Source organism: Actinoplanes sp. NPDC049118 (genome assembly GCF_040648555.1).
In the GTDB taxonomy this organism is placed as follows: Bacteria; Actinomycetota; Actinomycetes; order Mycobacteriales; family Micromonosporaceae; genus Actinoplanes.
Genome location: NZ_JBEZDY010000003.1, coordinates 284,726 through 377,887, shown reverse-complemented (window position 1 = coordinate 377,887; position 93,162 = coordinate 284,726). Strand labels below are relative to the sequence as shown.

At 71.2% G+C, this 93,162-nt stretch carries 80 protein-coding genes, 1 tRNA gene and 2 pseudogenes (1 of these 83 running past the window's edge); 28 read left to right on the top strand and 55 right to left on the bottom strand.

Annotated elements, in window-relative coordinates:
* Nucleotides 1-254: 254 nt before the first annotated feature.
* Both AB0B58_RS06480 and AB0B58_RS06475 read right to left on the bottom strand, forming a co-directional pair.
* Nucleotides 255-551, bottom strand: a complete 297-nt coding sequence (locus AB0B58_RS06480; RefSeq protein ID WP_360218482.1) for a hypothetical protein — start codon at nucleotides 549-551, stop codon at nucleotides 255-257.
* Between the two features lie 228 nt (nucleotides 552-779).
* A complete protein-coding gene (locus tag AB0B58_RS06475; protein WP_360218741.1) occupies nucleotides 780-1,733 on the bottom strand; it encodes a heme o synthase in 954 nt (317 codons plus the stop codon).
* 340 nt (nucleotides 1,734-2,073) lie between these two features.
* On the opposite strand from AB0B58_RS06475, the gene tkt reads away from it, so the two are divergent.
* The 6 genes from tkt (at nucleotide 2,074) to pgl (ending at nucleotide 10,277) form a co-directional block, all read left to right on the top strand.
* Complete coding sequence (tkt, locus tag AB0B58_RS06470; RefSeq protein ID WP_360218738.1) at nucleotides 2,074-4,122, top strand: transketolase; 2,049 nt, start codon at nucleotides 2,074-2,076, stop codon at nucleotides 4,120-4,122.
* Nucleotides 4,123-4,176: 54 nt separating this feature from the next.
* On the top strand, nucleotides 4,177-5,316 hold the full coding sequence (tal, locus tag AB0B58_RS06465) for a transaldolase (protein ID WP_360218479.1): 1,140 nt from the start codon (nucleotides 4,177-4,179) through the stop codon (nucleotides 5,314-5,316).
* Between the two features lies 1 nt (nucleotide 5,317).
* Nucleotides 5,318-6,838: a glucose-6-phosphate isomerase gene (locus AB0B58_RS06460; protein WP_360218476.1), complete on the top strand. Its 1,521-nt coding sequence runs from the start codon at nucleotides 5,318-5,320 to the stop codon at nucleotides 6,836-6,838.
* The gene (gene zwf, locus AB0B58_RS06455; RefSeq protein WP_360218473.1) at nucleotides 6,831-8,348 is read left to right on the top strand and encodes a glucose-6-phosphate dehydrogenase; all 1,518 of its coding nucleotides are present in this window, start codon (nucleotides 6,831-6,833) and stop codon (nucleotides 8,346-8,348) included. The genes AB0B58_RS06460 and zwf overlap by 8 nt, the downstream gene beginning before the upstream one ends.
* 73 nt (nucleotides 8,349-8,421) lie before the next feature.
* Nucleotides 8,422-9,435 (top strand): glucose-6-phosphate dehydrogenase assembly protein OpcA, encoded by a 1,014-nt coding sequence (locus tag AB0B58_RS06450; protein ID WP_360218470.1) that lies wholly within the window; start codon nucleotides 8,422-8,424, stop codon nucleotides 9,433-9,435.
* Nucleotides 9,436-9,506: 71 nt separating this feature from the next.
* Nucleotides 9,507-10,277 (top strand): 6-phosphogluconolactonase, encoded by a 771-nt coding sequence (gene pgl / locus AB0B58_RS06445; RefSeq protein WP_360218467.1) that lies wholly within the window; start codon nucleotides 9,507-9,509, stop codon nucleotides 10,275-10,277.
* Between the two features lie 53 nt (nucleotides 10,278-10,330).
* Here pgl and fliQ read toward each other — a convergent pair whose 3' ends face one another.
* The 5 genes from fliQ to AB0B58_RS06420 form a co-directional block, all read right to left on the bottom strand.
* Nucleotides 10,331-10,600 carry a flagellar biosynthesis protein FliQ gene (gene fliQ, locus AB0B58_RS06440; RefSeq protein ID WP_360218464.1) on the bottom strand — a complete coding sequence of 90 codons (270 nt, stop codon included), beginning with the start codon at nucleotides 10,598-10,600 and terminating at the stop codon, nucleotides 10,331-10,333.
* Nucleotides 10,601-10,690: 90 nt separating this feature from the next.
* Complete coding sequence (locus AB0B58_RS06435; protein WP_360218461.1) at nucleotides 10,691-11,098, bottom strand: VOC family protein; 408 nt, start codon at nucleotides 11,096-11,098, stop codon at nucleotides 10,691-10,693.
* A gap of 17 nt (nucleotides 11,099-11,115) precedes the next feature.
* Nucleotides 11,116-11,532, bottom strand: a complete 417-nt coding sequence (locus AB0B58_RS06430) for a hypothetical protein (protein ID WP_360218458.1) — start codon at nucleotides 11,530-11,532, stop codon at nucleotides 11,116-11,118.
* On the bottom strand, nucleotides 11,529-12,113 hold the full coding sequence (locus AB0B58_RS06425) for a sigma-70 family RNA polymerase sigma factor (RefSeq protein WP_360218455.1): 585 nt from the start codon (nucleotides 12,111-12,113) through the stop codon (nucleotides 11,529-11,531). The genes AB0B58_RS06430 and AB0B58_RS06425 overlap by 4 nt, the downstream gene beginning before the upstream one ends.
* 13 nt (nucleotides 12,114-12,126) lie before the next feature.
* Entirely contained in the window at nucleotides 12,127-12,558 is a 432-nt protein-coding gene (locus AB0B58_RS06420) for a hypothetical protein (RefSeq protein ID WP_360218452.1), read from the bottom strand.
* A 120-nt stretch (nucleotides 12,559-12,678) separates the two neighbouring features.
* On the opposite strand from AB0B58_RS06420, the gene AB0B58_RS06415 reads away from it, so the two are divergent.
* Nucleotides 12,679-13,293 carry a GNAT family N-acetyltransferase gene (locus tag AB0B58_RS06415; protein WP_360218449.1) on the top strand — a complete coding sequence of 205 codons (615 nt, stop codon included), beginning with the start codon at nucleotides 12,679-12,681 and terminating at the stop codon, nucleotides 13,291-13,293.
* Between the two features lie 7 nt (nucleotides 13,294-13,300).
* Here AB0B58_RS06415 and AB0B58_RS06410 read toward each other — a convergent pair whose 3' ends face one another.
* From AB0B58_RS06410 to rsgA, 13 genes are all read right to left on the bottom strand, one after another.
* On the bottom strand, nucleotides 13,301-13,648 hold the full coding sequence (locus tag AB0B58_RS06410) for an RNA polymerase-binding protein RbpA (protein ID WP_360218446.1): 348 nt from the start codon (nucleotides 13,646-13,648) through the stop codon (nucleotides 13,301-13,303).
* A 172-nt stretch (nucleotides 13,649-13,820) separates the two neighbouring features.
* Entirely contained in the window at nucleotides 13,821-14,075 is a 255-nt protein-coding gene (gene secG / locus AB0B58_RS06405; RefSeq protein ID WP_360218443.1) for a preprotein translocase subunit SecG, read from the bottom strand.
* Between the two features lie 89 nt (nucleotides 14,076-14,164).
* Nucleotides 14,165-14,956, bottom strand: a complete 792-nt coding sequence (gene tpiA, locus AB0B58_RS06400; RefSeq protein WP_360218440.1) for a triose-phosphate isomerase — start codon at nucleotides 14,954-14,956, stop codon at nucleotides 14,165-14,167.
* Between the two features lie 3 nt (nucleotides 14,957-14,959).
* Nucleotides 14,960-16,156 (bottom strand): phosphoglycerate kinase, encoded by a 1,197-nt coding sequence (locus AB0B58_RS06395; protein WP_360218437.1) that lies wholly within the window; start codon nucleotides 16,154-16,156, stop codon nucleotides 14,960-14,962.
* Between the two features lie 5 nt (nucleotides 16,157-16,161).
* Nucleotides 16,162-17,157 (bottom strand): type I glyceraldehyde-3-phosphate dehydrogenase, encoded by a 996-nt coding sequence (gene gap / locus AB0B58_RS06390; RefSeq protein ID WP_360218434.1) that lies wholly within the window; start codon nucleotides 17,155-17,157, stop codon nucleotides 16,162-16,164.
* 343 nt (nucleotides 17,158-17,500) lie between these two features.
* Nucleotides 17,501-18,481 (bottom strand): DNA-binding protein WhiA, encoded by a 981-nt coding sequence (whiA, locus tag AB0B58_RS06385; protein ID WP_184996434.1) that lies wholly within the window; start codon nucleotides 18,479-18,481, stop codon nucleotides 17,501-17,503.
* A gap of 42 nt (nucleotides 18,482-18,523) precedes the next feature.
* The gene (locus AB0B58_RS06380; protein WP_360218735.1) at nucleotides 18,524-19,711 is read right to left on the bottom strand and encodes a 2-phospho-L-lactate transferase CofD family protein; all 1,188 of its coding nucleotides are present in this window, start codon (nucleotides 19,709-19,711) and stop codon (nucleotides 18,524-18,526) included.
* An 86-nt stretch (nucleotides 19,712-19,797) separates the two neighbouring features.
* The gene (gene rapZ / locus AB0B58_RS06375) at nucleotides 19,798-20,694 is read right to left on the bottom strand and encodes an RNase adapter RapZ (protein ID WP_360218732.1); all 897 of its coding nucleotides are present in this window, start codon (nucleotides 20,692-20,694) and stop codon (nucleotides 19,798-19,800) included.
* 297 nt (nucleotides 20,695-20,991) lie between these two features.
* A complete protein-coding gene (gene uvrC, locus AB0B58_RS06370) occupies nucleotides 20,992-23,460 on the bottom strand; it encodes an excinuclease ABC subunit UvrC (protein WP_360218431.1) in 2,469 nt (822 codons plus the stop codon).
* A gap of 133 nt (nucleotides 23,461-23,593) precedes the next feature.
* Nucleotides 23,594-24,142 carry a Rieske (2Fe-2S) protein gene (locus AB0B58_RS06365; protein ID WP_360218428.1) on the bottom strand — a complete coding sequence of 183 codons (549 nt, stop codon included), beginning with the start codon at nucleotides 24,140-24,142 and terminating at the stop codon, nucleotides 23,594-23,596.
* A gap of 207 nt (nucleotides 24,143-24,349) precedes the next feature.
* Nucleotides 24,350-27,307: an excinuclease ABC subunit UvrA gene (gene uvrA, locus AB0B58_RS06360; RefSeq protein WP_360218425.1), complete on the bottom strand. Its 2,958-nt coding sequence runs from the start codon at nucleotides 27,305-27,307 to the stop codon at nucleotides 24,350-24,352.
* 110 nt (nucleotides 27,308-27,417) lie between these two features.
* Complete coding sequence (locus AB0B58_RS06355; protein ID WP_360218422.1) at nucleotides 27,418-29,205, bottom strand: hypothetical protein; 1,788 nt, start codon at nucleotides 29,203-29,205, stop codon at nucleotides 27,418-27,420.
* Nucleotides 29,206-29,318: 113 nt separating this feature from the next.
* On the bottom strand, nucleotides 29,319-30,350 hold the full coding sequence (gene rsgA, locus AB0B58_RS06350) for a ribosome small subunit-dependent GTPase A (protein WP_360218419.1): 1,032 nt from the start codon (nucleotides 30,348-30,350) through the stop codon (nucleotides 29,319-29,321).
* A 268-nt stretch (nucleotides 30,351-30,618) separates the two neighbouring features.
* On the opposite strand from rsgA, the gene AB0B58_RS06345 reads away from it, so the two are divergent.
* Nucleotides 30,619-31,320, top strand: a complete 702-nt coding sequence (locus tag AB0B58_RS06345) for a maleylpyruvate isomerase family mycothiol-dependent enzyme (RefSeq protein WP_360218417.1) — start codon at nucleotides 30,619-30,621, stop codon at nucleotides 31,318-31,320.
* Nucleotides 31,321-31,322: 2 nt separating this feature from the next.
* Nucleotides 31,323-31,973: an MBL fold metallo-hydrolase gene (locus AB0B58_RS06340; RefSeq protein WP_360218414.1), complete on the top strand. Its 651-nt coding sequence runs from the start codon at nucleotides 31,323-31,325 to the stop codon at nucleotides 31,971-31,973.
* A 45-nt stretch (nucleotides 31,974-32,018) separates the two neighbouring features.
* Here the strand turns inward: AB0B58_RS06340 and AB0B58_RS06335 are convergent, their stop codons facing one another.
* Both AB0B58_RS06335 and AB0B58_RS06330 read right to left on the bottom strand, forming a co-directional pair.
* Nucleotides 32,019-32,507 (bottom strand): DUF1269 domain-containing protein, encoded by a 489-nt coding sequence (locus tag AB0B58_RS06335; protein ID WP_360218412.1) that lies wholly within the window; start codon nucleotides 32,505-32,507, stop codon nucleotides 32,019-32,021.
* A 135-nt stretch (nucleotides 32,508-32,642) separates the two neighbouring features.
* Nucleotides 32,643-33,257, bottom strand: coding sequence for an isochorismatase family cysteine hydrolase (locus AB0B58_RS06330; protein ID WP_360218409.1), 615 nt, complete (start codon nucleotides 33,255-33,257; stop codon nucleotides 32,643-32,645).
* Between the two features lie 122 nt (nucleotides 33,258-33,379).
* Between AB0B58_RS06330 and AB0B58_RS06325 the strand changes: the two genes are divergently transcribed.
* Entirely contained in the window at nucleotides 33,380-33,988 is a 609-nt protein-coding gene (locus AB0B58_RS06325; protein ID WP_360218406.1) for an ATP-dependent Clp protease proteolytic subunit, read from the top strand.
* Nucleotides 33,989-34,042: 54 nt separating this feature from the next.
* Here AB0B58_RS06325 and AB0B58_RS06320 read toward each other — a convergent pair whose 3' ends face one another.
* Nucleotides 34,043-34,468 carry a 50S ribosomal protein L11 gene (locus AB0B58_RS06320; protein ID WP_360218403.1) on the bottom strand — a complete coding sequence of 142 codons (426 nt, stop codon included), beginning with the start codon at nucleotides 34,466-34,468 and terminating at the stop codon, nucleotides 34,043-34,045.
* Nucleotides 34,469-34,650: 182 nt separating this feature from the next.
* On the bottom strand, nucleotides 34,651-35,442 hold the full coding sequence (locus AB0B58_RS06315; protein ID WP_360218400.1) for a lytic transglycosylase domain-containing protein: 792 nt from the start codon (nucleotides 35,440-35,442) through the stop codon (nucleotides 34,651-34,653).
* Nucleotides 35,443-35,604: 162 nt separating this feature from the next.
* Here AB0B58_RS06315 and typA point away from each other — a divergent pair, with 162 nt between their 5' ends.
* The gene (gene typA / locus AB0B58_RS06310) at nucleotides 35,605-37,467 is read left to right on the top strand and encodes a translational GTPase TypA (protein WP_360218397.1); all 1,863 of its coding nucleotides are present in this window, start codon (nucleotides 35,605-35,607) and stop codon (nucleotides 37,465-37,467) included.
* A gap of 85 nt (nucleotides 37,468-37,552) precedes the next feature.
* On the opposite strand, the gene AB0B58_RS06305 is transcribed toward typA, so the two are convergent.
* Nucleotides 37,553-38,554: a TerC family protein gene (locus AB0B58_RS06305; RefSeq protein ID WP_360218394.1), complete on the bottom strand. Its 1,002-nt coding sequence runs from the start codon at nucleotides 38,552-38,554 to the stop codon at nucleotides 37,553-37,555.
* An 800-nt stretch (nucleotides 38,555-39,354) separates the two neighbouring features.
* Nucleotides 39,355-40,281 (bottom strand): N-acetyltransferase, encoded by a 927-nt coding sequence (locus tag AB0B58_RS06300; RefSeq protein ID WP_360218729.1) that lies wholly within the window; start codon nucleotides 40,279-40,281, stop codon nucleotides 39,355-39,357.
* Between the two features lie 442 nt (nucleotides 40,282-40,723).
* Here AB0B58_RS06300 and AB0B58_RS06295 point away from each other — a divergent pair.
* Nucleotides 40,724-40,858 (top strand): annotated as a pseudogene (locus tag AB0B58_RS06295) (IS110 family transposase); the annotation flags it as partial.
* Nucleotides 40,859-40,940: 82 nt separating this feature from the next.
* On the opposite strand, the gene AB0B58_RS06290 reads toward AB0B58_RS06295, so the two are convergent.
* From AB0B58_RS06290 to rpsA, 4 genes are all read right to left on the bottom strand, one after another.
* Nucleotides 40,941-41,627: a 2-phosphosulfolactate phosphatase gene (locus AB0B58_RS06290; protein WP_360218391.1), complete on the bottom strand. Its 687-nt coding sequence runs from the start codon at nucleotides 41,625-41,627 to the stop codon at nucleotides 40,941-40,943.
* Nucleotides 41,628-42,111: 484 nt separating this feature from the next.
* Nucleotides 42,112-44,244: an excinuclease ABC subunit UvrB gene (gene uvrB, locus AB0B58_RS06285; RefSeq protein WP_360218388.1), complete on the bottom strand. Its 2,133-nt coding sequence runs from the start codon at nucleotides 44,242-44,244 to the stop codon at nucleotides 42,112-42,114.
* Nucleotides 44,245-44,625: 381 nt separating this feature from the next.
* The gene (coaE, locus tag AB0B58_RS06280; protein ID WP_360218385.1) at nucleotides 44,626-45,822 is read right to left on the bottom strand and encodes a dephospho-CoA kinase; all 1,197 of its coding nucleotides are present in this window, start codon (nucleotides 45,820-45,822) and stop codon (nucleotides 44,626-44,628) included.
* Nucleotides 45,823-45,902: 80 nt separating this feature from the next.
* On the bottom strand, nucleotides 45,903-47,420 hold the full coding sequence (rpsA, locus tag AB0B58_RS06275; RefSeq protein ID WP_184996451.1) for a 30S ribosomal protein S1: 1,518 nt from the start codon (nucleotides 47,418-47,420) through the stop codon (nucleotides 45,903-45,905).
* 343 nt (nucleotides 47,421-47,763) lie between these two features.
* Between rpsA and AB0B58_RS06270 the strand changes: the two genes are divergently transcribed.
* Together AB0B58_RS06270 and AB0B58_RS06265 are read left to right on the top strand one after the other, a co-directional pair.
* Entirely contained in the window at nucleotides 47,764-48,582 is an 819-nt protein-coding gene (locus AB0B58_RS06270; RefSeq protein ID WP_360218380.1) for a class I SAM-dependent methyltransferase, read from the top strand.
* A gap of 627 nt (nucleotides 48,583-49,209) precedes the next feature.
* Nucleotides 49,210-49,354, top strand: a pseudogene (locus AB0B58_RS06265) (IS481 family transposase); the annotation flags it as partial.
* Between the two features lie 321 nt (nucleotides 49,355-49,675).
* Here the strand turns inward: AB0B58_RS06265 and AB0B58_RS06260 are convergent.
* Together AB0B58_RS06260 and AB0B58_RS06255 are read right to left on the bottom strand one after the other, a co-directional pair.
* Nucleotides 49,676-50,041, bottom strand: coding sequence for a metalloregulator ArsR/SmtB family transcription factor (locus AB0B58_RS06260; protein WP_360218377.1), 366 nt, complete (start codon nucleotides 50,039-50,041; stop codon nucleotides 49,676-49,678).
* 613 nt (nucleotides 50,042-50,654) lie between these two features.
* The gene (locus tag AB0B58_RS06255) at nucleotides 50,655-51,587 is read right to left on the bottom strand and encodes a LysR family transcriptional regulator (protein ID WP_360218374.1); all 933 of its coding nucleotides are present in this window, start codon (nucleotides 51,585-51,587) and stop codon (nucleotides 50,655-50,657) included.
* 76 nt (nucleotides 51,588-51,663) lie between these two features.
* Between AB0B58_RS06255 and AB0B58_RS06250 the strand changes: the two genes are divergently transcribed.
* A complete protein-coding gene (locus tag AB0B58_RS06250; protein ID WP_360218371.1) occupies nucleotides 51,664-52,431 on the top strand; it encodes a hypothetical protein in 768 nt (255 codons plus the stop codon).
* A gap of 31 nt (nucleotides 52,432-52,462) precedes the next feature.
* Nucleotides 52,463-52,795, top strand: coding sequence for a gamma-glutamylcyclotransferase family protein (locus AB0B58_RS06245; RefSeq protein ID WP_360218368.1), 333 nt, complete (start codon nucleotides 52,463-52,465; stop codon nucleotides 52,793-52,795).
* A gap of 515 nt (nucleotides 52,796-53,310) precedes the next feature.
* Here AB0B58_RS06245 and polA read toward each other — a convergent pair.
* The 8 genes from polA to AB0B58_RS06205 form a co-directional block, all read right to left on the bottom strand.
* The gene (polA, locus tag AB0B58_RS06240; protein ID WP_360218365.1) at nucleotides 53,311-56,004 is read right to left on the bottom strand and encodes a DNA polymerase I; all 2,694 of its coding nucleotides are present in this window, start codon (nucleotides 56,002-56,004) and stop codon (nucleotides 53,311-53,313) included.
* A 105-nt stretch (nucleotides 56,005-56,109) separates the two neighbouring features.
* The gene (locus AB0B58_RS06235; RefSeq protein WP_360218362.1) at nucleotides 56,110-56,820 is read right to left on the bottom strand and encodes an ABC transporter ATP-binding protein; all 711 of its coding nucleotides are present in this window, start codon (nucleotides 56,818-56,820) and stop codon (nucleotides 56,110-56,112) included.
* The gene (locus AB0B58_RS06230; protein WP_360218359.1) at nucleotides 56,810-57,706 is read right to left on the bottom strand and encodes an ABC transporter ATP-binding protein; all 897 of its coding nucleotides are present in this window, start codon (nucleotides 57,704-57,706) and stop codon (nucleotides 56,810-56,812) included. The genes AB0B58_RS06235 and AB0B58_RS06230 overlap by 11 nt, the downstream gene beginning before the upstream one ends.
* Complete coding sequence (locus tag AB0B58_RS06225) at nucleotides 57,699-58,850, bottom strand: ABC transporter permease subunit (RefSeq protein WP_360218356.1); 1,152 nt, start codon at nucleotides 58,848-58,850, stop codon at nucleotides 57,699-57,701. Before AB0B58_RS06225 ends, AB0B58_RS06230 begins: the two co-directional genes overlap by 8 nt.
* Nucleotides 58,847-59,788, bottom strand: a complete 942-nt coding sequence (locus AB0B58_RS06220) for a branched-chain amino acid ABC transporter permease (protein WP_360218353.1) — start codon at nucleotides 59,786-59,788, stop codon at nucleotides 58,847-58,849. Before AB0B58_RS06220 ends, AB0B58_RS06225 begins: the two co-directional genes overlap by 4 nt.
* A gap of 66 nt (nucleotides 59,789-59,854) precedes the next feature.
* On the bottom strand, nucleotides 59,855-61,003 hold the full coding sequence (locus tag AB0B58_RS06215; RefSeq protein ID WP_360218350.1) for a branched-chain amino acid ABC transporter substrate-binding protein: 1,149 nt from the start codon (nucleotides 61,001-61,003) through the stop codon (nucleotides 59,855-59,857).
* 484 nt (nucleotides 61,004-61,487) lie between these two features.
* Nucleotides 61,488-62,669: a hypothetical protein gene (locus tag AB0B58_RS06210; protein WP_360218347.1), complete on the bottom strand. Its 1,182-nt coding sequence runs from the start codon at nucleotides 62,667-62,669 to the stop codon at nucleotides 61,488-61,490.
* Entirely contained in the window at nucleotides 62,669-63,295 is a 627-nt protein-coding gene (locus tag AB0B58_RS06205) for a response regulator (RefSeq protein ID WP_360218344.1), read from the bottom strand. The genes AB0B58_RS06210 and AB0B58_RS06205 overlap by 1 nt, the downstream gene beginning before the upstream one ends.
* 125 nt (nucleotides 63,296-63,420) lie before the next feature.
* Here AB0B58_RS06205 and AB0B58_RS06200 point away from each other — a divergent pair.
* From AB0B58_RS06200 to AB0B58_RS06190, 3 genes are all read left to right on the top strand, one after another.
* Nucleotides 63,421-63,504 (top strand) — tRNA-Leu (locus AB0B58_RS06200).
* 75 nt (nucleotides 63,505-63,579) lie between these two features.
* Nucleotides 63,580-64,302: a transcriptional regulator gene (locus AB0B58_RS06195; protein ID WP_360218341.1), complete on the top strand. Its 723-nt coding sequence runs from the start codon at nucleotides 63,580-63,582 to the stop codon at nucleotides 64,300-64,302.
* Nucleotides 64,303-64,476: 174 nt separating this feature from the next.
* A complete protein-coding gene (locus AB0B58_RS06190; RefSeq protein WP_360218338.1) occupies nucleotides 64,477-65,541 on the top strand; it encodes a DUF308 domain-containing protein in 1,065 nt (354 codons plus the stop codon).
* Between the two features lie 6 nt (nucleotides 65,542-65,547).
* On the opposite strand, the gene AB0B58_RS06185 is transcribed toward AB0B58_RS06190, so the two are convergent.
* Nucleotides 65,548-66,432 carry an acyl-CoA thioesterase II gene (locus tag AB0B58_RS06185; RefSeq protein WP_360218335.1) on the bottom strand — a complete coding sequence of 295 codons (885 nt, stop codon included), beginning with the start codon at nucleotides 66,430-66,432 and terminating at the stop codon, nucleotides 65,548-65,550.
* Entirely contained in the window at nucleotides 66,429-67,877 is a 1,449-nt protein-coding gene (pyk, locus tag AB0B58_RS06180; RefSeq protein ID WP_360218332.1) for a pyruvate kinase, read from the bottom strand. The genes AB0B58_RS06185 and pyk overlap by 4 nt, the downstream gene beginning before the upstream one ends.
* Nucleotides 67,878-68,176: 299 nt before the next feature.
* Here pyk and AB0B58_RS06175 point away from each other — a divergent pair, with 299 nt between their 5' ends.
* Nucleotides 68,177-68,350 carry a hypothetical protein gene (locus tag AB0B58_RS06175; protein WP_360218329.1) on the top strand — a complete coding sequence of 58 codons (174 nt, stop codon included), beginning with the start codon at nucleotides 68,177-68,179 and terminating at the stop codon, nucleotides 68,348-68,350.
* 40 nt (nucleotides 68,351-68,390) lie between these two features.
* On the opposite strand, the gene AB0B58_RS06170 is transcribed toward AB0B58_RS06175, so the two are convergent.
* Together AB0B58_RS06170 and gltB are read right to left on the bottom strand one after the other, a co-directional pair.
* Nucleotides 68,391-69,866, bottom strand: a complete 1,476-nt coding sequence (locus tag AB0B58_RS06170) for a glutamate synthase subunit beta (RefSeq protein ID WP_360218326.1) — start codon at nucleotides 69,864-69,866, stop codon at nucleotides 68,391-68,393.
* A complete protein-coding gene (gene gltB / locus AB0B58_RS06165; RefSeq protein ID WP_360218323.1) occupies nucleotides 69,859-74,427 on the bottom strand; it encodes a glutamate synthase large subunit in 4,569 nt (1,522 codons plus the stop codon). Before gltB ends, AB0B58_RS06170 begins: the two co-directional genes overlap by 8 nt.
* A gap of 191 nt (nucleotides 74,428-74,618) precedes the next feature.
* Between gltB and AB0B58_RS06160 the strand changes: the two genes are divergently transcribed.
* On the top strand, nucleotides 74,619-75,488 hold the full coding sequence (locus AB0B58_RS06160; protein ID WP_360218320.1) for a GNAT family N-acetyltransferase: 870 nt from the start codon (nucleotides 74,619-74,621) through the stop codon (nucleotides 75,486-75,488).
* Between the two features lie 3 nt (nucleotides 75,489-75,491).
* Here the strand turns inward: AB0B58_RS06160 and AB0B58_RS06155 are convergent, their stop codons facing one another.
* The 5 genes from AB0B58_RS06155 to trpC are packed head-to-tail and all read right to left on the bottom strand — an operon-like array spanning nucleotide 75,492 to nucleotide 80,688.
* The gene (locus AB0B58_RS06155) at nucleotides 75,492-76,682 is read right to left on the bottom strand and encodes an NAD(P)/FAD-dependent oxidoreductase (protein WP_360218317.1); all 1,191 of its coding nucleotides are present in this window, start codon (nucleotides 76,680-76,682) and stop codon (nucleotides 75,492-75,494) included.
* Nucleotides 76,683-76,705: 23 nt separating this feature from the next.
* Nucleotides 76,706-77,788: a prolipoprotein diacylglyceryl transferase gene (gene lgt, locus AB0B58_RS06150; protein WP_360218314.1), complete on the bottom strand. Its 1,083-nt coding sequence runs from the start codon at nucleotides 77,786-77,788 to the stop codon at nucleotides 76,706-76,708.
* 34 nt (nucleotides 77,789-77,822) lie between these two features.
* Nucleotides 77,823-78,629, bottom strand: coding sequence for a tryptophan synthase subunit alpha (gene trpA, locus AB0B58_RS06145; RefSeq protein ID WP_360218311.1), 807 nt, complete (start codon nucleotides 78,627-78,629; stop codon nucleotides 77,823-77,825).
* Nucleotides 78,626-79,888 (bottom strand): tryptophan synthase subunit beta, encoded by a 1,263-nt coding sequence (gene trpB / locus AB0B58_RS06140; RefSeq protein ID WP_360218308.1) that lies wholly within the window; start codon nucleotides 79,886-79,888, stop codon nucleotides 78,626-78,628. Before trpB ends, trpA begins: the two co-directional genes overlap by 4 nt.
* Nucleotides 79,885-80,688, bottom strand: coding sequence for an indole-3-glycerol phosphate synthase TrpC (gene trpC, locus AB0B58_RS06135; protein ID WP_184996470.1), 804 nt, complete (start codon nucleotides 80,686-80,688; stop codon nucleotides 79,885-79,887). The genes trpB and trpC overlap by 4 nt, the downstream gene beginning before the upstream one ends.
* Before the next feature lie 384 nt (nucleotides 80,689-81,072).
* On the opposite strand from trpC, the gene AB0B58_RS06130 reads away from it, so the two are divergent.
* A complete protein-coding gene (locus AB0B58_RS06130; protein ID WP_360218305.1) occupies nucleotides 81,073-81,498 on the top strand; it encodes a hypothetical protein in 426 nt (141 codons plus the stop codon).
* Here AB0B58_RS06130 and AB0B58_RS06125 read toward each other — a convergent pair.
* The 3 genes from AB0B58_RS06125 to hisI are packed head-to-tail and all read right to left on the bottom strand — an operon-like array spanning nucleotide 81,432 to nucleotide 83,898.
* Nucleotides 81,432-81,971, bottom strand: coding sequence for a Trp biosynthesis-associated membrane protein (locus tag AB0B58_RS06125; RefSeq protein WP_360218302.1), 540 nt, complete (start codon nucleotides 81,969-81,971; stop codon nucleotides 81,432-81,434). The two genes, AB0B58_RS06130 and AB0B58_RS06125, sit on opposite strands and share 67 nt — an antisense overlap.
* Entirely contained in the window at nucleotides 81,971-83,515 is a 1,545-nt protein-coding gene (locus AB0B58_RS06120; protein WP_360218299.1) for an anthranilate synthase component I, read from the bottom strand. Before AB0B58_RS06120 ends, AB0B58_RS06125 begins: the two co-directional genes overlap by 1 nt.
* Nucleotides 83,512-83,898 (bottom strand): phosphoribosyl-AMP cyclohydrolase, encoded by a 387-nt coding sequence (hisI, locus tag AB0B58_RS06115; protein WP_360218296.1) that lies wholly within the window; start codon nucleotides 83,896-83,898, stop codon nucleotides 83,512-83,514. The genes AB0B58_RS06120 and hisI overlap by 4 nt, the downstream gene beginning before the upstream one ends.
* A gap of 207 nt (nucleotides 83,899-84,105) precedes the next feature.
* On the opposite strand from hisI, the gene AB0B58_RS06110 reads away from it, so the two are divergent.
* The 4 genes from AB0B58_RS06110 (at nucleotide 84,106) to AB0B58_RS06095 (ending at nucleotide 87,797) form a co-directional block, all read left to right on the top strand.
* On the top strand, nucleotides 84,106-85,566 hold the full coding sequence (locus tag AB0B58_RS06110) for a hypothetical protein (protein WP_360218293.1): 1,461 nt from the start codon (nucleotides 84,106-84,108) through the stop codon (nucleotides 85,564-85,566).
* Nucleotides 85,567-85,718: 152 nt separating this feature from the next.
* On the top strand, nucleotides 85,719-86,441 hold the full coding sequence (locus AB0B58_RS06105; RefSeq protein ID WP_360218290.1) for an ABC transporter ATP-binding protein: 723 nt from the start codon (nucleotides 85,719-85,721) through the stop codon (nucleotides 86,439-86,441).
* Entirely contained in the window at nucleotides 86,438-87,175 is a 738-nt protein-coding gene (locus tag AB0B58_RS06100; RefSeq protein ID WP_360218287.1) for an ABC transporter permease, read from the top strand. The genes AB0B58_RS06105 and AB0B58_RS06100 overlap by 4 nt, the downstream gene beginning before the upstream one ends.
* Before the next feature lie 13 nt (nucleotides 87,176-87,188).
* Nucleotides 87,189-87,797, top strand: coding sequence for a TetR family transcriptional regulator (locus AB0B58_RS06095; protein WP_360218284.1), 609 nt, complete (start codon nucleotides 87,189-87,191; stop codon nucleotides 87,795-87,797).
* Here the strand turns inward: AB0B58_RS06095 and AB0B58_RS06090 are convergent.
* Nucleotides 87,794-88,534, bottom strand: a complete 741-nt coding sequence (locus tag AB0B58_RS06090) for a DUF2470 domain-containing protein (RefSeq protein WP_360218281.1) — start codon at nucleotides 88,532-88,534, stop codon at nucleotides 87,794-87,796. The two genes, AB0B58_RS06095 and AB0B58_RS06090, sit on opposite strands and share 4 nt — an antisense overlap.
* A gap of 86 nt (nucleotides 88,535-88,620) precedes the next feature.
* Between AB0B58_RS06090 and rpsD the strand changes: the two genes are divergently transcribed.
* The gene (gene rpsD, locus AB0B58_RS06085; protein ID WP_360218278.1) at nucleotides 88,621-89,229 is read left to right on the top strand and encodes a 30S ribosomal protein S4; all 609 of its coding nucleotides are present in this window, start codon (nucleotides 88,621-88,623) and stop codon (nucleotides 89,227-89,229) included.
* Nucleotides 89,230-89,236: 7 nt separating this feature from the next.
* On the opposite strand, the gene AB0B58_RS06080 is transcribed toward rpsD, so the two are convergent.
* Entirely contained in the window at nucleotides 89,237-91,018 is a 1,782-nt protein-coding gene (locus AB0B58_RS06080; protein ID WP_360218275.1) for an ABC transporter ATP-binding protein, read from the bottom strand.
* Nucleotides 91,015-92,811, bottom strand: a complete 1,797-nt coding sequence (locus AB0B58_RS06075; protein ID WP_360218272.1) for an ABC transporter ATP-binding protein — start codon at nucleotides 92,809-92,811, stop codon at nucleotides 91,015-91,017. Before AB0B58_RS06075 ends, AB0B58_RS06080 begins: the two co-directional genes overlap by 4 nt.
* Before the next feature lie 226 nt (nucleotides 92,812-93,037).
* On the opposite strand from AB0B58_RS06075, the gene AB0B58_RS06070 reads away from it, so the two are divergent.
* Nucleotides 93,038-93,162: the start of an amino acid permease gene (locus AB0B58_RS06070; protein ID WP_360218269.1), read on the top strand. Its footprint extends 1,165 nt past the window's final position; only the first 125 of its 1,290 coding nucleotides appear in the window; the start codon lies at nucleotides 93,038-93,040; the stop codon falls past the right edge of the window.

The window sequence follows — 93,162 nt, the reverse complement described above, 5'->3', positions numbered from 1 at the left end:
CCTGAGACCGAGCCCGGACTCAGGCCCGCAAATGCCGAGACCGCCGAGCCGGTGGCCGCGCCCGCCGCCTGAGACCGAGCCCGGACTCAGGCCCGCAAATGCCGAGACCGCCGAGCCGGTGGCCGCGCCCGCCGCCTGAGACCGAGCCCGGACTCAGGCCCGCAATGACGAAAGCGACCCGGGATCGCTCCCGGGTCGCTGCGGTCGGTCGGGTGTATGGCCCGCGGTCGGTGTCGGGGGTGAACTACGGGCTCTCAGCGCGCCATGCTGCGGCGGGACATCGAACGCCACAGGTCGTTGCTCGGGCGCATCTGCTCCATCAGCTCGCGCTCCCATTCGTTCTCCACCGCGACGCCCGCCGTCTCACACGCTCGGCGGGCCACGTCGGTGCCGTCGGCCGCGAACGTGTCCGTCCACTCGCCGTCCTCGCCGACCAGGACGATGCGGGCGCCCCGCTTGCCGACGTACTCGATGACCGCCTTCGCCCCGCCGTGGCCGGTGGCGAATGACTTGATGTCGGCGGTCAGTGTCGTATCGGAACCTTCTGCCATGACTCGCAGCCTAGGCAGAGTTCGGCGGTGGGCAAGCACCGACTGCCGGGAATTGTGATGGCAATTACCTGCGGGTTTAGCGCCTCAGGGCATTGTTTTGGGCCGATACCGCCCGAATTGCACCCCGTCCCCGGTTCCACCTAAAGGGGTAAGAAGAGTCACTCTGATAACGCGAATAACGGGCATTCTGTGCGACGTGCGTGAATGTCGTCGCGTGATGTCCGTTACTCAGATGAGCGCATCGACCGCGACCGCGATGAAGAGAATGGTCAGGTACGTGTACGACCAGTGGAAAAGGCGCATGGGCTTCAGCGGCTCGCCGCGGCGGGAGCGGCCCACCAGCCGCACGGCCTCCGTCAGGAAGATCAGGCCGGAGATGACGGCCGTGACCCCGTAGATCGGGCCCAGGCCCAGCGGCCACGCCGCCAGCGACGCGGCAAGCATCAGGACGGTGAAGATCAGGATCTCGGCGTTGACCCGGCCCGCCGAGCGCACGACCGGGAGCATCGGGATGCCCGCACGGGCGTAGTCGTCCTTGTATTTGATGGCCAATGCGTAGAAATGCGGCATCTGCCAAAAAAAGACAACGGTAAAAAGCGCCCAGCCGAGCGGGGCGATGGACCCGGTCACGGCCGCCCAGCCGATGAGCACGGGCGCCGCGCCGCAGATCCCGCCCCAGAACGTGTTGGCGGGCGTCCGGCGCTTCAGCCACAGCGTGTAGACCACGTCGTAGTAGAAGATGGAGCCCGCCGTCATCGCCGTGGCGAGCCAGTTGGTGAACGCGCCCATGAGCACGACCGAGACGGCCGCCAGCACCAGGCCGAAGACCAGCGCCGAGCGCGGGGTGACGGCGTGCGCCGGCAGCGGGCGGCGCTTGGTGCGGCGCATCAGCTGGTCGATGTCGCGGTCGATGTAGCAGTTCAGCGCGCTCGCCGCGCCGGCCGCCAGCGAACCGCCGATCAGCACCACGGCGACCAGCCACGGGTCCGGCCAGCCGCCCGCGGCGAGCATCATCGCCGGGACCGTGGTCACCAGCAGCAACTCGACGATGCGCGGCTTGGTCAGCGACACATACGCCCTGATGACGGCGCCGACGTCACGGCGGCGCTTTGCGGGCTCCGCCGCCCGTGGCGCCGGGAGTAGACCGGGCGACCGCCCCTGGTCGGGACGCTCGGTGATCATGCTCACGGACAGCCACCTTCCGGCATCGGCGTGGGTTGGAACTTAGCCGTTGCCGGCTGGGACCGGCTGGCACGTTGGGACAGACTACGCGCAGCCCGGGGCGGTCATCGGTCGAGGTGTCCAGGGGGTGTACCACGACGCAGCCCCCCGCGCTCCACGTCCGCTCTCAGCGTATGGGCCGCTGCCGTTCCCGGGGCGGTGGTTTACCGCTAATGGATAGGGTCAAGTCAAAAGGGTTCCCACACCATGGCCGAGGAGTACAACCGACGTGGCTGCCAAAGACGATCTGAACTGGTCCGACCTCGACCGGCGGGCGGTCGACACCGTCCGGGTGCTGGCCATGGACGCGGTCGAGAAATCCGGTAACGGGCACCCCGGCACGGCGATGAGCCTGGCGCCGGCGGCCTACCTGCTCTTCAACCGGATCATGCGGCACGACCCGACCGACCCGCACTGGGCCGGACGGGACCGCTTCGTTCTCTCCTGCGGCCACTCCAGCCTCACCCTCTACATCCAGCTCTATCTGTCCGGCTACGGCCTGGCGCTCGACGACCTGGCCGCGCTGCGCCAGTGGGGCTCGCTGACCCCCGGTCACCCTGAGTACGGACACACCCCCGGCGTCGAGGTCACCACGGGCCCGCTGGGCCAGGGCATCGGCAACGCGGTCGGCATGGCGATGGCCGCCCGCCGCAAGCGCGGACTGTTCGACCCGGACGCCGAGGAGTCGGTCTTCGACCACCACGTCTACGCGCTGTGCTCGGACGGCGACATCGAGGAGGGCGTCAGCCACGAGTCGAGCGCCGTCGCCTCGGTGCAGAAGCTCGGCAACCTCACGCTGATCTACGACGACAACGAGATCTCCATCGAGGACGACACCCGGATCGCCAAGAACGAGGACGTCGGCGCCCGGTACGCGGCCTACGGCTGGGACGTGCACACCGTCGACTGGCGCAAGGGCGACCCGAGCAAGGGCGACTACGAGGAGAACGTCGAGGAGCTCTACGCGGCGATCCTTGCCGCCCGGGCCGTCACCGACAAGCCGTCGTTCATCGTGCTGCGCACCATCATCGGCTGGCCCGCGCCGAACAAGCAGAACACCGGCAAGATCCACGGCTCGGCGCTCGGCGCCGACGAGGTCAGGGCCACCAAGGAGATCCTCGGCTTCGACCCGAACGCGACGTTCGCCGTCGCCGACGACGTCATCGGGCACACCCGCCAGGCCGCCGACCGGGGCCGCCAGCTGCACGCCGAGTGGGACAAGGCCTTCGAGGTCTGGTCGGCGAGCAACCCCGAGGGCAGGAAGCTCTTCGACCGGCTGAGCTCGCACGGCCTGCCCGACGGCTGGACGGCCGCGCTGCCGGAGTTCCCCGCCGATCCGAAGGGCCTGGCCACCCGTGCCGCCTCCGGCAAGGTCCTCGAGGCGCTCGCGGGAGTCCTGCCGGAGCTCTGGGGCGGCTCCGCCGACCTGGCGGAGAGCAACAACACCACCATGAAGGGCGAGCCCTCGTTCATCCCGAGCGAGTACGCCACCAAGGCCTTCCCGGGCCACGAGTACGGCCGCACCATGCACTTCGGCGTCCGCGAGCACGGCATGGGCTCGATCCTCAACGGCATCGCCGCGCACGGCGGCACCCGCCCGTACGGCGGCACGTTCCTGGTCTTCAGCGACTACATGCGCGGCGCCGTCCGGCTCTCCGCGCTGATGAAGCTGCCGGTCATCTACGTGTGGACGCACGACTCGATCGGCCTGGGCGAGGACGGCCCGACGCACCAGCCGATCGAGACGCTCTCCGCGCTGCGCGCCATCGTCGGCCTCGACGTGGTCCGCCCGGCGGACGCCAACGAGACCGCCTGGGCCTGGCGCGGCGCGCTCGAGCACACCGACCGGCCGACCGCCCTGGCGCTCTCCCGGCAGAACCTGCCCACCATCGACCGCGACCGGTACGCGTCGGCCGAGGGCACGCTGCGGGGTGGCTACATCCTCTCCGAGGCGTCGCACGGCGTGCCGCAGGTCATCCTGATCGGCACCGGCTCCGAGGTGCAGTACTGCCTCACCGCGCAGGAGCGCCTCGAGGCCGAGGGCACGCCGACCCGGGTCGTCTCGATGCCGTGCCAGGAGTGGTTCCACGAGCAGGACGAGGCGTACCAGCAGGAGGTCCTGCCGCGCGGCGTCAAGGCCCGCGTCACGGTCGAGGCCGGCATCCGGATGAGCTGGGACCGCATCCTCGGCGAGGCCGGCGAGCCGGTCAGCATCGAGCACTACGGCGCCAGCGCCCCGGCGAAGATCCTGTTCGAGCAGTTCGGGTTCACCGCGGACAACGTGGTCGCCAAGGCCAACGCCGCCCTCGCCAAGGTCGGCGAAATCACCGGTTACACGACCGGTACCTGAGCTACCGAGACGGCTTGGCCGTACTGGAAGGTAGAAGAAACTTGAGGAGTAGCGATGACCGACAGGCTGGCTGACCTTTCCGCCGCGGGTGTTGCGGTGTGGCTCGACGACCTCTCCCGCGTCCGCCTGCAGAGCGGCTCGCTGGACCGGACGCGCCGCGAGCAGCACGTGGTCGGCGTGACCACCAATCCGACCATCTTCGCCAAGGCGCTCGCCGACGCGGACGCGTACGACTCGCAGCTCAAGGACCTCGCCGCGCAGGGCGTCACGGTCGAGGAGGCCGTGCGCCTGCTGACCTCGTACGACGTGCGCTGGGCCGCCGACGTCATGAAGCCCGCGTACGACGCGTCGTCCGGTGTCGACGGCCGGGTGTCCATCGAGGTGGACCCGCGCAGCGCGCACCTGACCGAGAAGACCAAGGCCGAGGCGAAGACGCTGTGGTGGCTCGTCGACCGCCCGAACATCTTCATCAAGATCCCGGCGACCAAGGCGGGCCTGCCGGCGATCACGGCGACCCTGGCCGAGGGCATCAGCGTGAACGTGACGCTGATCTTCTCGCTTGAGCGCTACCGGGAGGTCATGCACGCGTTCCTGGCGGGCATGGAGCAGGCCAAGGCCAACGGCCACGACCTGACCCAGATCGGCTCGGTCGCCTCGTTCTTCGTGTCCCGGGTGGACACCGAGATCGACAAGCGGCTCGACAAGATCGGCAGCGACGAGGCCCGGGCGCTGCAGGGCAAGGCGGGCGTCGCCAACGCCCAGCTCGCGTACCAGGCCTACTCCGAGGTCTTCGGCACCGACCGCTGGCAGGCCCTGGCCGACGCGGGTGCGCACCCGCAGCGGCCGCTCTGGGCGTCGACCGGCACGAAGAACCCGGACTACAAGGACACCATCTACGTCGAGGAGCTGATCGCCCCCGGCACGGTGAACACCATGCCGGAGTCGGTCATCAAGGCCTTCGAGGACCACGGCGAGACCCGCGGCGACACGGTGACCGGCTCGTACGCCACCGCGCAGAAGGTGATGGACGACCTCGCCGCGGCCGGCATCGACTTCGACGACGTGTTCAAGGTCCTCGAGGACGAGGGTGTCGAGAAGTTCGAGACCAGCTGGGGCGAGCTGCTCGAGGACGTGAAGAAGTCCCTCGACGCCGCCGCCAAGGGCGCACAGAATCCGAGCGACGCCGCGAGGTGACGTGACCGACGACCTGCTCGCGGGCGTGGAGGCCGCCGCGGGGCTCGCCGTTTACGGCGGCCCGGCGACGGCTTCCCGCCGCGGGCTGGTCGCGCAGGGCGTGCCGGGCCTGCTGGCCAGCAAGGACCCGACACTCTGGGGCCCGGCGGCCGAGGCCGGCGCCAAGGAGACCCTGGACCTCCTGGACCAGAGCCGCCGCGGCCGCGAGCTGCTCCCCCTGATCGCCGAGCTGCACGAGGAGCTCGGCGACCTCACCAACGTGGTGCTCGCCGGCCCCGGCGGCACCGCCGAGGTCGCCGCCCGCACGCTGGGCCGGCCCCTGACCGTTCTCGACGACGCCGACCCGCAGCCGGTCCGCGCGCTGATCGACGACCCCGGCCTGCTGCGCCGCACGCTCGTCGTGCTGACCGACGACAGCCTGCGCGACGTCCTGCTGCAGGCCTATCTCGACCTCGGACACACCCCGGCCGAGGCCGGCCGCCATTTCGTGGCGCTGACCGGGCAGGAGTCCGCGGGAGCGCTCGGCATCACCGCCGTCGCCGGCGATCCCGGCGCCCTGACCGCCCTCGCCTTCGCCCGCGTGGACATCGCCGAACTGATCGACGAGGCCGAGTTGTTCGCCCCGTCGCTGGCCCGCGACGAGGACAATCCCGCGCTCGCGCTCGGCGTCGCCCTGGCCGGCGCCGACAAGGTCGCCCTGGTGCCGGACGGCTCCGGCATCGAGGGGCTCGGCGAGTGGGCCGCCGACCTCGTCACCGGCGCGCTCGGGCTGCTCGCGATCGCGGTCGAGTGCCCCGCGAACGCCGGCACCGCGCCCGAGGACGTGCTCACCATCACGTACGGCGGCAGCCTGCCGCCGGCGGCGGTCCCCGGCGGCGGCGTGCGCCCCGACGTGGCCGTCAACGGGCCGCTGGGCGCGCAGTTCCTCGCCTGGCGGTACGCGGTCGCCATCGCCGGGCGCATCCGCGGCGTCGACCCGTTCCGGATATTCGAGCCCGAGACCGCCGAACCGGCGCCCGCGACACCGTCCTTCGTCGAGGGCGCCGTGGAGATCTTCACCACTGGTGACGCCACCGACCTCGAGTCGGCGCTGCGGGATTTCCTCGCCGACGCGGACGATCACGTCGCCGTACGGGCCTTCCTGGACCGGACCGCCGACGCCGCGGTGGCCGGCGTGCGGCCGCTGCTGGCCGCCGCCTGCGCGCGGCCGGTCTCGTTCGGATGGGGCCAATACCACAGAGGCGGGCCGCGACACGGCTCGTTTCTGCAGATCACCGGCCTGGCCGCCGGCGACGTGCCGGTTCCGGGCCGGCCGTACACGCTCGGCGACCGGCAGGCGGCACGCGCCGCCGGGGACCGGCGAGCGCTGCGGCGCGGCGGCCGCCCACTGCTGCGCCTGCACCTGACCGACCGCGCCGAGGGCGTCCGGCAACTGCTCGCCGCCGCCGGCGTGTTGCGGCACCGGCCCTCACCCGTAACCCTGCGCGAGCACAAAAAGCTGGCAGGATGGGCACGTGGGTAATCCGCTGCGCACGGCACAGGACCGACGGCTTCCGAGGATCCCGGAGCCCTGCGCTCTGGTGATCTTCGGGGTCACCGGCGACCTGTCCCGAAAGAAACTCATTCCGGCCGTCTACGACCTCGCCAACCGTGGTCTTCTGCCGCCCGGCTTCGTGGTCTTGGGCTTCGCGCGCCGCGACTGGGGCGACGGCGACTTCGAGTCGCTGGCCTACGAGGCCGCCAAGAAGGGCGCCCGCACGCCGTGGCGGGAGGAGGTGTGGACCCGGCTGGCGAGCCAGTTCCAGTTCGTGCCCGGCTCCTTCGACGACGACACGGCCTTCGATCAGCTGGCGAACACGTTGGACGAGCTGCGCGAGCGCAACGGCATCGCGGGCAACGCCGCCTTCTACTTCTCCATCCCGCCGGCCGCGTTCCCGCTGGTGCTCAACCAGCTGGCCCGCACCGGGATGGCCGACAACGCCAAGTCCGGCGGCTGGCGCCGGGTCGTGGTCGAGAAGCCGTTCGGCAACGACCTGAAGACGGCGATGTCGCTGAACCAGCTCGTCGACGAGGTCTTCACCCCGGCGGACGTGTTCCGCATCGACCACTACCTCGGCAAGGAGACGGTCCAGAACATCCTGGCCCTGCGCTTCGCGAACAACCTGTTCGAGCCGGTGTGGAACTCCAAGTACGTCGACTCGGTGCAGATCACCATGGCCGAGGACGTCGGCATCGGCACCCGGGCCGCGTTCTACGACGCGTCCGGCGCGGCCCGCGACGTGATGCAGAACCACCTGCTCCAGCTGCTCGCGCTGGTGGGCATGGAGGAGCCGACGAGCTTCGACCCCAACGACGTACGCGCGGAGAAGCTGAAGGTCCTCAAGGCCATCAGCCTGCCCCGCGACATCTCCAAGGACTCGGTCCGCGGGCAGTACCTGCCGGGCTGGGTCGCGGGCGAGCGGGCGGTCGGCTATCTCGAGGAGAAGGGCGTGCCGCCGGACTCCACCACGGAGACCTATGTCGCCGTCCGCCTCGGCATCCAGAACAGGCGCTGGGCGGAGGTGCCGTTCTACGTCCGGGTCGGCAAGCGGCTGCCGCGCCGGGTCACCGAGATCGCCATCATGTTCAAGAAGGCGCCGCACCTGCCGTTCGACCCGGCCGACGTCGAGATGCTCGGCAACAACCAGCTGGTCATCCGCGTGCAGCCGGACGAGGGCGTAGTGCTCAAGTTCGGTTCCAAGGTGCCGGGCACCACGATGGAGGTCCGCGACATCGCGATGGACTTCCAGTACGGCGAGGCGTTCACCGAGTCCAGCCCGGAGGCCTACGAGCGGCTCGTGCTCGACGTGCTCGTCGGCGACCGCACCCTGTTCCCGGACGCCGCCGAGATCGAGCAGAGCTGGCGGGTCGTCGACCCTCTGGAGGCGGCCTGGGCCGGCACCAAGCCCGAGCCGTACCGCTCCGGCGAGTGGGGACCGCGGGCGTCGGACGAGATGCTGGCCCGCGAAGGCCGCGCGTGGAGGCGAGCATGAGCGACCTTGGGAGCGAATCATCGGCTCAGGTACAGACTCATGTCGACACCGGAGCGCTAGCGGAGGTGGCGGCATGATCGGGCTTTGGGACACTACTGGTAATGAGGTCGTCAAGGCGCTGGCGGCCGAGCGGCGCAGCGCCGGCGGCGTGGCCAGCGGCCTCGCCCTGACGCTGGTCGCGGTCGTGGAGGAGAAGAAGGTCCGCGAGGCCGAGGCCGCCGCGACCATCGCGGCGTCCGCGCACCCCTGCCGCCTGCTCATCGTGGTCCGCTCGGACCTCGACGGGCGCAGCCGGCTCGACGCGGAGATCGTCGTGGGAGGCCGGCTGGGGCCGGCCGAGGCCGTCGTGATGCGCATGTACGGCCGGCTGGCCCTGCACGCCGAGTCGGTCGTCATGCCGCTGCTGGCCCCGGACGTGCCGGTGGTGACGTGGTGGCACAGCGAGCCGCCGGACATCATCGCCAACGACTTCCTCGGCGTGGTCGCCGACCGGCGCATCACCGACAGCAAGCTGGCGCCGGACCCCGTCGCGGCGCTACGCCAGCGGGCGGCCGACTACGCACCCGGCGACACCGACCTGACCTGGACCCGGATCACCCTGTGGCGCACCCTGGTCGCGGGCGCGTTCGACACCACCGAGGAGCGCGTCACCGGCGCGACGATCGAGGCGCCGTTGAACGACCCGACGGCAGCGCTGATGAAGGGCTGGCTGAAGTCGCGGCTGGGCATCGAGCCGAACTGGGTGCACACCGACCGCTCGCCGCGCATGCACTCCGTGGAGCTGCAGTGCGCCAACGGCGACTGCGTGCGGGTCACCCGCGAGGAGGGTACGGCCCTGTTCAGCCGGACCGGCCAGGAGGACCGCTACATGCCGCTGCCGAAGCGGCCCGTCGGCGACGAGCTGGCCGAGGAGCTGCGCCGGCTCGACGCCGACCAGATCTACGGCGAGGCGCTGGGCGCCCTGGCGGGCGTCGCGGGGCTGGACAGCAAGCCGCCGATGCGCGTACACGTCTGGAAGGACCCGGCGCTGGCCGCCCGCGCGGGCGACACCGCGGCCGCCGGCGCCTGGCCGGGCGGGATCGCCTGATTACCTAAGATCAACGGGGCCGTTCCGCCTTCCCGGCGGGCGGCCCCTTTTGCCGAATGACGAGGGGTTCCATGAGCGAGACCGTTGTGGTGGTGGTTCCCGACGCCGACATCCTGGCGTCGGCGGTGGCGGCGCGCCTGGTCGTCAGGATCATCGACGCGCAGGCCGAGCGCGGCTGGGCGAGCATCGTGCTGACGGGGGGCCGGGTGGCGGCCAAGGTGCTGCGCGCGGTGAAGGAACTACCCGCCTCGGACGCGGTCGACTGGTCGCGGATCGACCTCTGGTGGGGCGACGAACGGTTCCTGCCCGCGGGCCACCCGGACCGCAACGAGACGCAGGCCCGTGCGGCGCTGCTGGACGCGCTCGCGCTGGACCCGGCACACGTGCACGCCATGCCGGCCTCCGACGGCCCGGACGGCGACGACGCGAAGGCGGCCGCCGCCCGGTACGCCCACGAGCTGGCCGCGGCGGCGAAGCCGGGCAGCTCGGAGCTGCCCCACTTCGACGTGCTGATGCTCGGCGTCGGCGAGGACGGCCACGTGGCCTCGCTCTTCCCGGAGCACCCCGGCGTCTACGAGACCGGGACGGTCGCGGCCGTGCACAACAGCCCGAAGCCTCCGCCGACCCGGATCACGCTGACCATGCCGACCATCCAGACGGCCGAGGAGGTCTGGCTGATCGCGGCGGGCAAGGACAAGGCGGCCGCGGCCGGCATGGCGATCGGGGGCGCGGGCCCCAAGCAGGTGCCGGCGGCGGGCGCGGTCGGCACGGAGAGGACGCTGTGGCTGCTGGACCGCACGGCGGCGGCCAACGTGCCGCCGCAGGCGCGCAGCCTGCGCTGAGCCGCACAAAGGAAGGGCCGCCTGGTGGGCGGCCCTTTTCCGCGCGTGTCCGCTCAGGCGAGCAGCGTCGGGATCCGCTCGAACAGCTGCGTCGTGTACGTCACCATCTCATGCAACATCCAGTTACCCGACAACAGAATCGCCGCACCGACACCCACCGCCTTCGGCACGAACGACAGCGTCGCCTCCTGAATCTGCGTCACCGACTGGAACAACGAGATCGCAAAACCGATAAGCAACGCGGTCACCAACACCGGCGCACACATCTTCGCCGCAACCGTCATCGCCTGCAGTCCGAGCTCAACGATCATCGTGTCGGTCATGCCAACCCCTTCGGGTCCCCACCACCACCCCGGAGTGCACAACGGGCGCGCCACGGTTGCCGTTCGGTTCGGCCAGGCGGAAACCTCAGGTCAGGCCCGGGACGAGATCTGCTGCACGGCCCAGCCGTTGCCGTCGGGGTCGGCGAAGAAGACGAAACCCACGTTGTCCAGCGGGTCTGGCGTCGGCCGGGGGTTCTCGCCCAGCTTCTGCACGTCGCTGACCGGCACGCCGCGGGCGACCAGCTCGGCGTGCGCCCGGTTGATGTCGGGCACCACCAGCTGCAGCCCCTTGAGCGAGCCGGGCGGCATGTCGGGCACGGCGCCCTTGCCGATGACGATCGAGCAGCCCGAGCCCGGCGGGGTCAGCTGCACGATCCTGACCTCGTCGCCGATCACGGTGTCGTGGTCGACGTGGAAGCCGAGCTGGTCGGCGTAGAACTCCTTTGCCCGGTCGATGTCCGAGACGGGCACGATCACCACTTCCAGGGTCCAGTTCACGCGCCTCATCGTGCCACTCAGGGCGACGCCATGGGAGCCGTCGGCGTCGCCACCGGGCCGGAGGGAAGCCCGGTGGGCGCCCCTTCGACCGGGCCGGGTGGCGGCCCCGCGGGTGTGCTCGTCGGCTCCGGTACCGCCGCGGGGGACGCCGACGGCGCGGACGAGGCGGTCGGCTCCGGTGCGGGCGGCGACGGTACCGTGGCGGCGGGCTGGTCCGGCACCCGGCGCAGCGGCGCGTCGTGCTCGCCGCGTACGGCGAAGACCGCACCGACCAGGACGGCCGCGACCACCAGCAGCGGCCGCCACCAGGCGAGCCAGGACCGCCGCGCGGTCGTGGCGGTCGGCGGCAGCGCCGGCCGCAACCGCTCGGGGGTGATCTGAGCGGCGCGCCCGGCCAGCGCCCGGCGCACCCGCTGCTCGACTTCCGTGCTCATCGCCTCTCCCCCAGCCGGCCGCGCAGTAGGGCAAGGGCGCGGCTCGCGGTCGACTTCACCGTGCCGCGCGAAACGCGCAGCACGTCGGCGATCTCCCGCTCGGACAGCTCCGACCAGTACCGCAGCACCATCACCTGGCGCTGCCGCACCGTCAGCTCCGCCAGCGCCGCCAGCACCTCCCGGTCGCCCTGCCCCAGCAGCACCTCGTCCTCCGCGGCGGGCGCCAGGCCGGGGCGCGGCGGCACGTAGGCACGCGCGCTGCGCCGCCGGCGCAGCGCCGAGCGCGCCGCGTTCATCACCCCGGTCGTCAGGTAGGCGTGCGGATCGGCAACCGATTCCAGGTCGGCACCGTGCCGCCGGTACAGGGCGGCGAACACGTCCTGGACGATGTCCTCGGCGGTGGGCAGGTCGTCGACCATGAGCACCGCCAGCCGCACCAGGCTCAGCCGGCGCGCGTGGTAGAGCTCATTGATCGCCGGAGGCCCGTCCCCGCCGGCGCCGCGCACCGAAGGTGCCGAACTGGACACGACCGACCGCAGCAGGCGCAGCAGGGGCGCGGGCAGCGGGAAGACGAGGGTCATTGTTGTCCTGGGGTCAGCGCCGGGTCGGGGAGGGCGACGGTACCGCGACCGGGCCATCGGGGGAGGCGGTCGGCCGGGGCGGCGCCGGGGCCGCGGTCGGGCTGCCGGGCAGCGATGTGGCGGTCGGCACGGGCACCGCGGTGGCGGTCGGCACAGGCGCCGGGCCACCGGGCACCGAGGTGGCGGTCGGCGCGGGCGCCGGGCCATCGGGCACCGAGGTGGCGGACGGCACGGGCGCCGGTGAGGCGGGCGCCGCGGTGGCGGTCGGCACCGGCGCCGGTGAGGCGGCCGGAGCGGCCGGGCTCGGCGCGGCCGGAGACGCCGCCGGCCGCGGCGCGGGCGGCGGTGCCTCGTCCGCGAACGCCCCGGTGGCGGTCAGCACACCGAGGACGGCGACGGTGGTCGCGGCGGCGGCGAGCGAGACGGTGCGGGCGGTCGGACGCATCACGGAACTCCTGTGCGGTCGGGGACGGTGCTTTCGCAGGAGTAGACGCGCGGCGCCGCGGAAGGTTGGCGGCCGCATGGTGACGCACGCCACACCTGACTGCCGCTTAGACTCGCGGCCGTGCAGCCATCGATCCGCGCCTACGGCCCCGCCGACCTCGACGCCGTCTACGACATCTGCGTACGCACCGCCGACGCCGGAGGTGACGCCCGCGGTCAGTACTCGTCCGACAGGCTCATGGGCGACATCTTCGCCGTCCCGTACGTGACGCTGGAGCCGCAGCACGCGCACGTCCTCGACGACGGCAGCGGCAACCCCGTCGGCTACGTGCTCGGCACGGCCGACACGGCCGCCTTCGCGGGGCGCTATCTCGACGAGTGGCTGCCCGCCACCGCCGGCCGCTACCCGGAGCCACCGGACCCGCCCGTGACACCGGAGGAGAGCATGCTGTGGCTGCACTACCACCCGGAGCGCATGGTCGTGCCCGAGCTGGCGGCGTACCCGGCGCACCTGCACATCGATCTGCTGCCGCAGTGGCAGGGCAAGGGCTGGGGGCGCGGCCTGATGGACGCGTTCCTGGCCGGGCTGCGGGCCGCCGGCGTCCCGCGCGTGCACCTCGGCATGGCCGTCGCCAATGTCTCCGCGCGCGCCTTCTACGACCGGATCGGCTTCACCGAGATCCCGGTGCCGGGCGCCACCACGGTCACCTATCTGGGTCGTGACACCGCCCCGTAGCTACGCCCTACTCCCCGCGGCCGCGGCGCTGACGAACCTTGGCCAGCGCCTCGGCGAGGATCGCCGCGCCGTCGGCGTCGGAGCGCCGCTCCTTCACATAAGCCAGGTGCGACTTGTACGGCTCGCTGCGCATCCGGCCGGGCGGGTTCTGCCGGTCGAGACCGCCCGGCTGACCGCACCGGGTGCAGTCCCACGTCTCCGGGGGTACCACGTCGGCGGCGAAGCGGACCTCGACCGGATGCCCTGCGGCACACCAGTAGGTCACCTGCCGCCGGGGGGCGGGCTCGCTGCGCTCGTCGGGACGCATCGGGCTGGAGCCGACGCGGCTACCGCGGATCGCACTGCCACTGGACACGGAAGTCACTCCTGTCTCGAGGGCGTTTCATCGCCGGGGAAAGCGGCGGTATTAGCGGTGGAAAAACAACCGCGCGGCCCGGACCGGACCGCGCGGCAGAGTCTACGACTCACAGAGCCCCTGGAGAAGGGCCCAGCACGAACGCTTGGGAAGCAGACGTTAACTATCTGTTTCAGGAGGCCTGAGCAACCTTGAGCCAGAGTCCCAGACCGACGATGCAGGCGAACCAGATGACACCCACGAGCACCGTGTAGCGGTCCAGGTTCTTCTCCGCGACCGAGGAACCGGCCAGGCTGGAGGTGACGCCGCCGCCGAACATGCTGGACATGCCCCCACCCTTGCCGCGGTGCAGCAGGACGAGCAGGGTCAGCAGGATGCTGGAGATGAGCAGCAACACGATCAACGTGTACGCGAACGCGATCGGCATGGTCGGGTCATTCCTCTCGAAGGGCACAGCAGCGCCACCACAATAGCGGGTGCCCGGCCGCCGCTACGAGGCGGCCGGGCATCCGGAACTCAGCGTTGGACGTGCTCGCGGAAACGGACGATCGAGGCGAACTCCTCGGCGTCCAGGCTCGCGCCGCCGATCAGCGCGCCGTCCACATCAGGCTGGGCCATGATCGCGGCGATGTTGGCCGCCTTCACGGAACCGCCGTACTGGATGCGTACCGCGTCGGCCGTCTCCGCGCCGTACGTCTCGGCGAGCCGCGCCCGGATCGAGCCGCACACCTCCTGCGCGTCGTCGGGCGTGGCGGTCTTGCCGGTGCCGATCGCCCACACCGGCTCGTACGCGATCACGATGTTCTTGACCTGCTCGGCCTTGAGGCCCTCGAGCGCGCCGTCGAGCTGGCTGGCGCAGTGCGCGACGTGCGTCCCGGCCTCGCGGATCTCGAGGCCCTCGCCCACGCAGAGGATCGGCGTCAGGTCGTTCGCCAGGGCCGCCTTCACCTTGGCGTTGACCAGCGCGTCGTCCTCGTTGTGGTACTCGCGGCGCTCGGAGTGCCCGATCACCACGTAGCCGCACCCCAGCTTGGCCAGCATCGCGCCGGAGATGTCCCCGGTGTACGCGCCGCTGGGGTACGGCGACAGGTCCTGCGCGCCGTAGCCGATCAGCACCTTGTCACCGTCGATCGCCGTCTGCACGCTGCGCAGCGAGGTGAACGCCGGCAGCACGACCGCCTCGACGTCGGTGAGCTGCTGCTCGTTGAGGCTCGCGGCGAGCTTCTGCACCAGAAGGATGGCCTCGAGGTGGTTGAGGTTCATCTTCCAGTTGCCGGCCATGATCGGACGGCGGGTCACGTCAGCCATGCTTCAGCTCTCCAGCGCGGCGAGACCCGGCAGGGTCTTGCCCTCGAGGTACTCCAGCGACGCGCCGCCGCCGGTCGAGATGTGCCCGAACGCGGACTCGTCGATGCCGAGCGTGCGCACGGCCGCGGCCGAGTCGCCGCCGCCGACGACCGAGAAGCCGTCGATCTTCGTGATGGCCTCGGCGACGCCCCGGGTGCCGGCCGCGAACGGCTCCAGCTCGAAGACGCCCATCGGGCCGTTCCAGAAGACGGTCTTCGCCGGCCCGATCGCGTCGGCGAACAACGCGACGCTCTCCGGGCCGATGTCGAGCCCGAGCCGGTCGGCCGGGATCTCCGAGACGGCGACCGTGGCGTGGTCGGCGTCGGCCGCGAAGGCGGTCGCCGCGACCACGTCGACCGGCAGCACGATCCGGCCGCCGGCCTGCGCGAGGAGATCCGCGCAGGTCGCGATCATGTCCTCCTCGAGCAGCGACTTGCCGACCTCGTGGCCCTGAGCCTTGAGGAAGGTGAAGCACATGCCGCCGCCGACGAGCAGCTTGTCGACCTTAGGCAGCAGCGCCTGGATTACGGCGAGCTTGTCGGAGACCTTCGAGCCGCCGAGCACCACCACGTACGGCTGCTCCGGGCTGTCGCTCACCCGCCGCAGGACCTCGACCTCCTTGATGACGAGGCCGCCCGCGTAGTGCGGTAGCCGCGCCGGGACGTCGTAGACCGAGGCGTGCTTGCGGTGCACCGCGCCGAACGCGTCGTCGACGAAGTACTCCGCCAGCGCCGCGAGTTCGTCCGCGAAGGCGCCCCGCACGGCGTCGTCCTTGCTGGTCTCGCCCGGGTTGAAGCGCAGGTTCTCCAGCAGCAGCACCTGGCCGTCGGCCAGCGCCGCGACCGACTCGGTGGCCGAGGCGCCGACGGTGTCCGAGGCGAAGACGGCCGGGGTGCCGAGCAGCTCACCGAGCCGCGCGGCGACCGGCGCGAGCGTGAACTTCGGGTCCGGCGCACCCTTGGGGCGCCCGAGGTGCGAGCACACGATCACGCGCGCGCCCGCGTCACGCAGGGCGATCAGCGTCGGCAGGACCGCTCGGATGCGGCCGTCGTCGCTGATCCGGCCCGGCTCGTTTTTGTCGAACGGGACGTTCAGGTCGGCGCGCACGAGCACGCGCCGACCCGAGACACCCTCGCCGAGCAGGTCGTCGAGAGTCTTCACGTGTGTCAGCCGACCAGCTTGACCAGGTCGACGAGGCGGTTCGAGTAGCCCCACTCGTTGTCGTACCAGCCGACGACCTTGACCTGGTTGCCGATCACCTTGGTGAGGCCGGCGTCGAAGATGCACGAGGCCGGGTCGGTGACGATGTCCGACGACACGATCGGGTCCTCGGTGTAGACCAGGATGCCCTTGAGCGGGCCGTCCGCGGCGGCCTTGATGGCGGCGTTGACCTCGTCGACCGAGGTCTCCCGGGCCGCCGTGAAGGTCAGGTCGGTGGCCGAGCCGGTCGGGATCGGCACCCGCAGCGCGAAGCCGTCCAGCTTGCCCTTGAGCTCCGGCAGCACCAGGCTGACGGCCTTGGCGGCGCCGGTCGAGGTCGGCACGATGTTGAGCGCGGCGGCGCGGGCGCGACGCAGGTCGCTGTGCGGGCCGTCCTGCAGGTTCTGGTCCTGCGTGTACGCGTGGATCGTGGTCATCAGGCCACGCTCGATGCCGATGGTGTCGTTGAGCACCTTCGCCATCGGCGCGAGGCAGTTGGTCGTGCACGAGGCGTTGGAGATGACCGTGTGCTTCGCGCCGTCGTACAGGTTGTCGTTGACGCCCATCACGATCGTGATGTCCTCGTTCTTGGCCGGCGCCGAGATGATGACCTTCTTCGCACCGTTGGTGACGTGCGTCTTGGCCTTGTTGGCGTCGGTGAAGAAGCCGGTCGACTCGATGACGACGTCGGCGCCCAGGTCGCCCCAGGCGAGGTTCGCGGGGTCACGCTCGGCGAAGGCCTTGAAGGTCTTGCCCGCGACGGTGATCTCGTCCGCCGTGGCCTTCACCTCGTGCGGCAGCCGGCCCAGGATGCTGTCGTACTTCAGCAGGTGGGCGAGCGTGGCGTTGTCCGTCAGGTCGTTGACGCCGACGATCTCGATGTCCGCGCCGGAGGCGAGCACCGCCCGGAAGAAGTTGCGGCCGATACGGCCGAAGCCGTTGATGCCAACCCGGATGGTCACAGGTGGATCTCCTCGTTTCGGTCCGCCGGAATCTAGGACCGGCGGATGTCTGCGTGCCGACCGTTATCGAGGGCCGGCTGTTGCTCATCAGGGCCGCCACGCCTCCAGGGACAAGCCACCGCAGCCAGGTGTTGACCTGGTGCTACGGGCGGCGCCCGGCGTGGGGCGGCCATGCTGCCGGCACCGTCGCCGTCGCCGTCACCCTATCCGAGTAGATGTCCGCCCCTCGAATCGGGGCGCGACCTGATCGTTACCTAAGGTACCGAAAACTTCCCGGTACGCCCGGCCGAACCGCCGCCCCCGGAAGGGGATCATGCTCCCGCGCGCGGGGCCGGTCCCGCCGTCAGCAGGCCATCATCTCGGGGGTGACGGCGGCCTCGGTGTCAGGGATGCCGAGGTCACGGGCGCGCTTGTCGGCCAGGGCGAGCAGACGCCTTATACGGCCGGCGATCGCGTCCTTCGTCAGCGGCGGATCGGCGAGCGCGCCCAGCTCCTCGAGCGAGGCCTGGCGGTGCTCCAGGCGCAGGCGCCCCGCCGACGTGAGGTGGTTGGGCGCCTCGTCGGCGAGGATCTCCAGCGCCCGGGTCACCCGCGCGGCTGCCGCCACCGCGGCGCGGGCGGAGCGGCGCAGGTTCGCGTCGTCGAAGTTCGCCAGGCGGTTCGCCGTCGCGCGGACCTCGCGGCGTACCCGGCGCTCCTCCCAGGCGAGCACGCTCGAGTGCGCGCCGATGCGGGTGAGCAGCGCCGCGATCGCGTCCCCGTCCTTGATGACCACCCGGTCGACGCCGCGCACCTCGCGTTCCTTGGCGGTGATGCCGATGCGGCGGGCGGCGCCGCGCAGCGCCAGGGCCGCCTCCGGCCCCGGGCAGGTGATCTCCAGCGCGCTGGAGCGGCCGGGCTCGGTCAGCGAGCCGTGCGCCATGAACGCGCCGCGCCACGCGGCGACCGCGCAGCACACGTTGGCGGAGACGACGTGCGGCGGAAGCCCGCGCACCGGCCGGCCCCGCACGTCGAGCAGCCCGGTCTGCCGCGCCAGGGCCTCGCCGTCCTTGACGATGCGCACGATGTAGTGGCTGCCCTTGCGCAGGCCGCCGGAGGCGAGCACATGCACCTCGCTGGGGTAGCCGTACACCTCGGCGATCTCCCGGCGCAGCCGCCGGGCGACCGCACCCGTGTCGAGCTCGGCCTCGACGACCACCCGCCCGGACACGATGTGCAGGCCGCCCGCGAAGCGCAGCAGGGCGGCCATCTCCGCACGGCGGCAGCATGGCTTGGGCACGTCCACCCGGCTCAGCTCGTCCTTGACCGCTGCCGTCATCGCCATCTTCGAAGTCACCTCATGCTTGTTTCGCGGTACGCCAGTTGCTTAACGATCGGAGCCGAGGAGCGGCACCAGTGCTGTGCCCAACGACTCAGGATCATGCTTTGGGCTGCCGTCCGCCACCGCCAAGGATGCCAGGACCAGGCGCGCGCCGAGGGCCTCGGCGGCCCGGTGCACCGGGTCGGGCTCGCCGACCCACTTGCTGTCGGCGAGCACCGTGTCGACCCGGAGCTGCGGAAGGTACCAGTGCAGTGCGGCCAGATGATCGGCGACGGAGAGCCCGAGGGTCTCGTTCTCGGCAGCGAGGTTGAGCGTCACCAGCCGCCGGGCCGGGCTGGCCACGATGGCGGCGGCGAGCTCCGGCACCAGCAGGTGCGGAAGCACGCTGGTGTACCAGCTGCCGGGCCCGAAGATCAGCCAGTCGGCCTCGGCGATGGCGGCGACCGCCGGCGGGCACGCCGGCGGCGCGGCGGGCACGATCCGTAGCGCCTCGACATGACCGCTGGCGACGGCGACGGCATGCTGACCCCGAACGGTGACGACCTCGTCGGGACGCTCCGGATCGCCGCCGCGCACGTCGGCCTCGATCCCGACCGCGTGGCAGGCCATCGGCAGCACCCGGCCCTGCGCGCCGACCATGGCGCCGGCGTGCGCGAGCGCCTCGACGGGATCGCCGAGCAGCTCCATGAGCCCGAGCAGGAGCAGGTTGCCGACGGCGTGACCGGCGAGCGGATCGTGCCGGCCGCCGACGGAGGCGATCCGCCGGTCGACGCCGCCCCACCCGGCCTTCGCGTCGCCCGCGGGCTCCTCCTCCGCGCCTGCCGCGGCGCTGCCCGGGCCCTCGTCGCCCGCGGCCTCGTCGCCCGCGGCATCAGAACCCGCGGCATCAGAATCCGCGGCATCAGGGCCCGCGGCATCAGGGCCCGCCGAGACGGGGATGCCGTCCGCCGCCAGGGCGGGGGCCGTCCTGCCGACCAGCGCGAAACGGTGCTGGAGCAGCGCCACCGTGCGCTGATGGGCCGGGTTGTCGTCGGCGAGCGCCGCGAGGGCCATGCGCAGGTCGCCCGGCGGCAACTGGGCGTCCCGCTCGGCACGCAGCCGCCCGCTGGAGCCGCCGTTGTCGCCGACGGTGACCACGGCGGTGATGTCGAGGTCCAGCTCGGGTGCGCAGTTGCGCAGGCCTCGGAGCGAGACCGCCAGCCCGTGCCCGCCGCCGAAGGCGACGACCTTGATCGGCCGCCCGCCACCCTGGTCGCCCCGGGCGGATCCACCGCGCGGCTCCCCCGGATTACCGCCCGGCCCTCCCGGCTGACCCCCCGTCACTCCCGCCCCAGGTCGCGGTGCGAGGAATGTGCGGACAGGCGGATGTCGCGCAGCTGGGCCGTCAGCTCCTCTGCTATCGCGACGCTGCGGTGCTTGCCGCCGGTGCACCCGATGGCGACGGTCAGGTAGCGCTTGCCCTCACGCTCGAACCCGGGCGCGGTCGTCGCGATCAGCCCGGCATAGGTGGCCACGAAGTCGTGCGCGCCCTCCTGGCCGAGCACGTAGCCGCTGACGCCTTCCTCGAGCCCGGTGTGCTCGCGCAGCTCCGGCACCCAGAACGGGTTCGGCAGGAAGCGGGCGTCGAGCACGTAGTCGGCGTCCGGCGGCAGGCCGTACTTGAAGCCGAACGACAGCACGGTGATCCGCAGCCGGCGCGCGTCCTCCCCGCCGAAGAGCTCCTCGACGCGGCGCCGGAGCTGATTGACGTTGAGATGACTGGTGTCGATGATCACGTCGGAGTGCTCGCGGGCCTCCTCGAGCAGCTTGCGCTCGGCGGCGATGCCGTCGGCCAGCCGGCCGTCACCCTGCAGCGGATGCGAGCGCCGCACGGACTCGAACCGCCGGATCAGCACCTCGTCGTCGGCGTCGACGAACACGACCCGCGGCGAGAATCCCCGCTCCTTGAGCGCGCGGATCGCACCGGCCAGATCGGTGGAGAACGCCCGGCTGCGCACGTCGAGCACCATCGCCGTGCGCCGCGCGGCGCCGCCGGCCTCGAACGCCAACTGGGCCATGTCGAGCATGAGCGCCTGCGGGAGGTTGTCGACGACGTAGAAGCCCACGTTCTCCAGGGCCCGGGCGACCGTGCTGCGGCCACCCCCGGACAGCCCGGTGACCACCACGAGGTCGGTACCGGCCTCGTCGGGCGTTGGCTCCGGGGCGAACCCCGGCATCGACTCGGTCACGCAGACTCCTCCTGCACCGCACTGTCTCTGCACCCCGTACGGGCGGACACTGCATCCTAGGCCGAAGGGTCGGCCCGAGGCCTCCTGACGTCGTGTCCATTACCCGATCCAGTGCCCCGGAGGCGCCACAAGCCGCCCAGATCCACCACGACGGTGAAACGGACGACCCCGTCCGCGCATTCCGCCCCTGTCGCCCGACCGCTCGGTAGCCTCCGCCACCGCGCAAGCCCTGCCGCCCCAACGACCTCCCGCCAACCCGCGGCACGCCACCGCTGGGACGGTCGGCTACGAGGTGGGTTCCGTCGGGGCCGGTGGCGCCGCCTCGGCCTCGGCGTCGGTCGGCGCGGGACGGGGTGCGACCCGCGAGCGGTTCGCGCCGGCCCTGGTCCTGCCCGCGCCGCCGGCCGGAACCGCGTCCGGGGCGGCGGGTGGCACCTCGTCCGGGCCAGGCTTCTCGGCGCCGGCCAGGGCCTTGAGGATCGACTCCGCGGTGCGGCGGCCGATGCCCGGCACCTCGGCGATCTCCTCCAGGGACGCCTGCCCCATCCGCTTCAGGGATCCGAAGTGCCGCAGCAGCGCCTTGCGCCGGGTCTCCCCCAGCCCGGGGATGTCGTCCAGCGAAGAGGCCGTCATCCGCTTGGAGCGTCGCTGGCGGTGGAACGTGATCGCGAAGCGGTGCGCCTCGTCGCGCACCCGCTGCAACAGATACAGGGCTTCCGAGGTGCGGGGCAGGATCACCGGGTAGTCCTCGCCCGGCAGCCACACCTCTTCCAGGCGCTTGGCCAGGCCGCACAGGGCGACGTCCGTGATGCCGAGGTCGGACAGGACGGCCGCCACGGCGTTGACCTGCGGCTGGCCGCCGTCGACGACCACCAGGTTGGGCGGGTAGGCGAACCTGCGGGGCCGGCCCGTCAGCGGGTCGATGCCCGGCAGCTCGCTGGTCGCCGGCTCCTCCTCGTCACCGTCGGCACCACCTCCCGGCGCCGCCTTGCCCACGAGATCACCGTCGGCGGCACGGCTCAGCGCCGCCTTCTCCACGAGATCACCCTCGGCAGCAACGCCCACCGCCTTCTCCACGAAATCACCGTCGGCGGCGCGGCTCAGCGCCGCCTTGCCCACGAAATCGCCGTCGGCAGCAACGCCCAGCGCCGTCTTCTCCACGAAATCGCCGTCGGCAGCAACGCCCGGCGCCGTCTTCTCCACGAAATCGCCGTCGGCGGCAGCGCCCGGGGCCGCGCCGACCGCGGCCTCCATCACGGTGTCGCTGTCGGCGGCGCCGCCCGGTGCCGGGCCGGCCGCGGTCATCTCGGCGGGGCCGGGGCCGGGGACGGCGGCGGGGTGGGCGGACTGTGCGCGGTAGCGGGCGAAGCGCCGCCGCATCACCTCGCTCATCGCCGCCAGGTCGTCGGTGCCCGAGCCGTCCGGATTTCCGCGGACGGCGAAGCGGCGGTATTCGCTCTTGCGGGCCAGGCCGTCCTCGAAGACCACCATGCTCGCCACCACGTCCGTGCCCTGGATCTGGGACACGTCGAAGCACTCGATGCGCAGCGGCGCCGTCTCCATGCCGAGCGCTTCCGCGATCTCGTCCAGCGCCTTGCTGCGGGTGGTCAGGTCGCCCGCGCGGCGCAGCTTGTGCCGGGCCAGCGACTCGCCGGCGTTGCGCGCCACCGTCTCCAGCAGGGAGCGCTTGTCGCCGCGCTGCGGCACCCGCAGGCTCACCCGGCTGCCGCGGTGCTCGGAGAGCCAGTTCTCCAGCGCCGCCGCGTCCGGGGGCAGAGCCGGGACGAGCAGCTCCCGGGGTACGTCGTTCTCGCCGTGCTCGTCGCCGTAGACCTGGGTGCAGAAGTGGTGCACGAGGTCTCCCGTGGTCAGGTCCTCGACCTTCTCCACCACCCAGCCGCGCTGGCCGCGCACGCGGCCGTCGCGGACGTGGAAGACCTGGACCGCCGCCTCGAGCGGGTCCTCAGCGAAGGCGACCACGTCCGCGTCGGTGCCGTCGCCGAGCACGACCGTCTGCTTCTCCATCGCCTTGCGCAGCGCGGCGATGTCGTCGCGCAGCCGGGCCGCCTTCTCGAACTCGAGCTCCTCGGACGCGTCGAGCATGTCGCGCTCGAGGCGCTTGACGAACGCGTCGGTGCGCCCGGCCATGAAGTCGCAGAAGTCGTCGACGATGGCCCGGTGCTGCTCGGCGGAGACCGTGCCGACGCACGGCGCCGAGCATTTGCCGATGTAGCCGAGCAGGCAGGGCCGGCCGATCTGGCCCGCGCGTTTGAAGACGCCGGTGGAGCAGGTGCGGGCCGGGAAGACGCGCAGCAGCAGGTCGAGGGTCTCGCGGATGGCCCAGGCGTGCGAGTAGGGCCCGAAGTAGCGCACGCCCTTGCGCTTGGCGCCGCGCATCACCTGTAGGCGGGGGTATTCCTCGTTGAGGGTCACCGCGAGGAACGGGTAGGACTTGTCGTCGCGGTACTTGACGTTGAAGCGGGGGTCGAACTCCTTGATCCAGGAGAATTCGAGCTGCAGCGCCTCGACCTCGCTGCCGACGGTGACCCAGTCGACGGCGGACGCGGTGGTGACCATCTGCTGGGTGCGCGCGTGCAGGGTCCACGTGTCGGCGAAGTAGGAATTCAGCCGGTTTCGCAGGCTTTTCGCCTTGCCCACGTAGATGACGCGGCCGGTCGGGTCACGGAAGCGGTAGACACCGGGAGCGTCCGGAATGGTCCCGGGCGCCGGCCGGTAGCTGGACGGGTCAGGCACGGCTCAACACTAGTGCGGACCCCTGACATGATTATCCCGCCGGAGGCCCGTCGCCGCCGCCACGGCAGCGGGCCTCCGGCCGGAGTAGTGCGGGGCCGGCCGTGTCGGCAGGTCAGGCCGGCCCCAAGAATTGCTAGGCGGCGACGATGTTGTCGCCGTCCACCGTGACCTTCTTCTCGGGCAGCGGCTGGTTGGCCGGCCCGCTGACCGGCGAGCCGTCCTCCATAGAGAACGTGCTGCCGTGGCACGGGCAGACGATCACGCCGGCGTCGACCTTGCTGACGTCGCAGCCCGCGTGGGTGCACACCTTGCTGAACGCCTTGTACTTGCCGGCGGTGGGCTGGGTGATGACGTAGTCGCCCTTGATCACGCCGCCGCCCTCGGGTACGTCCGCGACCAGGGCCAGCGTGCCGCCGCCGCCCGAGTCGTTGTCCGAGGTCGAGCCGGTGCCGCCGGCGTCGGCGCCCTTGCTGCCGGCCGGTGCGGGGTTGTTGCTGAAGTCGCCGCCGTTGGCGCCGTTGCTGCCGCTGCCGGTCGTGCTCGTCCCGCAGGCCGTCAGCAGGCACCCGGCGCCGAGCGCGCCGGCGCCGGCCAGCACGACACGGCGGGACGCGACGACTCCCGCACGGGCAGGCTGGTCAGCCGTGGTCTCGGCTTCAGGCCCCGTCTGTACGTCAGTCATATGATCCGAACCCTTCGTTACCCCTGATCCGCGCGCTCAGGTCACGCGGCGTTGCTTGTAAATACGCTCTGCCCACCGGAGTGGTTCATGAGCGTGCGGGAAATTATGGGCCCGGTTGCTGTGTTTTCGCCATGCTTCGCGGCGGGCGCTGGCATCCGCACCCCGGCGGGGCAGGACAAAGCGCCGTAGCTGTGTGTTACCTGTACGTCAGACGGCGGCCTTGGCCCTCGACCGGGTCGTGCGCGGCTTAGCGGCGGCCTTCGTGGTGCCGTTGGCCTTGGCGGCGCGGGCCAGCGCGGCGGCCGCCCCGGCCGGCTCACCGGTCAGGCCCAGCATCGGGCGCAGGTACTGCCCGGTGTGGCTGCCCGGCACCTCGGCCAGCTCCTCCGGCGTGCCGGTGGCGAGCACCAGGCCGCCCTTGTTGCCGCCCTCGGGGCCCATGTCGATGATCCAGTCGGCGTTCTTGATGACGTCGAGGTTGTGCTCGATCGTGATCACCGTGTTGCCCTTGTCGACCAGGCCGTTCAGGACGATCAGGAGCTTGCGGATGTCCTCGAAGTGCAGGCCGGTGGTCGGCTCGTCGAGCACGTAGACCGTCCGGCCGGTCGAGCGCTTCTGCAGCTCGGAGGCGAGCTTGACGCGCTGCGCCTCGCCACCGGAGAGCGTCGGCGCGGGCTGACCCAGCCGCACGTAGCCGAGGCCGACGTCGACCAGGGTCTTGAGGTGCCGGTGGATCGCCGGTATCGCCTCGAAGAACGCGGCGGCCTCCTCGATCGGCATCTCCAGGACCTCGGAGACCGTCTTGCCCTTGTAGTGCACTTCCAGGGTCTCGCGGTTGTAGCGGGCGCCCTTGCAGACCTCGCACGGGACGTACACGTCCGGCAGGAAGTTCATCTCGATCTTGATCGTGCCGTCGCCGGTGCAGTTCTCGCAGCGGCCGCCCTTGACGTTGAACGAGAACCGTCCCGGGCCGTAGCCGCGGACCTTCGCCTCGGTGGTCTCCGCGAACAGCTTGCGGACGTTGTCGAAGACGCCGGTGTAGGTCGCCGGGTTCGACCGCGGGGTGCGCCCGATCGGCGACTGGTCGACGCCGACGACCTTGTCGACGCCCTCGAGGCCGGTGATGCGGGTGTGCCGCCCGGGCACCATCCGGGCGCCGTTGATCTGGTTGGCCAGGACCGTGTAGAGGATGTCGTTGACCAGCGTCGACTTGCCCGAGCCGCTCACCCCGGTCACCGCGATGAACTGCCCCAGCGGGAAGCCGACCGTGATGTCACGCAGGTTGTGCTCCCGCGCGCCCTGCACGACCAGTTCCCGGCCCGGCTCCTGCGGGCGCCGGGTGGCCGGCGTCGGGATCTTCTTGCGGCCGGACAGGTACGCGCCCGTCGGCGACTCCCGGTTCGCCAGCAGGCCCTTGACCGAGCCGCTGTGCACGATCCGGCCGCCGTGCTCGCCGGCGCCGGGGCCGATGTCGACGATCCAGTCGGCCGTTCGGATGGTGTCCTCGTCGTGCTCGACCACGATCAGGGTGTTGCCGAGCTTCTTGAGCCGGACCAGCGTCTCGATCAGCCGGTGGTTGTCGCGCTGGTGCAGGCCGATCGACGGCTCGTCGAGCACGTAGAGGACCCCGACGAGGCCGGAGCCGATCTGCGTGGCGAGGCGGATGCGCTGCGCCTCGCCGCCGGACAGCGTGCCGGCGCCGCGGTCGAGGGAAAGGTAGTCCAGGCCGACGTCGACGAGGAACCGCAGCCGGGCGTTGATCTCCTTGAGCACCCGCTCGGCGATCATCTTCTCGCGGTCGGTCAGCTCGATCGTCGCCAGCAGGTCGGCGCATTCGCCGACGGACAGGTTGCAGACCTCGGCGATGCTCTTGCCCGCGATGGTGACCGCGAGGACCTCGGGCTTGAGCCGGGCGCCGCCGCAGGCCGGGCAGGGGATGTCGCGCATGTAGCCCTCGTACTTGTCGCGCGACCAGTCGCTCTCGGTGTCGCTGTGCCGGCGCTCGAGCCACTGCACCACGCCCTCGAAGCCGGTGTAGTAGGAGCGCTCGCGGCCGTACTTGTTGCGGTAGCGGACGTGGACCTGGTCCTCGGAGCCGTACAGGATCGTCTTCTGTGCCCGGCTCGGCAGCTTCCGCCACGGGGTGTCGAGGCTGAACTTCTCCGCGTTGCCGAGGGCCTCGAGCAGCCGCAGGAAGTACTCCAGGGTCGTGCCGCCGGACCAGGGCTGGATCGCGCCCTCGCGCAGGCTGCGCTCGTCGTCCGGGACGATCAGTTCCGGGTCGACCTCCTTCTTGGTGCCCAGGCCGGTGCATTCCGGGCAGGCGCCGTACGGCGCGTTGAAGGAGAAGACCCGCGGCTCGAGGTCCTCGATCGCCAGGGGGTGGTCGTTGGGGCAGGCCAGGTGCTCGGAGAAGCGGCGCTCGCGGTGCGGGTCGTCCTCCGGAAGGTCCACGAAGTCGAGCAGGACGATGCCGCCGGACAGCGCCAGGGTCGCCTCGACGGAGTCGGTCAGGCGCTGCTTGCTGCTCGCCTTGACGCTGAGCCGGTCGACGACCACCTCGATGGTGTGCTTCTCCTGCTTCTTGAGCTTGGGCGGCTCGGTCAGCGGGTGCACCACGCCGTCGACGCGGGCGCGGGCGTAGCCCTTGGACTGCAGCTCGGCGAAGAGGTCGACGTATTCGCCCTTGCGGCCCCGGATCACCGGCGCCAGGACCATGAACCTGGTCCCCTCCTCCATCGCCAGTACCCGGTCGACGATCTGCTGCGGCGACTGCCGGCTGATCCGCTCGCCGCAGGCCGGGCAGTGCGGGGTTCCCGTGCGCGCGAAGAGCAGCCGCAGGTAGTCGTAGACCTCGGTGATCGTGCCGACGGTGGAGCGCGGGTTGCGCGAGGTCGACTTCTGGTCGATGGAGACGGCCGGGGACAGGCCCTCGATGAAGTCGACGTCGGGCTTGTCCATCTGGCCGAGGAACTGCCGGGCGTAGGACGACAGCGACTCCACGTAGCGGCGCTGGCCCTCCGCGAAGATCGTGTCGAACGCGAGGCTGGACTTACCCGAGCCGCTGAGACCGGTGAACACGATCATCGCGTCGCGGGGCAGGTCGAGGTTGACGTCGCGCAGGTTGTGCTCCCGCGCGCCGCGGATGATCAGTCGGTCGGCCACAGCCAGCCACTCCGTTACGTCAAGACGATGGGCGCCGCCACCCTAGCCGCGGGGTACGACAAGTTTTGCGGGGCCGAGGTACAGCGCCGGGAGATGAGCGGGAATTCCCGTCACTCGGATGGGTGGACCAGGCTCCGGACGTCCCACAACAGCACGCCCCCGACCTCACGCGGAGCGCTGCCGAGCAACCCGCTCACCACGTCCTCCAGCAGGTCGTGGTTCGGGGTGCCGGGAACCAGCACCACGACCGCGGCCCGCCAGTAGGTGAGGTCGGTGATCGCGGACCGCCGGTCGGCGTCCGTGAGCACCGGCATCTGACCGTACGCCCCCGCGATGCGCAACAGATCGGAGGTGGGCCGCGGGGCGGCGTTCCACGAGCCGGTGCCGTCGGCCGCCGGGCCCATGAAGTAGCCGCGCGGCACGGAGTAGTCGAGCCCGGACAGGGCGAACCACCGCATCCCGGCCCGCCCGGTGCTGACCTCCGGCAGCGGCACGGTGACCAGGGTGCGGTCGTCGGGCACGTACTCGCGCCACAGCTGCTGGGCGATGAACGGCGGGAGCGGATCGGCGGCGACGACCGGCAGCGGCTTGGGCAGCACCGGCACGATCGCGACCGCGAGACCGATCCAGAAGGCGATCCGCCGGCGGCGCGGCAGCAGCGGCGCCCGGTCGGCGGCCAGCGCGAGAAGCACCCCGATGATCGTCGCGGGCACCATGCCGAACCGGGTCACGCTCACCAGGTCGATGATCGGCACGTGGCTGATCAGCGCGAACGGCAGCGGGATGCCGGTGTCGTGCCCGGCGACCCGGAGCTCCGGGCCCATCGAGACGACCAGTAGGACCAGGCCGGCGATCGCGGCGGCCCGGGCGGCCAGGTTGCGCCACAGCAGCACCACGGTGATGACGAGCATCACCAGCATCGGTACGCCGAAGAACGTGTTGTCCTCCGTCGGGCTGACGCTCAGCGCCCGGGCGACGACCCCGTTGCCGGCCAGCGACTGCCGGGCGTACGCGCCGATGGCGAGCAGGTCGGTGACGAACTTGCCGGGCTCGAACGGCTGCCCGCTGTAGCTCTGCGGCCCGGCGAACTGGAACCACAGCGGGTACGCCAGGGGCACCAGCGCCGTCGCCGCCGCGACGCCCAGCCCGGCGGCGAAGCGGCGCGCGTAGCCGAGCGCGGTGCGCCACGCACACGCCGCGTACGCGGCGACGAAGACGCCCAGCGTGAGCGCGGTGAACAGCAGGGTCTCCTCGTTGATGAAGACCTGCAGCACCACCAGCAGCCCGAGCACGATCCCGCCGCGCACGGCCCGGCCGGGCTCGCGCAGCCGCAGCACCTGCCACACGATGAACGGCACGACGAAATGCGAGACGAAGTTGATGTGCCCGTTGGCGTGCGACACCATCGCCGGCGCGAAGCCGCACCACAGCCCGCCGATCGCGGCGGCGACCGGGCTGCTGACCAGGTGCCGCGAGAGCACCCAGTACCAGGCGAACGCGGTGCCGGCCAGGCCGAGGGTGAGCAGCACCACGACGGAGACGCCGACACCGAGGAAGTGGGTCACCGGCGCCATCGGCAGGCTCAGCGCCAGGACCGTCGTGTTGGCCATCATGTTGACGCCGTCCGGAACGTTCATCCGGTCGCTGAACAGCGGGTTCGCGCCGTGGAACAGGACACGCTCGCCGTGCGCCAGGACAAACGAGAAGAAGCCGTGGTCGTCGTCGTTGGAGGCCAGCACCCGCCCGCCGGGGCTGATCCACAACTGGATCAGGACGAGGACGCCGAGCGCGAGATAGCCGGCCGCCGCCCAGACGTCGACGTGCCCACGGGTGCGCATTTCGGGCACCGCCTCGAGGGAGAGGCCGGGCTTGTCCAGGACCTCTTCCACGGCGGGCACCGGTGAATTGTGCCAGAGTCGTTTAGTGAGCCTTTTTCAACGTGGCCCGGGCGGCACCTCCCGGCGGCCAACGGCTCGGATAGCCTCTGGCCCGAGGCCAGGTTGAAAATTGCTCATAGGTGCGGCCTGCGCTGCGCCGCCCCGGCCAGGCGGACCGCCCGCCGGCCGCTCTCGACGGCGACCTCGCGCTGCAGCTTGCGCCAGCTTTCCAGCCGTCTCGGCACGAGCGTCCCGTCGGCCAGCGCGGCGACGATCGCACACCCCGGCTCGGCGTCGTGACGACAATCACCGAAACGGCACCGCGCGGCCAGCTCGGCCACGTCGGCGAAGGCCCGGTTCAGGCCGTCGGCCGTGTCGAGCAGGCCGACCCCGCGGATGCCCGGCGTGTCGATGACGGCGCCGCCGCCCGGGACCAGGACCAGATTCCGGTACGCGGTGGTGTGCCGGCCCTTGCCGTCGGCGCGCCGGATCTCCTGTACGCCCATCACGTCGGCGCCGGCCAGGGCGTTGACCAACGACGACTTGCCGGCGCCCGAACGGCCCAGCAGCGCGAGGGTGCGCCCCGGGGCGACGTACTCCCGCAGGGCCTCCACCCCGGTGCCGTCGTGCACGCTGACCGGCAGTACCCGTACCCGGGGAGCCAGGCGGGAAAGCTGGCGCGCGATCGCCTGCGGGTCACCCGCGGTGTCGCTCTTGGAGAGCACGATCAGGGGTTCCGCGCCGGACTCCCAGGCCAGGGCGAGGAGCCGCTCGACGCGGGCGTCGTCGGGCGCCGGGAGCATGGGTTCGACGACCGCGACCGTGTCCATGTTGGCGGCCAGGACCTGGCCGGAGGAGTCCTTGTCGGCGGAGCGCCGGATCAGCGCGGTACGCCGGGGCAGCACAACTTCACACGTGGTACGGCGGTCCGGCCAGCGGCGCAGGACCACCCAGTCGCCGGCGCACGGCAGGTTGGCGGGGTCCTGGGCCGCGCCGAGCAGCACGCTGCCGGCGAGACTGGCCCGGGTGACACCCGAGGGATCGAGGACGGTGCAGACGCCGCGGTCGGCACGCAGCACGCGGCCGGGTAGGGCGTCGGGACGGTCGAAGCTTCGATAGGCGGATGCGAACGTGTCGCCCCAGCCCAGCGCGGACAGGTCAGACATGGGTAACCCTTTGGGTGTGAGGAGGCGCGGCCCGACGGGTGTCAGGCCGTGACCTCCAGGCGAAGCCGGGACGCACAGACGCACAGCACGGTTCCCCACCCCCTCCGCGGTTGTCGCGATCGCGTCAGAAACGACGGTACGGTCGCGGCAACCGGCGCGAAAGCGAATTCCGGTGCCCCGGCCGCGCGGGCGGCCATTAGTGTCGACCCGTGATGTCAATACCTTCGGCCTACGCTCCCGACCCTTCTCTCCTGCGGTGCAGTCGGTCATGACAGTGGACCCGCTGGTGCTGATGACCGACGTCGATCAGGCCACCGAGCGCCTGATCCGCACGGCCGAGGAGCTGGACGTCGCGGTGACCGCGCCGTCCGCGCTGCCCGGCTGGACGATCGGCCACGTGCTGACCCATGTCGCCCGCAACGCCGACGCCTACACCAACCTGCTGACCTGGGCCCGCACCGGCGTCGAGACCCCGGCGTACGCGTCGCCGGCGGCCCGCGAGGAAGGCATCGACGCCGGCGCCGGGCGACCGCTCGCCGAGCAGCTCGCCGACCTGCGCGAGGCACACGAACGCTTCGCGGACGCGGGCGCGGCGATGCCCGCGGAGGCGTGGACCTACTTCCTGCCGTCGACCGGCGCCTCCGCGGCGGCCGTACCGTGGGCGCGGCTGCGCGAGGTCGAGGTGCACCACGTCGACCTCGGCGCCGGCTACACCCCGGAGGACTGGAGCGACGCGTTCGCGCTGCGGCTGCTGCGTGAGATCGTCAGCGGGTCCAAAGGCGACGACTTCGCCCTGGTGCTGCGCCCGCACGGCGTCGACCACCCGCTGAGCATCGGCAGCGGCGACGGCGCGCCGACGGTCGGCGGCCCGACCCGCTCGATCGCCGCCTGGCTCGCCGGCCGCGGCGACGGCGCCGACCTGACCGTCTCGCCCGACGGCGAGCTGCCCCAGCCCCCGAGGTGGAAGTGACAATGACCTACACCGGAGACGTGACCCGCGGCGGCGGTCCGGCGGTCCGCGAACTCACCGGCCTCACCGTCAAGAAGGTGTCGGTGGGCCCGATGGACAACAACGCATACCTGCTGACCTGCCGATCGGACGGCTCGCAGGTGCTGATCGACGCGGCGAACGACGCGGACACGCTGCTCGAGCTCATCGGCCCGGCCGGGCTGACGACGGTGGTGACGACCCACCGCCACCCGGACCACACCGGCGCGCTGAAGGAGGTGGTGCAGGCGACCGGCGCACGCTCGGTGGCGGGCGCCGACGACGCCGAGGCCATCCCGCTGGTGACCGACACGGTGAGCGACGGCGACACCGTCGCGGTCGGTGACTGCACCCTCGAGGTGATCCACCTGGTCGGCCACACGCCGGGCTCGATCGTGCTGCTCTACCGCGAGCCGGGCGGCATCGCACACCTGTGGACCGGCGACAGCCTGTTCCCCGGCGGCCCCGGCGGGACGAGAAGCCCGCAGGACTTCGCGAGCCTCATGGGCGACCTGGAGACCAAGGTCTTCGGCCGGCTGCCCGACGACACCTGGTTCTACCCGGGTCACGGCAAGGACAGCACGCTCGGCGCCGAGCGCCCGGCCATCCCCGAATGGCGCGCACGCGGCTGGTGATCGGCTACCGGGTGCCGGGCTCCGGCACCCGGTACCGCCGGACGGTCAGGCGCCCCCGAAGGTCTCGATGAGGATGTCGCGCTCGCCCTCCGTGAGGTTCGTCGCCACCAGCTTCTTGTCCATGCCGTGGAAGCGCTCGCCGAGGCGGTCGAGGTCGCCCTCCTCGGTCACGATGAAGAGCGCCGAGCTTCCCTCGGTCACCTCGGTGCGGATCGTCTCCAGCTGCTGTTTGGTGATCCCGACGTCCTCCGTCGACTTGGCGAGGGCGCCGATCGCGGCACCGGCGACGCCGCCGACCACCGGGACGAAGAACAGCGCACCGATCAGGACGCCCCAGAACGCGCCCCAGCCGGCACCGCGCTTGTTCTCCTCGTGCGCGTGCGTCGTGGTCGGCCGGGCGGCGCCGACGGGCCAGCTCACGACCGCGTGGTCGAGAATCTTGACCAGTCCGTCCCGCGCCGCGTCCCGCAGGACCAGCGCGGCCCGGTCGGCGCGTTCCGGACCGTCGAACTTCCACACCGTGAAAGTGGTCATAGTCCTACCCCCTCGAGAGTGGGAGGCATCGTAGGCGCCTCCGGTCCGATCGCCTGCCATCCTGGCGGCCCGGCGGGCACCCGCGCCCCATCCTGGACGGATGAACCTCGGCGCCGGCGCCCGGCCGGCGGCGGCTCAGAGAGCGGCGGTGACCTGGGTCGACTCCATCGGCAGCGAGAACATCGGATAGTCGTACGCGATGGCGTTGTCATGCTCCTCGTTGGAGGTGGCCGCCGTGCAGTCGGTCAGCGTGATGACCCGGTAGCCGTTCTCGTACGCGCTGCGCATCGTCGACTCGACGCAGCAGTTCGTCAGGAAGCCCGCGAGGATCACCGTGTCGATGCCGCGGCCGCGCAGGATGAAGTCGAGGTTGGTGCTGGCGAACGTGTCCAGGCCGCGCTTGCCCTCGATCAGGATGTCGTCCTCGGCCGGCGTCAGGTCCTCGACGATCGCCGCGCCCCAGGTGCCCTTCACGAACGCGTTGCCGTCGACGACTCCCTTGAGGATCCCGTACGGATGCCGCGACAACTCGCCGTAGCCCGGCGCGAACGTGATCGGCGCATGCATGATCGTCACGCCCGCCGCGCGGGCGGCGTCCACCAGGGCGACCGTGTTGGCCAGCATGCCGGTCTTCTCCATCACCGGCGCGACGGCGCCGTGCAGCGCACCGCCGTCCGAGGTGAACTCGTTCTGGTACTCGATCAGCACGATCGCGGTTCTGGCGGGATCGAGCTGCAGCGTCTCGGACATCGCGTCTCCCGGTGTGCGTTGGCTCACACCGACTCTAGACCTAGTCCGCCCACGGCTGAACCACACGCGATCGGGTCGGCGCCTACCTAGACTCGGGGAACCCCTCGACCCGCGGAGGTCCGGTGACACCTCACCTGCGATGGCAGCCCTCCCCCGTTCCCCAGCAGCCCGACCCCTGGCAGAACGGACCGGCCGTACCGGGCTGGCTCGAGGAGCGCCTCTTCGATCAGCGCATCGTCATGATCCGCGGCCCGCTCACCGCACAGGCTGCCTCCAGCATCGCCGCGGCGCTGCTCACCCTCGACGCCGCCGGGCCGGCCCCGATCCAGCTACACGTGGCCAGCTCCGGCGGGGACCTGAACGCCGCGCACGCGGTCATCGACGTCATCGACGCCATGACCGCGCCGGTGCATGCCGTCGTCACCTCCGAGGCCGGCGACGCAGTGCTCGCGGTGCTGGCCGCGGCCGAGCGACGCTCGGCGTACCGGCACGCCCGGTTCAAGCTGGCCGAGCCGCGGGCGGCCGCCGTCACCGGCACCGCCGACGAGGTGGCCGCCGCCGCGGGGCAGCACCTGCGCGAGCTCGAGGAGGTCGTGCTGCGCCTGGTCGAGGTCACCGGGCAGTCGCGCAGCCGGATCGAGGACGACCTCTCCACCGGGCGGACGCTCACCTCGCTCGAGGCGCGCGACTACGGCCTCATCGACGAGGTCGTCGGCGACAAGGGCGCATGAAAAGGCGGTGCGACCCCTCAGAGGGGTCGCACCGCCTTTCAACGCTGAGGAAACTTACTCCGCGACCTTGACGCCCATCGAGCGCGCGGTGCCGGCGACGACCTTGACCGCGGCGTCGACGTCGTTCGCGTTCAGGTCGGGGAGCTTACGCTCGGCGATCTGCTTGATCTGGTCGGCGCTGAGCGTGCCGACGGTCTGGGTCAGCGGGTTGGAAGCGCCCGACTGGATGCCCAGAGCCTTGCGGATCAGAAAGCTCGTCGGCGGCGTCTTGTAGGCGAGCTGGTGGCTGCGGTCCTCGAAGACCGTGACCACGACCGGGATGATCTCGCCACGCTGCTTCGACGTCGCCTCGTCGTACTCGACCTTGACCGCGCGCATGTTGGCACCGGTCGGGCCGAGCATCTTGCCGAGGTCGACCATCGCGGCGTTACCCGCCTCAAGCGCGAGGGTTACCTCATGGGTCTTCTTCTTGGGCGGCATTACGCAACGGCTCCTTAGTGTGTGCTGCACGGGCCTAAGTCAGGAGCTCGCCAGCATCATCAACGCACGACAACCCCGAGACTTTACTACCGCGCTCGATGATGGGTCAAAGCGGCGGGCACAGTCCCGGGTTCCGCCGACAAGTGTAGCCGGGCCGGTCGGGCCCCGATTACCCGGTGGGCCTAGTAGCGGTCGCAGTAGCAGGACTTCATCAGCGCCCGGACCACGTCCACGTACTCCGGGTTCGGCAGCCGCCCGGAGCCGTATGCCTCGTCGACGGCGGCCCGGCCCGCGTTGTAGCCGGCGATCACCAGGTTGAGCAGGCACATGCTCCGGTGGGTCTTGCACTTACCGGCGCTCAGATCGTAGCTGCCCTTGAAGTACTGGTCGCCGAAGGCCTTGGTGAGCCAGGCCAGGTAGTTCGCGCCGAGCACCGCGTTCTGCCGGTAGTCGGTGCTCTCGTACGACTGCTCGAAGCGCTGGTTGATGAACGCCTCGGTGTCGGGCATCACCTGCATCAGCCCGCGCCCGCCGTCGCAGTTGACGATGTTCGAGGTCCAGCCGCTCTCGTGCCACGCCGTGGTCAGCACCAGCCGGGACGGCACCTTGAGCCCGGGCGCGGAGGTCGGCCAGTACTTGCGGGCGGCGGCGCTGGTCAGCGCCGACTTGGCCTTCGACTTCGAGACCTCCTTGCCCTCCCGGTGCGCGCACGCGGGGAGCTGGAAGTTGTTGGGGTCCTCGGTCGGCGTCGCCTTCGGCTTCGCCCGGCTCTTCGACGGCGAGGGCGACGGCGTCGTCGGCTCCGGTGCCGGCTCCCCGGACTCGATCACCGGGTCGACGATGTTCTCCGGCTCGGACGCCGAGGCCACCGGCGCCGCGAGCGGCGGGTCCTCGTCGCCGCCCACGAATCCGCAGCCCGCGACCACGAGCAGGGTGGCGAGCGCCGCGACAGGCCACAACATCCTGCGGTTCATCGACGAAACCCCTCCCCGATCCGGTCACCGACGCCCGAACGCTAGCAGCGGGGAGATCACGGCGTTGCCCGGAAAAAGGGACGTTAGGGACGAGGTCCGCAACCGGTCCCGGTATTGACCCCGGGACGCCGTCCGTTACAAACACCGGGGACAATGGTGGTCATGCAGACCCGCACCGACCTACGCAACGTCGCCATCATCGCCCACGTCGACCATGGCAAAACCACCCTGGTCGACGCCATGCTGCGCCAGGGGAGCCAGTCCCACGCGCGTGGCGAGATGGCCGACCGCGTCATGGACTCCATGGACCTGGAGCGGGAAAAGGGCATCACCATTCTCGCCAAGAACACGGCGATCAGCTACCGGCCCGCCGACGGTGGACCCGTCACCATCAACATCATCGACACCCCCGGCCACGCCGACTTCGGCGGTGAGGTCGAGCGCGGCCTCACCATGGTCGACGGCGTCGCCCTGCTGGTCGACGCCAGCGAGGGCCCGCTGCCGCAGACCCGCTTCGTGCTGCGCAAGGCGCTGCAGGCCAAGCTGCCGATCATCCTGATCATCAACAAGGTCGACCGCCCCGACGCCCGGATCAAGGAGGTCGTGGACGAGACCTACGAGCTCTTCCTCGACCTGGACGCCGACGAGCACCAGATCGAGTTCCCCATCGTCTACGCGTGCGCGCGCGACGGCATCGCCTCGCTGACCCAGCCGAAGGACGGCACCGTCCCGGAGGACAGCACCGACCTCGAGGTGCTGTTCAGCACGATCCTGGAGACCATCCCGGCGCCGACCTACACCGAGGGCGCGCCGCTGCAGGCACACGTCGTCAACCTGGACGCCTCGCCGTTCCTCGGCCGCCTCGCGCTCTGCCGCGTGCACGAGGGCACGATCCGCAAGGGTCAGACCGTCGCCTGGTGCAAGACCGACGGGACGATCAGCAACGTCCGCATCTCCGAGCTGCTGATCACCGAGGGCCTGGAGCGGAAGCCGGCCGAGAGCGCCGGCCCGGGCGACATCATGGCCGTCGCCGGCATCCCCGAGATCATGATCGGCGAGACCCTCGCCGACGCGGAGAACCCGATCCCGCTGCCGCTGATCAGCGTCGACGAGCCGGCCATCTCCATGGTCCTGGGCACCAACACCTCGCCGCTGGTCGGCAAGGTCAAGGGCGCCAAGGTCACCGCCCGCATGGTCAAGGACCGCCTCGACAAGGAGCTGATCGGCAACGTCTCGCTGCGCATCCTGCCGACCGAGCGCCCGGACGCCTGGGAGGTGCAGGGCCGCGGCGAGCTCGCCCTGGCCATCCTGGTCGAGCAGATGCGCCGCGAGTCGTACGAGCTGACCGTCGGCAAGCCGCAGGTGGTGACCAAGACGATCGACGGCAAGGTGCACGAGCCGGTCGAGCGCCTGACCATCGACGCCCCCGACGAGTACATGGGCGCCATCACCACGCTGCTGTCCACCCGCAAGGGCCGGATGGAGGAGCTGATCAACCACGGCACAGGCTGGCTCCGGATGGAGTGGCTGGTGCCCGCGCGCGGCCTGATCGGCTTCCGTACCGAGTTCCTCACCGAGACCCGCGGAACCGGCATCATGCACCACCTGTTCGAGCGCTACGAGCCGTGGTTCGGCGAGCTGCGCACCCGCAACAACGGCTCGCTCGTCGCGGACCGGGCCGGCGTGGTCACCGGGTTCGCGATGATCAACCTGCAGGAACGCGGTCAGCTGTTCGTGGAGCCGACCACCGAGGTGTACGAGGGCATGATCGTCGGCGAGAACTCCCGCGAGGACGACATGGACGTCAACATCACCAAGGAGAAGAAGCTCACCAACATGCGGGCCGCGAGCGCCGACAACACCGAGCGCCTGATCCCGCCGCGCAAGCTGTCGCTGGAGCAGGCCCTCGAGTTCTGCCGCGAGGACGAGTGCGTCGAGGTCACCCCGGCGGCGGTGCGCATCCGCAAGGTGGAGCTCGACCAGCAGGTCCGCGGCCGGGCCGCCGCACGGCGCAAGCACCAGTAAGACGAGGAAAGGGTACGGAGCGCGGCTTTGCTCCGTACCCTTTCGGCACGGCCCGCGGTCTTGGACCGCGGGCCGTTTCCTTTGCTCAGACCCCGGCGTCGACCAGTTCCTTCTTGCGGTCCCGGGACGACTTGTAGAGGCTCGCGACCGTGGCGATGCCCAGCGTGCCGATGATGACCAGCAGCGACAGCCAGATCGGGATCTCCGGCGCCCAGTGCACGCCGTGCCCGCCGTTGATGAACGACAGCGTGTTGGTGTGCAGGGCCTCGAGGAAGAGCTTCACGCCGATGAAGGCGAGCACGAACGCCAGCCCGATGTTGAGGTAGACCAGCCGCTCCAGCAGCCCGCCAAGCAGGAAGTACAGCTGGCGCAGGCCCATCAGGGCGAAGACGTTCGCGGTGAAGACCAGGTACGGCTCCTTCGTGATGCCGAAGATCGCCGGAATCGAGTCGAGCGCGAAGATCAGGTCGGTCGTGCCGATCGCGATCATGACGATCAGCATCGGCGTGAACAGCCGCTTGCCGGTCTCGCTGATCATGGTCATCTTGCCGCTGTCGAACGACGACGAGATCGGCAGCGCCCGCTTCGACCAGCGGATGAGGATGTTCTCCTTGAAGTCGTCCTCGTCGTTCTCACCCTGCTTGAACAGCGTGATGGCGGTGTAGACCAGGAACGCGCCGAAGATGTAGAACACCCAGGAGAACTGCGCGATCAGCGCGGCGCCGGCGGCGATGAACGCACCGCGCATGACCAGCGCCAACACGATGCCGATGAGCAGCACCTTCTGCTGGAACTGCCGGGGCACGGCGAAGCGGGCCATGATGATCACGAAGACGAAGAGGTTGTCGACCGAGAGGCTGTACTCCGTCAGCCAGCCCGTGTAGAACTCGCCGGCGGCCTGGCCACCGGCGACGAGCCAGACCCCTACCCCGAACATCAGCGCCAGGCCGACGTAGAAACCGACCCATCCGCCGGCCTCGCGCATGCTCGGCTCGTGCGGGCGGCGGCCGACGATCAGCAGATCGACGGCGAGGACAACGACCAGGGCGATCAGGGTGACGATCCAGACCCAGGCGGAAACGTTCAACGAGAACCTCCGGCAGACACGGTCCATCACTGCGCCCCGCCCGATTTCGAGGGGTCACAGCGACGTGCGACTGTCGGAGGTCTCTTCCGCCGACGCCCGGCGGGCGACGACCACCGGCCCCGGGCTCACCGCGAGGTGAAGACCGTGCTGACGAGACCGGTGCAGAGGAATACTCCCCTCCTACGCGGCTATTGTGTCGCATCCCGGACCGGAACCCCACATCACCCTGTCAATCGTGTTGCGCCTCTCGGCTTTTCATGCCACGGAAACGGACAGAGAGCGGCTTTTCTTCGCCCAGAGTGTCGTGGCACACACTTTTTGGTTGCAGTGACGTACGCACTCTGAGGATGGCGGTGACACGGGCCTTCCGGGTTCCGGGTTCCGGAGTGCGTGGTTCGGGGTGCGTGGTTCGGGGTGTGCGTCGCCCAGTGCTGGATCTTGGCGCCGTCGGCCCTGGCGCATCGGGCCTTGGCGCTGTCAGACACGCGGCTCCCGGGCGCTGTGGCGCCGCAGGGGTGCCGTGGCACATGCCGTTAGCATCCTAGGAGGCTAGTTTTCCGAGCCGGCCGCTTCCGCCAGCCGTGATTCCTGGGTCGCTACGGCACCAGCGTCGCAGTGGTTCCCGTGGTTCCGGCGGTCGTGTTCCCGGGTCCGGTCGCGTTCTCCCGGTCGCGCTCCCCCGGTCATCGTGGTTCCGCGGGCATCGTGGTTCCGCGGGCATCGCGGCCCGCCGGACATCGCGCCCCCGGACATCGCGCCCCCGGACATCGCGGGTCGCATCGGGCTCCCGCCCGGGAGGGTCAGGCTGCGGGCGCTGGGAACCGGTAGCGGGCCCGCCGTCCGCGATGCTCGAAGCCCAGCTTGCGGTAGAGCCGGACGGCCGGGTTGTCGACATTGACGTCGAGCCAGGCGTGGGTGCCGCCGTCGGCGCGCATCCGCCGCAAAGCCTCGGTGACGAGCGCTCCGCCGATCCCCCGGCCCCGGGCCGCGGGCACGACGCCGACCTGCACGATCCAGTCGACCGCCGCCGTCACGAAACCGGCATCGCCGAGGCCGGGCACGGTCGCCAGCACGGACCAGGCCGGCCGGAACTCGTCGTCGTCGGCCACGTCGGCGATCCACTGCTCGGCTGTCGACCCCGGAAACCCGGGACGTTCACGGAACGCGGCGTCGTAGACCGCATGAAAGCGGCCCGCGGTCGCCCCGGTCCAGCCGGTCAGGATCGTTCCCTCGGGCCAATCCCGACCCGGTACGGCGTCGGCCAGGTCGACACGCATGACGTCCTCGGCGAAGACCTGTCGCAACCCCCGCGCCGCGAACAACGTCTCGGCCCCGGCGGTGAGCGATTCGGTTTCGACAGTGACCGGCCCCGCGTGGCGGCCGGCCTCCGCCAAGCCCCAGCTGAGCAGGTGTGCACCGAGCCCACGCTCCCGCGCGAACGGATCGACCATCCCGGTGAACGTAGCGCCGTCCCCGGCGCTGCCGGGCCGCACGGCACCGGCGGCGACGAGCATGCCCGCGTGGTCGCGCGCCTGCACGGTCACGGTTCCCTCGGCCGCCCAGCGGCGGCGCAGAAAGCCGGGGTCGGCCGCGAGCGGCAGGCCACCGTCGACGTCAAGACACCGCCGGGCCAGCGAGATCAGGTCGGCGTCATCCCGAGCGCAGCCCGGCCGGCGATCGCGGGCATTCTCGAACGGCAGCGGCGCCCAGGTCACGCCGTCGGTCATAGACACGCGGCCAGCCTAGTTAGTACCGCCGGCCATTTCCGCGACGCCACCTCGCCCACCGGCGCCGCGTGGTGGAGGCGGTCGATCGCGTCCTCACGGGGCGGACCGGCCGCGCGGTTCACCGCGACTCCGCGGCCAGGCGCGCCTGCCGCGAGCCCGCCGCCCCCAGGCCATCGCCCACAACTAATGAGTGGCAACACAGCGCGTACCTACCGTTCGCCGGTTGGGGAATGAGGGGGCGCGCTGGGCTGAACGCCTATTTGATAACAGGGGCTTTGACCCCTATGTGGAGATCGGCGTAATCGGCCTCGGCTGCCCGGGCGGGTGCCCAACGCTTCGTTGTAGGTGGTGCTGAACCACCTGCGGCGTACGGAGGACCGCCCGCCCAGGCGGCCGGGTGCCTTGGCCGTAGAGTCGCGTGGCTTGAGCCGCCGGCTACGTCTGGGCCTTCTCCGCCCTCGCCCACGACCCAGGGGCCCGCACCCACTACGACCGGCGTCGCGCCGCCGGAGACCGCCATGCCGCCGCGCAACGCCACCTGTTCAACCGCATGATCGGCATGCTGGACCGCTGCCTCACCACACGAGTGGCCTACGACCCGTCCGCGCCTTCCCAACGATGGGGACAGCGGTCGCCTGACGACGGACCGTTGGTTTCGGCTATGACACAGCACGCAGCACCAGACCGTGCTCCTCGCGCCGGCCGAGCATGGCAAACGGAAAGCGATCAAGCTGCAGGCAGCGCGACACGTCGTCGTGGTGCACTCCTCGGTAACCGAGCTTGACGCCTCGCAACAGCCGCGCCGCGGCCCCGGACTGCGCGGCGGCGTATAGATAGGGCTCTGGATCGACATCCCGGTCGTCGAGCAGTTCGGCGATATAGCGGGCGCAGGCCTGGTCCTCGCTAGCCTGTCCATCATCGCCGGTAATCACGAAGGTCACCGCGCGGCCCAGCGTCTGCAGATAGCTAGCGGTGCCGCCCGCGACAACGAAGCTGGCGCAAAGCAGAACGTCGGACGCTTCCGCAGCCAGAGCACCGACGGTGCCGCATGACGTCGACAGGACGACGGGACGACCACCGACATCGAGCCGGCCAAGCAAGACCGGTGAGTTCACACCGTCGAAGCCAGGTTCAGGGGCACCATCTTTGACCACGAGCGCGTCGGGAAGGTTCCTGCGTACCCGCAGCGCTTCGTCCGGGGAACCGGCCAGGACGACACCATCTGCGCCCTTGTCCAACGCGACCGCAGCAGTGGTGAACGCGCGTAACACATCAATCACCACGACGACCGGAAGCACCGCAGGCGCGGACCGAAGCTGCGCCGTGGTCAACATCTGAACCGACATCGCTCGAACGCTACCGCGACGCGCACTTGACAGCTTGATCACGTGGGATGTCTCCACAGCCAGACACAGCTACCGCAAGCCCGCCGCCACGGGCCGTCACCCGCAACGCCCACGTGCGGTCGCCGCGAACCCTGCCGCTGCCGCAACCGGGTCTCCGCTCCCCCAGCTCTCCCGACTCCGCCCACCGCAAACCGAGTCTCCGCTCCCCCGGCTCCGCTGACGCGACCGAATCTCCGCCCGCCGACTCTCCCGACTCCGCCCACCGCAAACGGTTCTCCGCTCCCCCGGCTCCGCCCACGGGACCGAGTCCGGCCCCCGGCTCGGCGGTGGAGCCGTCCGCTGCTTTGAGGGTTTCGCGTAAGCATGACGAGGCCCGGCGGCGCACGCCCGACGGGACCGAGTCTCCGCCCGCCAGTTCGCCCGACTCCGCTAACCGCAACCGGTCTCCGCCCGGCGGCTCCGCTACTCCGCCGGGCGCGTCTCGTCAGCGGACGCCGGCCACGTCCATGCCCCGGAGCTCCTTCTTCAGGTCCTTGACCTCGTCACGGATGCGGGCTGCCAGCTCGAACTGCAGCTCGCGGGCCGCCGCCAGCATCTGGTCGCTGAGGTCCTGGATCAGCTGGGCCAGCTCGGCGCGGGCCATGCCCTCGCGGGCCGGGACCGACGACCCACGCGACTTCGAGCGGGTCTCCGGGACCGGGCCCTTGCCGCGCGACATCTGCCGGCCGCCGCCGCCCACCACGTGACCGCCGGGCCCGTGCCCGCCGACCGCCGTTTCCGTGTCCTCGGCCTCGCGGTAGATGTCGTCGAGGATGTCGTGGATCTTCTTACGCAGCGGCTCGGGGCTGATGCCGTTCGCCTCGTTGTGGGCGATCTGCTTCGCCCGGCGGCGGTCGGTCTCCTCGATCGCGTTGCGCATCGACGGGGTCATCTTGTCCGCGTACATGTGGACCTCGCCGGAGACGTTGCGGGCCGCGCGGCCGATCGTCTGGATCAGCGAGCGCCCGCTGCGCAGGAAGCCCTCCTTGTCCGCGTCGAGGATCGCCACCAGCGAAACCTCCGGCAGGTCGAGGCCCTCCCGGAGCAGGTTGATGCCGACCAGCACGTCGTAGTCGCCCTTGCGTAGCTCCTTGAGCAGCTCGACGCGGCGCAGCGTGTCAACCTCCGAGTGCAGGTAGCGGACGCGGATGCCGTTCTCCAGCAGGTAGTCGGTGAGGTCCTCGGCCATCTTCTTGGTCAGCGTCGTGACCAGGACCCGCTCGTCTTTCTCCGTGCGCAGCTTGATCTCGTGCATCAGGTCGTCGATCTGGCCCTTGGTGGGCTTGACCACGACCTGCGGGTCGACCAGGCCGGTCGGGCGGATGATCTGCTCGACGAACTCCCCCTGTGCCTCCTGCATCTCCCACGGGCCCGGCGTCGCGGACAGGAACACGAACTGCCCGACCCGCTCGAGGAACTCGTCGAAGCGCAACGGACGGTTGTCGGCGGCGCTGGGCAGCCGGAAGCCGTGCTCGATCAGGATGCGCTTGCGGGAGGCGTCGCCCTCATACATCCCGCCGATCTGCGGGATCGTCACGTGCGACTCGTCGATGACGGTGACGAAGTCGTCCGGGAAGTAGTCGAGCAGCGTGTAGGCGGGGTCGCCGGGCGACCGGCCGTCCATGTGCATCGAGTAGTTCTCGATGCCGTTGCAGAAGCCGACCTGGCGCATCATCTCGATGTCGTAGGTGGTGCGCATCCGCAGCCGTTGCGCCTCGAGCAGCTTGCCCTGGCGCTCCAGCTCGGCCAGCCTTTCGGCCAGCTCGGCCTCGATGTCGCGGATCGCCCGCTCCATCCGCTCCGGACCGACCGCGTAGTGCGTCGCCGGGAAGATCACGAGCTGGTCGACCTCGCGGACGATCTCACCGGTCAGCGGGTGCAGGTAGTAGAGCTTCTCGATCTCATCGCCGAACAGCTCGATGCGGATCGCGAGCTCCTCGTAGGCCGGGATGATCTCGAGGGTGTCGCCGCGGACCCGGAACGTGCCCCGCTGGAAGGACATGTCGTTGCGGGAATATTGGATGTCGACCAGGCGGCGGAGCAGCTTGTCGCGGTCGATCTCCTGACCGACCTTGGCCCGGACCGCGCGGTCCAGGTATTCCTGCGGGGTGCCCAGGCCGTAGATCGCGCTGACGGTCGCGACCACGATCACGTCCCGGCGGGTGAGCAGGGACATCGTTGCCGAGTGGCGCAGCCGCTCGACCTCCTCGTTGACCGACGAGTCCTTCTCGATGTAGGTGTCGGTCTGCGCGATGTAGGCCTCGGGCTGGTAGTAGTCGTAGTAGCTGACGAAGTATTCGACCGCGTTGTTGGGCAGCAGCTCGCGGAACTCCTTGGCCAGCTGGGCGCAGAGGGTCTTGTTGGGTGCGAGCACGAGCGCCGGCCGCTGCAGCTTCTCGATGAGCCAGGCTGTGGTGGCGCTCTTTCCGGTGCCGGTCGCGCCGAGCAACACCGTGTTGCGGTCGCCGCGGCGCACCCGGCGCTCCAGCTCGGCGATGGCCGTTGGCTGGTCACCGGCCGGCTTGTAGTCGCTGATGACCTCGAAGCGGCCATCGAGTCGTGGGATGTCGAGCGCCATGGGGACCACCGTACGTCGGGGGTGTGACAACTTTCAGCGGCTGCCGCCAGGGCCGGTTCAGAGGGTGCACATTCGGCCGCCGAAAACGGCATTGTCCACCGTTCGGCAGCGACGCTACGGTGACTCGGTAGGCCGCTCGCGGCGGCCGCCCGGCCCGGTCCGACACCACCACACGGTGCGGCCGCGTCGGCACGCAGGTTGCTGCCCCGACACTGCTCGGCGCGCGCACCTGATGATGGTCGCGCTCAGCGCGGACCGGCCGCCGCGGGCGCCCCTTCCTGTCCGGCGCCACCCGGACGCTTCGTGCCGAGCGCCACCCGCCCCGGGCGAGACAGCCCGTCAGCATGGAGGCGTCGGCCACGAAGGGCGCTCCCTGGCCGACTACGGTTTCGGCTTGTCGGTGGCCGGCTGCCAGCCGGTCGCCTGCGCCCACTCCTCCGCGGCAACAGCCTCGGAGTCGAACCACGGCTCCTTCGCCTCGGCATAGCCCTCCACGTCGCGGTGCCGCGCCGCCCAGCGTTCCTTCGCCGCCGCGTACCCGTCGCGCGCCGCCGGAACCGCGCGCAGGTGGTCGCGCATGAGCAGCGCGAATCGCCAGCCGGGCGACCCGCTCACCCGCACGTGCAGGTTCACCGGCCGGCCCGGGTCCGCGTTCCCGTGCAGCCGCTTCGGCCAGGTCTTGCCGGGCAGGCCGCGGGCGTTGTTGTACCACTCGCCCTCCCGGCGCGGCAGGCCCGCGCGCCCGAGGGCGTCGGCGAGCTTGTCGGCCTCCTCCAGCGTCGGCACGGCCAGCATCAGGTCGAGGCGGTCCTTCGCGGGCAGCCCGGGCACGGCGGTCGACCCGATGTGCGAGACGTCGGCGCCGGGCAGCGCATGCCGGATCCGTGCGATCACCCGGCCTGCCTGCTCCGGCCAGGTCGGATCCGGGGGTACGACGTGCAGCGCGCCGTCGTTCGGGGCATGCCGCCCGAGGCGGAGATTCTCCTCGTACGGTCGCAGCCGGTCCTGCCACAGCCGCTCGACCCGCGCGTCCAGCTCGTCCAGGCCGGCGTCGTTGGCGATCAGCGCGTCCGCGGCCGCACGCCGGACGGCCTCGTCGGCCTGTGCGGCGATCCGGGCGGCCGCCTGCTCCCGCGTCATGCCGCGCAGCGACACGAGCCGCTCGATCCGGACGGCCGGGTCCGCGTCGACCACGACGACCAGGTGGAACGACGGCGCCAGCCCGGTCTCGACCAGCAGTGGCACGTCGTTGACCACGATCGCGTCCGGCGCGGCCGAGGCCGTCAGTTCGACCGTACGAGCGCGTACGCGGGGGTGAATGATGCTCTCGAGCCGGCGGCGGGCCGCTTCGTCTCCGAAGACCCGCGCGCCCAGCGCGGGCCGGTCGAGCTCGCCGTCCGGGCCGAGGACCGCCGGGCCGAACGCCTCGACGACCGCGGCCTGGCCGTCGGTGCCGGCGGCGACGACCTCGCGGGCCAGCCGGTCGGCGTCGATCAGGATCGCGCCGCGCTCCACGAGGCGCTGCGCCACCGCGCTCTTGCCCGCGCCGATTCCTCCGGTGAGACCCACTTTCAGCACGCGGCAAGTATGCCGAAGGGCCGCCCGCGACCGAAATCGCGGACGGCCCTCAGGCCTTGCTAGCTACGGCTACGTGCTGGTCAGCTCTTGCCGCCGGCGAGCTTCTCGCGCAGAGCGGCGAGCGCCTCGTCGGTGGCCAGGGTGCCGGCCGGCTCCTCCGCCGCACGCGCCGGCGAGGACGAGCTCGTCGACGTGCTGGTGGAGGTGGAGGTCGACGAGGTGGTCACGCCGCCGGCCGGAGCCGGGTTGAGCGCGGCCTCGGCGTCGGCCTCGCGGGACGCCTGCACCTGCTTGGTGTGGGCCTCCCAGCGCTCGCGGGCGTCGGCGTACTGCTTCTCCCACACCTCGCGCTGCTTGTCGAAGCCCTCGAGCCACTCACCCGTCTCGGGGTCGAAGCCCTCCGGGTAGATGTAGTTGCCCTCGTTGTCGTAGGTCGCCGCCATGCCGTAGAGCGTCGGGTCGAAGTGCTCCTCGCCCTCGACGAAGTTCTCGTTGGCCTGCTTGAGCGACAGCGAGATCCGGCGACGCTCGAGGTCGATGTCGATGACCTTGACCATGACGTCGGAGCCCACCTGCACGACCTGCTCGGGCAGCTCGACGTGCCGCTCGGCCAGCTCGGAGATGTGCACCAGGCCCTCGATGCCGTCGTCGACGCGGACGAACGCACCGAACGGAACCAGCTTGGTGACCTTGCCCGGCACGATCTGGTTGATCGCGTGGGTCCGGGCGAACTGACGCCACGGGTCTTCCTGGGTCGCCTTCAGCGACAGCGAGACGCGCTCGCGGTCCAGGTCGACGTCGAGCACCTCGACCTCGACCTCCTGGCCGACCTCGACGACCTCGGACGGGTGGTCGATGTGCTTCCAGGAGAGCTCGGAGACGTGCACCAGGCCGTCCACGCCACCCAGGTCCACGAAGGCACCGAAGTTGACGATGGAGGACACGACGCCCTTGCGGACCTGGCCCTTCTGGAGCTTGTTGAGGAACTCGGTGCGAACCTCGGACTGGGTCTGCTCGAGCCAGGCGCGGCGGGACAGGACCACGTTGTTGCGGTTCTTGTCCAGCTCGATGATCTTCGCCTCGAGCTCCCGGCCCACGTACGGCTGGAGGTCGCGGACGCGGCGCATCTCGACCAGGGAGGCCGGGAGGAAGCCACGGAGGCCGATGTCGAGGATGAGGCCACCCTTGACGACCTCGATGACGGAGCCGCGAACGACGCCGTCGTCCTCCTTGATCTTCTCGATCGTGCCCCAGGCGCGCTCGTACTGAGCACGCTTCTTCGAGAGGATCAGGCGGCCTTCCTTGTCCTCCTTCGTGAGGACGAGGGCTTCGATGTGGTCACCGACCGACACCACTTCCGCGGGGTCCACGTCATGCTTGATCGACAACTCGCGCGAGGGGATGACGCCCTCGGTCTTGTAGCCGATGTCGAGCAGGACCTCGTCCCGATCGACCTTGACGACGGTGCCTTCGACAATGTCGCCGTCGTTGAAGTACTTGATGGTCTCGTCGATGGCTGCGAGGAATGCTTCCTCCGAGCCAAGATCGTCGACGGTGACCTTGTTGGCGCTCGAGGTGGCCTCGATGCTGCTCGTCATGTGGACTGTTGCTCCGAACGGATGGTGTCGTGGTGACTCTCGCGCCCCGCGGAACTGCCGGCGGGCACAGCACGAACATCCGGTGATCACGACAACTGAGGTCAGATCAGGCGAGCAGGATCATGCTGGGACCGACGACTTGCGGAACCTGCTCCCTGCCGAGGCACACGATCCGCGAGTGCATCGACTAGCTTACCGTGCGCATTACCACAGGTTGCAAGGCCTCCTGATGACCGAGGCACATTGTTCGAGGCAAACTCCGTAACCAGGCCTTTTTATGCCGTTTTAGACCCATCCCGCCCTGGCTCCGGAGGTGTCGTAGGGCCCCCGTACCGTCTGAACGGTGATCGAAGCGCAACCATCTCCGGCGGCCGGCACGCTGCGCCGGGCGGTGACCGACGACGAGAGCCGCGCCGCCAGCCGGCACTGGTGGGACCTCGACGCGGACGACTACCAGCAGGAGCACGGCCCGTTCCTCGGCGACGTGGACTTCGTCTGGTGCCCGGAGGGCCTGCGGGAGGCGGACGCCCGGCTGCTCGGCGAGGTCCGCGGCAAGCGGATCCTGGAGCTGGGCGCCGGCGCGGCGGCGGGAGCACGCTGGCTGGACGGCCAGGGCGCGGACGTGGTCGCGCTCGACCTGTCGGCGGGGATGCTGCGCCACGCGCAGGCGGCGGCGGACCGCTGCGGCGTGCAGGTGCCGCTGGTGCAGGCCGACGCGCTGGCACTGCCGTTCGCGACGTCGGCCTTCGACGTGGCCTGCACGGCGTTCGGCGCGATCCCGTTCGTGGCGGACTCCGGCGCGGCGATGAAGGAGGTCGCCAGGGTCCTCAAGCCCGGCGGCCTATGGGTGTTCTCCGTCACCCACCCGATGCGCTGGATCTTCCTGGACGAGCCGGGCGAGGAAGGCCTCGTGGCAACGCACCCGTACTTCGACCGCCGGCCGTATGTGGAGCAGGACGCGGACGGGGTGCCGAGCTACGTGGAACAGCACCGGACCCTGGGCGACCGGATCCGCGAGCTGGTCGGGGCGGGGTTCGTGCTGAGCGACCTGGTCGAGCCGGAATGGCCGGAGGGCCACGACCAGATCTGGGGCCAGTGGAGCCCGCTGCGCGGCCGCATCTTCCCCGGCACGGCGATCTTCGTCAGTCATCTGCCCTCGTAGCCGGTCGGACCCGGCCCACGGCACGCCACGGGCTGGGCGGACCGGCCCACGGCACGCCACGGGCTGGGCGGACCGGCCCACGGCAGCCATGGGCGTCAGTGCTTCGCCGAGCGCTGCCGCCCGCGGGGGTGCGAGCCGGGCGCAGGTCGGCAGCTCGTGGTCGGGCTGCTGGGGCTGGGGCGGGCCGTCGTTCCCGCGGCCAGCCGGGGCGCGATGCCGCCGGTGCCCGGCCGCGGCCGGTCATTGCCGAGGCGGCTCATCGCCCGGCCAGGTGCGTGCTTCGGTACCGGTCGGGCGAAGACGAACCGCCCCGGTCAGGCATCGCCCCAGCGAGCTATGCCATCCAGGCGGACTGGTTGACGTTTTGATCTTGTAGAGAGGTGAAGTCCTCCGGTTTGTGGGCGGAGCTGTCAAGCTCCGCTCCGGTAACCAGGAGGCTTCATGCTCCGCCGTGATGCTGCTTGACCCCAACGCGCGCGTCTGTGCTGGGCGCGGCTCATCGCGGACGAGCAGCACGGCGCTCCGAGGTGTCCTGGCGCACCGCGAAAGCGCTGCGCCAAGCCTGCGCCGAGGGTATGCGGGACCGCTTGTCACGTCCCGGCGCGCACGCCGCGGTCACTCGCGCACGTGCGGTGGAAACAATGGCCCGGACCGGTGCAGATCGGCGGACCTCCTCGGCATGCAAGCCTCGACCGTGCCCGCCGTTCTGGCCCGCTGCCGGCTCGACCGCCCGTCACACGTCGACCGGATCATCGGTGGGCCGGTCCGTCGCCCCGCGCGGACGCTGATGACGCCGGGACCTGGATGTCGGACCGAAGCGGGTCGAGTCGAGTCGCTGGATGATCACGGCGACGCCGCCGATCGGGCGAGACCGTCGCACCAGCCCCGGCCGAGTCAGAACAGGCCAGCCCGGCCGGACAGGTCCCGGCCGGCGCAGGCGAGCCGGGTCAGACCGGCGCAGGCGAGCCGGGTCAGACCGGTGCAGCGACTCCGCCAAGCCGGACCAAAGACCACAGCAACCCAGCTAGAACACACCACCGCGGCAACCCACTCCGCCCGGCCCGACCACGCGGGCCGACGCAGGCGAGCCGGGTCAGACTGTCGCGGCGACGCTGCTGACGTCGAGCAGGCCGGCGAGCAGGGCGAGCGCCGCCGGGACGAGGCGGTAGTAGACCCACGTGCCGCGGCGGTCGCTGTCGACCAGGCCGGCCTCGCGGAGGACCTTGAGGTGGTGCGAGATCGTCGGACCGGTCAGCTTGAACGAGCCGGTGAGGTCGCAGACGCAGACCTCGCCGCCGCCAGCGGACGCGATCATCGACAGGAGCCGCAGGCGCACCGGGTCGCCCAGCGCCTTGAACATCGGCGCGAACGCCCGCGCCTGGTCCGCATCGAGCGACCCGTGGACGACGGGTGCCCACACGCCCGACGACTTCGTCAATTCGATCGTTGAACTCGGCATCAGCCCACCCTTGCAAACCGAAGCAAGTTTCGGGTATCCGCAAACTGACTATGATTGCGGACCGCTGTCTCATCGTCGCGCAAACGACAGAATGCATTGCCTGTCAACGAATTCCGCGACGTTCCGGAAGACGGCCGCCCTCGCTGCGGAATCCGAGGTGGACGGTGCTTCCGGCGTTCTGTCGGGCGCTTGCCGCCGAGGCCTCCGACACGTGCGGTCCACCTCGGACACACCTCCCGGACATGACGTAGCGCACGCCGATAGTGGCCTGAATCACCAGCGCCGCGCGGGAAACAACGCGGGATTCGCCTCGGTCGCAGCTCTAGACCTTGAGGGTCAGGGCCCGTCCCGACGAGATAGCGCCGATCAGGCACTTAGCCGTATCCCGGGCATTCGAGGCGCTTCTTCATTGCGGCGGCGCGGGAGATTCGCCATCGCGTGTCATCGTCGACGAGACCTTCTCGACCGGGCTCAGCTCCGGGTGCGATTGGGCGCGATGAGGCGTGATCGGGCGCCATCGCGATCGGCCGGCGAGCGGCAGCGCCGGCGATGCTGCGGCGCCGGCGATGCTGCGGCGCCGGCGATGCTGCGGCGTCGTCAGGGTGTGACGTCGTCAGGGTGTGACGTCGATGTCGTCGCGGTTCGCCGCGGCTGCTCTTGCCGCCTGCCGCAGTGCGGTCAGGACGGCGACGACGGCCGGCGCGTCGGCCGCGGTGGCGCGGGTGGCGGTGAAGATGGTGCGTTGCAGGCGTTCCTCGCTCAACCGGTGTCCCGTGATCTGGGGCATTGCGGCGGTCAGCAGGGCGGGGAGCAGCGCGACGGCCCGCCCGGAGGCTACGAGGGCGCCGAGCACGAGGCCGTCGTCGCTGCGGTGCCGGACGGTCGGCTCGAAGCCCGCCAGGCGGTTGCAGACGTTGCGCAGCACGGCGTCCAGACCGGTGCCGCGGTGTCCGGTGGCCCAGGCCTGGTGTTCGCAGGAGGCGAGGGTGGCGCCGCCGCCGACGGTGAGCGGGTGCTCGGGGTGCAGGGCCAGCAGGACGTCCTCGCGCAGGAGGTCGCGACGGTTGATGTCGCGTTGGCGCCCGACGGGGACCGGGTCGTACTCGATGCCCACGACGAGGTCGACGGCGCGGGCGCGCAGGTCGTCCAGGGCCGGGGCGGTCTCGCGCTGGATGACTTCGATCTGCAGGTCGGGTGCCGTGGTCGCGAGGCGGTCCAATGTGGCGGGCAGCAGCGCCAGTGCCGGGGTCTGGACGATGGTCATCCGCAGGCGCCCGCGCGGCGCGTCACCGGCGTGTGCCAGTTCGGCGCGGATGCCCTCGTCGGCGGCGAGGGCCTCGGCGGCGTAGGCGGCCAGCCGGCGACCGGCCGGGGTGAGTTCGACGTTTCGACCGACGCGGCGCAGCAGCTGGGTTCCGGCCTCCCGTTCGAGCCGCGCGAGTTGCACCGACACGCTCGACGGGCTGTATGACAGGGCGTCGGCCACCGCCGCCACCGTGCCAAGCCGCGACAGGGCGTCCAGCAGGCGCAGCCGTCGAAGCTCCATCATTCGGATTGTTGCACGAATCAAGTTCGTAATCCGGAACTGGAAGCGAACGGTTTTTCCGGGGACGCTGAACGGCGTGCTACTCATCCCGCTCGTGCTTGCTCCGGCCGTCATGGCCGTCGCCACCGTGATCGAACGCCGGCTCGGCCCTTCGGCGGGCGGCTGGGTCGGGGCCCTGCCGGTCGCGTTCGCGGTCGCGGTGCTCGCCGTCACCCTGGACGCGGGCCCGGAGACGGCGGCCTCGATGGCCCTCAGCGCCGCCGTGCACGTCCCTGCGCAGGTCGCTCTCGGCCTGGTCTTCGCGCACGTGCTGGCGCGGCGTGGTCTGATCCGTGGTGCCGTCTGCGGCGCGGTCACCTACCTCGTCTGCTCGCTGCTCGTCGGGCAGGCGCCGACGGTCCTCGCGGTGGCAGTCGCCGTCGCCGCGCTGTGGTTCGCGCCGCGCCTGATGCCCGGCGGCCGGCTGCGGCGCGGCTCGCCACGCCACTGGTCGGCCACGGCCCTGACCTGTCTGAGCGCGGTGGTCATCGTCGCGGCCGCCGTGCTGAGCAGCCGGCTCGCCGGTCCGGGCCTCGCGGGTGCACTCGCGGCCTTCCCGACCATGTGCACGATGCTCACCGTGGTCGCGGTGCTCCGCGACGGCCCGCTCGCCGGCGTACACACGCTGGCCGGCCTCGTGCGCAGCCTGCCCTGCTATCTCGCCTTCTGCCTCGTCGTCGCGGTCGCCGCCCCCGCGTTCGGGCTTCCCGCCATCGGGTTCGGACTGCTCGCATGCCTCGCCGCGGCGAGCGTCACCTGGAGGCGAGTGCCCATCGCGGCGGTAACCGCCCGCGACGTGCGGTGAATGTGAGCGCCCGCCCCGAAAGAGGAGAGACATGAACCGCTTGGCGACCTACGGAACCCTTGCCCCGGGGCGCCCGAACCATCACCAGCTCGACGGCCTCGACGGCAGTTGGTCGCAGGGACAGGTGCACGGAACGCTTGTGGATGCCGGTTGGGGCGCCGCACTCGGTTACCCGGCGCTGGTGCTCGACGCCGACGGCAGGCCGGTCGACGTGCAGGTCTTCGAATCTGCTGATCTGCCGGCTCACTGGTCGCGCCTGGACCGGTTCGAAGGGCCCGGCTATCAACGGGTGGCAACGATCGTCCATACCGCCAAGGGCGAAGTGGAGGCATCGGTCTACGTGATCCGGATGCAGGATGCGTAACGCCCCCACCCGGTCGGATCCCTCCCGGAACCAGGCCGAGCATGACAGCCTTGCCGGTGAGCCCGTCGCGGGTGAACGCAGCGGCTTCGCCCCGCCGCAAGCCCTCGAGCGGCAACCGGAGCGTGCAGTACAGCCGAGTCCCCGCCGCGAGTTCAGCCGGTCAGGAACACGCCGCTGCGATCCCACACCGCTTGCTCACCGACAGACGTCAGAGCCCGCACCGCGGCATCCAGTCCCCCGCCGCTGCCACGCCGGCTTCGTCCACACCTCCAAGATCACCGCGACCCGACCGCCGGCACGCCCGCCCGAACGACTCCGTGGCCCGGCCGCCGCCTGGTCCCACCGGTCGCGTTGCGCCCGGTCCGACCCACCGCGATCGCCGAAGCGGAGCCGACCGGCCGAGCCGGAATGCTCTATGGGGTGTCTCGCGGATCACGGCGTCGCCGAGCCGAGGTCCAGGTTTCGCCTCGCGGCAGCTGGGCCCGGCGCAGGCCGCCGTGATCCGCGAGACACCCCTAGTGGCCGGCCACGTTCCAGTCCTGCCCGCCGCCGACCGAGACCTCGAGCGGCACCGACAGCGGGTAGGCCCCGCCCATCTCACGGCGGACCAGCTCCTCCAAAGCCTCCCGCTCACCCGGCGCGACGTCGAAGACGAGTTCGTCGTGCACCTGGAGCAGCATCCGGGAGGTCAGGCCCGCGGTGCGCAGGGCGGTGTCCACCCGGAGCATCGCGATCTTGATGATGTCGGCGGCCGAGCCCTGGATCGGTGCGTTGAGAGCCATGCGTTCGGCCATTTCGCGGCGCTGGCGGTTGTCGCTGCTCAGGTCCGGCAGGTAGCGGCGGCGGCCGAGGATCGTGGCCGTGTAGCCGTCCTGCACGGCCCGGCGTACCACCGCCTGGAGGTAGTCGCGGACGCCGCCGAAGCGCTCGAAGTACTCCTCCATCAGGGCCCGGGCCTCGTCGGTGCCGATGTTGAGCTGGTTGGACAGGCCGAAGGCGCTCAGGCCGTACGCGAGGCCGTAGTTCATCGCCTTGATCTTGCGGCGCTGGTCGGGGACCACCTCGCCGATCGGGACGTGGAAGACCGACGAGGCCGTGGCCGCGTGGAAGTCGGCGCCCGAGTTGAACGCCGCGATCAGGGCCTCGTCGCCGGACAGGTGCGCCATGATGCGCATCTCGATCTGGCTGTAGTCGGCCGTCATCAACTGCTCGAAGCCGTCACCGACCACGAACGCCCGCCGGATGCGGCGGCCCTCCTCGGTGCGGATCGGGATGTTCTGCAGGTTCGGGTCCGTCGAGGAGAGCCGGCCGGTCGCGGCGACCGTCTGGTTGAACGTGGTGTGGATCCGGCCGTCGTCGGAGACCGACTTCAGCAGGCCGTCCACCGTGGACTTCAGCTTGGCCACGTCGCGGTGGCGCAGCAGGTGCGCCAGGACCGGGTCGCCGGTCTGCGCGAACAGGCTCTGCAGCGCGTCCGCGTCCGTCGTGTAGCCAGACTTGATCTTCTTGGTCTTGGGCAGGCCGCGCTCGGTGAAGAGGATCTCCTGAAGCTGCTTGGGCGAGCCGAGGTTGAACTCGCGCCCGACCACCTCGTGCGCACCCTGCTGCGCCGCCTTCACCTCCGCGGCGAAGTGCGCCTCCAGCTCAGACAGGTAGTCGGTGTCGGCGGCGATGCCGACGTGTTCCATCTCGCCCAGCACGACCGCCAGGGGCTGCTCGACCTCGGCGAGCAGGCGCTGCGAGGCGCCGTCGTCGCGGGACAGTTCCTCGGTGATCGTGTCGGCCAGGTCGAGGGTGGCACGCGCGCGGAGCATGACGTTCTGCTCCGCGGTGCCCTCGTCCTCGCCGAGGCCGTCCAGGGTGAGCTGGCCGTCCTGGGGGGCGTCGACGCGCAGCTCGCGCTTGAGGTAACGCAGGGCGAGGTCGGTCAGGTCGTAGGCCCGCTGGTCGGGCTTGGCCAGGTAGGCCGCCAGCGCCGTGTCGACGCGCACGCCGGCCAGGGACCAGCCGTGCGCCCGGAACGCGAGCATGGCCGACTTGGCCTCGTGGATGACCTTCGGCCGGTCGGCGTCGGCCAGCCAGGCGGCGACCGCGCGCTCGTCGCCCTCGTCCAGCCCGGTGGGGTCGAACCAGGCGGCCGGGCCGTCGCCGGTCGCGACGGCGACGCCGGTCAGCTCGCCGGTGCCGCGGCCGAAGCGGCCGGTGACGGCGACGCCGACCGGGGCCTCCCGGGCGTGCTCGGCCAGCCAGCCGGAGACCTCGCCGGACCGCAGCACGGCGCCGGACAGGTCGAAGCCGGACTCGGCCTCGGGCTCGACCGCCTCCAGGTACGAGTAGAGCCGCTCGCGCAGCACCCGGAACTCGAGCGCGTCGAAGACCTGGTGCACGGCCTCGCGGTCCCAGCCCGGCCACCTGACGTCCTCGGGGCGCAGCGGCAGCTCGAGGTCGCAGACGAGGCCGTTGAGGTCGTAGTTGCGCATGACGTCGGCCAGGTGGGCGCGCAGGTTCTCGCCCGCCTTGCCCTTGATCTCGTCGACGTGCGCGATGATGCCGTCGAGCCCGCCGTACTGATTGATCCACTTGGCGGCGGTCTTGTCGCCGACGCCGGGCACACCGGTCAGGTTGTCGCTGCTCTCGCCGACCAGGGCCGCCTTGTCGCGGTAGCGGCCGGGCGGTACGCCATATTTGGTCTCGATGGCCTCGGGGGTCATCCGCCAGACCTCGGACACGCCGCGGACCGGGTAGAGGATCGTGACGTGCTCGCCGGCGAGCTGGAACGCGTCCCGGTCGCCGGTGGAGATGACGACCTCCATGCCGGCGTCGCGGGCCTGGCAGGCCAGCGTGCCGATGACGTCGTCGGCCTCGTAGCCGGGCTTCTCCACCACCGGGATGCGCAGCGCCTCGAGGATCTCCTTGACCAGGCTGACCTGGCCCTGGAACGGCTGCGGGGTCTCCGACCGGCCGGCCTTGTATTCGGCGTATCGCTCGGTGCGGAACGACACCCGCGAGACGTCGAAGGCGACCACGATGTGCGTGGGCTTCTCGTCGCGCAGCATGTTGATCAGCATCGAGGTGAAGCCGAACACGGCGTTGGTCGGCTGGCCCGTCTGGGTCGAGAAATTCTCCACCGGCAGCGCGAAGTAGGCACGGTAGGCCAGCGAGTGCCCGTCGAGCAGCAGCAAGCGGGGGGTCTGGGCGTCGTCACTCACATCGCAGAACTCTAGTCGCCGGGTACGACAGGCTCGCGCAACGCCCGGCCGGGAATGCCACAGGGCGCCTCCGACCGGAGACGCCCTGTGACGAACAGCGAGGTGTCAGGCGACACCCAGGTACGCCTCCTTGACCGCCGGGTCGACGAGCAGGTCCTGACCGGACCCCTCCTTGACGATCCGGCCGGTCTCCAGCACGTAGGCGCGGTGTGCCCGCGACAACGCCTGCTGGGCGTTCTGCTCGACGAGCAGCACCGTGGTGCCCTGCTGGTTGATCTCCGTGATGATGTCGAAGATCTGCTGGATGACCATGGGCGCGAGTCCCATCGACGGCTCGTCCAGCAGCAGCAGCTTCGGCCGGCTCATCAGCGCCCGGCCCACCGCGAGCATCTGCTGCTCGCCGCCGGACAGGGTGCCGCCGGGCTGCTTGCGCCGTTCCTGCAGCCGCGGGAACAGGCCGTAGACCCGTTCCAGATCGGCCGCGATCGCGGAGCTGTCACGACGGGTGTACGCACCCATGTCGAGGTTCTCCGCCACGGTCATGCCCGGGAAGACGCCCCGGCCCTCCGGCGACTGACCGATCCCCTTGATCACCCGAAGGTCGGCCCGCAGGGTGGTGATGTCGGTGCCGTCGAACAGGATCTTGCCCGAGGCGAGCGTGTTCAGTCCGGAGATGGCCCGCATCGTGCTGGTCTTGCCGGCGCCGTTCGCGCCGATCAGCGCCACGATCTCGCCCTCTTCGACCTGCATGGAGATCCCGTGCAAAGCCTCGATGCGGCCGTACCGCAGGGTTACGTCCTGCAACTCAAGCAGCATCGGTGGACTCCCCCAGGTAGGCGGCGATCACCTTCGGGTTGTCCCGGATCTCTGCCGGGCTGCCCTCCGCGATCTTCTTTCCGAACTCGAGCACCACGATCCGGTCGGTCACACCCATAACCAGCCGCATGTCGTGCTCGATCAGCAGCACGGTGTACCCCATGTCGCGGATCTTCTTGATCAGCTGGTTCAGCTGTTCCTTCTCCGCGGGGTTGAAGCCGGCCGCCGGCTCGTCCAGGCACAGCAGCTTCGGCTCGGTGGCCAGTGCCCGGGCGATCTCGAGACGCCGCTGGTCGCCGTACGGCAGGTTGCGGGCCAGGTCGTTGGCCCGACCCTCGATGCCGACGAACTTGAGCAGATCACGCGCCTTGCGCTCGCCCGCCCGCTCCTCCAGCGTGTGCCGCGAGATACCGAAGATCTTCGCGGACGTGCGGCGGAGCTGCTGAACCGCCCGGACCAACCCGTTGGACGCGTCGACGCGGGGCAGTTCCTCCGGCTTGGGCCGCTTGCGGTAGAGCCGGAACAGGGCGCCGACGACGCTGGTGAAGTGCTGGGAGTCGGTACCCACCATCACGTTCTCGAGCGCCGTCATCTCGGGGAAGAGCCGGATGTTCTGGAACGTCCGGGCGACACCCATCCGGTTGATCTCGTGCGGCTTGCGCCCGGTGATCCGCTGCGAGTCGAACTTCACGGCACCCGAGGTCGGCTTGTAGACGCCGGTCATGACGTTGAAGCACGTCGTCTTGCCGGCACCGTTCGGCCCGATCAGCCCCAGGATCTCGCCCTTGTACAGGCTGAAGCTGACGTCGTTGAGCGCCACCACGCCGCCGAACCGCAGCGTGACGTGGTCGACGTCGAGCAGAACTTCCCGCTGTTCGTCAGACACCCGCAGCCACCTCCTCCTGACGATCCTTCAACTCACGCGTACGCCGCCTGCTGGGCAGCAGGCCCTGCGGACGCAGCAGCATGACCAGCACCAGCGCCAGGCCGAAGACCAGGAACCGGTACTCCGCGAAGTCCCGGAACCGCTCCGGCAGGTACGCCAGCAGCACAGCGCCGAGCGCCGCACCTGCCATGTTGCCCGATCCGCCGACGACGACCATCGCGACGAACAGAATCGAGAGGTTCGCGTTGAACTGGTTCGGCTCGATGAAGCCCTGCCGGCTGGCGAACAGGAAGCCCGACAGTCCGCCGAGGGCCGCGCCGATGGCGAAGGCCCACAGCTTGAACTTGAACGGGTTGACACCCATCACCGCGGCGGCGTCCTCGTCCTCGCGGACCGCCAGCCACGCCCGGCCGACCCGGCTGTTCTCCAGCCGCCGGACCAGGAAGACCACGACCAGCACCACGGTCAGCGCCAGCCAGTACCACGGCTTGGGGTCGATCAGACCGAAGATGTTGTTGTCCGCCGACGGCGCACCCTGCGGGCCGGGGATGGCCGCGACACCTGCCGGGCCACCGGACCAGCTGACCGAGTTCCGCACGACGATCCGGATGATCTCACCGAAGCCGAGCGTGACGATCGCGAGATAGTCACCGCGCAGCCGCAGCGTCGGCCAACCCAGGATCACGCCGGAGATCATCGCCAGGGCCAGCGCGATCGGGATGCAGACCGCCCAGGCGACCGCCCACTCCGGCGGCAGGTCGTACTTCTCCTGAAGGGCCTGCACGACCGGCGACTGCCGGGAACCGAACAGGGCCACGCTGTACGCGCCGATCGCGAAGAAGCCGACGTAACCGAGGTCGAGCAGGCCCGCGAGCCCGATCACGACGTTCAGGCCGATGGCGATGAGCACGTAGATGGCGCAGGTGAAGAGCACACCCGCCCAGTTGTTGCCGCCGTCGATCGAGTCGGTCCGCAGCCAGGTCAGGCCGGGGATGCCGAGCAGCGGCAGGTAGTAGAGGAACACCACGAACGCGGCGAATCCCGCCACACGCTGCCACTTCGGCAGGCCCCGGAACCGGCTGCCGACGTCACCGAAGTTCTTGCTGATGAAGCTCGGGCGTCCGCCACTCTCTTTGTCGGTCATGCGCGTGCCCTCCCCAATGACTCTCCGAGCAGACCGGTCGGCCGGAACAGCAGCACCACGACCAGCACGACGAACGCGGCGACGTCCTCCCAGTTCGACTGGGTCAGGGTAGCCGCGTAGACCTCGACCACACCGAGGACCAGGCCACCGAGCAGCGCGCCGCGCAGGTTGCCGATGCCACCGAGGACGGCGGCGGTGAAGGCCTTGAGGCCGAGCAGGAACCCGACGTTGAACCGGGTGTTCCCGTACCGGACGGAGTACAGCAGCGCCGCGGCGCCCGCCAGCAGACCGCCCAACAGGAAGATCAGCATGATGACCCGGTCCTTGTTCACACCCATCAGCGCGGCGGCGTCAGGGTTCTGCGCCACCGCACGCACGCCCCGGCCGTACCGGGTGCGGTTGATGAACTGGTCGAGCGCCACCATCATCACCAGCGCAGCCACCACTGTGATGAGCTGCGTGTTGCTGACGTCGGTACCGAAGAAGCTGAAGACAGTCTTCTGCTTGACGATCGTCGGCATGCCGAGGACGAGACGCCCCTGCCAGATACCGAAGGCCTCCGACAACACCAGCGACACGCCGATCGCGGTGATGAGGAAGATCAACGGTGGTGCATTCATCCTGCGAAGTCTTCGGTACGCCACCCGTTCGACGGCGACCGCCGTCGCGCCCGAGGCGAGAGCCGCCCCCAGCAGGCCGGCAGCGAGCAGCAGGAGGGTCATACCCACGCTCTCGTTGCCGGTGGCACCCATCAGGTTCCACACCCCGAGAACGGCGAAAGTGCCGATCATGAAGACCTCGGAGTGGGCGAAGTTGATCAGCTTCAGTACGCCGTAGACCAGGGTGTAGCCGAGCGCGACGAGGGCATAGATCGAGCCCTTCGCCAAGCCGTCCACCGTGTGCTGGCCCAGGTGCCCGAAGAGTTCATCAAAGTTCACGAAATCCCCTTTTGCACCAGACGCGGCCGGAGGCTAACGCCTCCGGCCGCCTCTTTTGAACCAACGTCAGCTGAGCTTGATCTCCTGCTGGGGCTTGAAAGCACCGCCCACGATGTCGTACGACCAGACAACAACCTTGCTCTTGTCCACGTCGCCGTTCTCGTCGAACTTCAGGTACTTCGAGACACCCTGCTTGTCGTAGGACTTCACGAAGGCGAGGATGTCGGCCCGCGAGGTCTTGCCGGCCTTGTAGGCGTCGAGGATGATCTGCGCGCCGTCGAAGCCCTCAGCACCGTAGGAACCCGGCGCGACGCCGTACTCCTTCTGGTAGTCGGCAGCGAACGTGCCGCCGGCCTTGTCGGCGGGCAGACACGGGCAGGTCACGATCGCACCGTTGGCGGCGTCGCCGGCACCCTTGGCGAAACCGGGGTCGTACAGGCCGTCGAAGCCGAGGAACTTCGCGGTGATGCCCGCGGCACGAGCCTGCTTCAGGAACGGAGCAGCCTCGTTGGTGTAGCCACCGAACGCGATGATGTCCGGGCTCTTCGACTTGATCTTCGAGATCGTCGCGTCGAAGTTGGTCTGGTCCGTCTGGACCTTGTCCGAGCCGACGACCGTCGAGCCGAGACCGGCCTTGATCCGGTCGACGATGCCCACGCCGTAGGGCTGGCCGTCGTCGATGACGAAGACCTTCGTGCCCTTGAGCGTGTTCTTGATGTAGGTGACAGCCGCGTCGCCCTGGGTGTTGTCGTTACCGACCACGCGGAAGAAGTTCTTGTTGCCCAGCGTCGTGAGCTCGGCGGCGGTCGCCGACGGGCTCACCATGACGAGGCCGGCCGCCTCGTAGGTGGCCATGGTGGCCTTCGACTCGCCGGAGAAGTGGCCGCCGATGACCGCGTTGAACGACTGGTCCTGAGCGACCTGGTTCGCAATCGGGGTGGCCTGCTCGGCGTTGCCCTGGGTGTCGTACTCCTGGAGCGTGACCTTGCAGTCGGGGTTAGCCGCGGTGAACTGCTTGAGCGCCAGCTTCGCGCCGTTCAGCGACGGGAGGACCAGACCGGCGTTCGCACCGGTGAAGGCGCCGAAGATGGCAATCTTGCCACCGCAGGTCGCCGCGGCGTCAGTGTCGCCACCCGAGTCCTGGCAGGCCGTCATTCCCAGCAACGCCGCGGTCAGACCCACGGCACCGAGGGCCCGTACATAGTTTCGCCTCAAGGCTTATGACCTTTCATTCAGGTGCAGGCGCGGCGCCGCGGACGTTGTCCCCACAACGTGTCCGTTGCCGTCTCCGTCGTGTCCGAACCGCGAGTCCTGCTTACTGCTCGTGATGGCGCAGCGTACTTGTCTGTGAATTGCGGCGTAAGACGTAGCGGCCACGCTTGCCAAACCGTTACGAACGACGGCACTGACGGCAATCGATCCGTGGGTTTTGATCCCTTACCGTCCTTTTTGCCATGACCGTTTCGTCCCCCGTGGTGAAGTCAGGGCGACACGTGATGGTTCGCGTGCGCCGGGCCTCCTGGCGTCGAAACAATCCTTCTGCCTGGTAGAGGAGTTCGCAAGATCACGTCGGTGTGATGACCGGCAATACGCTTCGGTTCACCCGGGCCGCGACGGCACCGCCCCGCGAATCTCCTATGAATAGGTGCCGAACGGGTGGCCACGACCACCCGAAAGAACGAGCCGGACGCCGGCTGTATTACCCGCCCGCACCCTCGAGGTAGACCCGGGCCCGCACCCCGTCATCGACGACCATGAGCAGCCGGCCGGCCCCACCGGCCTCACCGGCCACAGCGACCGCCCGATCCGCACCCGCCGGCACCGCCACCGGCAGAACCACCGGCCGCCACGCGCCGCCACCGTCGGCAGACGTCCACAACGTGTGCGCCACACCGTCCGACGTCACACAGAACAGCTCCGCACCGGCGACCGCCAGCGACCGGACACCCGCCTTCCCACCCGGCGGCACCGCACCGAAGGCGGCACCCGGCAGCCACCTGTCCCCGTCGAGCCGCCACACACCGAACACGGCGCCCCGCACACCCACCGCGACCGGTGACCCGTCCGAGACCACCCGCTGCAGCTCCTCGTAGACGGGCGTCGCGCCGGCGGCCGGCAGCCGCCGCCAGCTGACGCCGTCCGGCGACTGCCAGCCCACCGCGTCACGGTCGATCCGCCCGGAAGGCAACTCACCGCCGACCATCACCCAGCCGGCGACCGCCGCCACACCGTCAAAAGACCAGGTCTCCCCCGCATCGCCCGACGCGAGCACGGGCGCCCGCTCGACGATCCGGAACGCCGACCCGTCCCGCGACACCCACGACGCGGCACCACTCATCCGGTTCCCGGAGATCAGCCACCCCGGCGGACCCGCGTCCAGCCGCGCAACATTGACCGCCTGCGGGCCACCGAACAACTCGAACGGCGCGCTCACCTCGTGCAGCACGCCGTCCGGCGTCTCACGCCAGGAACTCGTCCGCGGGTAGCCGTGCGCACCGCCGGCCTTCGCGCCAAGCGCGCCCATCCGGCCCTCGCGGCATGCCACCGAATACAGCACGTTCTGCTTGCCGTAATACGACCGGGCATCGATACGTATCGAGGTCCACGCCCCCGCGCCGGAGCTCGACCACGCCGCGGGCACCGTACCCCCGGAGTCGTCCTGCACCGCGCCGACCACGAACCGGCGGCCCTGGCACACGGTCGCGTCCCGCAACACGATCCGGCCCACCGCGCCCGCGGGCGCCGGCAGCACCGACTCCGTCCAGGTCCGGGCGACCGGCGAGACCGAAACCTCCGGGTCCGGCGCGTCCTGCGCCGAACACCCACCGGGCACCAGCGCGCCCGCGAGGACGACCGCAAGGATCCGGAGGCCTCTGTTCATTACGAGGGCCGTGCCCCGGCGTCCGGGGACGACTCCTCGCCCTCCGCGAGAATCCGGTCCGCGACCTCACGCATCGTCATCCGGTGATCCATCGCGGTGCGCTGGATCCACTTGAACGCCTGCGGCTCGGTCATCGAGTACTTCGTCATGAGCTCGCCCTTGGCGCGCTCCACCGACTTGCGCGTCTCCAGCCGGTCGGTAAGGCCCGCCACCTCGGCCTCGAGCGCCGAGATCTCCGAGTACCGCGACAGCGCGATCTCGATCGCCGGCACCAGGTCCGACTTCTGGAACGGCTTCACCAGGTACGCCATGGCACCGGCGGCGCGCGCCCGCTCGACCAGATCGCGCTGGCTGAACGCCGTCAGAATCACGACCGGCGCGATGCGCCCGCCGGCGATCCGCTCCGCGGCGGCCAGGCCATCCATGATCGGCATCTTGATGTCGAGGATGACCAGGTCCGGCGTCAGATCCTCGGCCAGCCGGACGGCGGTCTCGCCGTCACCGGCCTCGCCGACGACGTCGTAGCCCTCCTCCACGAGCATTTCGGCCAGGTCCAGCCGGATGAGCGCCTCGTCCTCGGCGATCAGCACCCGCCTGCGCTCGGCGCTCGCTTGCGTGTCGGCCACGGAACCCCTACCCCCACCGCTTCGTAGTCGCGACACCCGGTATCTGGGTGCCGCCGCCCTAAGCGTAGTGGGTAAGCTTCGACGTGCTCCGGTCAGCGTGACCTTGTTGCGTGCGGGCCGGGCATGCCGGGGTGGCGCAATCGGCTGACGCGGATGACTCAAAATCATCTGTTCGAAAGGACATGCGGGTTCGAATCCCGTCCCCGGCACCGACCGGAAGTGTCGTACCCCTGTTCGAAGATACCGGGGTGCATCCTCCCCATTTACGCGAACGCGCACTCCGAATGAGAGACGCCGGAATTCCGTTCGGCGAGGTGTGCAAGGCCCTCGGCCTGCCACGCGGGACGGTGATCCATTGGTTCTATGGCGAGCGTGCCCGGCGCCGCCTGCTCAATCCACCCGAACCGGCCCGGTGCCCCCGTTGCCGCCCGGAGGCGGGACTTCCCGACGATCCCGAAAGCTACTGCTATCTCCTCGACCTGTACCTCGGCGATGGACACCTGGTGACCGCCGCCAAGGTTCCGGTGCTGCGCATCTACTGCGCCGACGCGTGGCCGGGGCTCATCGGCGAGTGCGAGCGGGCCATGCTGGCCGTTCTCGCGAAGCGCGTCCAACGGGTCCAGAAGGCCGGCTGTGTCGGCGTGCAGAGTTATTCCAATCACTGGCCGTGCCTATTTCCCCAGCACGGCCCCGGGCGCAAGCACGAACGCCCCATCTATCTGGCCGATTGGCAACGGCCACTGGTCGACGCCAATCCCGGGAGCTTTCTGCGCGGGCTCATCCATTCCGACGGTTGCCGAGTCACCAATAGAGTCGTCCGCGCAGGCAAGGCGTACTTCTATCCCAGGTACATGTTCTCCAACGAATCGACCGACATCATGGAGCTCTGTCAGCACGCACTCGATCAGCTCGGCATCGGCTGGCGGATGTGCAGGCGCAACATGCTCTCGGTCGCCCGGAAGGAGGATGTGGCAGAACTGGACCAGCACGTGGGACCGAAGTACTGAGCCCCGAGGTGGGCGGGCGGCGCCTCGGGTTTTTCCGCGAAAGACCGGTTTGCCGGTCTCGCCAGTGTTGTCATGGCAGTACCAGCACTGGTAGGAGGCTCCATGTTGTGGTCCGGCTCCGCCCCCTTGTCCGTCGTGCGTAACGGAATGTGGGGTTTCCTCCTATTTTCCGGCGTGGCGTGGCTGGCGATCGCCTGGAGCGTGCTGCGGATCGAGCCCGTCGACATCGTGGCCCTGGGCGGGACGGTGATCCTGTTCGGGGCGGCCACCGAGGTGGTTCGGGCGCTCGCCGGGACGCGGACCTGGTGGCTGAACGCCGGCATGGCCGTGCTGTTCACCGCCACCGGCGTGATCCTGCTGATGGACAACGGCAGCACCTGGGCCACTCCGGCGGCGCTGATCGGCTGGTACCTGATGGTGCGGGGCGCCGCCGACCTGGCCATTTCGATGATGACCCGGGAGTCCGACCGGATCTGGGGCCTGCTGACGGTCGTCGGTGTGGCCGAGCTCGCGCTGGGCTTCTTCGCCGCGAGCTCGTACGCGCGCACGGCCGAGGTGGTGATCCTCGTGCTCGGCGGTACGGCGCTGCTGCGCGGGCTGGCCGATCTCGTCGCCTCGCTGCGGCTGCGTGACGTCTCCTCGGTGGATGACGAGCGGCTGCTGGAGCTGACGCCGGAGCGGGCGATCGGGGTGGCCGGCTATTCGGCGGGGCTGACCGATTTCGAGGCGGGGCGGCCGCCGCGGGGTGCACGCCCCCGGCACCGGGCCGCGCCGACGACGGCGGCCGCGGCGATGTCAGACCTGTCGGCGCCGCACAATCCGGGCCTGCCGGGGCCGGAGACGCCGGCTGCCGGGCCGCAGCCGCCCGCATCGTGGGAAACGGGTCAGGTCGCGTCCGCGCCGGGCGGGTGGCAGGACAGCTTCCACGACGAGGTGCTGCGGACGACGGCCGACCTGGACGCGATGCTGGCGCAGGCCGGGGTGACCGGCGCGATGGCGCCGGGTCCCGCGGCGCGGGCCGCGGCCGACGAGCGGGTCGAGGTGCCGGACACCCCCGAGGGCGCGGAGCTGCCCGACCCGGACGTGGCGGCGAAGGCGGCCGCCGCGGCGGCGCAGCGCGAGGCCGCGGAGGTGGACGACCAGGCGTTGCCGCTGCTGGATTCGGCGGCGCGGGCGGGTGAGACGGCCTCGCCGGGTGCGGAGGACACGGCGATCATCGCGAAGCGCTGGGTGGACTGACGGCGGCTATCGGGTGCCGATGCGGCGCAGCAGGCCTTCCTGTACGGCGCTGGCGATGTGCCGGCCGTCCTCGGTGAACATGCGCCCGCTGGCGAGTCCCCTGCTGCCGCTCGCCGATGGGCTGGTGCAGTCGTAGAGGAACCATTCGTCGGCGCGGAACGGCCGGTGCAGCCACAGGGCGTGGTCCAGGCTGGCGCCGATCACCCCGCCCGGTCCCCAGACCTCGCCGTGCATGGACAGCACGGAGTCGAGCAGGGACAGGTCGGATGCGTACGCGAGGGCGCAGGCGTGGATCAGCGGGTCGTCGGGCAGTTTGCCGTTGATGCGCATCCAGACCCGCTGCTGGTCGGCCGCGTCCCGGTCGCCGGGCGGCACCCAGCCGGGGGTGCCGACGTAGCGGACGTCGATCGCCTGCGGCGCCGCGTTGAAGGCGGCCGTGCGGTCGGGGTAGCGGGCGAGCCAGTCCCGCATGGTGGGTGTCTCGTCGGGGCCCGGCACCCCTTGGGGTGCCGGCGAGTGGTGGTCGAGGCCCTGCTCGACGACCTGGAACGACGCGGACATGAAGAAGATCGTCTGGCCGTGCTGCTGTGCGGTGGCGCGGCGTACGGAGAAGGAGCGCCCGTCGCGGATGTTCTCGACGGTGAACTCGATGGGGACCGTGGGGTCGCCGGGGCGCACGAAGTAGCCGTGCAGCGAGTGCACGAAGCGGTCGGGGCCGACGGTGCGGCCGGCCGCCACGAGGGCCTGGCCGGCGACCTGCCCGCCGAAGACGCGCTGGGCGCCGACCTGGGGGCTCTCGCCCCGGAACGTGGCCGCGTCGATCTGCTTCAGGTCGAGGACTTCCAGAAGCTGATCGACGGCGGCCTGTCCCGCCAGCGGGGTGTCGTTCACTTGATCTGGGTCACCGTTGCCGGGTCGACGAGGGAGCCGAGCTGGTGCACGCGCAGGGTGTTGGTGGAGCCGGGCGCGTTCGGGGGGCTGCCGGCGACGACGACCACGTATTCGCCCGGCTTGGCCAGTCCGAGGCCGAGCATGCTCTGGTCGACCTGGCGGAACATGTCGTCGGTGTGCTGTACGAAGTCCGTCAGGAACGTCTCGACGCCCCAGGAGAGGGCGAGCTGGTCGCGGACCTCGGGCACCGGGGTGAAGGCGAGCAGCGGGAGTTCGCAGTGTAGCCGGGAGAGGCGGCGGACGGTGTCGCCGGTCTGCGAGAACGCGACCAGGGCCTTGGCGCCGATGTTGCGGGCGATCCGGCTGGCGGCGACGGTCAGGGCGCCGCTGTGGGTGCGCGGGTCGTGCTGCAGGACGGGTACCCCGAAGTCGCCGTTCTCGGTGGTGGTGACGATCTTCGCCATGGTGCTGACGGTGAGGACGGGGTATTTGCCGACCGAGGTCTCTCCGGAGAGCATGACGGCGTCGGCGCCGTCGAGGACCGCGTTGGCGACGTCGGAGGCCTCCGCGCGGGTCGGGCGGGAGTTCTCGATCATCGAGTCGAGCATCTGGGTGGCGACGATGACCGGCTTGGCGTTTTCGCGGCAGAGCTGGACGGCGCGCTTCTGCACCAGCGGGACCTGGTCGAGGGGCAGTTCGACGCCGAGGTCGCCGCGGGCGACCATGACGCCGTCGAAGGCCAGCACGATCGCTTCCAGGTGGACGACGGCTTCGGGTTTCTCGACCTTGGCGATGACGGGGAGGGTCTTCTTCTCCTCGGCCATGATCTGGTGCACGAGCTTGATGTCGTCGGGCGAGCGGACGAACGACAGGGCGATCAGGTCGACGCCGAGGCCGAGGGCGAAGCGCAGGTCGGCCTCGTCCTTCTCGCTCATCGCGGGGACGCTGACGGCGACGTTCGGCAGCGAGACGCCCTTGTTGTTGCTGACCGGGCCGCCCTCGGTGACGAGGCAGCGGATGTCCTCGTCGTCGACGGCGGAGACCTCGACGGCGACCTTGCCGTCGTCGATCAGGAGGCGGTCGCCGACCTTTACCTCTTTCGGCAGCTTGCGGTAGGTGCAGCTGACCCGGTCGGGGGTGCCGAGGATGTCTTCGCTGGTGATGGTGACGATGTCACCGGTGTTCCACACGTGCGGGCCGTTGGCGAATCTGCCGAGCCGGATCTTGGGGCCCTGCAGGTCGGCGAGGACGGCGACGGCGCGGCCGGTCTCCTTCGCGGCGGCGCGGACCATGTCGAAGACCTTCTGGTGGTCCTCGTGGCTGCCGTGGCTGAAGTTCAGCCGGGCCACGTCCATGCCGGCCTCTACGAGCCCGAGCATGCGCTCGGGGGAGGCGGTGGCGGGACCCATGGTGCAGACGATCTTTGCGCGGCGTGTCACAGCCATCAGGCTAGTCTCTCTTTCGGATCGGCTCGCTGGCCGACCCCCATCAAAAGGATGAACTGCGAACGGCGACGCCCCGGTTCGGTCCGTCGGGCGTGCCTTCGATCAGCAGGGGTCGCGGGCGTCAGCGACCGCAATCGGCTTCAGCTTATCGGTCGGCTCCCGGCGGCCGCCGGGAGATGGCCCGACAGGGATACGGCCCGGCCCGGGTGTCGCCCTCGCCCTCGGTGAACCCGAATACCGATTGTCACGTGTTGACTGCAGCCGGTTAACTGAATCGGCATCGGTCAGGGGGTGCAGCGATGGCGATCCGGTGGTGGGCGAGCAGGCGACAGCGGGTGCTGGAGCGCGCGGCCCGCGAGCAGGAGTACGAGAGCGAGGCGGCCCGGCGGCGGCTGCTGCGCCACGCGGCACAGTGCGGCGGGGCCCGCGCGCTGCCCCGGCAGCGGGCGGCCGCGGAGGCCGTGCGGGTCTGACCGGATCGCGGGGCGGGTGGGCCGCCCCGCGATCGCCGGTTCAGCGGACGGCGGCCAGCGGCTGCGACGTCGGGCGTACCGGGGCCGGCAGTTCGCCGAATCCGCCCAGGTAGGTGTGGATCGCCGCGGCGGCCGCCCGGCCCTCCGCGATGGCCCACACGATCAGCGACGCGCCGCGGTGCATGTCGCCCGCGACGAAGACGCCCTCGGCGCCGGTCTGCCAGTCGTCGTCGGCGTCGACTGCTCCCCTGTCGTTGCGGGTCACCCCGAACTGGGTGAGCAGCGGCTGCTGCTCGGTGCCGTCGAAACCGATGGCCAGCAACACCAGGTCGGCGCGGAGGTCGCGCTCCGATCCTTCCTGGACGGTGACGGTACGGCGGCCGTCGATCCGCTCGACGACGACATCCGCGACGCGTACCGACGCGACGTTGCCGTTGCCGTCGTCGACGAACTCCTGCACGGCGACGCCGAAGACGCGCTCGCCGCCCTCCTCGTGCGCGGGGTAGTTGCGCAGGATGGTCGGCCAGGTCGGCCACGGGTGCAGCTCGCCGGCGCGGACCTCGGGCGGCAGCGGGTACTGGTCGAGCTGGATCACGCCGGCCGCGCCCTGGCGGTGTGCGACGCCGAGGCAGTCGGCGCCGGTGTCACCGCCGCCGATGATCACGACGTGCTTGCCGTTGGCGTCGATCGGCGTCGTGTCCTGCAGGCCGGCGACGACGCGGTTGGCGGGCACCAGGTGCTCCATCGCCAGGTGCACGCCCGCGAGGTGCCGCCCCGGGGTGCCGGGCGTGTCGCGCCCGGCGAGGGCGCCGCAGGTGAGCAGCACCGCGTCGAAGCGTTCCCGCAGGTCGTCGGCGGTCACGTCGACGCCGACCTCGACGCCGGTCTCGAAGACCACGCCCTCGGCCGCCATCTGGGCCAGGCGCTCGTCGATGCGCACCTTCTCCAGCTTGAAGTCCGGGATGCCGTACCGCAGCAGGCCGCCGATCCGGTCGTCGCGCTCGTAGACGGTGACGGAGTGACCGGCGCGGGCCAGTTGCTGCGCGGCGGCGAGCCCGGCCGGGCCGGAGCCGACCACGGCGACGCTGCGGCCCGACCGGACGACCGGGGGCTGCGGCACCAGGCCGGCGGCGAACGCGTGGTTGGCGATCTCCACCTCGACCTGCTTGATCGTCACCGGGTCGTCGGAGATGCCGAGCACGCAGGCGGCCTCGCACGGCGCCGGGCAGAGCCGGCCGGTGAACTCCGGGAAGTTGTTCGTCGCGTGCAGGCTCTCCGCGGCCGCCGCCCAGGCGTTCGTGCGGACCAGGTCGTTCCAGTCCGGGATGCGGTTGCCCAGCGGACAGCCCTCGTGGCAGAACGGGATGCCGCAGTCCATGCACCGGGTGGCCTGGTCGCGGATGAGCTCGCCGTCGGCCGACGGGTACACCTCCCGCCAGTCGCGGATGCGTACCGGCACCGGGCGGCGCTTCGGCAGCTGCCGCTCGTAACGCAGGAAACCGTTCGGATCAGGCACGGGTGACCCCCATAACCGCCTCGTCGATGTTCCGACCGGCGGCTTCGGCGGTCCTGATCAGCTCCATCACGCGCTTGTAGTCGCGCGGCACGACCGCGGTGAACTCCGCCACCGCCGTCGGCCAGTCCTTGAGCAGCCGTTCCGCGACGGCGGAGTCGGTCTCGGCGAAGTGCTTCTCCACCAGGGCGTGCAGTCGTTCCCGCTCCTCGTCGGTGAGCGGGGTGAGATCGACCAGCTCGGGGTTGATCCGGCCCGCGTCGAGGTTGTGCACGAACGCGGTGCCGCCGCTCATGCCCGCGGCGAAGTTACGTCCGACGGGGCCGAGCACGACGACGGTGCCGCCGGTCATGTATTCGCAGCCGTGGTCGCCGACGCCCTCGACGACGGCCTCGGCGCCGGAGTTGCGCACGGCGAACCGCTCACCCGCGCGGCCGCGCAGGAACACCTCGCCGCTCGTGGCGCCGTACAGGATGGTGTTGCCCGCGATGATGTTCTCCTCCGCGACGAACGGCGCGGTGGGGGCGGGGCGCACGACCACCCGGCCGCCGGAGAGCCCCTTGGCCACGTAGTCGTTGGTGTCGCCGATCAGGCGCAGGGTGACGCCGCGCGGCAGGAACGCGCCGAACGACTGGCCGCCGGTGCCGCGCAGGGTGAACGCGATGGTGTCGTCGGGCAGGCCGTTGCCGCCGTAGCGGCGGGTGACCTCGCCGCCGAGCATCGCGCCGACGCTGCGGTGGTCGTTGCGCACGGCCACCTCGGCGCGGACCTGGGCGCCCGCCTCGAGCGCGGGCGCGGCGAGCGCGATGAGCTCGTTGTCGAGCGACTTCTCCAGGCCGTGGTCCTGCTTGACGATGCCGCGACGCGCGGTGCCCTCGGGCAGCTCCGGCACGAACAGCACCGGCGACAGGTCCAGGCCCTTGGCCTTCCAGTGCGAGACGGCGGGCTCGATTTCGAGGAGCTCCGCGTGCCCGATGGCCTCGTCGATGGTGCGGAAGCCCAGCTCGGCGAGGTAGCCGCGGACCTCCTCGGCGAGGAACAGGAAGAAGTTCTCCACGAACTCGGGCTTGCCGGTGAACCGCTCGCGCAGCACCGGGTTCTGCGTGGCGATGCCGACCGGGCAGGTGTCCAGGTGGCAGACCCGCATCATGATGCAGCCCGACACGATCAGCGGCGCGGTCGCGAAACCGAACTCCTCGGCGCCGAGCAGCGCCGCGATGATCACGTCGCGGCCGGTCTTGAGCTGGCCGTCGACCTGCACGGTCACCCGGTCGCGGAGGTTGTTGAGCAGCAGTGTCTGCTGGGCCTCGGCGAGTCCGAGCTCCCACGGGGAGCCGGCGTGCTTGAGCGAGTTGAGCGGGGACGCGCCGGTGCCGCCGTCGTGACCCGAGATCAGGATGACGTCGGCCTTGAGCTTGGCCACGCCCGCCGCGACGGTGCCGACCCCGATCTCGGAGACCAGCTTCACGTGTACGCGGGAAGCCGGGTTGACGTTCTTGAGGTCGTGTACGAGCTGCGCCAGGTCCTCGATGGAGTAGATGTCGTGGTGCGGCGGCGGCGAGATCAGCCCGACGCCCGGCGTGGCGTGCCGGGTCTTCGCGATCCACGGCCACACCTTGTTGCCGGGCAGCTGGCCGCCCTCGCCGGGCTTCGCGCCCTGCGCCATCTTGATCTGCAGGTCGTCGGCGTTGACGAGGTATTCGCTTGTCACACCGAAACGCCCGGAGGCGATCTGCTTGACCGACGAGCGGCGCTGCGGGTCGTAGAGGCGCTCGACGTCCTCGCCGCCCTCGCCGGTGTTGGACTTGCCGCCGAGGCGGTTCATCGCGATCGCGAGGGTCTCGTGCGACTCGGCCGAGATGGAGCCGTAGCTCATCGCGCCGGTGGCGAAGCGCTTGACGATCTCGGAGGCCGGCTCGACCTCGTCCAGCGGCACCGGCTCACGGTCCTTGAAGCGGAACAGCCCGCGCAGCGAGCCCGCCTGCTCGGCCAGGCCGTCGACCTTCGCCGTGTACTGCTTGAAGACGTCGTACTGCTTGCTGCGGGTCGCGTGCTGCAGCAGGAAGACGGTCTCCGGGTTGAACAGGTGCAGCTCGCCCTCGCGGCGCCACTGGTACTCGCCGCCGACCTCGAGGCGGCGGTGGCTGCGCTCGGCCGGGTTGCTCGGGTACGCCTTCGCGTGCCGGGCGGCGACCTCCGCGTGGATCTCGGCCAGGCCGGAGCCGCCGATGCGCCCGGAGGTGCCGGCGAAGTAGCGCTGCAGCAGCCGGTTGTCGAGGCCGACCGCCTCGAACACCTGCGCGCCGCAGTACGAGGACACCGTGGAGATGCCCATCTTCGACATGATCTTCAGGACGCCCTTGCCGAGCGCCTTGACGTAGTTGCGGACCGCCTTCTTCGACTCCATGCCCGCGAGCGGGCCGGTGGCGATGAGGTCGTCGACGGTCTCGAACGCCAGGTACGGGTTGACCGCCGCGGCGCCGTACCCGATCAGCACGGCCGCGTGGTGCACCTCCCGGCAGTCGCCGCTCTCCACGACGAGCGCCACCTGCGTGCGGGTCTGCTCGCGCACCAGGTGCTGATGCACCGCCGCGGTAAGCAGCAGCGACGGGATCGGCGCCAGGTCCGCGTTGGAGTCGCGGTCGGAGAGCACGAGAATGCGCACGCCGTCCTCGATCGCCTCGGACACGTGGCGGCAGATCTGCGTCAGCCGCGCCTTGATGCCCTGCGCGCCCTCGCGCAGCGGGTACAGGCCGGAGACCCGGACCGCCTTGAAGCCGGGCAGGTCGCCGTCCTCGTCGATGGAGAGCAGCTTGGCCAGCTCGTCGTTGTCGATGATCGGGTACGGCAGCACGATCTGCCGGCAGCTCGCCGGGCCCGGGTTCAGCAGGTTGCCCTCGGGCCCGATGGTCGTCGACAGGCTGGTCACCAGCTCCTCGCGGATGGCGTCCAGCGGCGGGTTGGTCACCTGGGCGAACAGCTGGTGGAAGTAGTCGAACAGCAGCCGCGGGCGGGTCGACAGCGGCGAGATCGGCGTGTCGGTGCCCATCGATCCGAGCGGCTCGGCGCCGCTGCGGGCCATCGGCGCGACCAGGATCTTCAGCTCCTCCTCGGTGTAGCCGAAGATCTGCTGGCGGCGCATGACCGAGTCGTGCGTGTAGATGATGTGCTCGCGCGGGGGCAGGTCCTGCAGGTCGATCATCCCGGCGTGCAGCCACTCGTCGTACGGCCGCGCGGCGGCCAGCTCGGCCTTGATCTCGTCGTCGTGCACGATCCGGCCGGCCTCGGTGTCGACCAGGAACATCCGGCCCGGCTGCAGCCGGCCCTTAGCGACCACCGTCGCCGGGTCGAGGTCGAGCACGCCCGCCTCGGAGCCGAGCACGACCAGGCCGTCGCTGGTGTGCCACCAGCGGCCCGGGCGAAGGCCGTTGCGGTCGAGGACCGCGCCGATCAGGGTGCCGTCGGTGAACGCCACGCTGGCCGGACCGTCCCACGGCTCCATGAGGGTCGCGTGGAAGCGGTAGAAGGAGCGCCGGGCCGGGTCCATGCCCAGGTCGTTCTCCCACGCCTCCGGGATCATCATCAGCACGGCGTGCGGCAGGCTGCGACCGGACAGGTGCAGCAGCTCCAGGACCGCGTCGAAGTTCGCCGAGTCCGACGCCTCCGGCGTGCAGATCGGGAAGAGCCGCTTGAGGTTGCCGGGCACGTTCGGCGAGGCGAGCAGGGCCTCGCGGGCGGCCATCCAGTTCTTGTTGCCGCGGATCGTGTTGATCTCACCGTTGTGTGCGATGAACCGGTAGGGGTGCGCCAGCGGCCACGACGGGAACGTGTTGGTCGAGAAGCGGGAGTGCACCAGCGCGATCGCGCTGTCCACCCTGGAGTCGGCGAGATCCGGGAAGAACTCGGGCAGCTGGTCGGGCGTCAGCATGCCCTTGTAGGTCATCGTGCGCGCCGACAGCGACGGGAAGTACGCCGCGACGCCGCGCTGCGACGTCTCCCGCTCGGCCTGCTTGCGGATGCAGAACGCCACCCGGTCGAGCTCGATGCCGGAGAGCGGCTCGCCCGCCGGGCCGGCGGCGGTGCCGGTGAGCCGGTGCGCGGCGAGGAAGACCTGCTTGATCTGGGGGCGGGCCGCCTCGGCGGTCTCGCCGAGCCCGGACGGGTCGACGGGCACGTCGCGCCAGCCGAGGATGTCGCCGCCCTCGACCAGGGCGTACTTCTCGAAGACCGCGATCGCGCGGGCGGCCTCGTCCGGGTCGTTGGGCAGGAACACCAGGCCGGTCGCGTACGAGCCGGCCGCCGGCAGGTCGAAACCCGCAACGGCGCGCAGGAACACGTCGGGAACCTGGATCATGATGCCGGCGCCGTCGCCCGTGTTGTACTCGGCGCCCCGGGCGCCACGGTGATCGAGCCGGATCAGCGCAGACAGGCCCTTGGCGACCACGTCGTGGGAGCGCCGACCGTGCAGGTCGGCGACGAACGCCACGCCGCATGCGTCGCGTTCCTGAGCCGGGTCGTACAACCCCTGAGGGTGCGGAAAAGCCACCGGGCCTCCGATCGTCACTGGTGTTCCGTTCAAGGTCGGGACGACGTCGGCCCTGCAAAGTCTCTAGAGTCTACGTTAGTCGTCACCGATCTCCGCCAGGTGCGGATAGATCACACTTTTGCCCACCGGTTCGTCACCGTTGGAGCGTCGGGGGCGGTATGTCGTTGCCGGGGGAGAGCCGACGCCGGAGCAACGGGTAGTCTCGCGCGGTGGCGCTAGAGGATACCGACGTCTTCACCCGGCTGGAACGCTTCTACGATGCCGTGCCCCGCGACGCCGCCGTCGCGGAGGACATCGGCGGGTTCGTGCTCTTCGTCAACGACGGCGGGGGATGGCCGTTCTACGCACGTCCCCGCCTTGGCGGCGCCGAAACACCGTCCGCCGCTGATATTACCGCCGTCCGGCAGCGGCAACGGGACCTCGGCGTCCCCGAGGCGTTCGAATGGGTACACGAGACGACCCCGGACCTGCTGGCCGTGGCCCGTTCCGGCGGGCTGGACGTGCTGCTCGCGCCGCTGATGGTGCTCGAGAGCGCGGCGCTCGTGCCGGACCTGCCACTGCCCGGCGCCGAGATCCGCTTCCTGGACCCGGCGTCGCCGGCCTTCGGTGCCGACCTCAACGCCAGCCGCGCGGTCGGCCGCCTCGGCTTCGGCGCGCCGACGAACACCACGGCCGTGCAGGCGGGCTCGCTGGTGGTCGAGGTCGCCGGCCCGGAGCAGCGCGACGCGGTGCCCCCGCTGAGCGAGGAGGCCCTCGCGCAGCTGACCCGCCGGCACACCGCCGGCCGGCTGCTCAGCGCGGTCGTCGAGTCGCCCGCCGAGGGCATCCTGTCCTGCGGAACGGCGCAGCGCGCCGGCGCGGTGGCCGAGGTCGCCGGGGTGGCCACGCTGCCGTCGGCCCGCCGCCGCGGCTACGCGTCGCAGCTGACCGCGAGCCTGGCCCGGCGCACGCTGCAGGACGGCGTCGACCTGGTCCTGCTCTCGGCCGGCGACGACGACGTCGCCCGCCTCTACTCCAAGGTCGGCTTCCGGCGCATCGGCACCGCCTGCATCGCCGAGCCGGCCGCCGCCCCGGGGTAAAGGTCAGTCCGGGGGCTGCCAGTCGGCCGCCAGTCCCCGGGCGTGACCCAGGATGCGGGGGCGCAGCGAGCCGAGCGCGGCGTTACGCGCCCGCAGCGCCAGCCGGCCGCGCGCCTGCACGACGGCCGACATGCGGCGGGTCTGCCGGACCACGCTCGCCGTCCGCGGACGCCGGGCCCGGTCGTACGCCTCGACGGCCGCGCCCAGCTGCGCACCGGGCGCGCAGTCGGCGACCAGCGAACGCAGCGTCGCCGCGTCCTCGAACGCCAGGCAGGCGCCCTGCCCCAGGTGGTGCGGCATCGCGTGCGCGGCGTCGCCGAGCAGCACCACGCCGCCCGAGCCCACCCTGAAGCCGTAGGAGCGCGGTAGCGGCCGCAGCTCCCTGACCTCCTGCGGCACCAGGTCCTCGGGCCGGGTCGCGGCCAGCAGCGCGCCGACCGGGGCGTGCCAGCTCGCGAACCAGCGCCGCAGCAGGGCCAGCTGGGTGGCGGCGGACTCGGGCCGGGGCGCGCCCGCCGCGGTGGCGATCCAGTAGACGCCGCCGCGGCCGGCCGCGTGTTCGCCCAGCGGCATGGAGACGAAGCGGTAGCCGGCGCCCAGCGTCTCGCCGCCGGCCAGCTGGTCCGCGGGCAGGTCCGGCACCCGGAAGCCGGGGATGACCGCCTGCCACGAGGCGAAGCCCGACCCGACCGCCACGGCCTCCGGTGCCAGCGCCCGGCGAACCGCGCTGTCGATGCCGTCGGCGGCGACCAGCAGGTCGGCCTCGAACAGGGTGTTCCCGTCGCTCACGCTGGGACGCTTGGCGCGGCCGGTGCGCACCGCGGTGATCTCGACACCGGTACGGATGTCGACCCGCTCGCCGAGCCCGGCGACCAGGGCGTCGTAGAGGTCCTCCAGGTGCACCACCGCCGGGCCGGGTCCGGCGCCCGGCCGGGCGCGCGGCGCGGCCAGCCACTGGCCGTCGGGCCGGCGCACGCCGCCGTCGGGCAGCGGCAACGCGATCGCCGACCAGCCGCCGTCCGGGTCGAGGGCCTCGAGGGCGCGCCGCCCGTTCGGCCAGAGCACCAGCGCGGTCGGTGACGCGGCCACCCGCTCACCGCGCTCGAGCAGGGTCACCTGCCAGCCCTCGCGGGCCAGGGCACCGGCGGTGGCCAGCCCGGCCATGCCGGCACCGACCACCACGGCCGTACGCACGCCGCCGCCTCTCGCCCGGGCGGTCAGTGCTCGTCGGCGGAGGCGGACGCGGACGATCTGTCGTCGCCGTCGTCCCCGGGACCGTCCGCGGGCGCGGCCCCGGTCGTCTCGGGCGGCAGGACCCCGGTGCGCTCGTACGCCCGGAAGCGTTCCTCGCTGACCACCTGGTACGCCTTCGGCGCCTTGGCCTGCTCCGGGGCGGCCTCCACGTCGACCCGCGAGGTGTCGTCCGCCGCGGCCGGCTCGGGCGCCGTGTCGGGCGCGTCGATCGGCACCACGTACTCGCGCGGGCCCTTGACCAGCAGGAAGTAGATCAACGCGCCGAGGAAGACCACCACGGAGGTGAAGACGTTCAGCCGTACGCCGAAGAAGTGGTTGGCGTCGTCGACGCGCAGCACCTCGATCCAGGTGCGGCCGACGGTGTACGCCATCACGTAGATCGCGAACGCCCGGCCCCGGCCGAACTTGAACTTGCGGTCGAGCAGGAAGACCAGGCCGGCGACGCCGAGGTCCCACACGGCCTCGTAGAGGAACGTCGGATGGTACAGGTCCGGCAGGGTCACGGCCTTGCCGTCGATGACCGTGGCGTGGCCCGGGTTCGAGCGGTCCATGTCGTGCACCCGCAGGCCCCACGGCAGGGTGGTGACGCTGCCGTACAGCTCGTTGTTGAACCAGTTGCCGATCCGGCCGATCGCCTGCGCCAGCGGCAGCGCCGGCGCCAGGGCGTCGGCGAAGACGCTCAGCGGCAGGCCGAGCTGGCGTGCCGCGATCCAGGCGCCCACCGCGCCACCGGCGACGGCGCCCCAGATGCCGAGGCCGCCCTCCCAGATCTGGAAGACCCGGATCGGGTCGCCTCCGGAGCCGAAGTACTCACCCGGCGAGGTGATGACGTGGTAGATCCGCGCGCCGATGATGCCGAACGGCACGGCCCACACGGCCATGTCCAGCGAGGCCCACGGCGCCACGCCGCGGCGGCGCAGGCGGTACTCCATGACTAGGACGGCGACGACGATGCCCAGGACGATGCAGAGCGCGTAGGCCCGGAGGGGCAGTCCGAGGACGTGCCAGACCGAGGTCGCGGGGCTGGGGATGGCGGCGAGGTTCACGCGGGCACCCTACCGCCGATCCCTGATACGGCAATCACAAGGGTTTGGAGACCCGCACACCCTCAGCCAACTCCGCACTGAGCGCGCGCAGCCGGTTCAGGCCCGTGCCCCGGTCGGGTGCGTCCAGGACGCAGCGGATCAGGGCGCTGCCGACGATCACGCCGTCGGCGAACGCGGCGACCTCGGCCGCCTGTGCGCCCGTGCCGACGCCCAGGCCGACGCCGACCGGCATGCCCGGGTCGACCGCGCGGACGCGGGCGACCAGCTCGGGTGCCTGCGACGACACCTGGTTGCGGGCGCCGGTGACGCCCATCAGCGCGGTCGCGTAGACGAAGCCGCGGCACTGGCCGACGGTCATCGCCAGCCGGGCGTCCGTCGATGACGGCGATACCAGGAACGTGCGGTCGATCGAGTGCCGGTCGGACGCGGCGATCCACTCCGCGGCCTCGTCCGGGATCAGGTCCGGGGTGATCATGCCGGTCGCCCCGGCCGCGGCGAGGTCGCGGGCGAAGGCGTCGACGCCGTACTTCTCGACCGGGTTCCAGTAGGTCATCAGCACGACCGTGGCGCCCGCGTTCGCCACCGCCTCGATGATGCGCAGCGTGTCCCGGGTGCGTACGCCGGCGGCCAGGGCGATGTCGCTCGCCCGCTGGATCACCGGCCCGTCCATCACCGGATCGGAGTAGGGCAGCTCGACCTCGATGACGTCGCAGCCGGCCTCGGCCATGGCGACCATCGAGGCGATGCTGTCGTCGACGGTCGGGAAGCCGGCCGGCATGCAGCCGACGAGGACCGCGCGGCCCTCGGCCTTCGCCTTGCCGAAGGTGTCCGCGATGCTCACGACTGCTCCCCCGGTACGAGCTGCTCGACCTCGTCGAGGATGCCGAAGTAGGCCCCGGCGGTGTGCACGTCCTTGTCGCCGCGGCCGGACAGGTTGATCACGATCGTGGGGGTCCGGCCGAGCTCGGCGGTCAGCTGCGGCACGATCCGCGCGGCGCCGGCCAGGGCGTGCGCGCTCTCGATCGCCGGGATGATGCCCTCGGTGCGGCAGAGCAGCTGGAACGCCGCCATCGCCTCGGCGTCGGTGACCGGCTCGTAGCGGGCCCGCCCGGTGTCGTGCAGCCAGGCGTGCTCCGGGCCGACGCCCGGATAGTCCAGCCCGGCCGAGATCGAGTGCGACTCGATGGTCTGGCCGTCGTCGTCCTGCAGCACGTAGGTGCGGGCGCCGTGCAGCACCCCCGCCGTGCCGCCGGTGATCGAGGCGGCGTGCCGGCCGGTCTCGATGCCGTCGCCGCCGGCCTCGAAGCCGTACAGGCGCACGGCGGGGTCCGGCACGAAGGCGTGGAATATGCCGATCGCGTTCGAGCCGCCGCCGATGCAGGCGGCGACCGCGTCCGGCAGCCGGCCGATCTTCTCCAGGCACTGCGCGCGGGCCTCGATGCCGATGCCGCCGACGAAGTCGCGGACGATCTCCGGGAACGGGTGCGGCCCGGCCGCCGTGCCCAGCAGATAGTGCGTCGTGTCGACGCTGGAGACCCAGTCGCGCAGGGCCTCGTTGAGCGCGTCCTTGAGGGTGCGCGAGCCGTTCGACACCGGGACGACGGTGGCGCCGAGCATGCGCATCCTGGCCACGTTGAGCGCCTGCCGCTCGGTGTCCATCTCGCCCATGTAGACCACGCACTCGAGGTCGAGCAGCGCGGCCGCGGTGGCGCTGGCGACGCCGTGCTGGCCCGCCCCCGTCTCGGCGATGACCCGCGGCTTGCCCATCCGCTTGGCGAGCAGGGCCTGACCGAGCACGTTGCGCACCTTGTGCGCGCCGGTGTGGTTGAGGTCCTCGCGCTTGAGCAGCACCTCGGCGCCGAGCGCCGCGGAGAGCCGGTCGGCCGCGTACAGCAGCGACGGCGTGCCCGCGTAGTCGCGCAGCAGCCCGCTGAACCGCTCCTGGAAGACCGGGTCGACCTTCGCCGCCCGGTACGCCGCGTCCAGCTCGTCGAGGGCGCGGACGAGCGCCTCGGGTACGAAGCGCCCGCCGAACCGCCCGAAATGACCGGCCAGGTCCGGCAGCACCGGCGTGCTCGTGCCGGCACCCAGGTCGCTCATCGCACCGGCCGGGGAGTCGCCGGGTGGTTGCCCGCGTTGACGAGCTCGGCGACGGCGTCGCGCGGGCTCTTCTTCGTGACCAGGCCCTCGCCGACCAGCACCGCGTCCGCGCCGGCCGACGCGTAGCGGATCAGGTCGTGCGGGCCACGCACGCCGGACTCGGCGATCTTCACGACGTTGTTCGGCAGGCCGGGCGCGATCCGCTCGAAGACGGACCGGTCCACCTCGAGGGTGCGCAGGTCGCGGGCGTTGACGCCGATGACCTGTGCCCCGGCGTCCAGAGCCCGGTCGGCCTCTTCCTCGTTGTGCACCTCGACGAGCGCCGTCATGCCCAGCGACTCGATGCGCTCGAGCAGGCCGACGAGCACGTTCTGCTCCAGCGCCGCGACGATGAGCAGGACGAGGTCGGCGCCGTGTGCCCGTGCCTCGTGCACCTGATAGCTGGAGACGACGAAGTCCTTGCGCAGCACCGGCACCGAGACCGCGGCTCGCACCGCGGCCAGGTCCTCGAGCGAACCGCCGAACCATCGGCCCTCGGTGAGCACGCTGATGCAGCGGGCGCCACCCGCCGCGTACTCGCCCGCCAGCTCGGCCGGGTCCGGGATGTCCGCCAGCGCGCCCTTGGACGGCGACGACCGCTTGACCTCCGCGATCACCGCCACGCCGGGCTTGCGCAGCGCCGCGTACGCGTCGATCGCCGGCGGGGCCGCCGCGGCGAGGTCACGCACCCGCTCCAGCGAGATCTGCTCCTGCCGGGCCGCGACGTCCTCGCGCACACCGGCGAGGATCTCCTCGAGCACGTTCTGCGGTCCTGCACCACGCTCCGCGGGTCCGCCACTGCCCGCTTCCGCCTGATCGGATGTCACCTAATGACTCCCCTCTCCGGGTGTCCTCGGCCCGATGCTAGGTGGCCGCCGACACACACAACCCCCCGGGGTACGGCGCGCCTCGCGACGTGGACTGCGGCATAATGCCCTGCCGGGTGACGCATGTCAGTTCACTCACATCCTCCTCCTACGCATCTCGCGGCTAGCTGGGACCCCCTGGATGATCGGCTGATCCCACTCAGCGTTGACGGCGGTGTCACGGTTCGGAAATACGACACGGGCATCATGGGACTCGGGCAAACTGGTCGGCGACACCGGGGAACGCCGGCCCCCGGTAAGAGTCTTGTGGAGTGGACCATGACTGCTGCAGAGGTTGGTTTCGCCGCCCTCTCCCGCGCGGTCGTCGCGGCGGCCGCGGACCTGGTCGCCGACGTCGAGCGCCGCGTGGTCGGGGACGCGAACGTGCGCACGGCCCAGGGCAACGCCTGGGCGGCGATGTGCGCCGACCGCGCCCGCGCGCAGGCCCGCGCCGACGTGGACGCGCTGGTCGCGGCGCTCGCGGCCCGCCCGCGCGGCCCGCAGGGGCCGCCGCGCGGCCCGCAGGCGGCGCGGCACAGCGAACCGACCGGCGGCACGCAGACCGGCGGCAGCACAACGGACACCACCCGTGGTGGCAACGGCGGGAAGCGTGCGGGCGGCGCCGAGCCGGCCCGTGGTCAGCGTGCCGTCGGGTCGTCGCCGCGGTCCAGCGCGTCCCAGGCCGCCCTCGTGTCCACCCGCTGATCGGTGTCCGGCGGGGCCGGCGCGGCGCGGCGTTCGTAGCGTGCGCCCATCGCCGGCCACTCGTGGCCGTACCGGGCCGCCGACAGCCCGCCGAGCAGGATCAGCAGGCCACCCGCGACACAGACCACCGGCCAGAACGTGGCGCCCGCGCCCGCCGAGCCGGCCTCCAGGCCCGCCCGGCCCGCGATCGCGCCCGCCGCGACCCCCAGGCCGGCCAGTGCGATCAGAGCGCCGAGCACCCGCCGCGGCAGTCCCCGGGTCGCCGGCAGCGCGCCGGCACCGGCGAGCGCGACCAGCGCCAGGCCGACCACCCACGGCTCGAGGTCCGCGCCCGTGCGGACCGTGCGCAGCGCAGACAGGCCGGGCCGCTCGGTCACGAGCTCCGACCAGGTGCGGGTGACGCCGTAGAGCGCGCACGCCGCGCCCGCGACGCAGAGCAGCACCGCGGCCGTCAGGCGGCGCCCGGCGCTCATCAGCGGGCCGCGCGCAGCGTCTCGGCGGCGGCGATCGCGGCCAGCACGGCGGCGGCCTTGTTGCGGCTCTCCTGCTCCTCGGCGGCGGGGTCGGAGTCGGCGACGATGCCCGCGCCGGCACCCACGTAGGCCGTACCGCCGCGCAGCAGCGCCGTGCGGATCGCGATCGCCATGTCCATGTCGCCCGCGAAGCCGAAGTAGCCGACCGTGCCGCCGTACAGGCCGCGGCGGGTCGGCTCGAGACCCTCGATGATCTCCATGGCCCGGACCTTGGGCGCGCCCGACAGCGTCCCGGCCGGGAACGTGGCGGCCAGCGCGTCGAAGGCGCTGCGGTCGTCGCGCAGCTCGCCGACCACGGTCGAGACGATGTGCATGACGTGGCTGTAGCGCTCGATGCGGGCGAAGTCCGGCACCTCGACCGTGCCCGCCCGGCAGACCCGGCCCAGGTCGTTGCGGCCCAGGTCGACGAGCATGACGTGCTCGGCGCGTTCCTTCGGGTCGGCGAGCAGTTCGGCCGCGAGCGCGTTGTCCTGCTCGGGCGTGGCGCCGCGCCACCTGGTGCCGGCGATCGGGTGCAGCAGGGCCCGGCGCACCCCGCCCTCCTCGGCGCTGACCTTGAGGTGGGCCTCCGGCGACGACCCGACGATGTCGAACTCGTCGAAGCGCAGCAGGTACATGTACGGGCTGGGGTTGGTGGCCCGCAGCACCCGGTAGACGTCGAGCGGATCCGCGTCGGTGGCCCGTTCGAAGCGCTGGGCGACGACGATCTGGAAGCACTCGCCGGCCCGGATCGCCTCCTTGGCCGTCTCGACCGCCCTCTGGTAGTCGCCCGGCGCGGTGCGGCTGACCACCTCGCCGGGCGACACCCGCTCGACTGTGGAGATCATCGGCGGGGTGGGGCGCGACAGCGCCGTCGTCATCGCATCGAGCCGACCGACCGCCTGGTGGTAGGCCGCGCGGGCCGCCGCCGGTTCCGCGCCGGCCGGCAGGACCGCGTTGGCCACCAGGATCGCCGAGCCGTCGTAGTGGTCGAGCACGACCAGGTCGGTGGCGAGCATCATGCCCAGCTCGGGCAGGGGCACGTCGTCCGCCGCGATGGCCGGCAGCCGCTCGAAGCGGCGGATCAGGTCGTAGCTGAGGTAGCCGACCATGCCGCCGGTCAGCGGGGGCAGGTCATCGAGGTTGCCGGGCTCCTCGGGAGCGGCGAGGGCCGCGACGGTCTCACGCAGGGCGACCACCGGATCACCGTCCGCCGGTACGCCGTCGGGCGGGCTGCCGAGCCAGGCAGCCTGGCCGTCGCGCTCGACGAGCGTCGCCGCGCTGCGGACGCCGATGAACGAGTAGCGCGACCAGGCGGCGGTGCCGGCGCCCTGCTCGGCGGACTCGAGCAGGAAGGTGCCCGGCCCGCCGGCCAGCTTGCGGTAGACGCCGACCGGGGTCTCACCGTCGGCCAGCAGCCGCCGGGTGACCGGCACGACCCGGCGCCGGGCGGCCTGGGCGACGAAACCGTCCTCATCGGGCGAAACCGCTCCGGTGGTGGTCACGGGCGCTCCTCCTGGTGTACGGGCAGCTCATCGGAGAAGCAGGTGTGCGTTCCGGTGTGGCAGGCCGCGCCGACCTGCTCGACCGTGACCAGCAGCGCGTCGCCGTCGCAGTCGAGCGCGACCGACCGCACGTACTGGTGGTGGCCGGAGGTGGCGCCCTTCACCCAGTATTCGCGGCGGCTGCGGGACCAGTAGGTGGCCCGGCCCGTCGACAGGGTGCGGTGCAGCGCCTCGTCGTCCATCCATGCCATCATCAGCACGTCGCCGGTTCCGTACTCCTGGACGATCGCGGCCACCAGGCCGCCGGAGGTGCGGCGCAGGCGGGCGGCGATGGCCGGGTCCAGCGCGGAGACAGGTCCGTTCTCAAGGTCAGGTGCGGGCACAGGTCAGATTGTCCCGCATCGCCTACGACCGTCCACCTGGGCGTACCGGTAACCCACGATCCGGTCACTGACGCGGACTGGGGGTGTGACCGGGCGGCGGATGACGGTACCGTCGTCGTGCGCCGCCTGCCCGGGTGCTGCGCCAGCCGTCCGCCCGGTCTCCCCCGGCGTGGATCGTGCCGTCACTGGAACGGGAGTCTTGAACCGATGGAGCCGACGTCCGAGCCCGACCACAACCGCCAGTCGCGTGGCCTCGCCCGCTTCTGGCCGGTGCACGGGGCGGCCGCGCCGGCCCAGCGGCAGTCCGATGAGGATCCGGACGTGTCTCCCGGGTCCCGTGGCGCCGCCACGGCGCCCACGTCCGACCAGCAAGCCGGCGCCGCCGGCCCGACCGGGGAGCACCCGCAGGTGAGCGATCAGCAGTCCCAACCGCAGGATGATCATCAGGAGTCCGACGAGCCGGCGCAGAGCCCGTTCGCGCCGGGCCGGCCGCACCCGGCGCTGACCAGCGACACGCAGATGGTCGCCCTCGGTTCCCGCCGCCCGGCCGACGCGCTGCTCGGCTCCAACGGCTCCCGGTGGAGCAACCAGGTCGGCTTCCCGCAGGTCGAGACCAACGGGCACCGCAACGGCGACGCCGGGCCCCGGCACGGCGGCGCCCCGATCGCCAACGGCCAGGCGCCCGCCGGCGGCGGGTCCCGGCCCGTGCCCGGATCCCGCTCGCCGTTCGCGCCGGGCGGCGACGACGCACCGGGCGGGCCCCGGTCGCCGTTCATCCCCGCCGACGACGCCGCGCCCACGGCCCGGTCGCCGTTCGCACCGGCCGAGGAGGACGGCCCAGCCGACGCGCCGTTCGCCCCGTCGCCGTTCGCGCCGCAGGCGTCCGGCTCCGCGCCGGTGAGCGGCCCGCTCGCCGAGCCGCCGGCCGCGCCGGCACACCCGCTGGACCCGGCGACGCCGCTGCCCGGCGCGGCGGCGCCCGCCCGGCAGCCGGCCGAGCCCCGCCCGGTGAGCGCGCAGCCCGCGGCCTCCGGCACCGCACAGGTGCCCGCGCCGCGGCCCAACCGCCCGGTCAGCGCGCCGCCGGCCGCCACCGAGCAGCCGCCGGCCACCCGGTCCGTGCCGCACACGCTCGCCACCGACAACGCGCCGACCCGACTCGAGCCGACCGGGTGGGCCACCGCCGGGCCGCGGGCGGGAGCCTCCGGCAGCGCGACCGTCCCGGTCAGCCCGGCGGGCGGCCGCCGCAGCCGCGACGACGACGACCACGGCGCCCCGGCGCCGCGCCGGGCCGCGAGCCTCGACGACGCCGCCGAGGCACCGGCCGGCCGGCGGGCGGCCCGCGCCGCCGAGACCGACGCGGCCGACACCCCGCTGCGCCCGGGCGACGTGCACGAGACCTCGATCACCTTCTGGGAAGAGGCCGCGAGCGAGCAGTTCCGCGCCGAGTGGCACGAGATCAAGGCGCAGTTCGTCGACGACCCGGTGGCCGCGCTGACCAGGGCTCACGACCTGCTCACCGAGGCCGTGCACGAGCTGACCGAGTCGATGCTGGCGGAGCGCGACGATCTCGATCCGCTGCGCGGCTCGGCGACGCCGGACACCGAGAGCATGCGCATGGCGATGCGTGGCTACCGCGAGTTCCTGGACCGCATCCTCGCTCTCTGAGCGCTCATATCCCCACGGAAGCCGCGATCCCCCTGCCGGGGAGCGCGGCTTCCGTCGTTTCCCCGTGCCAGCTTGCCGGTTGCCGATTGCCCTGCGCACATAATTCATCTAGCGTTGAAATCAACATCCGATGAGTTTTTGAAGGAGGCGGGATGACCAGCGCCATCGAGGTCCGGGACCTCGTGGTCGACCGTGGCAGACGCCGCGTGCTGCACGGGATCGGCTGCTCGGTTCCGGCCGGCAGCGTCGTGGGGCTGCTCGGCCCGAGCGGCAGCGGGAAGACGACGCTCATCCGGGCGATCGTCGGCGTGCAGATCGTGAAGTCGGGCACGGTCACCGTGCTCGGCGAGCCGGCCGGATCGGCCGCCCTGCGGCGCACGGTCGGCTACGTGACCCAGGCGCCCAGCGTCTACGCCGACCTCACCGTCCGGGAGAACGCGCGGTACTTCGCCTCGCTCTACGGCCTGTCGGCGGCCGCCGCGGACCGGGCGATCGCGGACGTCGGCCTGGCCGACGCCGCCGGGCAACTGGTCGGCAACCTCTCCGGCGGCCAGCGCAGCCGCGCCTCGCTCGGCTGCGCGATGATCGGCAAGCCCCGGCTGCTGGTGCTCGACGAGCCCACCGTCGGCCAGGACCCGGTGCTGCGGGCCGACCTGTGGGCGAAGTTCCACGCCCTCGCCGCCGAGGGCACGACGCTGCTGGTCTCCAGCCACGTCATGGACGAGGCCGGACGGTGCGACCGGCTGCTGCTCATCCGCGAGGGGCGGCTGATCGGCGACGACTCCCCCGCCGCGATCCGCGCGGCGACGGGCACCGACGACCTCGAGGCGGCGTTCCTCCACCTGATCCGCGACAGCGAGCAGGTGGCGGCATGAGTTTGAGGATTACCTTCTCCACCACCGGGCGCATCCTGCGGCAGTTGCGACACGACCGGCGCACCGTCGGCCTGCTGATCGCGGTGCCGGCCCTCCTGCTCACCCTGCTCTATTTCATGTTCGACAACGCCGGCAGCACCTTCGACCGGATCGCCCTGGTCATGCTCGGCGTCTTCCCGTTCGTGATCATGTTCCTGGTGACCAGCATCGCGATGCTGCGCGAACGCACCACCGGCACGCTGGAACGGCTGCTCACCACCCCGCTCGGCAAGCTGGACCTGCTCTTCGGCTACGGGCTCGCGTTCGGGCTCGCCGCGGCGGTGCAGGCCACGGTCGCGGTCGCGGCGGCGTTCCTGCTGCTCGGGCTCGACACGGCCGGCAACGTCGGGCTGGTCGTGCTGATCGCGGTGGTCAACGCCGTCCTCGGGGTCGCGCTCGGGCTGTTCTGCAGTGCCTTCGCGCGCACCGAGTTCCAGGCCGTACAGTTCCTACCGGTGGTGGTCATTCCCCAGCTGCTGCTCTGCGGGTTGTTCGTGCCGCGGGCGCAGATGGCGGGCTGGCTGCAGGCGGTCGCGGACGTGATGCCGCTGTCGTACGCCGTCGAGGCGCTGGCCCAGGTCGGCGCGCACCCCGACCCCACCACGACGATGTGGCGCGGCCTGACGGTCGTGGCCGGCGCGGCGATCATCGCGCTGGTCCTGGCCGCGGCGACGCTCCGGCGTCGCACCCCCTGACCGAGGAGCGTTTTTGGTACGGCGCAGCGGGCGGCGTCCGGGAAACCAGGACACCAAGCAGTCCATCCTGGAATCCGCCCGCAAGGTCTTCGCGGAGCGGGGTTTCGACAAGGCCTCGATCCGGGCCATCGCCGGCGAGGCGCAGGTCGACCCGGCCCTGGTGCACCACTACTTCGGCACCAAGGAGAAGCTCTTCCTGGCGAGCATGAACTCGCCGATCGACCCGGCCGAGGTCATCCCGAAGGCGATGGCCGGCCCGCCCGAGGAGGCCGGCGAGCGGCTGGTGCGGCTGGTCCTCGGCATCTGGGACTCGCCCGCCGGCGCCGCCGCGGTCGCCCTGTTCCGCTCCGCGCTCAGCAACGAGTGGACGGCGCGGCTGATGCGCGAGTTCGTGGTCACCCAGGTGCTGCGCCGGGCGGTGGCCGAGCTGGGCATCGACGAGGCGCAGGCGTCCACCCGGGCGGCCCTGGTCGCGACCCAGATCGCCGGGCTCGCGGTGGTCCGCTACGTGCTCAAGGTCGAGCCGGTGGCGTCCGCACCGACCGAGCAGCTGGTCGCGGCGATCGGCCCGAGCGTGCAGCGCTACCTGACGGGAGACCTGCCGGGCGTCTTCGAGGCTTAGGCGGCCTCCTGCACGCTGGTGCAGCGGTGGCAGAGCACCGGGTGCAGCAGGTGCGCCAGGTCGTGGCGGTCGGCGACCGGGCGCGGGAAGGACAGCCGGGCGAGCCGGTCGCCGAGGCGGACCACGAAGCCGTACCGGTCCAGGCGCACGACCCGCGGCTCGTCGCCGGGGCGCGCGGCCGGGCCCAGCCGGCGGCGCACGTAGTCGGCCATCTCGTCGACGTGGTGGTCGGCGAGGTCCGCGATCAGGTCGAACTCGATCGTCCGCAGGGGGTCCGGCGCGGCCAGCGCGTAGTCGTCGGGGTCGACGTCGACCAGCACGCCGTTGCGCTCGTAGCGCACCTCGGCCACGTCCATCCGGTGCAGGACCTGTGAGTCTCCGACGTCGAGCAGGTCGGGCGCCGGGTCGGTGTCGGCGTAGTCGAGCGCGGCCGCGCGGGCCTCGTCACCGGTGAGCGCGACGGCCCAGCCCGCGACCCAGACCCGGCCGAGCGACGGCGCTCCGGCGACCGGCGGCAAGTCACTGATGTCGAGCACCAGCGCGGTGTCGTCGTTGCCGGCGGCCGGCCGAAGTGCCGTGGTGAGTGCCCCGTTACCGGGTGCGAGGAGCAGCATCCGCCCCTGACTGTCGGTCACGTGCCGCACCGGATAGGGGCCCTGCCGGCACGCGATGTGCGCGGTGGCGGGCAGGTGGCCGGCGGCGAGAGTGCGGGCGACCTCGGCGTGGGTGGGCTGCATGTCGGGTACCTCCGGGCACCAGTTAGGCTTGCCTTAGTAAGGTGAGGCTAACCGTACAGCACCCCGAAAACGAAGTGAGATCGCCCGTGAACAACTCCCGACCCAAGGCCCGGCTGTCGAGGGCTCTCGGAATTCCACTCACGCGCAAGTGCGTCAAGTACTTCGAGCGGCGGCCGTTCCCGCCCGGCGTGCACGGCAGGGGGCGGCGCAAGGCCTCGGACTACCAGGTCCGGTTGCTCGAGAAGCAGCGGCTGCGCCACCAGTACAACATCAGCGAGGCCCAGATGCGCAAGGCGTACGACGACGCGCATCGCAAGGAGGGCAAGACCGGCGAGAACATGGTCCAGCTGCTGGAGAGCCGCCTCGACGCCACCGTGCAGCGCGCCGGCCTGGCCCGCACCATCTACCAGGCCCGCCAGCTCGTCGCGCACGGCCACTTCACCGTCGACGGCAGGAAGGTCGACCGCCCGTCGTACCGGCTCAAGCCCGGTCAGGTCGTCGAGGTCCGGGAGAGCAGCCGGCAGAAGCCGCCGTTCCAGATCGCGGCCACCGGCGCGCACCTCGACGGCCCGACCGCGCCCTATCTGTCCACCGTCGTCGAGGAGCTGCGCACCACGGTGATCCGCAAGCCGCTGCGCTCCGAGGTCCCGGTGGTCTGCGACGAGCAGCTGGTCGTCGAGTTCTACGCGCGGTAGTGCTCGCTCAGCGGGTCTGCTCCAGCCAGGACGCGTAGAGCTTCGCGTAGATCGAGTCCTCGTCCAGCAGGAGCGTGGAGTGCGGGCCGCGTTGCACCACGCGGCCCGCGTCCACCACGATCACCTCGTCGGCGGACTGCGCGGTGGAGAGCCGGTGCGCGATGGCCACCGTGGTCCGGCCCCGGGTGACCGTTTCCAGGGCCCGCTGCAGGCGCACCTCGGTGGCCGGGTCGACCGCGCTGGTCGCCTCGTCCAGCACCAGCAGATCGGGATCCGCGACGTACGCCCGGACCAGCGCGACAAGCTGCCGCTCGCCCACGCTGAGCGCCTCGCCGCGCTCGCCCACCGGGGTCTCCAGGCCCTGCGGCAGACCGGCCAGCCAATCGGCGAGGCCGAGCCCGGCGAAGGCCAGTTCCAGATCGTCGTCGGTCAGCGACGGCTCCGCGAAGCGGATGTTCTCCGCCACGGTCGCGTCGAAGAGGAAGCCGTCCTGCGGGACCATCACCACCCGCGAACGCAGCGACGTGAACCGCACCGAGGTCAGCGGCGTGCCGGAGAGCAGCACCTCGCCGTCGGCCGGGTCCATCAGCCGGGTGAGCAGCTTCGCGAAGGTGGTCTTGCCGCTGCCGGTCTCGCCGACCACGGCGACCTTCGTCCTCGCCGCGATCTCCAGGTCGACGTCGGCGAGCACGACCGGTCCGCCCGGGTAGCGGTAGGAGACCCCGTCGAAGCGCACGGACAGCGGCCCCGGCGGCAGAGGCACGCCCAGCGTGTCGGGGTCGGCCACGTCCGGATCGATGTCGAGCACGTCGAGTACCCGGCGCCAGCCGGCCACCGCGTTCTGCGCCTCGTTGAGCACCTCGGTGGCGATCTGCACCGGCTGGATGAAGAGCGTCACCAGGAACAGGAACGCGGTCAGCTCGCCGACGGTCAGGCCGCCGTCGACGCCGAACAGGACGCCGACGATCACCACCGCGGCGAGCGCCACCCCCGCGGCGATCTCGCCGGTGGAGAAGCTGATCACGCTGGTCCGCAGGGCCTTCTGCTGCGCCACCCGCAGGCTGCCGATCGACGAGTCCAGGCGCTTCTCGGTGCGCCCGGCCACGCCGTACGCGCGGATGACCGTGGCGCCGACGACGCTCTCGGCGACCGCGCCGAGCATGGTGCCGGTGCGCTCGCGCACGATCCGGTATGCGCCCGCGAGCCGTTTCTGGAACAGCCGGATGACGATCACGGCCGGCAGGAACGCGGCGAACACCACCAGCGCCAGCTGCCACGAGTAGACGAGCATCACGACGGTCGTCACCACCAGCTGTCCCGAGCTGAGCAGCAGCATCACGCCGCCGGTCTGCAGGAACTGGGTGATCTGGTCGATGTCGCCGGTGACCCGGGAGACCAGCGATCCGCGCCGCTCGGACTGCTGGTGCAGCATCGACAGGTCGTGGATGTGCCGGAAGGTGCGGCCGCGCAGCGCGGCCAGGGCCGTCTCGCTGACGGTGAAGAGCCGCCGCGTCATCGCGTATCCGCAGGCGGTGGAGACGACGAGGATCGCGAGGGTGAGGCCGACGATGACGGCGACGACGCCGAGGTCGGGGCCGCCGGGGGCGCGGATGCCCCGGTCGATGCCCTGCTGAACGGCGATCGGCACGGCGACCCGGCCGGCCATCGAGAGCACCGCCAGTACCAGCGTGCCGATCAGGCCGGGCCGCAGCTCGGGCGAGAGCGCGATGCCGCGCCGCACGGTGGCGAGCGTGCCCGGCTCGGGCCGCTCCAGCAATGCCTCGCTCACGCGATCACGCTCTCGTCCTCGCGGGCGGCATCGGCCTGCTCGTAGGCGGTGACCAGGTTCAGATAGCCCGGCTCGGTGGCCAGCAGGTCGTGGTGGGTGCCGGTCGCGACGACCCGGCCGTTCTCCAGGTAGACCACCTCGTCGGCGAGCGCGATGGTGGCCCGCCGGTAGGCGACGACCAGGATCGACGCGCCCGAGTCGCGGCCGCGCAGCGAGGCCAGGATGGCCGCCTCCACGCGCGGGTCGACCGCGCTGGTGGCGTCGTCGAGCACCAGCATCCGCGGCCGTCCCGCGAGCGCCCGGGCGAGGGTGAGGCGCTGCCGCTGGCCGCCGGAGAGCGAGGTGCCGCGCTCGCCGACGGCGGTGTCCAGGCCGTCCGACAGCTTCTCCACGAAGCCCTCGGCCTGCGCCGTGCGCAGCGCCGACCAGACCTCGTCGTCGCCCAGCCCTTCCCGGTCCAGGGTCACGTTGCCGCGCACGGTGTCGTCGAAGACGAACGGCACCTGCGGCACGAGCGCGGCCGTCGCCGCGAGCGCGGCCACGGTGAGCTCCGGCAGCGGGGTGCCGTCGGCGCAGACGGTCCCGGAGTCCGGGTCGACCAGCCGGACCGCGAGCGAGGCGATCGTCGACTTGCCGGCACCGGTCGCACCGACCAGCGCCACGGTCCGGCCGGCGGGGACGGTGAAGGAGACGTCGTGCAGCACCTCGGCGCCCTCGCCGTACGAGAATGAGACGCGGTCGAAGGTGAGCGCCGCCGGCCCGGTGCGCGGGGGCGCGGACGAGCCGTAGGCGAGGTCGCCCTCGGCGCCGAGCACCGCCTGGACCCGCTCCCAGCCCGCCACGCTGCGCGGCAGCTCGGCGACCACCCAGCCGATCGCGCGGATCGGGAAGGCCAGCACGGTGAAGAGGAAGGCGACGCTGACCAGTTCGGCGACGCTGATCGCGCCGGACTGCAGCCGCCAGGAACCGAGCAGCAGCACGGCGAGGGTGCCGACGCTGGGCAGGCTGTCGATAAGCGGATCGAAGAGGCCGCGCAGCCGGCCGACGGAGATCAGGGCGTCGCGCAACTCGGACACGTACACCGAGAAGCGCCGCGACTCGTCGGCCTCGCGGCCCATCGTCTTGACCACCAGCGCGCCGTCGAAGCTCTCGTGCGCGACCGCGCTGACCCTGGCCCGCAGCTGCTGTGCGCGGATCTGCCGTGGCGACATGCGCCGCGAGTAGACCAGGTTGAGGCCGAACAGCGCCGGGAAGAGGCAGACACCGACCAGCGCCAGCACCCAGTCGGTGAAGAAGAGCGAGACGACCGCGGCCGCGATCATCACCAGCGTGCCGACCGCGAACGGCAGCGGCGCGATCGGCACGAACGCGGCCTCGACGTCGGAGTTCGCGTTCGACAACAGCGTGCCGGTGGCGTGCCGCTGGTGCCAGGCCGGCGGCAGCGCCAGGTAGCGGCGGGTGACGGCGCTGCGGTAGCGGGCCTGCAGCCGGAACTGCATGTAGCCGGCGCCGAGGCGGCGGCCGAAGATGCTCGCCATCCGCAGCAGCGCGATGCCGATGAACGTGGCGGCGATCAGGCACAGCTCGGCGGCGCCGGCCCGGTGCTCGGCGAACGCCGGCACCACGACGCGGCCGATGACCGCGCCCACCACGTAGGCGTTGGCGATGACCAGCAGGCCGAACAGGCTGCTACCGACCGTGCCGATGATGAAGAGCCGGGGTTCGGTGCGAATTGCCCGGCCGAGCACGCGTAGGCCCCGGCCCAGCACGTCCCGGCTGGCGCTCGTGGTCAAATCCCCGCCCTGACGTAAGTCCGCGCCGACGGTTTCGGCCTTACCAGTCCATCCTGCCGAACCGGACCGTAAACGCCACGGGTTTACATTGTGTCTACAATTACACCGCCACGCGACCCGGCCTCTTGACGCGCGCGCCCGGACCCGCCCCGCGGCCGAATTGGCTCCTCTGAACAGCGCCGAATTGGCCGGGACATAGGGCCAATCCGGCCCCTACCTTGATCGCATGACACCAACCGGCGGGCTGTCCCGCGCACAAGGCACCGCGCTCTGCGTCGGCGCGGTCCTGGGCACCGGCGTCATCTCGATGCCCGCACTCGCCGCGTCCGTCGCCGGGCCCGCGTCGCTGCT

What these genes read in the sequence shown, in the direction of transcription:
- typA (WP_360218397.1), top strand. Translation starts at nt 35,605, where the DNA reads ATGCAGACCCGCACCGACCTACGCAACGTCGCCATCATCGCCCACGTC.
- tkt (WP_360218738.1), top strand. Translation starts at nt 2,074, where the DNA reads ATGGACGCGGTCGAGAAATCCGGTAACGGGCACCCCGGCACGGCGATG.
- AB0B58_RS06225 (WP_360218356.1), bottom strand. Translation starts at nt 58,850, where the DNA reads ATGACCGACAAAGAGAGTGGCGGACGCCCGAGCTTCATCAGCAAGAAC.
- AB0B58_RS06125 (WP_360218302.1), bottom strand. Translation starts at nt 81,971, where the DNA reads ATGAGCGCCGGGCGCCGCCTGACGGCCGCGGTGCTGCTCTGCGTCGCG.
- AB0B58_RS06110 (WP_360218293.1), top strand. Translation starts at nt 84,106, where the DNA reads ATGGAGCCGACGTCCGAGCCCGACCACAACCGCCAGTCGCGTGGCCTC.
- AB0B58_RS06100 (WP_360218287.1), top strand. Translation starts at nt 86,438, where the DNA reads ATGAGTTTGAGGATTACCTTCTCCACCACCGGGCGCATCCTGCGGCAG.
- AB0B58_RS06430 (WP_360218458.1), bottom strand. Translation starts at nt 11,532, where the DNA reads ATGAGCACGGAAGTCGAGCAGCGGGTGCGCCGGGCGCTGGCCGGGCGC.
- pyk (WP_360218332.1), bottom strand. Translation starts at nt 67,877, where the DNA reads ATGGCTGTGACACGCCGCGCAAAGATCGTCTGCACCATGGGTCCCGCC.
- AB0B58_RS06260 (WP_360218377.1), bottom strand. Translation starts at nt 50,041, where the DNA reads ATGCCGAGTTCAACGATCGAATTGACGAAGTCGTCGGGCGTGTGGGCA.
- AB0B58_RS06235 (WP_360218362.1), bottom strand. Translation starts at nt 56,820, where the DNA reads ATGCTGCTTGAGTTGCAGGACGTAACCCTGCGGTACGGCCGCATCGAG.
- whiA (WP_184996434.1), bottom strand. Translation starts at nt 18,481, where the DNA reads ATGGCGATGACGGCAGCGGTCAAGGACGAGCTGAGCCGGGTGGACGTG.
- AB0B58_RS06130 (WP_360218305.1), top strand. Translation starts at nt 81,073, where the DNA reads ATGACTGCTGCAGAGGTTGGTTTCGCCGCCCTCTCCCGCGCGGTCGTC.
- AB0B58_RS06365 (WP_360218428.1), bottom strand. Translation starts at nt 24,142, where the DNA reads ATGACTGACGTACAGACGGGGCCTGAAGCCGAGACCACGGCTGACCAG.
- fliQ (WP_360218464.1), bottom strand. Translation starts at nt 10,600, where the DNA reads ATGACCGACACGATGATCGTTGAGCTCGGACTGCAGGCGATGACGGTT.
- AB0B58_RS06090 (WP_360218281.1), bottom strand. Translation starts at nt 88,534, where the DNA reads ATGCAGCCCACCCACGCCGAGGTCGCCCGCACTCTCGCCGCCGGCCAC.
- pgl (WP_360218467.1), top strand. Translation starts at nt 9,507, where the DNA reads ATGAGCGAGACCGTTGTGGTGGTGGTTCCCGACGCCGACATCCTGGCG.
- tal (WP_360218479.1), top strand. Translation starts at nt 4,177, where the DNA reads ATGACCGACAGGCTGGCTGACCTTTCCGCCGCGGGTGTTGCGGTGTGG.
- AB0B58_RS06480 (WP_360218482.1), bottom strand. Translation starts at nt 551, where the DNA reads ATGGCAGAAGGTTCCGATACGACACTGACCGCCGACATCAAGTCATTC.
- AB0B58_RS06105 (WP_360218290.1), top strand. Translation starts at nt 85,719, where the DNA reads ATGACCAGCGCCATCGAGGTCCGGGACCTCGTGGTCGACCGTGGCAGA.
- AB0B58_RS06330 (WP_360218409.1), bottom strand. Translation starts at nt 33,257, where the DNA reads ATGTCCGAGACGCTGCAGCTCGATCCCGCCAGAACCGCGATCGTGCTG.
- AB0B58_RS06345 (WP_360218417.1), top strand. Translation starts at nt 30,619, where the DNA reads ATGACAGTGGACCCGCTGGTGCTGATGACCGACGTCGATCAGGCCACC.
- rpsA (WP_184996451.1), bottom strand. Translation starts at nt 47,420, where the DNA reads ATGACGAGCAGCATCGAGGCCACCTCGAGCGCCAACAAGGTCACCGTC.
- AB0B58_RS06335 (WP_360218412.1), bottom strand. Translation starts at nt 32,507, where the DNA reads ATGACCACTTTCACGGTGTGGAAGTTCGACGGTCCGGAACGCGCCGAC.
- AB0B58_RS06255 (WP_360218374.1), bottom strand. Translation starts at nt 51,587, where the DNA reads ATGGAGCTTCGACGGCTGCGCCTGCTGGACGCCCTGTCGCGGCTTGGC.
- AB0B58_RS06175 (WP_360218329.1), top strand. Translation starts at nt 68,177, where the DNA reads ATGGCGATCCGGTGGTGGGCGAGCAGGCGACAGCGGGTGCTGGAGCGC.
- AB0B58_RS06320 (WP_360218403.1), bottom strand. Translation starts at nt 34,468, where the DNA reads ATGCCGCCCAAGAAGAAGACCCATGAGGTAACCCTCGCGCTTGAGGCG.
- AB0B58_RS06340 (WP_360218414.1), top strand. Translation starts at nt 31,323, where the DNA reads ATGACCTACACCGGAGACGTGACCCGCGGCGGCGGTCCGGCGGTCCGC.
- AB0B58_RS06475 (WP_360218741.1), bottom strand. Translation starts at nt 1,733, where the DNA reads ATGATCACCGAGCGTCCCGACCAGGGGCGGTCGCCCGGTCTACTCCCG.
- AB0B58_RS06450 (WP_360218470.1), top strand. Translation starts at nt 8,422, where the DNA reads ATGATCGGGCTTTGGGACACTACTGGTAATGAGGTCGTCAAGGCGCTG.
- AB0B58_RS06315 (WP_360218400.1), bottom strand. Translation starts at nt 35,442, where the DNA reads ATGAACCGCAGGATGTTGTGGCCTGTCGCGGCGCTCGCCACCCTGCTC.
- AB0B58_RS06290 (WP_360218391.1), bottom strand. Translation starts at nt 41,627, where the DNA reads ATGTCGGTTCAGATGTTGACCACGGCGCAGCTTCGGTCCGCGCCTGCG.
- AB0B58_RS06420 (WP_360218452.1), bottom strand. Translation starts at nt 12,558, where the DNA reads ATGCGTCCGACCGCCCGCACCGTCTCGCTCGCCGCCGCCGCGACCACC.
- AB0B58_RS06210 (WP_360218347.1), bottom strand. Translation starts at nt 62,669, where the DNA reads ATGAACAGAGGCCTCCGGATCCTTGCGGTCGTCCTCGCGGGCGCGCTG.
- tpiA (WP_360218440.1), bottom strand. Translation starts at nt 14,956, where the DNA reads ATGGCTGACGTGACCCGCCGTCCGATCATGGCCGGCAACTGGAAGATG.
- AB0B58_RS06195 (WP_360218341.1), top strand. Translation starts at nt 63,580, where the DNA reads ATGAGAGACGCCGGAATTCCGTTCGGCGAGGTGTGCAAGGCCCTCGGC.
- AB0B58_RS06300 (WP_360218729.1), bottom strand. Translation starts at nt 40,281, where the DNA reads ATGACCGACGGCGTGACCTGGGCGCCGCTGCCGTTCGAGAATGCCCGC.
- rsgA (WP_360218419.1), bottom strand. Translation starts at nt 30,350, where the DNA reads ATGTCTGACCTGTCCGCGCTGGGCTGGGGCGACACGTTCGCATCCGCC.
- trpB (WP_360218308.1), bottom strand. Translation starts at nt 79,888, where the DNA reads ATGAGCGACCTGGGTGCCGGCACGAGCACGCCGGTGCTGCCGGACCTG.
- uvrB (WP_360218388.1), bottom strand. Translation starts at nt 44,244, where the DNA reads ATGGCGCTCGACATCCCACGACTCGATGGCCGCTTCGAGGTCATCAGC.
- AB0B58_RS06425 (WP_360218455.1), bottom strand. Translation starts at nt 12,113, where the DNA reads ATGACCCTCGTCTTCCCGCTGCCCGCGCCCCTGCTGCGCCTGCTGCGG.
- AB0B58_RS06245 (WP_360218368.1), top strand. Translation starts at nt 52,463, where the DNA reads ATGAACCGCTTGGCGACCTACGGAACCCTTGCCCCGGGGCGCCCGAAC.
- secG (WP_360218443.1), bottom strand. Translation starts at nt 14,075, where the DNA reads ATGCCGATCGCGTTCGCGTACACGTTGATCGTGTTGCTGCTCATCTCC.
- rapZ (WP_360218732.1), bottom strand. Translation starts at nt 20,694, where the DNA reads ATGCCGGGGTTCGCCCCGGAGCCAACGCCCGACGAGGCCGGTACCGAC.